The 87395-nt window shown below is 42.6% G+C and carries 72 protein-coding genes and 2 pseudogenes (1 of these 74 cut by a window edge); 39 read left to right on the top strand and 35 right to left on the bottom strand.

All coding sequences use genetic code 11. The annotated features are described in order from the left end of the window. The coding region (locus V7R55_RS10030; RefSeq protein WP_334059333.1) for an SGNH hydrolase domain-containing protein at nucleotides 1-678 on the top strand (678 nt) is incomplete at its 5' end. Nucleotides 679-752: 74 nt separating this feature from the next. Here V7R55_RS10030 and V7R55_RS10025 read toward each other — a convergent pair. The 4 genes and pseudogenes from V7R55_RS10025 to V7R55_RS10010 all read right to left on the bottom strand — a co-directional run. Further along, nucleotides 753-1449: pseudogene (locus V7R55_RS10025) on the bottom strand (transposase); the annotation flags it as partial. A gap of 128 nt (nucleotides 1450-1577) precedes the next feature. Continuing rightward, on the bottom strand, nucleotides 1578-3044 hold the full coding sequence (locus tag V7R55_RS10020; protein ID WP_334059332.1) for a glycosyltransferase family 39 protein: 1467 nt from the start codon (nucleotides 3042-3044) through the stop codon (nucleotides 1578-1580). Further along, nucleotides 3044-3976, bottom strand: coding sequence for a glycosyltransferase family 2 protein (locus tag V7R55_RS10015; protein WP_334059331.1), 933 nt, complete (start codon nucleotides 3974-3976; stop codon nucleotides 3044-3046). Before V7R55_RS10015 ends, V7R55_RS10020 begins: the two co-directional genes overlap by 1 nt. Before the next feature lie 8 nt (nucleotides 3977-3984). Further along, complete coding sequence (locus V7R55_RS10010) at nucleotides 3985-4365, bottom strand: GtrA family protein (RefSeq protein WP_334059330.1); 381 nt, start codon at nucleotides 4363-4365, stop codon at nucleotides 3985-3987. Nucleotides 4366-4807: 442 nt separating this feature from the next. Here V7R55_RS10010 and V7R55_RS10005 point away from each other — a divergent pair, with 442 nt between their 5' ends. The 3 genes and pseudogenes from V7R55_RS10005 to tnpC all read left to right on the top strand — a co-directional run. Then, nucleotides 4808-7282 (top strand): right-handed parallel beta-helix repeat-containing protein, encoded by a 2475-nt coding sequence (locus V7R55_RS10005; protein WP_334059329.1) that lies wholly within the window; start codon nucleotides 4808-4810, stop codon nucleotides 7280-7282. A 201-nt stretch (nucleotides 7283-7483) separates the two neighbouring features. Further along, nucleotides 7484-8272 (top strand): sulfotransferase family 2 domain-containing protein, encoded by a 789-nt coding sequence (locus tag V7R55_RS10000; protein WP_334059328.1) that lies wholly within the window; start codon nucleotides 7484-7486, stop codon nucleotides 8270-8272. A gap of 386 nt (nucleotides 8273-8658) precedes the next feature. After that, nucleotides 8659-9494, top strand: a pseudogene (tnpC, locus tag V7R55_RS09995) (IS66 family transposase); the annotation flags it as partial. Nucleotides 9495-9643: 149 nt separating this feature from the next. On the opposite strand, the gene V7R55_RS09990 reads toward tnpC, so the two are convergent. From V7R55_RS09990 to V7R55_RS09955, 8 genes are all read right to left on the bottom strand, one after another. After that, nucleotides 9644-10261, bottom strand: coding sequence for a hypothetical protein (locus V7R55_RS09990; RefSeq protein WP_287008953.1), 618 nt, complete (start codon nucleotides 10259-10261; stop codon nucleotides 9644-9646). Nucleotides 10262-10502: 241 nt separating this feature from the next. Next, nucleotides 10503-11729: a glycosyltransferase gene (locus V7R55_RS09985; protein ID WP_334059327.1), complete on the bottom strand. Its 1227-nt coding sequence runs from the start codon at nucleotides 11727-11729 to the stop codon at nucleotides 10503-10505. Between the two features lies 1 nt (nucleotide 11730). Further along, a complete protein-coding gene (locus tag V7R55_RS09980; protein ID WP_287008951.1) occupies nucleotides 11731-13155 on the bottom strand; it encodes an oligosaccharide flippase family protein in 1425 nt (474 codons plus the stop codon). A gap of 15 nt (nucleotides 13156-13170) precedes the next feature. Beyond that, nucleotides 13171-14052 (bottom strand): glycosyltransferase, encoded by an 882-nt coding sequence (locus V7R55_RS09975; protein WP_334059326.1) that lies wholly within the window; start codon nucleotides 14050-14052, stop codon nucleotides 13171-13173. 54 nt (nucleotides 14053-14106) lie between these two features. Then, nucleotides 14107-14973 (bottom strand): glycosyltransferase family 2 protein, encoded by an 867-nt coding sequence (locus V7R55_RS09970; protein ID WP_287008949.1) that lies wholly within the window; start codon nucleotides 14971-14973, stop codon nucleotides 14107-14109. Then, nucleotides 14970-16082 (bottom strand): glycosyltransferase family 4 protein, encoded by a 1113-nt coding sequence (locus V7R55_RS09965; protein WP_334059325.1) that lies wholly within the window; start codon nucleotides 16080-16082, stop codon nucleotides 14970-14972. The genes V7R55_RS09970 and V7R55_RS09965 overlap by 4 nt, the downstream gene beginning before the upstream one ends. Nucleotide 16083: 1 nt before the next feature. After that, nucleotides 16084-17406, bottom strand: a complete 1323-nt coding sequence (locus V7R55_RS09960) for an O-antigen ligase family protein (protein WP_334059324.1) — start codon at nucleotides 17404-17406, stop codon at nucleotides 16084-16086. A 2-nt stretch (nucleotides 17407-17408) separates the two neighbouring features. Continuing rightward, nucleotides 17409-18548 (bottom strand): glycosyltransferase, encoded by a 1140-nt coding sequence (locus V7R55_RS09955; protein ID WP_334059323.1) that lies wholly within the window; start codon nucleotides 18546-18548, stop codon nucleotides 17409-17411. A 296-nt stretch (nucleotides 18549-18844) separates the two neighbouring features. Between V7R55_RS09955 and V7R55_RS09950 the strand changes: the two genes are divergently transcribed. The 5 genes from V7R55_RS09950 (at nucleotide 18845) to V7R55_RS09930 (ending at nucleotide 24109) form a co-directional block, all read left to right on the top strand. Next, nucleotides 18845-19573 carry a transglutaminase-like cysteine peptidase gene (locus V7R55_RS09950; protein ID WP_438823588.1) on the top strand — a complete coding sequence of 243 codons (729 nt, stop codon included), beginning with the start codon at nucleotides 18845-18847 and terminating at the stop codon, nucleotides 19571-19573. After that, nucleotides 19573-21510: a bifunctional diguanylate cyclase/phosphodiesterase gene (locus V7R55_RS09945; RefSeq protein ID WP_334059321.1), complete on the top strand. Its 1938-nt coding sequence runs from the start codon at nucleotides 19573-19575 to the stop codon at nucleotides 21508-21510. Before V7R55_RS09950 ends, V7R55_RS09945 begins: the two co-directional genes overlap by 1 nt. Nucleotides 21511-21642: 132 nt before the next feature. Next, nucleotides 21643-22212 (top strand): hypothetical protein, encoded by a 570-nt coding sequence (locus V7R55_RS09940; RefSeq protein ID WP_334059320.1) that lies wholly within the window; start codon nucleotides 21643-21645, stop codon nucleotides 22210-22212. A 40-nt stretch (nucleotides 22213-22252) separates the two neighbouring features. After that, nucleotides 22253-23665: an O-antigen ligase family protein gene (locus tag V7R55_RS09935; RefSeq protein WP_334059319.1), complete on the top strand. Its 1413-nt coding sequence runs from the start codon at nucleotides 22253-22255 to the stop codon at nucleotides 23663-23665. Nucleotides 23666-23698: 33 nt separating this feature from the next. After that, nucleotides 23699-24109, top strand: a complete 411-nt coding sequence (locus V7R55_RS09930; protein ID WP_020743350.1) for a hypothetical protein — start codon at nucleotides 23699-23701, stop codon at nucleotides 24107-24109. Here V7R55_RS09930 and V7R55_RS09925 read toward each other — a convergent pair whose 3' ends face one another. The 5 genes from V7R55_RS09925 to V7R55_RS09905 form a co-directional block, all read right to left on the bottom strand. Then, nucleotides 24110-24865 carry a VpsP family polysaccharide biosynthesis protein gene (locus V7R55_RS09925; RefSeq protein WP_334059318.1) on the bottom strand — a complete coding sequence of 252 codons (756 nt, stop codon included), beginning with the start codon at nucleotides 24863-24865 and terminating at the stop codon, nucleotides 24110-24112. Next, nucleotides 24858-25598: a tyrosine-protein phosphatase gene (locus V7R55_RS09920; RefSeq protein WP_334059317.1), complete on the bottom strand. Its 741-nt coding sequence runs from the start codon at nucleotides 25596-25598 to the stop codon at nucleotides 24858-24860. The genes V7R55_RS09925 and V7R55_RS09920 overlap by 8 nt, the downstream gene beginning before the upstream one ends. Before the next feature lie 9 nt (nucleotides 25599-25607). Beyond that, entirely contained in the window at nucleotides 25608-27824 is a 2217-nt protein-coding gene (locus V7R55_RS09915; protein ID WP_334059316.1) for a GumC family protein, read from the bottom strand. A 26-nt stretch (nucleotides 27825-27850) separates the two neighbouring features. Then, a complete protein-coding gene (locus V7R55_RS09910) occupies nucleotides 27851-28312 on the bottom strand; it encodes a polysaccharide biosynthesis/export family protein (RefSeq protein ID WP_020744721.1) in 462 nt (153 codons plus the stop codon). 83 nt (nucleotides 28313-28395) lie between these two features. Further along, complete coding sequence (locus V7R55_RS09905) at nucleotides 28396-29601, bottom strand: outer membrane beta-barrel protein (RefSeq protein ID WP_334059315.1); 1206 nt, start codon at nucleotides 29599-29601, stop codon at nucleotides 28396-28398. A 678-nt stretch (nucleotides 29602-30279) separates the two neighbouring features. Here V7R55_RS09905 and V7R55_RS09900 point away from each other — a divergent pair. Further along, nucleotides 30280-31734 (top strand): undecaprenyl-phosphate glucose phosphotransferase, encoded by a 1455-nt coding sequence (locus tag V7R55_RS09900; protein ID WP_150141227.1) that lies wholly within the window; start codon nucleotides 30280-30282, stop codon nucleotides 31732-31734. 211 nt (nucleotides 31735-31945) lie between these two features. On the opposite strand, the gene V7R55_RS09895 is transcribed toward V7R55_RS09900, so the two are convergent. From V7R55_RS09895 to thrS, 5 genes are all read right to left on the bottom strand, one after another. Next, nucleotides 31946-35116: a hypothetical protein gene (locus V7R55_RS09895; RefSeq protein WP_334059314.1), complete on the bottom strand. Its 3171-nt coding sequence runs from the start codon at nucleotides 35114-35116 to the stop codon at nucleotides 31946-31948. A gap of 424 nt (nucleotides 35117-35540) precedes the next feature. Then, complete coding sequence (rplT, locus tag V7R55_RS09890; RefSeq protein ID WP_012518092.1) at nucleotides 35541-35897, bottom strand: 50S ribosomal protein L20; 357 nt, start codon at nucleotides 35895-35897, stop codon at nucleotides 35541-35543. A gap of 18 nt (nucleotides 35898-35915) precedes the next feature. Continuing rightward, nucleotides 35916-36113: a 50S ribosomal protein L35 gene (rpmI, locus tag V7R55_RS09885; protein WP_012518091.1), complete on the bottom strand. Its 198-nt coding sequence runs from the start codon at nucleotides 36111-36113 to the stop codon at nucleotides 35916-35918. Nucleotides 36114-36231: 118 nt separating this feature from the next. Beyond that, nucleotides 36232-36771, bottom strand: coding sequence for a translation initiation factor IF-3 (gene infC, locus V7R55_RS09880; protein WP_333970078.1), 540 nt, complete (start codon nucleotides 36769-36771; stop codon nucleotides 36232-36234). A gap of 115 nt (nucleotides 36772-36886) precedes the next feature. Then, nucleotides 36887-38803 carry a threonine--tRNA ligase gene (gene thrS / locus V7R55_RS09875; RefSeq protein ID WP_015066886.1) on the bottom strand — a complete coding sequence of 639 codons (1917 nt, stop codon included), beginning with the start codon at nucleotides 38801-38803 and terminating at the stop codon, nucleotides 36887-36889. Nucleotides 38804-39247: 444 nt separating this feature from the next. Between thrS and V7R55_RS09870 the strand changes: the two genes are divergently transcribed. The 3 genes from V7R55_RS09870 (at nucleotide 39248) to V7R55_RS09860 (ending at nucleotide 42298) form a co-directional block, all read left to right on the top strand. Continuing rightward, entirely contained in the window at nucleotides 39248-40132 is an 885-nt protein-coding gene (locus tag V7R55_RS09870) for a fructosamine kinase family protein (protein ID WP_334059313.1), read from the top strand. Nucleotides 40133-40193: 61 nt separating this feature from the next. Further along, nucleotides 40194-40943 (top strand): pteridine reductase, encoded by a 750-nt coding sequence (locus V7R55_RS09865; RefSeq protein WP_334059312.1) that lies wholly within the window; start codon nucleotides 40194-40196, stop codon nucleotides 40941-40943. Further along, nucleotides 40940-42298 (top strand): DUF3080 family protein, encoded by a 1359-nt coding sequence (locus V7R55_RS09860; protein ID WP_334059311.1) that lies wholly within the window; start codon nucleotides 40940-40942, stop codon nucleotides 42296-42298. Before V7R55_RS09865 ends, V7R55_RS09860 begins: the two co-directional genes overlap by 4 nt. A 12-nt stretch (nucleotides 42299-42310) precedes the next feature. Here V7R55_RS09860 and V7R55_RS09855 read toward each other — a convergent pair whose 3' ends face one another. Together V7R55_RS09855 and V7R55_RS09850 are read right to left on the bottom strand one after the other, a co-directional pair. Then, on the bottom strand, nucleotides 42311-43663 hold the full coding sequence (locus tag V7R55_RS09855) for a mechanosensitive ion channel family protein (protein ID WP_438823589.1): 1353 nt from the start codon (nucleotides 43661-43663) through the stop codon (nucleotides 42311-42313). A gap of 185 nt (nucleotides 43664-43848) precedes the next feature. After that, nucleotides 43849-44475, bottom strand: coding sequence for a CPBP family intramembrane glutamic endopeptidase (locus V7R55_RS09850; protein WP_334059310.1), 627 nt, complete (start codon nucleotides 44473-44475; stop codon nucleotides 43849-43851). Nucleotides 44476-44900: 425 nt separating this feature from the next. Here V7R55_RS09850 and V7R55_RS09845 point away from each other — a divergent pair, with 425 nt between their 5' ends. From V7R55_RS09845 to V7R55_RS09795, 11 genes are all read left to right on the top strand, one after another. Further along, a complete protein-coding gene (locus V7R55_RS09845) occupies nucleotides 44901-45734 on the top strand; it encodes a MurR/RpiR family transcriptional regulator (protein ID WP_334059309.1) in 834 nt (277 codons plus the stop codon). A gap of 154 nt (nucleotides 45735-45888) precedes the next feature. After that, nucleotides 45889-46452 carry a DUF924 family protein gene (locus tag V7R55_RS09840; RefSeq protein ID WP_334059308.1) on the top strand — a complete coding sequence of 188 codons (564 nt, stop codon included), beginning with the start codon at nucleotides 45889-45891 and terminating at the stop codon, nucleotides 46450-46452. Nucleotides 46453-46756: 304 nt separating this feature from the next. After that, nucleotides 46757-48046, top strand: a complete 1290-nt coding sequence (locus V7R55_RS09835) for an amidase (RefSeq protein WP_334059307.1) — start codon at nucleotides 46757-46759, stop codon at nucleotides 48044-48046. Between the two features lie 205 nt (nucleotides 48047-48251). Then, nucleotides 48252-49829 (top strand): gamma-glutamyltransferase family protein, encoded by a 1578-nt coding sequence (locus tag V7R55_RS09830; RefSeq protein ID WP_334059306.1) that lies wholly within the window; start codon nucleotides 48252-48254, stop codon nucleotides 49827-49829. A gap of 123 nt (nucleotides 49830-49952) precedes the next feature. Then, nucleotides 49953-50771, top strand: a complete 819-nt coding sequence (locus tag V7R55_RS09825; RefSeq protein WP_334059305.1) for a sulfite exporter TauE/SafE family protein — start codon at nucleotides 49953-49955, stop codon at nucleotides 50769-50771. Between the two features lie 10 nt (nucleotides 50772-50781). Beyond that, nucleotides 50782-52050: a pyridoxal-phosphate-dependent aminotransferase family protein gene (locus tag V7R55_RS09820; protein WP_334059304.1), complete on the top strand. Its 1269-nt coding sequence runs from the start codon at nucleotides 50782-50784 to the stop codon at nucleotides 52048-52050. Further along, nucleotides 52043-53287, top strand: coding sequence for an allantoate amidohydrolase (locus V7R55_RS09815; protein ID WP_334059303.1), 1245 nt, complete (start codon nucleotides 52043-52045; stop codon nucleotides 53285-53287). The genes V7R55_RS09820 and V7R55_RS09815 overlap by 8 nt, the downstream gene beginning before the upstream one ends. 36 nt (nucleotides 53288-53323) lie before the next feature. Further along, nucleotides 53324-53689 (top strand): AraC family ligand binding domain-containing protein, encoded by a 366-nt coding sequence (locus tag V7R55_RS09810; protein ID WP_071814460.1) that lies wholly within the window; start codon nucleotides 53324-53326, stop codon nucleotides 53687-53689. 217 nt (nucleotides 53690-53906) lie between these two features. Beyond that, complete coding sequence (locus V7R55_RS09805) at nucleotides 53907-55460, top strand: uracil-xanthine permease family protein (RefSeq protein WP_334059302.1); 1554 nt, start codon at nucleotides 53907-53909, stop codon at nucleotides 55458-55460. A gap of 243 nt (nucleotides 55461-55703) precedes the next feature. After that, on the top strand, nucleotides 55704-58121 hold the full coding sequence (locus tag V7R55_RS09800) for a TonB-dependent siderophore receptor (RefSeq protein ID WP_334059301.1): 2418 nt from the start codon (nucleotides 55704-55706) through the stop codon (nucleotides 58119-58121). Nucleotides 58122-58354: 233 nt separating this feature from the next. After that, a complete protein-coding gene (locus tag V7R55_RS09795; protein ID WP_334059340.1) occupies nucleotides 58355-59419 on the top strand; it encodes a purine nucleoside permease in 1065 nt (354 codons plus the stop codon). A gap of 130 nt (nucleotides 59420-59549) precedes the next feature. On the opposite strand, the gene V7R55_RS09790 is transcribed toward V7R55_RS09795, so the two are convergent. The 4 genes from V7R55_RS09790 to V7R55_RS09775 all read right to left on the bottom strand — a co-directional run bounded on the left by V7R55_RS09790 (nucleotide 59550) and on the right by V7R55_RS09775 (nucleotide 64934). After that, a complete protein-coding gene (locus V7R55_RS09790) occupies nucleotides 59550-61553 on the bottom strand; it encodes an ATP-binding protein (RefSeq protein ID WP_334059300.1) in 2004 nt (667 codons plus the stop codon). 143 nt (nucleotides 61554-61696) lie between these two features. After that, nucleotides 61697-62626 carry a diguanylate cyclase gene (locus V7R55_RS09785; RefSeq protein ID WP_334059299.1) on the bottom strand — a complete coding sequence of 310 codons (930 nt, stop codon included), beginning with the start codon at nucleotides 62624-62626 and terminating at the stop codon, nucleotides 61697-61699. A 203-nt stretch (nucleotides 62627-62829) separates the two neighbouring features. Continuing rightward, nucleotides 62830-64434, bottom strand: coding sequence for a sensor domain-containing protein (locus V7R55_RS09780; protein ID WP_334059339.1), 1605 nt, complete (start codon nucleotides 64432-64434; stop codon nucleotides 62830-62832). A 53-nt stretch (nucleotides 64435-64487) separates the two neighbouring features. After that, on the bottom strand, nucleotides 64488-64934 hold the full coding sequence (locus tag V7R55_RS09775) for a response regulator (protein WP_334059298.1): 447 nt from the start codon (nucleotides 64932-64934) through the stop codon (nucleotides 64488-64490). A 190-nt stretch (nucleotides 64935-65124) separates the two neighbouring features. Here V7R55_RS09775 and V7R55_RS09770 point away from each other — a divergent pair, with 190 nt between their 5' ends. Beyond that, complete coding sequence (locus V7R55_RS09770) at nucleotides 65125-65487, top strand: Hpt domain-containing protein (RefSeq protein ID WP_334059297.1); 363 nt, start codon at nucleotides 65125-65127, stop codon at nucleotides 65485-65487. Nucleotides 65488-65547: 60 nt separating this feature from the next. Here the strand turns inward: V7R55_RS09770 and V7R55_RS09765 are convergent, their stop codons facing one another. Further along, nucleotides 65548-66549, bottom strand: a complete 1002-nt coding sequence (locus tag V7R55_RS09765) for an adenosine deaminase (RefSeq protein WP_334059296.1) — start codon at nucleotides 66547-66549, stop codon at nucleotides 65548-65550. A gap of 324 nt (nucleotides 66550-66873) precedes the next feature. Between V7R55_RS09765 and V7R55_RS09760 the strand changes: the two genes are divergently transcribed. After that, nucleotides 66874-68205, top strand: a complete 1332-nt coding sequence (locus V7R55_RS09760; protein ID WP_334059295.1) for an NCS2 family permease — start codon at nucleotides 66874-66876, stop codon at nucleotides 68203-68205. 111 nt (nucleotides 68206-68316) lie between these two features. Here the strand turns inward: V7R55_RS09760 and V7R55_RS09755 are convergent, their stop codons facing one another. From V7R55_RS09755 to V7R55_RS09745, 3 genes are all read right to left on the bottom strand, one after another. Further along, nucleotides 68317-68574, bottom strand: a complete 258-nt coding sequence (locus V7R55_RS09755; protein WP_334059294.1) for a DUF3862 domain-containing protein — start codon at nucleotides 68572-68574, stop codon at nucleotides 68317-68319. 97 nt (nucleotides 68575-68671) lie between these two features. Continuing rightward, the gene (puuE, locus tag V7R55_RS09750) at nucleotides 68672-69601 is read right to left on the bottom strand and encodes an allantoinase PuuE (RefSeq protein WP_334059293.1); all 930 of its coding nucleotides are present in this window, start codon (nucleotides 69599-69601) and stop codon (nucleotides 68672-68674) included. A gap of 1 nt (nucleotide 69602) precedes the next feature. Continuing rightward, complete coding sequence (locus V7R55_RS09745; protein ID WP_334059292.1) at nucleotides 69603-70247, bottom strand: TetR/AcrR family transcriptional regulator; 645 nt, start codon at nucleotides 70245-70247, stop codon at nucleotides 69603-69605. Nucleotides 70248-70664: 417 nt separating this feature from the next. Here V7R55_RS09745 and xdhA point away from each other — a divergent pair, with 417 nt between their 5' ends. From xdhA to V7R55_RS09710, 7 genes are all read left to right on the top strand, one after another. Further along, nucleotides 70665-72110 (top strand): xanthine dehydrogenase small subunit, encoded by a 1446-nt coding sequence (gene xdhA, locus V7R55_RS09740; protein WP_334059291.1) that lies wholly within the window; start codon nucleotides 70665-70667, stop codon nucleotides 72108-72110. Then, a complete protein-coding gene (gene xdhB / locus V7R55_RS09735) occupies nucleotides 72103-74493 on the top strand; it encodes a xanthine dehydrogenase molybdopterin binding subunit (protein WP_334059290.1) in 2391 nt (796 codons plus the stop codon). The genes xdhA and xdhB overlap by 8 nt, the downstream gene beginning before the upstream one ends. Next, the gene (gene xdhC, locus V7R55_RS09730) at nucleotides 74490-75392 is read left to right on the top strand and encodes a xanthine dehydrogenase accessory protein XdhC (RefSeq protein WP_334059289.1); all 903 of its coding nucleotides are present in this window, start codon (nucleotides 74490-74492) and stop codon (nucleotides 75390-75392) included. Before xdhB ends, xdhC begins: the two co-directional genes overlap by 4 nt. 30 nt (nucleotides 75393-75422) lie before the next feature. After that, nucleotides 75423-75926, top strand: coding sequence for a 2-oxo-4-hydroxy-4-carboxy-5-ureidoimidazoline decarboxylase (gene uraD, locus V7R55_RS09725; RefSeq protein ID WP_334059288.1), 504 nt, complete (start codon nucleotides 75423-75425; stop codon nucleotides 75924-75926). Nucleotides 75927-76007: 81 nt separating this feature from the next. Continuing rightward, entirely contained in the window at nucleotides 76008-76334 is a 327-nt protein-coding gene (gene uraH / locus V7R55_RS09720) for a hydroxyisourate hydrolase (RefSeq protein ID WP_334059287.1), read from the top strand. 5 nt (nucleotides 76335-76339) lie between these two features. Further along, a complete protein-coding gene (gene guaD, locus V7R55_RS09715; protein WP_334059286.1) occupies nucleotides 76340-77635 on the top strand; it encodes a guanine deaminase in 1296 nt (431 codons plus the stop codon). Between the two features lie 44 nt (nucleotides 77636-77679). After that, nucleotides 77680-78960 carry a urate hydroxylase PuuD gene (locus tag V7R55_RS09710; RefSeq protein ID WP_334059285.1) on the top strand — a complete coding sequence of 427 codons (1281 nt, stop codon included), beginning with the start codon at nucleotides 77680-77682 and terminating at the stop codon, nucleotides 78958-78960. A gap of 45 nt (nucleotides 78961-79005) precedes the next feature. On the opposite strand, the gene V7R55_RS09705 is transcribed toward V7R55_RS09710, so the two are convergent. Next, complete coding sequence (locus tag V7R55_RS09705; RefSeq protein ID WP_334059284.1) at nucleotides 79006-80295, bottom strand: diguanylate cyclase; 1290 nt, start codon at nucleotides 80293-80295, stop codon at nucleotides 79006-79008. Between the two features lie 299 nt (nucleotides 80296-80594). Here V7R55_RS09705 and V7R55_RS09700 point away from each other — a divergent pair, with 299 nt between their 5' ends. Beyond that, the gene (locus V7R55_RS09700) at nucleotides 80595-80870 is read left to right on the top strand and encodes a putative quinol monooxygenase (protein WP_334059283.1); all 276 of its coding nucleotides are present in this window, start codon (nucleotides 80595-80597) and stop codon (nucleotides 80868-80870) included. A gap of 193 nt (nucleotides 80871-81063) precedes the next feature. On the opposite strand, the gene V7R55_RS09695 is transcribed toward V7R55_RS09700, so the two are convergent. Further along, on the bottom strand, nucleotides 81064-81423 hold the full coding sequence (locus tag V7R55_RS09695; RefSeq protein WP_334059282.1) for a winged helix-turn-helix transcriptional regulator: 360 nt from the start codon (nucleotides 81421-81423) through the stop codon (nucleotides 81064-81066). A 168-nt stretch (nucleotides 81424-81591) separates the two neighbouring features. Between V7R55_RS09695 and V7R55_RS09690 the strand changes: the two genes are divergently transcribed. The 4 genes from V7R55_RS09690 (at nucleotide 81592) to V7R55_RS09675 (ending at nucleotide 85931) form a co-directional block, all read left to right on the top strand. After that, nucleotides 81592-82293 (top strand): glutathione S-transferase family protein, encoded by a 702-nt coding sequence (locus tag V7R55_RS09690; protein WP_334059281.1) that lies wholly within the window; start codon nucleotides 81592-81594, stop codon nucleotides 82291-82293. A 95-nt stretch (nucleotides 82294-82388) separates the two neighbouring features. After that, nucleotides 82389-82880, top strand: coding sequence for a (2Fe-2S)-binding protein (locus V7R55_RS09685; protein ID WP_334059280.1), 492 nt, complete (start codon nucleotides 82389-82391; stop codon nucleotides 82878-82880). Further along, nucleotides 82877-85174, top strand: a complete 2298-nt coding sequence (locus V7R55_RS09680) for a xanthine dehydrogenase family protein molybdopterin-binding subunit (protein ID WP_334059279.1) — start codon at nucleotides 82877-82879, stop codon at nucleotides 85172-85174. The genes V7R55_RS09685 and V7R55_RS09680 overlap by 4 nt, the downstream gene beginning before the upstream one ends. A gap of 7 nt (nucleotides 85175-85181) precedes the next feature. Then, on the top strand, nucleotides 85182-85931 hold the full coding sequence (locus tag V7R55_RS09675; protein WP_334059278.1) for a hypothetical protein: 750 nt from the start codon (nucleotides 85182-85184) through the stop codon (nucleotides 85929-85931). Between the two features lie 88 nt (nucleotides 85932-86019). Here V7R55_RS09675 and V7R55_RS09670 read toward each other — a convergent pair whose 3' ends face one another. Further along, a complete protein-coding gene (locus tag V7R55_RS09670) occupies nucleotides 86020-86514 on the bottom strand; it encodes an acyloxyacyl hydrolase (protein ID WP_334059277.1) in 495 nt (164 codons plus the stop codon). A gap of 290 nt (nucleotides 86515-86804) precedes the next feature. On the opposite strand from V7R55_RS09670, the gene V7R55_RS09665 reads away from it, so the two are divergent. Beyond that, a protein-coding gene (locus tag V7R55_RS09665; protein ID WP_334059276.1) for an NAD(P)H-dependent oxidoreductase crosses the window boundary here: on the top strand, nucleotides 86805-87395 show its 5' portion. 60 nt of this gene lie beyond the right edge of the window; only the first 591 of its 651 coding nucleotides appear in the window; its start codon is at nucleotides 86805-86807; its stop codon lies off the right edge, out of view.

The following is an 87395-nucleotide window of genomic DNA, read 5'->3' as shown; positions in this document are numbered from 1 at the left end:
AGGCCTGGTGTATGCTTTTTAACAAGTAAGTATTCTGATATTTCCTACTTCAAAAAAGACACTTGCTTGATAGCTGAAGAAGAAAAAGAAAATATTCTATTGGTAGGTGATAGCCATGCAGCGCACTGGTATGCTGGTTTAGAAGGGAATAAAAAGCCTAATCAAACGGTAAGTCAAATAACAGCTAGTGGATGTAAGCCTACGATAAGCTACCAAGGTCAAAAGCGGTGTGCTCAGTTAATGCGCATTGCGTTTGAGGAAATAATTCCGACTGGAAAATATGAAAAGATCATTATTTCTGCTAGATGGAAAATCGACGACTTACCGTGGCTACTTAAAACACTGGACAGAATAGATAGCACGAATACTGAAGTGACCGTGCTAGGACCAATTATTGAATACACGCAACCCCTTCCGCGTATATTGGCCCATAGTGATTTTGAAGACAAATTAATGCGAACGCGAAAGTATGAATTTATTAAAAAAATTGATTCAGCGTTTGAAGATGAGCTTAGGGATAGAAGCGTAAAATATATCTCTATTTTGAAAAATATCTGTGAGAGCACTAGCAATTGTAAAACGCTTGTAGGCGAAAAGCCAATGCAGTTTGACTATGGGCATTTAACTCTTGATGGCTCGCTTACGCTATTAGATAGGCAATCGAATATTACTCTGTAAATTAGACAAAAAGTTTTATATACAACTCTGTGGAGAAAAATTGCACCTAACAAATTACTTTTTTCACTGCATAAAGTGCCAACTTCGATGGCTAGGCACTCTCGCGTTCCTTCGTCTACCACATTCAGCGATCTGAACCGTTTACCGCAGTACAAGATGTCATGCATAAAATCCAACGCCCATTGATGGTTTGCCTGATCCAGCACTTCTAATGGCTAGGCTATTCGTTTGGGCAGAACCCGTTTAGTTCTCGACTCTGGTTCAATCCCATTTGGCGGTAAACGTGCTTCTGGTTGTAGGGGAAGCCTTTGAAACGCATTCGGCCAAAACACTACTAGAAGCCAGCTAGTGGCGACTTCTCCAAGCCCGCATTAATAGCATCAATGACAGCAGCATCTACTTTGCGCTAGTCTCTCTGGACGATAAAAAGTCGCACTGCCAATACCAACAAACAGACAGCCCTTTACTATATTTAGTCCCGCATCAACTTGGATGCTAACGCACTCTCGTTTCTCTGTTGTCCAACCTTTTTTGCGACAAGCTCATTAATGGCATTATTTTTAAGCTGACATCTGCAAACGTCTTTTTAAGCTAGGCATTTTCTTCTTCAAGCTCTTTAAATGGTTTGATGCCGCCTTATTTGGACTTCATATTATAATAGGTTGCGCTGCTGGTACCGTGTTGACGGCAGACTTCCTCAACCTGTATACCTGCATCAACTTCTTTTAACACCTCAATAAGCTGAGACTCTATATATCGAGATTTATTAATAGTCGTCTCCTACATTAAACATTGCAGAAAACTTCGTTTAAGTCTGTCTAAGTTTAGGTGGGGTGGGCAGTCACTAAAAGTGCTGCTAGCTTTATCCATTACCCTTAAAATATTGGATTTTCGGCCACTTAACTTTTATGAATTTCAGCAGAGTATATTTTAATTCGACGATAGTTTTCCATATCGATTTCCATCAAATCAAACATATCGTTAAACTTCATTCTTGTTTCTTTACTACAATGACTATCAATAAAATATAAGTTTTCACTGCGTTTAAAGTCATTGCTATATAAAGCTTCGCTTTCGCTACTTCTTCTTTTATCTAACTTATCTGCTAAATATCGTTCCGATTCATAAAAACCGTCAACTGAATTTTCGTAAAAGAAAATGTCGAATGCAAAATTATTGTAGTAGCTTAAAACCCATGATGGCGACTGTGAACAAAGCATTACTTTGTCAGCACCTATTGACTTCAGCTTCAACGCTGCCTGTTTCCACTGTTCATTCTCAGAGTATCTTTCTAAGTAAAAATTAGAGTACGCCAGTAAATGAAACACAGACAGTACACCAAAAAAAGCTATTTTTAACTTTTTGTTAATGCCTGAAAGAAAGCAAGCAATCAATAAATAAGCTATGAGGGTAGAACCAACAATTGTTCTACTCATAAATATAGGTTTATAAAAGCCCACTGCCCAAACACAGAATAGTAATGCGAAAGCCATCGAAAAGAGAACAAGGACTAGATTGCGTTGTTTAGTTCTAACACAGTGCCATAAACCATACATCATAGCTGCAATAAAAATAATGTCCCATGCTTTTACTGAATCTGGATCTGCCGATATCTTAATAGATTTTGCGGAAGATAAAATAAATTGACCGAAAGATATATGCTTCAACCAATTAAATGTATTCCCCTCTCCCGACAGAACCGTTACTAAAGGCCAAGGAAGCCAAAGCGCAAAAACAATACTGTTTGTTATCACCCATGGCTTAATCTTCTTGTATTCTTGATCTTTTACTAAATGAATAAAGAAGATCATATTGTAAGAAACGACATAAAATACTGAAATATTATGCGTATACAGCGCACACAATGTAAAAACGCCATACAAACAGTAAGCCTTCTTACTCATTGGACTTTTCAATACAATTGTTAACAAATAGTATAAAGCTGTTATCGCGAAAAAAAGTTGGGTTGCGTAAGCTCTTGCTTCTTGTGAATATTCTACTTGGTGAACTGATAAAGAGAATAAAATGGTGGCAAGAAATGAGTCAATTTTTGTGAAAAAAAGCCTACATATTTTATAAAATATAAAAACAGTGAGGGTACCAAAAATTATGCTCGGTAAACGAATAGTTAGCTCAGATGTACTTGGGCTAATGAAAACTTTGAGTATTGAATAGTACAGCGGTGGCGTAGGATCATAATTAGAGATCCACAATACATTCCAAGGGTTGCTTACAATACGAAAATTCAATGCTTCATCAAACCATAGGGAAAAAGAGTCTGCTCCCAGTAGCCTTAAGATGAATGTAACCGCCAATAAAAATAAAAGCAGGGGTTTTTCATCAACCTTTTCAATTATAGTCCGCATTATTTAACATCCTTGTCGCTACTAGTATTATTGAGGATATATCTAGGTCGCCTTTTGGTTTCAACATATATCCGGCCTATGTACTCACCTAATACACCTATACCTATGAGCTGAACCCCACCAAGGAATAATACTGATACCATTAAAGATGGATAACCAGGGACGGCATTTCCCCATATGAGTTTTTCAACAATCATCAATAATCCGTATCCGAAGGAGAGTGATGAAATCATAAACCCTATATAAGTCCACATTCTCAGGGGAACCGTAGAAAAACCAGTGATCCCCTCTAATGCCAGATTCCATAACTTCCAGCCATTAAACTTTGTCGTACCAGCTGCACGTTCATTGCGGGTGTATTCAACAATTGCAGTCTTACCGCCACACCAAGATAAAATCGCTTTCATAAAAAGATTGCGCTCTTCGAGTTGGATAATACTTTGAACGATTTTTTTATCTAAAAGCCTAAAATCACCAACGTTTTCTTCTATTTTGGTATTGCTTATTTTGTTATGAAAAGAATAAAACCACTGTGCTGTTTTACGTTTAAGATAAGTATCTGAATCTCGATTGGCGCGTTTAGCGAGCACCATTTCATAGCCCTCTCGCCATTTAGCAATCAACTCGTGAACAACTTCGATTGGATCTTGCAAGTCAACATCGATGGGAATAACCGCGTCTCCATCGCTGTGCTCTAAACCCGCAAATAGCGCCGGTTCTTTACCAAAGTTCTTTATAAAGGAAAGTGCTTTTACATTTTCATCACTAGAAGCTATTCGAGAAATGATTTCAAGTGTCTTGTCAGAACTGCCATCATCTATAAAGACTATCTGAACTTGGTATTGACTTAGCTCTGCCCTAACTTTTTCATAAAAAATATCTATAACTTCTTCTTCATTGAAAACGGGAACAACTAGCGAAATTTTGTCCATGGGTTTACTTAAACCTCTTTAAAAACGATATATCTAGAAAACAAAAAGCCAACAACCAGACTTGTTCCAGAGAACAGGACTAGAGTAACTACCTCATGTAGTTTCCAGGCATCAGCCAAAAAGCCAAATAAGAATGCTAAAGCGCCCATAAAAGCAGTAAATACAAGATAGCGATTTACAGAAACTTTTGAGTTAAAAGTGAATTTACTGTTTGCAAAGAAAGAAAATGTTACTGCGACAGAGAAAGCAATAAGATTCGAAGAAGCTTGATCATACCCAAGATAGGTTAATGCAAAAAATGACAACCAATGTATAGCTGTATTCATTACACCGACAGATGCAAATTTTGAAAAGAGTGTAATTGCTGAAAAGCGTTTTTTGTTGTGCAAAGCCATTCCCTAGCATCAAATATGACATAAATATACTATTAATTTCATTAAACGCTGTAGCCACAAAAAGCAGTAAAGTGACCTCAACAGAAAGAAACCCCAGTATACATTCTACATTTCTTAATTCTATATATTTCTATCGCTAGTAACTGTTGATATACAAAGGATATTAGTTACTAAAACCACATTTACATATTTATTACAGATACCATCTTTTGATTACACATTTCATGTAAAAACGTTCTCAAACGAAGTTTTGCAGGCTGGCGGGGGCCCTAACGAAAATGTAACTTCCGAAATGATTGTATAAACAGCAATAGTTAAAAAACAAATTTAATTAGCGAGATCCCAGCTTGCACCTTGATACGTAACAACGTTAGCACTACCCTTTTAAAACAGCCCTAGTTTTCTTCTCATGCGTTTCAATCTATAGGGATATACCATGCACTCTGCTAACTTAAAACCATCTATTTTTCGCTTCACTTTAATTGGTTTACTGTCATTTTTAATGCTTTCTTGCGCCACTATGAACAAAAATGACAAAAGTTATACGAAGGGGGGGCAACCCGGTGATATTTTGTATAACTATATTCATACTAATATTAGCAATAATAATACCGTAAACTCATTACTAGCTAATTACAAAGGCCCGAAAAACCTATCAACCGTTGTTGAAAAGTACGAAGACGAGATAGCCCAGTTGTATAAGCAAAAAGTGTTATCTCGTAAGCCATCACTTAGTGAAGAAGCAAAGAAAGCGCGGTTTGCCAATATAACCTCTAATCAAGCCTCCGCTCTATTTGCTTTTTATCCCATTGATACTGCAAAGTGGATGAAAATCATTTCAACATATTCGGGTTTAAGCAAAAACGATATTTACGAGTCGGCGATTACAGCAGGGTTAGACCCTACAATAGTTTTTGCCGCATCAGCTTCTGGATTTGAAGATACAGCTACCCCGCTTATTAATTCGATAGGGTTAGTAATTTACGGCCAGGATGAAGAAAGTACTGCCGCCGTTAAATTTAGAGCCGAAAATGATACTTATTGGCGTGAAGGGCTAGATTTATCTTGGGAGCCCATTTACGGGTCGTTGGCTGGAAGTATAGTGTACCTAGAAGCAGACACTACATATCATATTGAAGTGACGATTACGGATGCTTATGGCGATATCGTTGAACATTCCTTTCAGACCACCACAAAACCAAATACTCCCCCTATCGACCCAAATAAGATTTATTACCTTTCTGAAATTTACTCTGGCGGCCAACTGGATTTAGAAGCGCTAAATATAGAAGGTAGCGCAGATGGCTATGCAAAAATTATAGGCGACGGCCCCGTCATTGAAGCCGGCAGCGATGTACTTGCGGCTGTGAATATTGGTAACAATTCATACGTAATGCTAGAAAACCTTACCGTTAAAGGCGGACAGCGTTACGGCATATTTGCAAAAAAGGCACATCATATATGGATAAAAGGCTGCAACGTATCTGAGTATGGCCGAGAAGCAGTTGATATTAGAAATGGTAAAGCTTACTCAAGCCCGACAAGTAATTCCCCTATTAATTATGATTCAGGTATTTACCTAGAAAGAAGTGGTATAGCAGTAATTGAGGAATGTGAAGTACACACGCCGAACCTTGGCTCGAATAATTGGTCCGTTGGTCACCCAAAAGGTGCAAATGCGCTTCAAGTTTGGGCATATCACGATAGTGATGCATACAGAGGTGAATTTATAGTTAGAAATAATCGATTCTACGGTAGTCAAAATCACAGATTTAACGATGTAATCGAAGGCAGAATGAATACAGAACGGCGTGGCGGATTTGTCAAAAATTCAGCTATCTATGGTAATTACTTAGCTTATGCAAACGATGACCTCATTGAAATTGATGGGGGTCAGCAGAATGTTCTGGTGTACGATAATGAACTTATTCAAGGCTATACTGGAATTAGTATTGCACCAAATCTCTTGGGTCCAAGTTACTTATTTCACAACTTCATACATAACTTAGGGGACGATAGAGGAAAAGAATGGACTGCGATTAAAGCCGGAGGCCTCATGTCTAAGCCCGCAGGCCAGACATTCATCTTTGAAAATTTTATTAACGTTCAGAGAAATGGAATAGCGGCTTCTAAAGTCGTTGGAGACTCAACATTTTGGGTCAATACAAAAAATAACGTTACCATTACTCAAAATACAGGAAGCTCAGTTGGCTACTGTATTTTTGATAAAGAAAAATTTATAAAAAGCGTTAGTAACAATGACCTTTGTTTTAACGAAACGTTGCAAGATGCAAGATATGAATTTGACTTAACCAATCTTTCTGAACATCCCCTTTCAGACAACCTCGAGTTTATTGCATCTTTGAGAACACAGATGCCATCAACTAGATCCATAAGTGAGGGCAATATCATACCTAACTTTACTGAAATGGTTTCCCTTACTTCTAGTATCAAAGAACCAAAAACTATTTGCGAATTTAGGCTAGAACAAACTGCGTACGTTCCAATTACTAACCAATATAAATATGGCACCACTGTAGTTTCGCCGGAAGGTACCGTTACAATGACAGGAAATAACTGGGTACGTTTTCCGGTCAATTGTGTATTAACTGAAAGCTCTGTTGTTAGTCTTACATTAAATATAGAAGGTGAGGCAGAGATTATCGGAATAGGAATGGAAACAGACACTAAAGAATCAAGCAATAGAATAATTAGGTTCTCAGGAACCCAAGATTGGGGTTTGAATGGTAAAGCTAACTTCGATGAAAGTAGCAATACCGCCGAGTTTCCTGTGGGAAAATACATTACCGGGCAGGTCGATTACTTATATTTGTTATTGGATAACGATAGTGTCAAACCTTTTGAAAATGAAGTTAAGGTGGTATTTAGTAATGTAAAAGTAAGTGAATAGACCTGAACTTCATTGTAGATAAAATGGCAGGCGAAAATACAGAGCAATAATCCTGTAATAAGGCAAGCTTAAAATCCTACGCACCATAGTGCGACAAAATTTGTAAAAAATTTAAATTTTAATTTTTCAGGATCAATATTTGCTTTATGGTCACTATTCTGAATTATATAAAGTAAAAACAGCTAATATTAAGGATTTAATTTGAGGCAGCGAATAAAGAGAAAAATCGAAAATGTTTTGGATAGCTACCCTAAAGTGTTTTTTTGTCACGTGCCTAAATGTGGTGGAGTTTCACTATCCGATGCGATTTATGAGTCTCTCTACCCAAAAATATTAAAAGCATCTCGCTTCACCAGCAATATCGATTTAAAAGGTAGTAGAGTAGCCAGTGAGATATTAAACCTTGATATGATGACGGTTAGAGAAGCTCAACTTGTCAATTATCTTAACTCTAAAGGTCAAGTGTTCGTAACAGGGCATTGCCGGGCGCGTCCCGAGGTAACGTCAAATTTCGCGAATAAATGGAATTTTATAACCGTTTTAAGGAAACCTGAAAAGCGCTTTGTATCTGAGTATATCTATAATAGATACAAATCTTCTTCCTGGTTAAAAAATGATAGTGATATTCTAGAATATTTAGATACTGAAAAAGCTAAATCTTCATGTACAACCTACGCTCGTTTCTTTTCAAAATTTAGTGCACCCGAAGAAATTTTAGCTCATAAAGACGAAGCAATTGATTCTGCAATTGAAAATATTGAAAATTTTGCGAGTGTCGGAGTACTCGAACATTTAGATAGTTGGAAAAAACAGTTTAACAACAAGTTCGGTGTTAATATAAAAGTTAGTAGTAAAAATACCACGCCTAATAATGAGCAAGCGCAAGAGATCTATAATAATAATGCGGTAATGGATAGAATTCACGAGTTGACCGAAATAGACCGGACTATTTACGAAGCCGTGTTAGATAAAAACTTAAGTGTTAATTAGAGGCCTGTTCTTTTTAACACTATACAACTTCCGACAGCCTTTATTAAATCACCACGGCGTCGGTGATAACAAACAACAAAGGAGCTAGATATTAATGCCGTTCACTTAAGGTGAACGGCATTTTTCTTTCTGCTGTATCGCTTTGGCCTCTGCTTAACGTGTCCGTCCGGTAATCCCCACATTCAATTCATAAATTAGCTACGGCATGGTGTTCTCTTTACTAAGGAGAATGACCATGCCGCAATATCAATGAAGAGAAGTGCAAGACTGGCTCAATTTATTCGAGCAGTAAAAGCAAAGCGGACTCACTGCGGTAGAGTTTTGTCGTCAGCAGCAGATTAACGTTCAAACTTACTATACCCGACGTCGCGATATTCTGTCCACTTCCCCTCTATGACCAGCTTCATCAACATCTGCTAAAACAGCCTGTTATCGCGGCGGATGAAACTACGTTGAAGGTTGTTGAGTCTGAAAAAGCGAACAGCTATATGTGGCTGTACGCCAGTGCCGCTGACTCGCCTGCGGGGAATATACCTGGCATAAAGACACCTAATATCGTGCTGTACGATTATCACAATAGTCGCACTGGGCAATGCGCAGTAGACTTCCTCGATGGCTATAACGGCTACCTGCAAGTAGACGGCTATCAAGGCTATGAACAAACGCAAGCCACACTCATCGGTTGCTAGGCCCATGCGCGTCGTAAGTTTATGGAAGCCAAAAAAGTGCGGGTAAAAAAGGCAGTGGCAAAGCAGACTGGGCACTCAATCACATCCAAAAACTCTACCGAATAGAAACACAGTTAAAAGATAAAACGGTGGGAGTGCGCTACCTCACCAGACAAGAAAAGAGCCTACCGTTGCTCAATCAGCTTCACGCATGGCTAATGAAATCAGTTCAACAAGTGTTACCGAAAACCAAATTAGGCGAAGCGATACAATACTGCTTGAACCAACGGGAAAAGCTGGCGCGTTACACACTCGACGGCCAACTAAATATCGATAATAATCGCGCTGAGTGCGCGATTAAGCCATTCGTCATAGGTAGAAAGAACTGGCTGTTCAGCCAAACCGCTACAGGCGCAAACGCCAGCGCAGTGCTCTACAGCATTATCGAAACGGCAAAGGCCAACGACCTCAATGTGTTCGAGTATGTGATGACTTGCCTTGATGAGCTCAGCATGCCGGAACCGAACATCGAGCAACTACTACCATGGCAGTTTGCTAAGCGTTATGTGGGATTGCCGGACGGACACGATCAATATGAAAGTAATACGTTGCTAACAACCTTTATGGAAAGATATTCAACGAAGTACAAGAATATTGACCAAAAAAAAACCGCTTAGGCGGTTTTTTTATTTAATAATTCTTACTACTTTTTTAGACGTCTAGCACCGATGAAAAACACTCCCATCAATGAAAGAAGTAGAACTGATGGCTCATGAACCTGAGTGACATTGCTAGATGATGCAGCATTCAACGCTTGAATGTTTTGGTCATTTAGAATCAACAAATCTCCACCAATAAGATCTGACGAAAACGCTATGCTGCTTTGACCACCACAGCAGTCTTCAGCCCATACTATGTCGATTTGTGTCAGGCCGATAGTTGTTGCATCAACGCTTTGGACAGCTGAATTATTCCATGAACGTCTCCACCAAAGATTCTGTTCCGTATCTAAAACGTTGACTCCGTTAATGTAGATTTCTGCACCATAATCGGCGTCAAGTCCAGCAAAGAGTGTGAACTCAACAAGAGACGAGAAATCAAACTCAAAAGATACAAGTGAAACGGACTGAGTTTCAGAGTTCACCATATCAAACGAAGTTACATTAGAGGACGTTACTGACGTACTGTTATTAATATAGTCCAATAGACTCTCGCTTGGGTCAAACGTGCTGTCTACTGCGGTAAATTTATATTCAATTAACGCTGCATGGGCTACTGTCGTTGTTAGCATAACCAATAGCGCTGCTATGTACTTCTTCATTATTAACCTCGATAAGTGTTTGAACTACAACTAACTGATAAACATTTAAGCAAAACACAGGCCAACCCAATATTTAACTTATACATCAACAGCTTACCTAAAAATTTAAAATAAAGATTAATTAGAGTGTAAATTTAGCTGACACTAAAAGTTTAAATATATAATTCTCTTCGAACTTGGGGCTTTATTGAATGGTGAATAATTTTGTCATCAAGATAGGTGCTAGCTAACCTCGATACTACTAAGGATTCATTTCGGTAATTTTTACTAGGTCATCGATCAAGGTTTTTGCGTTAAACTCTGTTTCTACCTTTACTCGCGCCCGTCTTCTTATATCAGTTAAATTTTTGTGTTCAATTATTTCTACTAACTTTTCTTGAATACCATCAGCACACTTTTCAGGTACCAAGAAGCCAGTTTTTCTATCTTCTATTAGTTCAGGAATTCCGCTGTGATAAGTTGATAGAGCAATTACGCCACACGACATAGCCTCCATTAAAGAAACAGGAATACCTTCTTTGTCACCATTACTATCACGTATTGAAGGAAGTAAAAATACATCCGATGATGAAAGTGACTGAGCAACATAATCAGAAGACTGAGCGCCTTTGAACTTAATACGTGAACCATTTGCATGAGCCGACGCTAATGATTTTAGCTCCGGAAGTTGGTTACCGTCTCCAATAATATTGTATTCAACATCCAAGTCAGAATCGAGTATCGCTTCTATAGCATATTTAAGACCTTTCTTCTCTGTAGCTCTTGCAACAGAAAGAACTCGTAAAGGTTTACTTATTGATTTATCGTTAAACGTAAACCTCTCGACATTTACTCCCATATGTAAAACGTTAATTGAATTTTCTTTGACGCCTAAAGAGATTAACTTTTCTCTCCAATGGTTACTTATTGGTAGTAAAACCCCTCCAAGTTTGCCGTATTCATTTTCCCATACTTCCAATTCATCGTATCGGCTTATTTCATATCCGTGGAATATAGTAAACTGCCTGTTGCATTTTAAAAGCTTGGCCTGGCGAAAATAATCAAATATGACGCCGCTACTACCGAAGTGAGCAATGCATACACTCGCAGTTATCTCTTTATTTCTTAATAACCAGGCAATCGAGAGGATTTCTTTGGCTAGAAAAAAGTTTTTCTTTTTGACAAAAGAGAATGCAATTTTAACGAGCTTAAGTCGGTGTACTGATGTTAATGAGTAAAATAATCCTAGTAGCGACCAAACGTAAAACATTTTAGACTCTTTACATGGCTTAAGGTAACTGACTTTTTCTCGCCAGTTACTGCCAAAGATAGAGCGAAGAGTATCTTCTGCTTCTATAGTTGGATTAACACTAAGAACGTGGACATCCATACCTCTCGCAACGAGGTCTTTTACCTGGTTTATAACAAACGTCTGAGATAAAACAGGGAATGACCTCACGAAAAATAACACTCTTTTATTACTAGACATATTAAAAGCCTTTTACTCTTTGAATAGAAGATTTTATTTCTTTGTATTGAATAAATAAAAGTAATGAAGCACTAACCGTAGATAAGGCAACTAAAGACTCTTTTAGCAGAAAGACATCTGGAACTGCCCTAGCAATAAAAAACTTTGTGATTAGTAACGGGACTGCAATAGATGATATAACGGTAAGCATTGCACCAACCGAATATTTGAATGTTACATTGGCAATTGGTCCAGCAAAATAATAATTGACTAAAGGGAAAAGGATAGTTTGAAAAGTAAGCATGCTCACGACTAAAGGCAGAACTCCAAAACTTGAAGAAAGATAGATAACACATGCATTTGGTATAAGAATAGCTATATTCCAAGTAAAATGCTTGCGGGTTTGACCTGTAGCCTGAACAAGCGGCCCTACTAAATTTGAACTAAATACCCGAACAAACCAAAAACAGGAAAGAACAGCAAACACTAAATATTGGGAAGAGTATTCCTCTCCAAAAAATAGACTGACTACTAATTCTGGGAAAATAATTAAAGGGACATAAACAAATGCAAGAACAAACAGCTGTAAAATATAAAAGTCTTTGTATGTTCTACTGAACCTCTGTAAGACTTCTTTAATCTCTCCAAACGCTGGCAACGCTACTTTGTTGATTATTGGCTGTAATGCTTGCGCGGGCCTGCTTGCTAGCTGTTTAAGTACATGATAGACCCCTAACTGACTATTGGATAAAGTAATAGAAAGAATGATTACGTCTAGCTGCCTTCCAAGAATATTAAGGGCTTGAGAACCAAAATCAAAGATACCGTAATTAAATGCCTCTCGGTAAATAGACTTGTTTACATGAAGTGAAAGATTCATATCTTTGCTCAATGCAGCCATAAAACCAATCAATCTAACCAACTGGTATATAACAACACTTCCGACCAAGCATAGTAATCCTAAATGTGTGTTGCTGATTGCAAAAATGAATGAAGCTGTTTTAGCAATAATATCAATCTGTGCAACGCGCTTATGCTTAAAACGCTTCATTCCAACAGCCTGATATTGTGAGGCTAGAGAAGATATTACCAACATTAAGGTCGCGACCTTAAGTTCTTCTATTATTTCTTCATAGCCAAGCGCTGTCGCTAATATTGGTGTAACTAGGTAAAAAACTACGCTGAAAACACTGCCAATTCCTAGTGCTAGGTAGTAAATCGCATTATTAGTACTCTGATCTGCGTCTTGTCTAAAAATAAGGAAATTTGAAATACCTCCAAGTGCAAATGCAACAAATATCTCCATTACCATGTTAATAACGGCAAACTGCCCAAACACAGATGGTGCAAGAATTCGCGCCAGTACAGCAAGCTGAATCATTGTTAATGCTAGGTTAACAATAGTAGATAATGTCGTCCATGAAGTAGCACTTACTATCCTGCTCAATTTATATTATTCCTTTTAGCTTCTTGTACTTTGTTGACCAACTGTGAGCTTCGCTATTTCTGATAACGATACAAAGAATATCGCTGATATGATTCCAAAGACCGACAACCTTTGTTTAAGGGAGGCTTCATTCGAAAAAAACACAAGAAGCGTACGCTTGATATATAGTTTAACGGCCTCCCAAAGCAGCTTTATGGACTTGAGTTTGCCGTCTGTTTTATCCCAAGAGCCACCGATAACCCGCCTTCTTTTCTTAAGAATTTCTTGCTTATTTCTGGCTGGGTGAGCAACTACTGCCTGTTTACAAAAAACAACACTTAAACCATTGTTAGTAAGTCGCTTTGCCATATCATGATCTCCTCCCGATTTAAGTTTGGCGTTGAACCCACCTAACTCGAGAAGTGTCTTTTTTTTCGACAGCCAATTTGCTGTAATGCAAACGCCTTTCCTCGCATACTCTTCTTGATTCATTGAGAAAAAGCTCTCGTATGCTAGAGATGCATCGTCAATCTCATCCGCTTCATCTTTAAAGAAACTAACATCACCCGCGACTACACCTATATCCCTCTGAGTTTCGGCACACTCAATAAGAGAAGCCAACCAGTTTTTATCTGGCACGCAATCAGAGTCTGTAAATGCTACGTAGTGTCCTTTAGCAACCGAAAGCCCTTTGTTTCGTGCAGCATAGGAACCTGGCTTAAGCTCTTGTAAAACAGTGATACCTTCAATTCCTTGAATTTCTTCAAAAGTCCTATCAGTAGAACCATTATCAATAATTATTATTTCGTAAGCTTCAGGTACAAACTGTTGATTCTTTAACGCGTTAATGCATTTAACAACTCTTCGTTCATCATTCCATACGGGAACGATTACAGAAACCTTTACTTTTGAAGTCATGTGAACCACATATTTGATTATTTTTTAAGTAAGAGAAAATTGAATGAAGCAATCTTATATGGACATTGGTTTATTAAGTACTTTACGTTTCAGCGCGTTATAAAAGAAAACGAACGTAGCCTTAAACCCTGCCATTTTTAGCGCTTGAATAATCCAGCGCGACTTTTCATTCTTATGTTTAAGAGAAAATAAAATCTGCTCACAGACACGTTTTTTAAACCAATAGTCACCGAGAAAAGTCTTATGCTTATACGCAGAACCCAGCCTTTTATCAATGTCTGTAGGTTTCATTTTACGCACTTTCGCACCTATCCCATCTTCATTTTGAAATCTATACAAAAAGATTGGCTCAGGTATATTTTTAAACTTAACGCCTTGCTGAAAAAGCCTTACATACATGTCCCAATCTTGACCATTGTTTAGTAGCTCATCAAAAGGGTTTACCAACAACAGTTCACGCCTGGCGCTAAATCCGCTCATCCCGCAGTAGGTGTTTCCACGAAGAAGTGATTTTTTAGTAACCTCTTCGTCATTGTTCACAACCACCACATCTTCATTACCTAATTGTTTGAATCCAGAAACAATAGCATCGGCGCCAGCTTTGTAATGACCAACCAAAGTTGTTAGATATTCTGGTAGCCAAATATCGTCATCATCTAAAAAAGCAATTACTTCACCCCTAGCTTCTTTAACACCTAAATTTCTAGCCTTGTTTGCACCACAAGAGACATTCTGTCTTAAGTACTTGGCTCCAAGTGCACTAATAGCAGGCATAGCACTTTCGTATGTTTGACTCGAATTATCGTCAATAATGATAATTTCAAATGGCGAATATAGCTGGCTTGTAACACCACCTAGCGCTTCTAAGAGACAGTCCGGTCGATTGTAGGTCGTAATGACTACTGAAATTTTCAAGCTCACCTGCTATCACCTTTTGTAAAAACGCTTTTGATTAAACTAAGAGTATTTTCAGCAATCCGGTCCCAGTTAAAAATGTACAAATACGTATTTTGGTCTAACTCTAAGTCTAAAGAATCTAAATTAGTTAATTTGTCAGCCAGAGCTGAAGTAACTCCTACTTCAAAATAGCTATCTTTCGGTGCTTCAATATCCCTATTAGGTAGAATATCACTGAGAACAACGGGCGTACCTGCACTAATTGCTTCAAGTGCAACTATAGGTAAACCTTCATGGTAAGACGGCAATACAAATACTTTTGCATGCTTGTATAGTGCTTTAAGCTCATCGCCTGATCTTCGACCAGCGAAAATAATATTGTCGTTGGCTTGTTGCACTAATGTATATGCGTATTCATCTTGGTGATCCGCTTGTCCGACAATTACTAACTTCAAATTGCTATTGGATGCCTTATACGCAGTAACTAAATCGTGAAATCCTTTTTCGGGTACTAGTCTACCTACAGTTAAAATATATCCCTGTGAAGATATCGGTAATTCTTTAGGCAGTGCACTTGCACTTATGTCCCCCGTAAACGAAGGAAGCATGCCGTTAGGCACATAGTTAATTTTTTCAGCTTGATTCGGAAATTGCTTTTTTAACCTGTTAGTTAAGGTTTTTCCTACAACAAACATTTTGTTAGAAAATAACACACCCATTTTTTCGCCAGACTTAAGGATAAACTTCGCTAATCCATTCCACTTCTGTCGGTCATAATCTGCACCGTGGTGTGTTACTACAACTTTCATGCCTAACAGCCTTGCGAGCGGAGCAAATAAAGCAGGCCCAATAGCGTGAAGATGAACTACATCTGGATGTACAAATATTCTTGCGTACAGAATCGCAAAAAAAGTATGCATAAAGGTTTCTAAGAATTTATGTTTTAAGGTCCATACGCTAACTACGTCTACACCTCTGTAGGTATATTTATTTCCGCTTACATAAGGTGAACGCGCAATAACTACTACTGAATCACCCTTTTCTACCATACGTGGGTACAACTGTTGGCAGTGTGACTCTATGCCCCCCATAACATCGGGGATTCCACGTAAACCTATCGCACATATTTTCATATTATTTGGCGGACCTCATGACTTGTTTGTTGTATAAGTTTGTATGAATAGGCTTATTCGAAGTCGCTAAAGCAAGAACAACACTAATTAGAATCGCAAAGAATATTAAGCCCTCAATGTTCCACAGCGGCATTGTTGCCATATTCATTATTAAAAAACCAATAATAGAAAAGGCTACTATTTTAGATAAACCGGCTTTGCTAATTTTTAACGCTTGGTTTAATGAATATATACACATAAAAATAAACGCAGCGAGGCCAATAATTCCATACTCGAAAAGATTGGATACATACGTATTATGTGCGTATTTTGCAAATACGCCTTTCCAGGAGTCAGGTCCAAACCCAATTAACTGGTTAAGAGCATTAGCATTCACAAACCCATCTATATATTGACTCCAGATAAATACGCGAGCCGACATAATGTCTTTTTCGGCTTCGCTAAAATATATTGGCGCTTTAAAAATAATATCTAAGTTACTAATTAAAAGACCTACATCAGAGAAGCGTTCACGCATGGTAAATGACAAAACCATAAACGATGCAACGATAACCATAGAGACGATTGTCAGCACAGGCACCTTTTGCGATGGCTTTAACCTCTGCTCAACTAGCGTGAAATAAAAAACGGCCGCTATAGGCAAAATCGTAAGCACTGAAGTTCTGTAATTCACTAGAACAAGTAACAAAATAGCTAAAGAAAATAAGCTAGTTCTGAAGCGAATGGAGTTTGGCTTAGTTAGCCCTATTACAAAAATGAAACTAACTATGATCATTGAAAAAGCGGCTTCGTGGTTGTAGCCACCGATAAAGCTGGTTGAACCGTCTGCTTCTGCTGCTTTTGCATGTCCTAGTAGAATAGACAATACTTGCATTGTTACCGGCATCACAAATGCTACTAATAGCTTTTTAAAAGTTTCCTGTTGTCCTTGAACTCGTATAGAAAGAAATAATGCCCCTGCCAGAACTAAAAAGTAACACCATTTAACCAATACATTTATTGCACCTGGTATCTTCATATTCACAAAACCGCTGACAGCGATTACAGCAAAAAATAGATAGAATGGAAAAAGCTTCTTGAGGGTAAATACTGCAAACGGTAAAAAGAAAAGCCCAAGCCCAGCAACCGATATGCTTGAAAGCGCATTAATCGAAAAACCCGCTACCAAAGAAGGGTAAGTAATAGTATGAAACGCTGACAAAAAGAATCGCAGCCAAATAGCGCAAATAGCAAACGCTAAATATTTATTGCAGTTACCCGTTATGGTGCGATACACCATAATGAAGCTAATTAGGCCAACAACTACCTTTAACCCTTCGAACATGTTTATTTACAAACCTTTTCAATAATGGCTATTACTTTTTCTTGAAAGGCATTGTAAGAAAATTGCTTTGCACAGCTTTTGCTCTTTGCAGCGTAAGATACCCGAACGGTTTCATCACTGAATGAGCTTAACGCACTTGCAACACCTTCAGCGTTATTTAACTCACACAGAATACCGTTTTTTTCCTCACTAGCGCCAGTTACTCTGTAAGGGTATTGTTCGGCAATTATTTCCGCAGGGCCCGATTCACAGTTTGTTGCTATCACTGCTTTTTCTAAACACATAGCTTCAACAATGGCGTTAGGAAACCCTTCAGCATTCGACGTACTTACAAAGTATTCGGCATTACTTAAATAAGGGTATGGGTTTGCTTTAAAACCAAGAAACTGAACCTTGCTATCAATTCCTAGTTCTTTAGCTTGCGCTTTAAGGTTGGCTTCTTCATCGCCCACGCCCAGAATTACTAAGTTTTCTGCTATGTTAGCTTTAGCATAGGCGTTAAGTAGTAAAGAGAAATTTTTATTCTTAACTAAGCGCCCTACCCCAATAATGTAAGGCTTAGTCGGTAGGTCCGACACACTTTCTGAAGCCTGAATCTGAAGTTGGTCGATATCGTAAGGGTTGTACAACACCGATATCTTATCTCTTGATACTGAATAGTTATCGATAAGGTCAGCTCTTACGCCTTCAGATACAGCTACAACGCTGTCGGCTTTGTTGTAAAGCAAACGAACCAACAAACGGCTTACGCTATCCTTTAGGCCGCCAGAAAGGTGACTTGTTGTATTAACCCGCTCGCTTATTATAGCTTTAAACTTTAAGCGCTTGGCTAATGTAACGTTCAAGAAGTTACTTCGCGTTAAAAAGCTAAAGCAATATTCAGGGTTTAGTTCTGCTAGAACGGGCTTAAGCTGTTTATAACCTGAAACTAAACTGCCTTGGGAATTAAGCACTACTTTATTAACGCACTCGGGGCAAACTTGAGATTCAGGCAAGTCGTCTAGCAGAATTAGATGTACAGGAATGTTTTTAGCAACGAAATAAGATTGCATTATGGTTAACAGTTTAACCATTACTCGTTCAGCGCCACCGCCTTCAAGTGAATTAATGATAAACACCGCTGGACGCGCTGAGTACTCCATGAAAGTTCCTTTTCGTTGTAAATTTACTACAAAGCTTGGTAATGATACCAGAAGGTGTGCGAGTTCATAACCCACACCCTGTACTTATATGTTCAAAACTCTATTCGAAGATAGGTTAAACATAAAATGTGCCAAAAGATCAATAACAAACAAAAAAACTTCTTGGCTTCCAAAATGCCTTTCAAGTTCTTAATAAGTTTGCCATCATTGTCTTATTGGTAGGCAAGCTATGCTATAGCATGGTAGTGAAAGATTTTTTACACTTGCCTTAATCTATTGCATAAAGTACCCACGGTTTGCACCAAAAGAAACGTTTTTGCTTGCCTTTTCTTACCCAATTAACTGTGCGCAGCATGTTAACCGCTGTTCGCTCGGCTGTTGTTGTAGGTCTTACCTTATTGGCTGTTACCTCACCCATTGCCCAACAAAAAACCGTATTCACCGAACAAGTTTATGCACGTATTAATTCAGTCTATGGCAGCGAAGCAAAAGAAGATGTTGCCAATTGGCGACAATTGGTTGCTGAGTTACAAAGCGAAGACCTAGACGAAAAGCTTTATCAGATAAACCGCTTTTTTAACCGTTTTGATTTTGTAGACGACCTTGTTCACTGGCAACAAAAAGATTATTGGGCAACACCAATTGAGTTTATTTCCACGGGTGCTGGCGACTGTGAAGACTACACTATTGCCAAATATTTCTCTTTACTTGAACTTGGTATTCCAGAACAACAGTTGCGATTAATGTATGTAACCGCCTTAGAATTACGCCAACCCCACATGGTTTTGGCGTATTATGAAACCCCAACCTCTATTCCACTTGTTTTGGATAATATAAATAGGCGTATATTGCCTGCTAATAAAAGAAGAGATTTGTCACCCATTTATAGCTTTAATGGTAACGGCTTGTGGGCCGCAAAAGCTATGGGAACGGGCCGTAAGCTGAGGGGAAGCGGCCCGATGAAGATGTGGGACGATATGGTAGAGCGGCTAGACCGCGTTATGTACGGAGATAAAGAAGAATAATGAGACTATCTACCCAACTAAGTACAAGCTTACTCGTTTTTTTAATACTAGTTTTTGCTGGTTCTTTCATAATAAACGTTAAGTTAACCAGAGAGTATGTAAACGAGCAGCTTGCCACCCACGCGCAAGATACTGCGACTTCGTTGGGGCTATCTATCACCCCATATTTAGGCGACGCTAACGGCCTTATTGTGGCTGAGACCATGGTAAACGCTATTTTCGATAGGGGTTTCTATCAGTACATCACCATTACCGACATGGAAGGCAATTTACTGATTGAACGGCGTAATCCAAACACGGTTGATACTGTTCCTACTTGGTTTACCGACATTGTAGAAGTTAACCCACCCGTCGAAAAAACAGAATTGAATGACGGTTGGACGATGGCGGGTGAGCTTGCCGTTCAAAGTCACCCAGGGCTTGCAAATGAAACCTTGTGGGAAAGCGTTAAACAAAGTGCGTTTATGTTTTTTGCAGCCTTCGTTTTTGCCTATATTGCCCTGCTCTTTATCATTACTGCCATTACAAAACCCCTTCGTATTGTGGTAAACAAAATTGAAGATATTCAAAATCAAAAGTTTTCTCACATTAACTACAAGCCTTTTACGAAAGAGCTGTCTTTTATAACTCAGGCGGTAAACCGGCTTTCTTCGTCTGTTGAGGTAATGTTTAAAGAGTTAACCCAGAAGGCCGAGCAGTTCAGAATTCAAGCTTTTGAAGACAGTCTGACCGGTGTGCAAAATAGAAACGCTTTCACCCGCCATATGAACGCGCTATTGAGTAAAACTGCCACCTCGGATGAAGGCTATGTAATTTTAATACGTCTTGCACAACTAAACGCTATCAACATGACGTTAGGCGCACAAGATGGTGATAAGTATGTTACTGGAGTAGCTGAAGAGCTTAAAAACTTCTCGTCTAGCATTCAAGAAACATCATTTTTGTTTAGGATATCGGGCGCTGATTTTGTTTTGGTGACAGAGGCAATGACAAAACAAGAGTGCGAAGCGCACCTGCAGGTACTTAATACCACTTTGTCACACTATAACCCGCTTAAAGATGGCAGTAAGGCAGTATGGATAGGTGCAGCGCAATTCAATGACCAGCAATCTTTTTCTGAAATTATGGAAAATGCTGATAGCGCGCTTATGGCAGCTACAAAGCAACCCAATGGCTGGCAATTTGCCTCTGAGCTTTCTCATATTCACAGCAATACGGCGTGGAAAGAGCGTTTAAACCAAATTTTAGACCAACAGTACGCCGATATACTTATTCAGCCTGTAATGAACGTTGACCAAAACACGCCCGCTTATTTCGAGGCGTTTGCACGATTTAAAGACAAAGATACTGGCAACCCAATACCAATGTCTCAATTAATTCCGGCATCAGAGCGCTTGAACTTAATTCCTGAGGTAGATAAGTTGGTGGTAAGCCTAGTGCTTAATAAGCTAGCAAAAGATAAACGCAACGTAGCCATTAACATCGCAAACGCGTCGCTAGCCAATGCTTCGTTTAGACAGTGGTTATTAGGTGTACTGAACCAAAATGAAGCGTTATGCACCTGTTTGATCTTTGAATTAGAAGATTCTGCATTAATACACCATAAAAGCGACGCGGTATCATTTTGTAAGTCGCTGGTTAATTTAGGCTGTAAGATTACCATTGAACATTTTGGAGACAATCTTGCATCACTAGCTGGGTTGAGGGCAATTCAGCCCCATTTTGTAAAAATTTCCGGCAAACTTACGAAAGATATTCACTCAGACAAAGACAGTCAGCTATTTGTAAGTAGTTTATTGAGTATCGCTCGTGGGTTAAGTATTAACATTATTGCTGAACTTGTTGAGAATGAAGCGGAATGTGTCGCTTTATCAAAGTTAGATGTTTCATATCAACAAGGGTTTTATTTTGCGAAACCTTCGCTGTGGCAGTATTAATACACGCGTAAAATGAGCATAAGTGAATAGATGTACAACAAAAGCGAGATCTTGTACGTTCACTTGTTGTACAATATGGCCATATGGCGTTAGCAAGAAGCTAACCCGACGTTTTTAATCTAAGGATAAGTTATGCGTAGCAACGTTTTTTTATCTGTGCTTTTAAGCGCTTTAATCGCTTTTTCGACAGTTTCTTTTGCACAAGAAGGTAGCGTACCAGGCCTACAAGTTAGAAACCTTTTAGTTACCGAAATTGAAGAAGGTGCCGCGGTTGAGCAAGCCGCTAGTGAAGTAAGCCAGACCGTACTTAGTGAAGGTATGTTTTTTGATGCCGCAGGTTTATCGTACCTAACCGAGAACCAAACTGCTTATCAGTCGATGGTTGCTCTTCTGAATGATAACGCTACTGGGTTTGAAATTGCTATAGCAGGTTTTGGTGAATTGCCGGAACAACCAGAACAAGTAGTAACTATCGCTATTCTAATGTTCCCAGAAGACGCTAACGAAATTTACAACATCGCGCTTCAAATGCAGGTTATCAGCGAAGAAGATGCGCTATTAGCAGTAATTAATGCGGGTGTAGACCCTAGTACCTTAACGGCAACTGCTGCAGGCGCGGCTGGAAATACGTTCTCTCCGCTAGGTGTAGGTACTGGTGCTGCTGGTGCTGGCGGTGGCGATACCACTATTTCAGCGAACTAAAGGAGCCCTCTCATTAGACTGTTAAGCTAGTACGTTGTAAGTGCCTACTTTCAATACTCACAAAACCGAAAAGTTTCTTTTCGGTTTTCTTTTGTTTACCTTGTTCTGGCTGCCTTTATCACTAGGTGCCAATCGCCCATGGGCGTGGGCACTCATGCAAATGTCGGTTTTCTTTCTTGGCGGCATTTTATTACTTACGCACAAATCTCTACTTTCAAAGCTATACAAACAATACAAACTGCTGGTAATTGTATGGTTAGTATTCTTAACGTGGCAGCTTATCAATATAGTCCCTCTGCCCTTTGCTTTGGTTGAAGCTTTACGCCCCGAACGCGTTAGTTTTTTACTTAATGAAAATGTTCAGGGCATGGAAAGTATAAGTTCGCAATCGCTACCTCTTAGCTTCGATGTGGGCCAAAGCGACGTAATATTCTTTAAGTCCCTCGCCTATTGTTTCTTATTTTTTATAACGCTGACTTTGGTTAATACTGGCAAGCGACTTCGATATATATTGATAGTGATAAGTGCTGCAGGCGTGTTTCAGGCTGTATATGGTTCGTTAGAAGTATTGTCTGGTCTGCAGTATAGCTTGGTGTTTAAGTTACCTGTTTCGCATATCGCAACGGGAAGTTTTGTGTATAAGAACCACTACGCTAATTTTCTTTTGCTATGTTTAAGCGCTGCCATTGGTTACATGATAGCTAGCTTGCGAGTTCGAAATGGCTCCAGCGCTAGAGAGCGATTACGTAGAATAGTGCGTTTTTGGCTAAGCAATAAAGTGCTGTTTCGTATTGGCATTATTATTATGGTTATCGCGTTAGTTATGTCTCGCTCTAGAATGGGTAACAGCGCTTTTTTCATAGCCATGACTATTACCGCCACACTAGGCTTAATTTACTTTAAACCGCGTCAAAAAAGTTATGTAGTGCTATTTATCAGTATGCTGGTAATCGACATTCTTATTGTTAGTAGCCTTTTTGGACTTAAGCAGGTACAGCAACGCTTAGAACAAACAAACCTAACCCAAGAAAGCAGGGATGAAGTTGTTACTGATGCCCTGCCCCTTCTTTCAAAATATGGAATTATCGGTACAGGCGGAGGTACCTTTTATACGGTATACCCTCAGGTACAAAGTGAATCTATTCAGCACTTTTACGATCATGCTCACAACGAATACCTTCAGTTTGCTATTGAGTTTGGCATAGTAGGCGCAGCCGCTATAGCTTTGCTCGTTTTGCTGTGTGCTAAAAGCGCCCTAAGCGCAATTCGACACCGCAGACATCCACTGCCAAGGGGAACAGCCTTTGCTACGGTTATGGCATTTATCGGCATGGCCTTACATAGTACAGTGGATTTCCCCCTGCAAGCGCCAGCGAATACCGCTATATTTATTATACTGTTAGCGCTAGGTGCGTTAAGCCGCGATATACCTATGGGAAGACAAGATAAATAACCAGCATTGGTTTTATAACACAAGGGGATTTGTGTGGTATTAAAGATAAAGCGACCGATAAAAGAAGAGCCAAACGTTCAACATATGCTGGAACGTATGCCTAAAAATGTTGCCGATTCTTTTACAGAAGACCAACTGTTTCACTTAAACACAGCCCTTGCCGGTCGGCGATGGGGTAGCCACAAAGTTGATGTAAGAGGCACTATAGGTTTACTGCGAAGCCGATATTACTTCGTTTTATTGGCAGGCCGAGACAAGCGCGACCTATCGCGTACCGAAAGCCGCATAGGCAAACTAGTGATGGCAGCGGTTATTGCTTTATTCTTATGCGTATCTTTAGTGTTAGGCTTAGTGCTGCTGTATATATTGAAAAGCTGGCTGGGTATTAATCTTTTTGAAGGGTTTTCACTAGGCCTTTGGGATTGGCTAAATGGAAAAGGCTAGCTAATCATAAGTTATGCATTCAGGAATGCGTTTTCGAACTGGGTAACTGGCGTCACGCAACCATCTACAAACGGTTTCACTCGCATTGTGCTTTTGTATTGAATTTAACACAAACTCTCTGCTAAGCGGGTTTTGAAGGCCTAAATTCAAATGCAGCTTCAATTGCTCTTTAATTTTTACGTAGTGAATAGACCTTGCACTAAACATTTCTAAACCAAACTCCACAATAAACTTGTGCACTATGGCATCTTGTGGGCCGGCTTGCTTGGCGTTTTTTAGATAATGATAAAACTCATCATCTAATTCATCACGCAGCAGCTTTACAGATGCCAAGCCAATCCAGCTGCCGCTCCAAGTAGGCCGCAATAACAGGCTTTTTTCATAGCTTTGTGCCGCATTGTTTAGGTTAGCACTAGTGCTCTTCAAACCTAGTTCAGCATCGCCTGATTCTTTACTTCTTTTTTCAATAACCGCTTTCCACTCAAATAACTGCCCCTGTATTTGATAATACAGAGCGTTGTCTGGGAAATAATCAATAGCGTTGCCAATTTTGCCAAGGCCACTGTCAATTCTCTTTATTGAAGCTTTGTCAGGGCTTAGTTGCCAACCCTCAATGTCATTTTTAACGCTGTAATATGCATTGCCCGCAATGAAAAGCTGCATACTCCACAAAAAACAGAAACCGGCAAGCGCCACCATTACCCACTTCAGTATTAAGCTGTTATTTGTGAAGGTATTGAGTAAACGGCTAGTCATTGATTGGTTCATTTTTTGGTTCGAACGATACTATCGCACCAGGCCGCGTTACAAAAACTTCTTGTGCAAATTCATCACTGAATGCCGACACAACTTCGTAAGCGGCGCTCATATCGTTGGGGCGACGTATAAGGTCATGGGTGTCTGACGCCACCACATGAAATGCTTTGTTTCGCATCATAGCTAATGCAAAGTCTTCTACCTTGTCGCCAAAGCGGCCTGTTAACGCACCTGCGGTAACTTGGAACATACAGCCTTGTCGCTGCAGCCAACTAAATTTGTGCTGCTCGGCTAACAGCTCGCGATTGCGCTCTGGGTGTGCAATAAGTGGCTGTACGTTATTTTTTAAAAGCCATTTAATAAGAACTTCTAAGCCTTGTGGTACGTGGCTATGTGGCATTTCGAGCAACAAAATATGCTTGCCATTATACTGGCCTAAAAAAGGTAGTTCACTTTGCTTGTACCAAATAGGAATAAGTTCGTTTACGCGTACCTCCGCAGCATAGGAAAGTGAAAGAGGAATAGATGCGTCGTTTACTGCTTTCTGAAATTCCTCGAACGCGAACTTAATTGAACTTAGGGAGTTATCGAAATAACCTTTGTGGATATGAGGCGTACAGACCATATGACGAACACCGCCGTCTACAGCTTGCTGTGCCATTTCCAAAGCAATGTCTAAAGACCTGGCACCATCGTCGATGCCAGGCAATATGTGGCTATGTAAGTCTATCAATAAATGCTGTTAGCTGTTTTTATGACTGGTATATCCATATTGATCATAAAACCCAGCGTACCTTTGTGCTGCTCCTGATTTGCGTAAGTCTACTTGATTTAGCACTACACCATCAAGACGGTGACCTACCTGTAAGAAGCGAGACAGTCCATTATTGATTAGTTTTTCACTGGTACTATCAGCACGCACAACGTAAATAACCGAGTCACAAGAGTTAGCAATTAGCATAGAATCGCTTACCGCTTGAGTAGGTGCAGTATCAATGACAACGTACTTATACTGAGTTTTTAACAGTTCAATAAGCTCGTTGAAACCTTTATCCGACAATAGCTCCTGCGGGTTAGAAGGGATAGTACCCGCTGACAAGATGTCGATATTAGACTCTTCATCTCTAACCAAACACTCATCTAAAGTATGTGACTTCAAGATAAGGTTGGCTACGCCCGGCTGATAGTTCGGAACGTTAAATTGCTTTCCTACACTAGGGCGGCGTAAATCAGCATCGATAAGTATCGTTTTATCTAGCTGGCCTAACGCGAATGCCAAGTTTATAGAAACCGTAGTTTTACCTTCTTTAGGTACACTTGAGGTTACCATTATAGCTTGTTGCTCTTTGTCTAAATTTAATAAAGACAAGCTAGTACGCAACGTACGAACAGACTCGGCAAATTGATGCTTTTTACCGTCGAAGAACGAGCGAACTGGCAAATCAGTCTTTTTCTTATGTGGTAGCCATGGAATAAGACCCAACATGCGCTGGCCTAGCTTGCGCTCCACATCTTCCACCGAGCGTATACCACTGTTAAGCGTTTCCATAGCTATAGCTAAGAACACGCCAAAACCAATACTGAACACGAATGCTGCGCCAATTAGTAACTTTTTGTTAGGTTTTGAAGGCACATAGTTTGGAAGCGCTTCATCTAATACTCTGGCGTTTGCAGATTCAAAACCACCCAGCTCGTCTGTTTCTTTTAAACGTGTGAAAAATGAATTGTATAGCTGCTGGTTAATATCAACTTCGCGCTGAAGGGCTTTGCGCTGATTATCCAGACCAGATAAGTCGCGGAACTCTGCTTTAGCACGAGAGACTTCTCGTTCAAGCTGAGCTACTCGATCTTCCGATACTTCATATTGTGTAGTAATACTTCTAATAAGGTCGCGTATTTGGCCGTTTAGTGTTGTTCTTATTGAAGAAAGTTCAGCGTTAGCTGCAATCATTCGTGGGTGTTTCGGGCCGTATACATTACTAAGCTCACTCACTCGCGTCATTGCCTTAGCTTCATCTCGGCGAACGTCTCTGATAGTCGGGTGATTAAGTACTTCAGGCAAGCGTGCAATGTCATCTAATGAAACATCATTACGTGTTTGTTTGTAAATAACCGCGTTTAGTTTAAGCGCCGTCTGTGCATCTAATAACTGCTTACTTAGTTGCTCTAGTTCTTCAGAAGCTAAACCGACTACACCATCAATGTTTACCACTTGGTTTTCTTCATAGAACTTCGCTAAGTTACGTTCAGCAACATCTAGTTTTTGTTTCAATCCTTCTAAGCTTTCTGTAAGAAAAGACGTCGCTTTTGCTGTCATATCCAGCTTAGCTTGAAGGTAGTTTTCAATGTACACATCGGTAACTGCGTTAGCTAGTTCAGCCGACAGCTGCGGAGATTCGGTAGTAACAGTGATACGCATTACTTGCGTGTTATCTACCATTTCTACTGATAACGCGCTCATTAATAAGGATGTGGCTTTACGCTTTTTAGCCGCTAGGACTTGCTCTTCAGTCAGCTCTTTTGGGTCTTCTTGGGGCAAAAATGGCAGTGCCTCCAGAAGGCTTGCCTTAATTTGGTCTACAATGCCTGGCTCTTCCTTAGCGGGCATAAAGTCTTCATTGTTCCATAATGACAAGCTTTCTACCGTACGCTCTGCAATTTGACGCGACTGCAATATTTCAAACTGAGTTTGCATGTAGTCTTTACGCTTAGTATCTAAGCCATAGACCTCTTCAATTGAAACAACGTTGGCTTTGTCAGCTTCTACCAAGATAGTAGTGGTAGAGGTATACATAGGCGTCATGCGCATTACCAAAAGCGCCACGAGTATTGTGAACGCAATTGCTAGCGAAATAATACGAAATGCGTAACGCTTTATAATTCCTAAATAGTGAGCAATGTCGATGGTTTCATTTTCAAACACACCGGCGTTTAACTCTTCCCTGCTATTTACTGCCATTTTTATTCCTGAACGCTACGTATAATTTAGAAGAAACGCTGATTAATGGTGATGATGTCACCAGGCTGGATCATATCGCTAACCGTTACTGTGAACTCGTTAGTTCTGCCGTCTTTTTCGCGAATGATGGTAATTTTGTCGCGCGCTGCACGTTCGGTATACCCACCTGCTAACGCGGCCGCTTTATTTACTGACAGACCGGGTTGATAAGCGTAGCCGCCAGGGCGCTTAACTTCACCATCAATAAAGAACGGGCGATATTCTACAATAGCGACAGAAACAGATGGGTTAATAAGGTAATCCCCTAGTAACCCTTCGTAGATAAGTTGCTCTACTTCAGCGGCTGTCATACCTACCAGTTTAATCTCACCTAAAAATGGGTAATTAATAGTACCTACGTCTGGAAGGCGAACTTCCATTGAAAGGTCTTCTTGTCCAAAAACGCTTATTTGAATTCTATCGCCAGAGCCTAATTGATATTGGCTCATGCTTAAGTTGCCCTCTTGGGCTACTACAACGTTAGAAATGAACAAATAACAAATAAAGAAGAAGCTTAGAACTACACTATTCTTCACAACGTAACCTCAGCGGATAAACCAACAACGTTTCTATCATAACCTATAGCTTCTCTGTTACTGTCACGATCAGCTAATTGATAAAATAACGAGAGTGATAAATAACGACGTGCTTGATAATTAAGAGAAGCTGAATAACGCATCAATTCGTCATCACGGTTTGCTATACCGTCATCATCAAGTACATATTCATTTGTTTCACGAGCAATGGTTACAGAAGAGCTTAAACGTTCTAACCACTCATGGTTCCAAGATGCAGAATAATCTCTGCCTCGGATAAAGTTCCCTTCACCATTAGTTTCTCGGGTGTCGGCGTTGGTAGAGAAACGAAACGTTGAATACGAAACAGGTTGCCATTCTACTCCAACCTCCCAATCAGTCCCATAGAAAGTGCTTCTAGTCGCAGATTCAAAATCTTTCTCTTTATAACCGACTTTCGCAAAACCCGTTGTTGCAGCAGTTGATTCCCAAGTAACACCCAATAGAACGCGTGTTTCGTCACTATCACGTGTTTCAATGCCGGTTTGGTTATCGTATCTGACGTAGGTTTGGGTAACGTCAAGTACAGCAGTAGTCGCTGAACCAATTCTATAACCCAATTCAGCGCCCACCTTATTTTTCACACGATCTCGAATTAGGTAAGCTTGTTCAGATCTATCATAGTCAAGAGTCTCACGGTTAGCTTTAAGCGTTAGCAAGCCATCAGATGTAGCGGCACCGTACATGTATTCACCGCCAAAATAAGTACTTTTGTACCTGTCAGGAGTAGTAATAGCTGTACCAAGGCCTAGTGAGAAGCCGGTGCCTCTGTCTTCATGACCGTCTTCATATTGAGCGATAGCATTGATTCGATGGCGACTGTTCAACTCAAAGTCACCCGAAGCTTCTACAAAGTGGTCAGTGTAATCGTCGTTATCACTGGAAAAATAAACGCCGCGTTCTAATCTATAACCAACTTGAACTGGGTTACCATCTACTTCTGTAGCTGCGATTAGTTCCGGTGATAACGTAGCGCGCCAGCTATATATTTTAGGGTCATCATCACGCGCATACGCGACGTTATCGACATAAGCCATCGACGATGAAAATGATGGAATTAAATCGAACTGCCCTGCTTGAATTCGACCGGCCTCTTGGGCATATAGTGTCGGGGTGGCGCAAATTACCGACATTGCTATGATGCTTTTGGTCCTTTTAAACATGTTTTTTCCTTCCTTCGATGACCTATCTGTAATGACAATCTAATAACGGTAACTTCGTTTAGCTTTCACCCACTACACAAGCGTATAGCTCTAGTAAAAGAAAAATCTGCATCTTTTACAATTTTTGGTGTTTTTTTACCGGAATATCTAAACTATATTTGAGCACGAGCAATAGACGTGCCGTTTTTTGGCCTCTTAACTAAACGTAGAAAAAGTTTCGTTAACTCGCCTGCGCTCAACAAACGGCCGCTCGCAGACACATTAGCTAAATCAAAAGTATTTTATAAAGTACTTAGGTATTGTTTCAGCTATATGTCGGCACCCTATTTTGCCCAGTATGCTATCGTATTTACATAACTAATGGAAAGCACTTGAGCGCCATTCTACTCTTTCTGCACCAAATTAGTACGAAATAAAATCGTTTGCTGTAATAAAATTACAATACTGGTCCAATATTGTTACAATGGTTAATAGTGGTTCTGATATGACGAATATTAATGCGTCAAAAACACATAGTTGTAAAAGCACCAAACACCGCGCCTTTAATAGGCATGACTCTTGCTTACTTTTAGACAAACGTATTAGCTGTTTTTACTGTTCACGTAATAATTGGATCAGGCTAGTAAAACAACCAAGCTATCCACGGCGGCCTTCACTTTTCACCTAGAGATTACCTAAATGGACAATAGAGTAGAATCTAACAAAGCGATAAAAGCTCATCCGGTAGAACCTAATACCAACGGTGGTTTAGTTGTTAGAAACCAGAGCGGTTTTTCTACGATTTACAGACTTATTGATCTTTCCCTTGTTACCATTCTTTATTATTCATCTGCTGCGTATTACGGAAACCAGATAGACACGACAAGTCTTATCCTTTTATTTATCAATGTAATTTGCTTTCAAATTTCAGCAGAAGGCGTGGAGCTTTATCGGTCTTGGCGCGGTCATGGAACCCAGGAAATGCTTCGCGCAGCCGCAATTACTTGGATGTTGAGTATTCTGGGCACTATGACCATGGGATACTTCTTCGTTCAAGAAATTAAAACTCCGCCGCCTGCAATTTTACTGTGGTTCGCATCGTCGTTTGTTGTACTAATTATGTGGCGATTTGTTATGCGAAAATTTTTATTTCGCATTCGAAAAAGTGGTTTGAACTCACGTCGCTCTATAATAATAGGCGCTACTCAACTTGGCGCGAATGTCGCACTTCAGATACAACAAAATGAGCACTTGGGTATCAAGTTCAATGGCCTCTTCGATGACCGTGAGCCAGAGCGCCTTCCACACGAGATGCAAGGGGCTGTGTTAGGCAACATTGAAGCTGCGATAGAAATGGCAAAGCGCAATGAGGTTGATTACATCTACATTGCCCTTCCGATGAGTGCAGAAAACCGAATTCGCAGCATATTAGAGCAGTGTAGTGACACCACGGCAAACGTTTATGTTATTCCGAACTTCTTCATGTACAACCTACTAAATGCTCGCTGGCAAACAGTAGGTAACGTGCAAGCACTAAGTGTTTACGACACCCCGTTCCAAGGTGCGAGCGACGTTCTTAAGCGTTTTGAAGATATTGTTTTAAGTACTCTAATTTTAATGCTTATATCTGTTCCTATGTTAGCGATTGCAGCAGCAGTTAAGCTTACATCCAAAGGGCCCGTTATTTTTAAACAAAAGCGTTACGGGTTAGATGGTAAACAAATTACGGTGTACAAGTTCCGGTCTATGACCACGCAAGATAATGGTGCGGTTGTGAAACAAGCCACTAAAAACGATGCGCGTTTAACGAAGATTGGCGGTTTTTTAAGAAGAACGTCTTTGGATGAACTTCCACAGTTTATCAACGTTTTGCAAGGCCGTATGTCGATTGTAGGCCCTCGCCCACACGCAGTAGCCCATAACGAAGAATACCGCAAGATAATAACCGGCTATATGCTACGTCATAAGGTTAAGCCAGGAATTACAGGCTGGGCACAAGTGAATGGCCTACGCGGTGAAACGGAAACTACGAACAAGATGGTTCAGCGCGTAGAGTACGATTTAGATTACATACACCGCTGGTCTATTTGGTTTGATATCAAAATCGTATTTATGACTGTTTTCAATGGTTTTATTAATAAGAACGCCTATTAATAACGTTCACTAAAGTTCGACAAAAGCGGCACTTTGCCGCTTTTTTATTTCGAAACATTTTATAAATAGGTAAACGATAGCGAACAATATTCAAAAGAGCACGGCAGGAGTGTAAGCATGCTTCAGAATAGTTATTCATCCTTAGCGGCTTTTATGGTATTTAAAACCCTGATTTCAACTTTTTGTCTGGCTGTAGAGGCATGGTTAGCAACTATATAGCATTATCATACTCCCACTGATCTCTACATAGCTTATATTTAAAAAACTCTGCTTCTGTTTCCTTTAAAGCCGCTGACAAAGCGCTAATTTGGACTTCAATTTTCTCTTTAAATCCCAAAAGATTCCCAGCAAATAAATTGCTGTAGGCATTCAGCGTCTGCTTAAAGTCATCCGAAGAACGCTGCTCGGTTGTCTGTGAATAAGCATATGACCAACTATTGAATTGACTTAAACATCTTGTCCGTATTCCCCCGTCCACATTGCTAACGCCACTAAAGCCGCTCGTCAGTTCAGAAAGAATATTTAACCTGCGCTCAGCTTCATCCATAAGTGAAACACTTACTCCGCCAGACTTTAAAAAATGTAGGTCTTTAATCATTAGGAGCGAAGATAAGCGATAACGAACCTGATAAGCGTTTTTACATTTATTTTTACATGCCACGAAGTCAGAACGCGCTCTCTTTATTTGCATACTAAGCCGTTGCAAGTCTGCCGAATGACTGGAACCTGCGCGAACAGATGAGTTTAAGGCATTGCCTATAGATGAACCAACAGAGGCAGCAGCTAATTCCCCGACAGTAAAAAGTTGCATACCGAATTCATCTGAACTTTCAGATTTTCGCTCTAGGCTTTGATTAGTAATTTCATCCGGCTTTTTTGGGGCAAGTTTGAATTGCGCTATGGGGGTATATCCAGCACGTTTGAGCCAAATTACCTGTGAATTAAGGAGGGAGCCTCCCAAACCATATAAGGGAGAGATTTCCCTATCATCGGAATAACCAATAAGCCCAAGATTAGCCGCGACATTTTGTTTTGGATCTACTGAAAATACGGTATCCCAGAGCTCGTTCAACTTATCAAGGTTTATTCGTAATGGTTGTGCAAAAGACGATTCCCATTCAGTATAAGCATTTAAGTCTGTAGTAGGGATACTTTCTAGCCTTGAGACAACTTTATCTATTAAGCTTGTTAAATAGTATGCTGCATTTATCTGAATAAACTGTTTGACATCGTATTGAAAGCTGCGGTTTACACCTTCTGCATTAATACGTTTATATAGCTCTGATGTTTTATCATTTAGGGTGGTTATTTGATTTTTAATTTCTTCATCAGTTAATTCTCTGTGCTGGATTTGTTTTGCAATTTCTTTTCGCGTTTGCGAGTCACAATTTTCAGTAAAACAATTCCTCACACTGGGTTTTTCGAAAGCCTGCTCTATACTGGTGTTTTTTAAGTAAAACTGGTCAAAAAATGCGAACTCTATGAATTCGCGGCTCATCTCAGCTCCGTTTTTTCGGATAATTTCTTTGATCGTAGTATCTGCGCGCTGTAGAAATGAAACTCTCCAAGCTTGCCAAAATGCGTCATGATCAAAAGCCATTCGACAGAGTCTTTGCTGAGTTAAAGTGAAAGTCAGGTCTTTTTCCGAGCCTTCGCATAAAGCATATTTACTCACATACGTATTTTCGTGGAGCAATGAGTACCAACTCTTGTAATAGTCCGCTTGATGAAGGCTAAATTGCTCTTTTAACGCCCATAGGTTTAGAGCAAATGAAATACCTTCCAATGAAATAGGTATGGAACTAAGGACATCAACCCACCCCAACATTATTCTTTCATGTGTGGGGTACAGCAGATTATCAAGTACATCTTGTTTATTCAAATTCGCGATATCTTGACGGCGCATCCGTTCAGATTCTTTATATGCGTTTTTCATCATCCCCAGGAGTTGGAGGCTCATGGAATTGAGTTCCTGAACGTCATTCACCTCACTAAATGGGAAAGTTATAGTTTTAGCAGGAGGTATAGCATCTCGTTTTGTAATATGTCGATGGCTGCGTGGAGTTTGGTTTTTTTTGAGCATTTTTACCTCCCATCCGTATTTTACTTCTAGGAGTCTAGGATCGCTTTTTTTCAATAAGACTCGCTTTCCATAAATAGAATCGTTAAAAGAAATATAAGGATAGTCTGCGATATCTTCAGCTTGCGATTGAGCTAATTGCATAAACCTATCCATTCCCTCCAACTTTGCGAGATACAGATTTAAAGAAAAACCAAAGTTACTTACATAATCAGGCTTTTTTCCAAATTCAGAAATTTTAATAAGATGGAGAAATTCGTCTGTCTGTAAGGATGTAGTCCACTCTTTTCGTAGCACCCGAGAAAATGAGATTGTGGTAAATTTTTTGTTTCTAGAATCTACTAAGCGGTACTCTACATCTGCTTCTCTATAAAAAATTGCATTATCATCAGTGTGAAGTTTATAGACAAGGTGATTGACGAGGCGCTCCCCTAGCCTTTTTTCTTTAACGAATGCCATGATATTTTCCGCTTTGACATCTACGCGAAGTACCAATTTTTGTATCTCTTTAGAAGAACTACCTTGCCGTTTTTCGAATTTCTTTATTTCATTGAAAACTTCAATGTATTCGAAATTAGCTTTTCGATTAATTAAAGATTTTGTTGTTGAATTCCAATTCAAACCTGAAATAAAAATATTGGGGTTCTTAGAAAACTGCACGTAAGGGTTGTCAACGCTAATTAATTTTGCAGAAACGACCTGTTGAGTAGGAGTATCTCGTCGTACGCGTAAGCTTTCTTTTTTAACACGTTCCTGAATATCTTCGTTTAAATTTTGATGAGGTTTTTTACTTCCTGCTGTCAATGTCGTTTTGTTATTGGATAACATATTCACAGATGGTAAGGTGTACAACAACGAAGCACCATCGAATCTTGAGCTTTTGTTAGTTTGAAGTTTTTTGATAAGAACTAGCATAGTATTTCGGTGCTTATTGTTCCTGTCATTTATTATATTTTTCACATCATTTTTTATTCCCCAATATATTGGTACGCCTTCTTCCCGATTTAAAGTAAGAAAGCGCAGCACTGCATAGGGTAAATATTCTGAACTTTTATGTTCCTTGATAAGCTCGTGAAGAATCACTCTTTCTTTTTTCGCTACCTTTTGTTTTTGTCTAAAACTACTGGTTGTTAGGCTTTCTTTTGACACTAACTCACTGAGAATATCTTGGCTGGCGAGCGCTTTCTCATAAAGTTTTTGAGCCTCTGTACTTTCATCAGATAAAGCAACGTTGCAGAATAAACTCAGAACGATGAAGTGAAGAAGCATTTTAGAAAGGGGAAGTGCTTTAGTTTTGTGCATATAGAATTTCCAATGTCCGTATTGTATAGCCTCAAATAGGCATAGCTACGCATCCAATATCTTTACTGAGCTGCGCTTTGAATAGTATTTAAAGTCAACGAGTGATGCTATCTGCGAAACTTAATCCACTAACAAGTGCTTATACGTTTTTTATATAGTCAACAAAAGTTAGATTGAGCCTAAGCCTAACCCATATTGATCATTTTTTAACCTTAAATATGGATGAGTTAGCTTATTAATTTAAAAACCTTTATCTAATCAGTTAAATACGGACAACGAAGCGTAACTGTGAAAGTTAGATTTCGGCTTAAAACCACTGGGTATGAAGAATGAGTTTTAGAAGATGTGTTAGAAATTAAAACGAAAAAAGGCGAGCATCCTGCTCGCCTTTTCCCGAAAGAACTTAAGCTTAATTAGTTAATAATTAAGCTAATGCGCCTTTAGCCGCTTCGACTAGTGCGCTGAAAGCTGCTTTGTCATGTACTGCGATGTCGGCAAGGATCTTACGATCGATTTCAACAGACGCTTTCTTCAAACCGTTAATGAAACGGCTGTATGACATACCATTTTGACGAGCAGCAGCATTGATACGTGCAATCCATAGTTGACGGAATTGACGCTTGCGCTGACGACGGTCACGGTAAGCATATTGACCAGCTTTAGTTACAGCCTGTACCGCTACGCGATATACACGTGAACGTGCGCCGTAATAACCTTTTGCCTGCTTGAGGACTTTTTTGTGACGAGCACGTGCGATAGTGCCGCGTTTTACTCTAGCCATTAATCAGTCTCCTAAGTCTTATACGTAAGGCAACATGCGCTGAACCAATTTGGTATCAGAGTCATGAACCAGTTTTTTGCCACGAAGGTGACGTTTACGCTTAGAGCTCTTCTTAGTCAGAATGTGACGTAAGTGAGACTGTTTGCTTTTAAAGCGGCCAGAACCCGTTTTCTTAAAACGTTTGGCGGCACCGCTTACAGTTTTCATTTTAGGCATTGCTAAAACTCCGCATTGTTTAATATCGGTATTTTTCGTGTTGCAGTCACTTCATACCGGCTAATGTTTAGCAGCAAGGTGTTTAAGGGTGCAGATTCCTTAAAACTTTAGACCGTTACTACTTCTTATTTGGGGCTAGCACCATGATCATCTGACGGCCTTCCACACGACGTGGGAAAGACTCGCATGTAGCGATTTCTTCTAAATCCGTTTTAACGCGGTTTAGCAAATCGATACCGATGTCTTGGTGCGCCATTTCACGACCGCGGAAGCGGATCGTGACTTTGGCTTTGTCACCACCTTCAAGAAAGCGACGCAGGTTGCGCAGTTTTACCTGGTAATCGCCTTCATCAGTGCCAGGGCGAAATTTAATCTCCTTGACCTGAATTAGCTTCTGTTTTTTCTTCTGCTCTTTTTGAGCTTTACTTTTTTCGAAGAGGAATTTGCCATAGTCCATAACTTTACAGACTGGCGGCTCGGCATTCGGACTGATTTCTACTAGATCTAGGCTCGCTTCTTCAGCGGTACGCGTAGCTTCTGCTAGCGAAACCACACCAACCTGTTCACCGTCTTTGCCAATTAATCTTACTTCTCTGGCTTTAATCTCATCGTTAATGCGGGCTTTGTCGCCCTGAGCCTTGTTGTTAGCGCCTTTAATGTGCTATTCCTCCAAACATTTAATTCTTTTGTCTGCTTTTAGGTGATTCGTATGAATCTAAAAAATAAAAACTAAAAGCAGACACCTTGATGTGCATTATACACAAAATGCTCAACTATTTAATTGTCTTTTCTACAACTTCTTGTTGAGCCATGGCAATAAAGTCTTCCAGGCCCATTTTGCCTAGATCGTCGCCGCGGCGAGAGCGTACTGCTACTTCGCCCGCTTCCATTTCTTTATCGCCCACAACCAGCATATACGGAATACGCTTCAATGTGTGCTCGCGGATTTTAAAGCCGATTTTCTCATTACGCAAGTCAGACTTTGCTCTAAACCCTAAATCTTGCAGTTTTTTTACACAATCTGATGCATAGTCAGCCTGTTTATCGGTAATATTCATTACCACAACTTGCTGAGGTGCCAACCAAAGTGGGAAGAAACCTGCAAATTCTTCGGTCAAAATACCAATGAAGCGCTCTAGTGAACCCAAAATAGCACGGTGAATCATTACCGGTACTTTACGTTCGCCATCTTCAGCCACATAGGTTGAACCCAAACGACCAGGCATTGAGAAATCAAGCTGTACCGTTCCACACTGCCACGCACGGTCTAAGCAGTCGTGCAGCGTAAATTCAATTTTAGGGCCGTAGAACGCGCCTTCACCAGGCTGATAATCGAATTCGATATCGTTGGCTTTAAGTGCCTCTGCAAGCGCCGCTTCTGATTTATCCCAAATCTCATCCGCACCTACACGCTTTTCAGGGCGAGTAGACAGCTTAACTTTGATATTTTCAAAACCAAATGCCGCGTATGTCTCATACACCATCTTAATACAGCCACTTACCTCTTCTAGGATCTGTTCTTCTGTACAAAAAATATGAGCGTCGTCTTGCGTAAAGCCTCGCACACGCATTAAGCCGTGTAGCGCACCCGATGGTTCATTACGGTGACAGCAGCCAAACTCGGCCATACGAAGCGGTAAATCGCGGTACGATTTCAAGCCTTGGTTGAAAATTTGTACGTGGCCCGGGCAGTTCATAGGCTTAACCGCATATTCACGCTTTTCAGATTCGGTGGTGAACATGTTTTCTGCGTATTTGTCCCAGTGACCTGATTTTTCCCACAAAGAGCGGTCCATCATTAATGGGCCTTTTACTTCGTCGTAGCCGTATTCACGCAGTTTTTTACGCACAAAGCTTTCTAGCTCGGTGTAAATAGACCAGCCGTCGTTGTGCCAAAACACCATACCTGGCGCTTCTTCTTGCCAATGGAACAGGTTAAGGGCTTTACCAATTTTGCGGTGGTCGCGCTTTTCCGCTTCTTCTAAGCGCTGTAGGTAAGACTTAAGCTGTTTCTTGTCAGCCCACGCTGTGCCGTAAATACGCTGAAGCATTTTGTTGTCGCTGTCACCACGCCAGTAAGCACCCGCTACCTTCATGAGTTTGAAGTGGTGGCAGAACTTCATGTTCGGTACGTGCGGGCCACGACACATATCGGTGTATTCTTCGTGTTGATAAAGTGCTGGGCGGTCGTCCTTGCTGATGTTTTCATCAAGAATTTCCATTTTGTAGCTTTCACCGCGCGCTTCAAATGCATCGCGGGCTTCCTGCCAGCTAACTTTATTTTTAACCACGTTGTAATTGGTTTTAGCCAGCTCAAGCATGCGCTTTTCTAACTTAGCTAAATCTTCCTGGGTTAGGCTCTCTTCCATATCAACGTCATAGTAAAAACCGTTGTCGATAACTGGGCCGATAGCCATTTTGGTGTTAGGCCAAAGTTGTTTGATAGCGTGGCCTAACAAGTGCGCGCAACTGTGACGAAGAATTTCTAAACCTTCATCGTCTTTTGCAGTAATAATTTGAAGTTGTGCGTCTGCGTCAATCATATCAACAGCGTCTACAAGTTCGCCGTTTACTTTCCCCGCAATGGTTGCTTTGGCTAAACCAGGGCCAATATCGTTTGCAACATCTAGTACAGAAACAGGGTTATCGAAAGCGCGTTGGCTTCCATCAGGAAGGGTAATTACAGGCATTTTAATTCCTTTACAGTGGTGACGCCTACTCTGCGCCACATGCATTTATTTGATAAATTTAATCGTGCTCTTTAGCACTCGAAACTTGCTTAACTTATCCACGTTGGCGTAACAATAAAATACACGCGCTGCGCTTGTTTAATAAGCTTTTATGAATCAAGCCGTGTTAAAGCAAGTGGTGGATTATAACCAGTGTATGGTCAACTTCAATATTGAAAAGCCTTTATTCACTAATTAGTACGCCTTTGTCTATGTTGAATAGGTTTTTAATTAGATTTGGTATCGTAACTTATGCATTTCACCATTTTTAACCCATACTTTAGTTAAAGGCGATAACGGTGAATAAACTAAGTAGTTAAGCACGTTCCTGATCGTAATGGCGTTACAACCATCTCAGCTCTACTCGCCTTGAGTTTAAGTATTAAACCCAGCAGAGTGCGTAATATGTGGCATTTTATTAGCGAGCATATTTCAGACGAGACGCAGCAATTCTTTAGCTGCCAGAAAGCCGAGCGCGTGAGCGGCGGCGATACTCACGAAAGCTATATAATAAGAGATCAAACCCATAGGTACTTTGTTAAAACAAGGCGCTACGACGACACTCAGCAACTTTCCCATGAAGCTGAAGGGCTAACCGCTATTGCTAATACGCAAACCATTTCTACGCCACAGGTCATTTGTCACGGCATCACCGCCAAAGAATCGCCCAATATGGAATATTTGGTGCTTTCACACATTCGATTTGTTGAACCTGCCGCAAGAGATTATTTCGCTTTAGGACAAAAGCTTGCTGCACTGCATAGTGTTAATGCCTACACCAGCTATGGGTGGCCCCACGACAATTATATTGGCGCCAGTGTGCAAACCAATGGGCGCATGGCATCGTGGGCCGACTTTTTTGCAGAGAAACGCATTGGCAGTATGTTAGAGCGCTTGGCATTGAATGGCCTGTGGACAAAACAAAACGGTGATATTGATAATATCGTTACGAAAGTAAAACACCTTTTAAGCTTACATCAACCCTACCCTTCGCTACTTCATGGCGATTTATGGGCGGGTAACGCAGGCTTCAACAAAAAAGGGCCAGTTTTGTTCGACCCTGCCGTGTATGTTGGCGATGGGGAAACTGACCTTGCTATGGCTGAACTGTTTGGTGGTTTCCCTGATACCTTTTTCGATGGCTACCACCAGCACACGCCAATTGAAAAAAATTATGCTTTAAGAAAACCAATTTACCAGCTTTACCATATTTTAAATCACGGGTTATTATTCGGCGCGCACTATATTGCGCAAGCCGAACAAATATTAGAAGACATCTACAGGCACTAAAAAGCGCAGCACCCAAGCCTTAAAACCGCCAAACGATTTAAAATAGAGAGTAGCGTTTATTATGACAAATTCAGGCCCTGTTGCACTTATAACCGGGGCAGCTAAACGAATTGGCGCCGCCATGGCATGTAAGCTTCACAATGAAGGCTATCGCATTATCATTCATTACGGCCATTCTAAAGACGATGCCTTTGCGCTGGCTGAAAAGTTAAATAGTGTGCGAGCAGACTCTGCCACCTGCCTACAAGCCAACCTTTGCAATTCAGAAGAAGTAAACGCGCTAGCCCAAAAGACGCTAGATGTATGGGGTCAACTAGACGTGTTAGTAAACAATGCATCAAGTTTTTACCCTACGCCCGTGGGTGATATTTCAGAAGATGATTGGGATTCTCTAGTAGGAAGCAACGTAAAAGGGCCGCTGTTTTTATCACAAGCGCTAGCCCCCGCTTTAGAAGCGAATAAGGGTTGCATTATCAATATGGTCGACATGCATATCGACCGGCCACTCCCCAACCATAGCGTTTACTTAATTGCTAAGACGGGGCTTGCATCGCTTACCCAATCGTTAGCTATAGATTTGGCCCCTAGAGTACGTGTAAATGGTATCGCCCCTGGTGCCATTCTATGGCCAGAGCGAGAAATGGATGATGCAGAAAAAGACAAGCTGCTATCAAGTATTCCGTTGGGCGAACTAGGCACACCTGAAGACATTGCTAATACGCTGTTGTTTTTAGTGTCGGCGCCCTATATCACCGGGCAAATCATCTATGTTGACGGTGGCCGCGGCCTTCATACTGGCGCATCAGCATGAAAATTTCCCAAAATAAGCCTATTCAATTAATAAGCGCCCGTGGCAATGGGAATAAAAGCGCCCGCGGTTATCAGAATAAAAACGTGTGCGGCGTTGAAGATACAAATGGAAGAGGTGGTAGGTTCATAAAACTCTGCCGCATCAGCATTATCAGTGCTGGTTTGGTTACCTTGTTCGGGTGCTTTGGAGGCAGCACGGTAAAGCAGAGTATTGAAGATTATGCAGAACGACTTTCTAGAGTACTGGACACTCCCCTACCCGATACATTCAACGAAAAGATTACTACCCCACTTCCTAAACTGGCCGACTCAGCAACGCTAAAACACAACATAGAGGGTGTTAGCATTAACTTGCGCGAGTTTTATGCGCTGCAAGATTGTGAGTTAGGCACTGTGGTTGCCGAGCGCAATACATCGCTGGGAAAAAGCCAGTTGCCGTCACAAAGACTAGCTTATGAAAGTAAGCTGCTTAGCGTATTAAAAAGCTGTGAAGCAGCATTAGCGGAAGATGAAAGTGCTGCTGAAAGTGCAAATAAGAACGCGCTCAAAAACTCGGTTAAAAAAAATAATGCACTGGCCGAAACTATTGCTTCTTGGCGTGAACAAAAGTCAAAAGACTTCAGCAAAACCTGGGCGAACCTTATCCAAGGAAGCCAAGAATTGAGGTTGGCGCTGAATACTCCTGAACGACTGTTTTCCGTTGAAAATAATAAAGATGCCCTTTCAAGCGTTAATGCGCTGTTTTACCTAAGCAGCTTGAATAACATGCCATTTTCTTATGGCGAAACGGTACCAAAGCAAAGTGCTAAAGCGGTGACCTCCAATCAGAACCACGTAGGCGACCCTTCTGAAGGTTATAATGGTAGCGCCAGCGGCAAGGTCATTAGTGAGAGCTCAATTAATAGCAGCAAAAGCCTTATCGACAGCAGCGAGTTGGAACAACAGCTGCAAATTATACGTTCAGCGCGGTTACCCGCTACGCTGTGGCACACACAGCAAACGTTAACGCAAAACCTTTCATTACTCACTAACATGCTAACCACTGAACTTGATGCGATAAGCTGCCCAGAAGGCCGCGCTAGCGATAAAGCAAAAATCCTGCGCAATGTGTTTTATTTATTTTTTATTGAAGAAATACAGCCAGTAGGAAGCTTGGTAAACCAATATCATTACAAGCTAGTTCCCTTGTGGGAAGACTGGCTTAAACAACCGTCGTTACATGACGAGTTCAAGCGTTATATTAGACTTCAATCTCAAGATGGTTTTGATGAATACAGTCGCGCTATGAAAGCCCACGTTAACCTGTGGCAGGGTTTCCTCGGCAGATGTAACTTATCGCCCGTACCACCGGTCTAACATGACTTTGCATTAAAGGATATTTTCACCTGCCTCTGGGTCTCTCGACTTGCGGGCCTGCTCTCTTATTTCATGCGCTTCTGATGATACGTCATCTTCATTAAACGTTGGCTGCTGGCGATTTTCTGTTTGCTTATTACTTTTATGGCTATCGCCTTTGTTGCTATTATTTTGTTTTTGCTCGTTATCGTGCTCTGAAGTACCTGAAGGCTCAACTGTATAATCACCGGCGGCACTGTGACCTAAAGGGTTATTGCTTTTGCTCTTATTCATATTCCGGCCCTTTTCTTGGCTATTCATATTAGCAGCGTCTTCACTAACGTTAGTTCTTCCACTTTCAACGGTTGAATCATTAACATCGCCTTCATGAGAAGATTCTTTTCCACCAGAGAACCCTGTAGACACGCTTTCCTCGCCTTGTGCGCCATTTTCAAGGTTTTCTTCTTGGCGTTGCGAGCCTATCGGTTCGCTTTTTTCAACGCTAAGGTGCATACCCTCTGGGAATATTCGCTCTCGAGCATCATCCGGCATGCTGATATTCGCGTCTAAGAACGCTTGCGTGATATTACGCATTAGCACAGAAGCCATTTTAAGTACGCTGGTTTTCTCTACATCCACCCAAAAGTACACCTTTACGTTGTAGGTAGAAGCACCTAATTCATCAATAAGAATTTGCGGTTCAGGGTCGCTTAAAACATTGTCTTGTTCTGCTGTAACTTGTCGGGCAATTCGCTGTGCATCTTGTATGTCGGCGTCGTAACCTACCCCAATTACAAAGTGGCCTCGCATGAGCGGGTTAGCCGTTAAGTTCTTAATCACGCCTTTGTAAATGGTCGCGTTGGGTATTTGTATGTGGTTACCGTCGAAATCCACAAGCGTTGTCGCACGTGCCGTCACTTTCTGGATAATGCCGGTAAAGTCATTTATTTGTACAATATCGCCTATTCGAAACGGGCGTTGAATAGTAAGCAAAAGGCTTGAAATAAAGTTCTCTGCAATATCGCGAAATGCGAAGCCAAGAATAAGACCAACGACACCGGTACCGCTCACTATCGCAATGGCAAACCCAGTAAGCCCAGCTAAAAATAGAAAAAGATAAATACCGAGTAATATTAGAATTAAGCTTACGCTTCGTTGAATTACCGAGCGCAGAAGCGGAGATGTGGTTGTACGCGTTAACGGCTTAACTAAAACCTTTGCAATGTGTGGCGCCAAAAGAATGAACACCACCATAATAACTATGCCTAGCGCCATGCTTGGCAAACGATAAATAAAGCTATCCCACAGTTGCGAAAGCAACGACTGAGCGCTCGACAAGCTATTTATCGCACCGGCTTCGTCATCTTGCTGAAGCAGAGTTTGCATGAAGGGATTGCCTAGGGCATAACCGTGTAAATTCAGGGCTATGCCGTTTAAGTCTGATGCTACGATGCTTGAAAAGAAACTATTCTCTGAGTATTTATCTGCGATTATTGATAGCAAAGCTTGCAAAGCACTGAACATAACCCGACTCCTTGGTGTTCATGTGTGGATGTTATTAACAAAAGTTGTTACGAAGCAATAACTAAATAAGATCCCAACCCAATGGTGAACAAGAAACTTCCCCATATGGCATGCTCAATAACAACAACTGGGGTTGAGTTTGTTTGCATATACCTGTAGCCAAAGATAGCCCCACCAATCCACGAGACAATCACAGCGATCCAGTTCCCGTATACCAAATGAGCTAGCCCAAATAGAAAGGTACTTAGCACCCATCTAGCATATTTGGAAGGTAGAATACGTTTGTAACGATGGAAGAAATAGGTGCGAAAAATAATCTCTTGGGGGATCACCGAAACAATGGGATAAATCAGTAATGTTGCCACCCACATCCACGGCTGATTCATAGGCCAGTGCAAAAACAGTTCGGGTTTTAAGAAGTAAACCACAAGCGCAAGTAAGCTCGCCCAAGGTAAAAATAACCTGAGCGTACTTTTAAAATGTACTCGATAATCTTCCCAATGCCACAATTTAATACGCTTAAATTGCTTATCTGCTAACAAGACAGCTAAACAGCAAAGCCCCATTACCCCTAAAATCGGCATGAGATAATCTGCAAAATGCTTAATCCAGTAGAGAACAGCAAAAGGAATTGCTACAAATAGCAAGATCAATTCAGACCACAGCTTTGCCACAACTCACCTCTTTCTCTTGTTCATGCTGAACTCGCTGTAGGTTTCCCCATTTAAAAAGCCCATGTGGAGACGAAGCTAAGCCAACAAAATAATTACCAAACGATGACACTTTCGTGAATTTTCACAGTTAGTATGTATGAAATTGTAGTGCCAATTTGGGCGGCGTGAAGAAGAAATTAGATTCAACTTTAGCCCAATACAGTCAGTTATTTTTGTAACCCTTTATTGGCTTTACATTTTTTAAAGCAGGTTTATATAAATGAAGTTTGCAGAGCGAGAATTAGTAACGTATTTATTCAATTTTCACGTTCTTATTCTCAAATAATCTGGGACTTTCAGTGGAACAAATTGTTGGATTTCACGTTGTGTTTGTATATCGAACAAAAGTCGTGAAATAATTGCACAAGATGTATAAGGCGATACCAATGACAAAAAATAGCCCTAGCGACGTTTTACAACAGATTGAAAAGCATTATGCCGCGTTGTCCCCGTCGGGCAAATCTATCGCGCATTACATTCAGCAAAACCCTATCGCCGTACTTAGCCAGTCCACTTCATTTATTGCAGAAAAAACGGGAACCTCGAAAGCTACTGTAAGCCGGTTCTTTCGACAGCTGGGCTTTGAGTCGCATCAACAAGCGAAAGACGCGTTAGCACAACTGCGTGAGCAAGGCGTGCCTGTAGTAAACCCATCAAGCAGTGTTTTACAGCATGAAAGTGATAGTAAAAATTTAGCCAATACATTCGAAGGCACATCGTCCGAGGCATTAAGAGATATAGCTAAGCTACTTGCTTCAGCAGGTCAAATTACTTTAATTGGGTTTCGCAACGCTTACCCTATTGCCCTTCATTTTAGACAGCAGCTTAAGCAAATTAGGACGTCAGTTCGCGTACTGCCACAGCCCGGGCAGACCCTTAGCGAAGACCTTATCGACCTTACTGAGAACGACCTAGTGGTGCTTTTCGGCTTTCGCCGCAGGACCCGCCAATTCAAGTTTGTTCTAAACAGTATTAAACACTGCAAGACTGTGCTTATAACCGACCCTACCGGCCAAGGTTATCGCAGTGATGTAGACCACCTCCTTGTAACCCACATTGGCAGCGACTCTCCTTTTGATAGCTATGCCGCGCCAATGAGCTTAGTTGCATCCCTGTGCAACCTTACTTATGACGCGTTAGGCAGCAAGGCTGCAGACCGTGTTGATGCTATAACTGATATCTACATTCAAATGGATGAACTAGAAAGCCCTAAACGTTAACTCTTCACATAGCACACTTTTTAAGCAATACTATACAGACGGTCGTAGCATACAATTACGATTCCGCAAGCGAAAATGGAACTTTTTCGATAAAAAAAAGTATAAGTCTTAATGACTTTAATTTTACTGCAGTAAGCGTGTAGTTGAGGTGAAAATGGATAAAACGCAAGTAGTCATGGAAGAGGCTAACGGTGTACTAGACTTTTGGTTTGGTGAACTGTCACCTGAACAATGGTTTGAGAAAGATGCAGCTTTAGATAAAACCATCGCTTCACGGTTTTCTAAGCTGCGCGCAGCAGCAGCGCGCGGTGAACTCTGGCCTTGGCGCGCTACGGCAACAGGTCGCCTTGCCGAAATTATTCTTCTTGATCAATTTTCCCGAAATATTTATCGCAATCAGCCAGATGCGTTTAGTACTGACAGCATCGCTTTGATACTAGCTCAAGAAGCGGTAAGCGTAGAGGCTGACAAAATGCTCACCCCTCAGCAGCGTGCGTTTCTTTATATGCCTTTTATGCACAGTGAATCGTTAGCCATTCACGATGTGGCAATGGAACTCTTCTCTCAAGAAGGGCTTGAGCGGGAATACACTTTTGAAAAACGCCATCAGGCGGTCATTGAAAGGTTTGGACGCTACCCTCACCGAAACTCAGTGTTAGGCCGTGAATCTACAGCCGAAGAAGCAGCCTTTCTTAAAGAAAACCCTCAAGGTTTTTAGTTACCATCAAGGCTTTGAGCTACTCATTAACACAACTACGTATATCCCTAATTTATTTACACCATTTCAAAATGCCTCAGAGAAAACGCAGAGAAAAGCACATAGTTCGGTAAAGCTGCTTAACCGAAACCCGCCATAATCGTGCCTTGCTTTGCGTTTTTGATTACATCTTCTTTTATTCCCTATCAGTAATTTATTTCTATTGAAGCAAAAAGCAACGATCGTTTCTCTTGACTTTGTAGTGAAACAGTTGTTTCATGACAGAAAGACTAATAAAGAAACAATAACTAATAAGTAACGCGCTGTGAGCTCTCCTTTCTTACTTAAGCCCTGTGATGCAAAGGTCACGCAGGCGATTAAAAATTTAAACGCAACCTTTAATGGCATTAATACCGGTGAGGACGAAACGTCTTCTCTCAATACCGGGGCAAGCCAAGGGGTAACTGAAGGTTCAACAGAAGCGCGCAATCGTAATGTAGCCAAACCGCTTAGCGGTCTAGGGCTTGCGGTAAAAGACTTATTTGATATTGAAGGTTTACCAACAGCGGCGGGCAACCCAGATTGGTTGGCTACACACCCCGTACCAAAAAGTACGAATAGTTGCGTAGCGAGTATGCTTAAAGCAGGCGCCGCGTTTAAAGGTAAAACTATTACCGACGAACTGGCTTACAGCTTACACGGGCAAAATAAGCATTATGAAACGCTTGTGAACCCGGCAGCGCCAGCTCATATTCCTGGCGGCTCTTCGTCGGGCTCTGCGGTTGCCGTAAGTGCACACCTTGCAGATATTGGTCTTGGCACAGATACAGGTGGCTCTATTCGCGTACCGTCTAGCTACCAAGGGTTATGGGGTCTTCGCACCACCCATGGCGCCATCCCTTGCGACAACATGGTAGCACTTGCGCCATCGTTTGATACCGTGGGATGGATGACAAGGGATTTAGATACACTGTCAAAGGTAGCCAATGTTTGTCTTGATAGTGCTGCGCAAAGTGACATACCTAACAAACCTCGCTTAGGTATAGCGACACACTTGTTTGAGCAAATCGCTCACAAATCGCTTTGCCAAACTTGGCTTAACGCCTTTGAAGACAGTAATAATTGTATTGCGCTGTCAGAAACACGGCTTGATTTAAATACCTTACAAACCGCCGCTACATTTCGCACTTTACAAGGCAATGAAATTTGGCAGCAGCATGGCGAATGGATTGAAAATACTCAGCCCAATATCGCTAACGATATTATGTTGCGCTTGGATTGGTGTAAAACCATAACAACACAAGATGTAGAAGAAGCTAAAGCGCAACGAACCGTGGTAATAAATCATTTAAATGTCTTATTTGAAGAAATAGACGTTTTGGTTATTCCCACAACACCGGGTGTAGCACCTCGATGCGACGCCGATGAAACGACTCTGGCTAATGATAGAAACGCTCTGCTCGCACTAACTGCAATTGCGGGGCTTGCGGGTTTACCCCAGCTTCATTTGCCGTTGTTCACCCTACACAATGCTCCTTGCGGACTATCGCTTGTGGGCAAAAAAGGCAACGATCTTGCACTTCTCGCGTTAGCTAAAACGCTAACCACTCGCTAAAGGTGTAAAGTGCGCAACCTACCTGTGTAAACCTCGTTTAAGTCACGATTAAACCGCACTTAAACAAAGCACAAAACGCTCTATTGCATACCAGTAGATAGTAGGAAGCAGAAGTAAAACGAGAGCACGCGTCTATTTGCCAAGCCTTTGACTAATTAGGGCTACAGAGGACGACGTGGTTGCTGAGTTTTTAAAGGAAATAATTATGAGTGAAAAATCTAATATTGCGTTTACCGCCCCTCACTTTGCAGCATCACAAGTGGGCTTAAACATACTAGAAAAAGGTGGCACCGCTATTGAAGCTATGGTAGCCGCTGCCGCCTCTATTGCCGTTGAATATCCGCATATGAACGGCATGGGCGGTGACGGATTTTGGCTCATCAGTGAGCCGGGCAAAAAGCCTATTGGTATCGATGCATCAGGCGTGGCAGCAAAAGGTGCAACGCCTGCATTTTACGAAAGTAACGATGCTATACCTAGTCGAGGCGGGAAGTCTGCATTGACCATGGCCGGCGCAGTTGCCGGTTGGAAAGCGGCTCTCGAGATAAGCCATGAATGGCAAAGCGGTTTACCGTTAAGCACATTGTTCGATACGGCGATAAGTCAAGCTAACTGGGGTATTGAAGTTACTCAAAGCTTAGTGGATGCCAGTAACAAAACCTTCGACGAGCTAAGCGCCGATGAGAACTTCGCGCAGTTTTTAATTAAAGGCAAAGCGCTTAAAAAAGGCAAAATTTTAAAGCTGACTAAGCTGTCAGAAACCTTAAAGCATTTGGCAGATAAAGGGCTTGATGATTTTTACCATGGTGAATTAGCTGCAAAACTGGCAGAAGACTTAGAAGCGGCTGGCTCCCCTATTCGCCTTGAAGATTTCAACAATTATAAAGCAACGATTGTTGAGCCATTGTCAGTATCTACCAGCAAAGGCAGGCTTTATAACCTACCTGCGCCAACACAAGGTGTAGCCTCGCTTATCATCTTGGCACTTTATGACAAAGTACAGCATTTAGGTAATACCGATGCCGACATGGTCCATTTACTTATTGAGTGTACCAAGCAAGCGTTCATTGCCCGTAACGCGAACGTAACAGACCCTTCGCGTACTCCGGTAAATTTACAGAGCCTGTTAAGTGACGACACGCTTGATGAAATGGTGAAAAACATTTCACTGGATAAAGCATTGCCGTGGCCCCACGAAGCGAAACACGGCGATACCATATGGATGGGCTGCTGCGACTCAGAAGGTCGTATGGTGAGCTACATTCAATCTCTTTATTGGGAGTTCGGTTCAGGCATAGTGAGCCCACAAACGGGCATTGTATGGAATAACCGTGGTACTTCGTTCTCGCTAGATCCAAACAGTAATCAATATTTAGCGCCTGGCTTAAAGCCGTTCCATACGTTAAACCCAGCATTTGCCGAGCTTATCGATGGACGCCGTATGAGTTACGGCACCATGGGTGGTGAGGGTCAACCTCAAACCCAAGCTGCATTATTTGCCCGCCACATTTACCACGGGCAGCCTATCGATAAAGCGATTTCCCTTGGTCGATGGTTACTTGGCAGAACGTGGGGCGACCAAAGTCACAACTTAAAAGCAGAGCGTGATTTAGTTGAATATGTGGGCGAGAGCTTACTGGCAAGGGGGCACGACATGGTCACGGTAGACCCTTGCAACGAACTGATGGGCCACGCGGGTGCCATTATTCGCGACACAGAGGGCACAGTTAGCGGCGCGAGCGACCCACGAAGTGATGGTAAAGCTTATTTAGGTCATCGCTAGGGTTGTTTTAAAACCTTCGCTTCCGCAACCCCGTTTACTGGGAAGCGTTTGCAAAGACGCTTCTTAAACAGCTTAACGCATACAAAATATTTAAATAGCAATCGTTAAAGAGATAGAAATCACATGCAGTTTTTAATGGATAACCTCACGGTTATATTATCGCTCGCGGGAACGGGCGTATTTGCCGGCATACTAGCAGGTATGCTTGGCGTAGGTGGCGGTATCGTTATAGTTCCGGTACTGTTTTTCTTATTCCAGGCACTTGGCGTGTCGCCTGAAAGTGCCATGGTTATTGCCACGGCCACGTCGCTAGCGACTATCGTTCCTACTTCAGTTAGCTCTATTCGCGCTCACCACAGTAAAGGCAACGTTGATTTTGCGCTGCTAAAAGCGTGGGCCGTATTTATTTTAATTGGCGTGCTTGCGGGAAGCTATGCGGTAACCGTGGTTAACCCAACGTTCCTTACCCTGTTATTCGGCGTTATCGCAACCTTATCGGCCATCAATATGCTTATTGGCAAAAAAGATGCGCTATTTAAAGGGCTGCCGGGGCGTACAGGTCAGTCAGTAATGGCTACGTGTATTGGTTTGTTTAGCTCTATGGTAGGTATTGGCGGCGGTACGCTAACCGTGCCTACACTTACATTTTGTAATTACCCAGCGCACAAAGCTGTGGGAACTGCTGCGGCGGTCGGCCTCATCATATCGCTACCCGCAGCACTTACCTTGTTATTCGTAGGAACCACACCTGCTGACGCCCCCTTCGCAACATACGGCTATGTGAACTTGTTAGGTTTTGCCTGCATTGTTCCGCTAACGGTCTTGTTTGCGCCTGTCGGCGCGAGCATTGCCAACAAGCTAGACGCAGGTTTACTAAAGAAAATCTTTGCCGTTGTTCTTATCATCACTGGCTTGCGCATGCTAGCGCAAGTACTTATCTAGGAGTGCCCTAATGTCTAAAGAAGCATCTACAAGTACTTTCGCGCCACTTAATCCACCACCCCGTTTGTTAATGGGCCCAGGCCCTATTAACTGCTACCCACGTGTGTTAAGCGCGATGTCTACCCAGTTAGTAGGTCAATACGACCCGGTAATGACCGGCTACATGAATGAGACAATGCAGCTTTACCGCGATGTATTTAATACCAAAAACCAGCAAACCTTTTTGGTTGATGGTACGTCGCGCGCGGGTATCGAAGCGGTTTTGGTATCGGCAATAGAGCCAGGTGACAAAGTCCTTGTGCCTATCTTTGGTCGCTTTGGCCATTTGCTAGCCGAAATTGCTGAGCGTGCCGATGCTGAAGTTCATACCATTGAAGTACCTTGGGGCGAAGTATTTACGCCTGAGCAGATAGAAGCAGCGGTAAAAGAAGTAAAGCCCAAGCTACTTGCCATAGTACAAGGTGATACATCGACCACAATGCTTCAACCGCTTGAGCATATTGGCGCTATTTGTGAGGCGAACGACGTATTGTTTTACTGCGATGCAACCGCTTCAGTAGGTGGAAACCCACTGGATGTTGATGCATGGAAATTAGACGCGGTATCGGTTGGCCTTCAAAAGTGCTTGGGCGGTCCATCAGGCAGTGCGCCTATTACCCTTAGCGACAAGTTCGTTAATACCGTACGTACCCGTCATCACGTTGAAGCTGGTATTCGCGATGCCCACCACGAGGCGGCACGCGGCCCTAAAATTCGCTCTAACTACTTCGATTTACCTATGATCATGGATTACTGGGGCGAAGAGCGTTTAAACCACCATACCGAAGCGGCAAGTATGCTTTATTGCGCCCGTGAATGTGCACGTGTGCATTTAGAGGAAGGTCAGCAAAACGTTATTGCGCGTCATAAAGTGGCTGGTGACGCCATGCTTGCTGGTATACAGGCAATGGGACTTGAACCATTCGGTGACCTTAAGCACAAAATGTACAACGTGGTAGGTGTTCACATTCCCGATGGTGTTCACGGCGAAGAAGTACGCGAAACCCTACTGCTGCGATTCAATATTGAAATCGGCACCAGCTTTGGGCCATTGAAAGGTAAGATTTGGCGCATTGGTACTATGGGGTACAACGCCAGAGAAGATGCCGTACTGCATACACTACAATCGCTTGAAACCGTACTTCGCATGCAAGAGTTTACGCTACCTGCAGGCAAAGGGGTAGACGCTGCGCTTAGCGTTTTTGCTGACGCTAAGTCGGCAGGAGTGGCGAATGGGTGAATTCGTAGAATTTACTGAATTAGCGACCCAGGTTATGGCAAGGTGCGAAACGTTAGGCACCTTAAGCCAAGACCCCACTTGCCTAGACAGGCGCTATTTGACCGAGCAGCACAAGCTTGCCAATCAACTGGCCTCTGGCTGGATGATTGAGGCGGGCATGACCACTTGGCAAGATGCCGTTGGCAACATTTGGGGGCGCTATACCTCAAGTGTGCCCAATGCACCGCGATTAATTCTAGGAAGTCATCTCGACACCGTACCTAACGGCGGAAAGTACGACGGAATGCTGGGCGTAGTTGCTGCTATATCAATGGTTGCTATGTTTGACGGCACACAAACTAAGTTCCCTTTCCACATCGACATCGTGGGTTTTTGTGATGAAGAAGGCACGCGTTTTGGTACTACGCTATTAGGTAGCCGTGCGCTAACCGGTAAATGGCAGGAGCAATGGCGTCACTTAAAAGATGAAAACGGTGTAAGCCTTGAGCAAGCCATGGCTAACTTTGGGCTCAATTTCGATGCGGTTAACAGCGCGGCTATTTCCCCTACTGACATTCTGGGCTATTTAGAGCTTCACATTGAACAAGGCCCTGTTTTAGAGCAAGAAAACCTGCCTGTAGGTGTAGTAAGTGCTATTGCAGGTGCCAAGCGCTTTAACTTTACCGTTGAAGGAATGGCTGGGCACGCCGGCACTGTACCCATGTCTATGCGTCGTGACGCCCTATGCGCAAGTGCAGAAATGCTACTAGCGGTAGAGAGCATAAGCTTACAACGCCCAGGTGTTGTAGCCACCGTAGGTAAAATTGAAAATGCACCGAATGGCGTAAACGTGATATCCGGACGCACGCGATTTTCCCTTGATATTAGAAGCGAAGATGATGATTTACGCGATTCAGTATTGGCAGAAATATTGCAAAAATTTGAAAACATTGCGCAAGCTAGACAGTTAACACTTACCCGCGAGCAAACCCATAGTGCGCCTGCGGTACATTGCGATAGTCAGTTAAAGCAAGCGCTTGTTCGCGGAGTTGAAGAAAGCGGTATAGCACCACGAATTCTTGCTTCAGGAGCGGGTCATGATGCCATGGCTATAGCAGATATTTGCCCTGTAGCCATGCTATTCACGCGCTGTAAGGGTGGCATAAGCCATCACCCAGCTGAGTCTATTACCCATGGGGATGTGGCTGCCAGTTTGTCGGTGCTTTATAAAACCATAAGCAAACTCAAGCACGCGTAATGTCCAAATCAGTACAGTCTTAAACAAGGGTCGATAATGAAAATAACAAGGATTTACAACGATGAAGCGGGCAAAAGCCACTTTGGCGAGGTTGAAATAGCGCTAAAAGACGGCGGTCCTATCGGTATGCTTTCAGAGAAATTTGGTGCAGATAAAATTATCTTTCGCGAGACACCTGCCGACTATGACTTCAAATGGCACCCTGCCCCAGCACGACAACTACTTTTCATTTTAAAAGGACGTGCGGAATTTACAGTATCAAACGGAGAGCGCCATGTATTTGGAGCAGGCGATGTACTGCTACTAGAAGATACTGAAGGTGAAGGCCACTGTTCACGTGCAATGTACAATGAAGTGCGCCACTCGATTTTTGTCACGCTAGATGAAGGTGTTACTTTTTAGGCTAACCTTTAAACCTCTATTGAAAAAATGCGCTAAATTAGCGCATTTTTTTGTTTAAGCACCATTTTGGGGCTTGCCCATTAATCCTTCTTATCCAGCAAGATATAAGAATTAAAGATTCACCATTAAAATCAGTGTGATACAGCAGCCATTACCGGCAGACCAATTGGTCAATATCTTGCAACCATTGAGCAACTGTTATTAAGAAATATTGCTCATGTCTTCAAATCACAGCGAATTACTTTACGACCTTCATGATAGCCCGGCGTTTCTTCCTTCTCTTACCGCGGCGTTTCAGCATTTATTAGCCAGCTTTGTTGGCGTTATTACACCAACACTCATCGTCACATCAACACTAGGTCTTACCGAATACACACCTTACCTTATCAGCATGGCACTGTTTGTTAGTGGCCTAGGTACTGCAATACAAACAAAGCGCATAGGGCCGGTAGGTAGCGGGTTGGTCGCCATCCAAGGTACAAGCTTTGCGTTTATTAGCGCGCTAATTCTGGCGGGAAACCAAGTTAAAGCAAGTGGCGGTACGCCCGAAGATATCTTAGCACTGCTGTTTGGCCTCACTATGGCAGGTGCGCTCGTTGAGGTAGTGTTCAGCCTATTTGTAGATAAACTTAAACGCATCATTACCCCTTTAACTACAGGTATTGTGATCACGGCCATAGGGCTTAGCTTAATTAACGTGGGTATGACAGACCTTGCTGGAGGTTTTCATGCAGCAGACTTTGCGAGCACTGACAACCTAGCGGTTGGCCTTGGCGTGTTGCTTGTTATTGTATTTTTAAACGCATCTCACAATCATTGGTTACGCTTAAGTGCTATTTTTATTGGCATGGCTATTGGTGCAACCTATGTTGGGTTTACAAAGGGTCTTGATTTTAGCGGCCTTGCCTCTTTATCTATTGTCGCTATTCCTACGCCGTTTGCGTTTGGCATTTCATTTGATATCAACCTGTTTTTACCTATTGCGCTAATTTACTTATTTAGCGCAATAGAAACAGCGGGCGATCTTACTGCCAACAGCCTTTTCTGTAAGCAGCCTGTAAGCGGGCCTGTTTATTTAGCGAGGGTGAAAGGCGGTATTTTAGGCGATGGCGTAAATTCACTAATTGCCGGTATATTTAACACCTTTCCAAATACCACATTTGGACAAAATAATGGGGTTATTCAGTTAACCGGCATTGCAAGTCGCAAAGTAGGCTTCTTTGTTGCTGCGTTGTTTGTGCTTATCGGTTGCTTTCCGATAGTTGGTGGTGTGCTGCAGGCTATCCCTAAGCCTGTTTTAGGCGGCGCAACATTAGTGATGTTTGCCATGGTTGCAGTAGGCGGCCTAAAACTTCTTGCCAGCTATGCCCTAGATAGACGTAGTAGTTTAGTTACGGCATGCGCCCTTGGTATGGCAATTGGGGTAATGATGGTCCCCGAAGCGTTAGCCGAACTACCTAATTGGCTTGAAAATATTCTCCTTTCCCCTGTTACATCAGCAGGACTTACGGCGGTTATTTTAGATTTAACGCTACCCGGGAAAAAAGGCGCTAACGATGAGTCAGATGTTTCATTAACCACCGGCAATCAACTGACAAAAGGCAATGCGAGTGAAGCGTTGGATAGCGCGGTCAAAGCCGTCTCGCCTGTTATAAAAAAGCGTACTAAAGAAAGTCGTAGTAACCCAGTACCTTCTTCCCACAAAGCGATACTAAGTATAAATCAGCGGCAAGTACTAGGCCCTGCTCTTTATAGTGCAAAACCACGATAGAAATCACCGCAACGGTGCAAAAATAAGAAAAACCTTACTGTTTAACATAACAATAACAATATAAGAACAACATTATATTTTTAAATCCATATAATTCAGCAACTTAAAGACAGGTCAAAAGTTGACCAACTGGTTAGGAAGTTGGCACTCATCCTGCTAAACCTCTTGCATACAGCAAGGCGCAATAGAAATAGTGCGTTAATAAAGCTCTAAAAAAGGGCAAATAAAAATAATGAGGAAACCATGAAAAACACTACATTCGCATTATCTCCTCTAGCAAAAGCCTTAGCGATGACAACGGCGGTAGCATTGTCATCTCAAGCATTTGCACAAGAAGAGACAGAGGTACAAGAAAAAGATGTCGAAAAGATTCAGGTAACTGGGTCGCTAGGCAGCTTGCCCGGTCAAGACGTCGAGTCGGTATTTGGCTTTGGTAAATCTATTCTTGAAACACCGCGTTCAGCATCCACTATTTCTCAAGAGCAAATGGAACGTTTTAACGTTTCCGATATTGATGAATTAGTAGCATTTGCGCCAGGTACGTTTACCCAGTCTTTCTTTGGTGTTGCAGGCTCACTTGACGTACGTGGTACACCAGGTGAAACCTATTTCCGTGGCGTTAAGCGCCTTGATAACCCAGGTAACTACCCGACCCCTATTGGTGCATCTAGCCGTATCGATATCGTACGCGGCCCTGCATCACCTATTTATGGTCCTTCTAAAATTGGTGGTTACCTGAACTTTAATCCTAAATCTGCCCGTGCTTCTGGCGGTCAGTATCTAGATGCACCTACTGGCGCGTTGTCATATACCACAGGCTCATGGGATAAAAGCATTTTGACCGCCGAGGTTGGCGGCCCAACTAGCGTCGCTGGCAAAGAAATGGGTTACTACATATACGGCGAGCTAGAAAATTCAGATAGCTATTACGACAATACGCAAACTGATCAAACCGTACTTCAGGCGTCATTTAACATTGATATCACTGACAATCTTCGTTTTGAATTTGGTGGTATGTACCACGATTATGACGGTAACCAAGTAGCAGGCTGGAACCGTCTTACACAAGAATTGGTTGATGACGGCACCTATATTACTGGTACAGCGCTTCCGTTAGATACTGATGGCGATGGCCAAATTAGCCACGAAGAATACGGTGCAGTTAATATCGCTGGGGAAAGCTTTTTTTATGTTCCAGCATCTAGCTTCACAGACGATGAAGCAACAGAGTTGATGCAGTTGCAAAACGTAGGTACGACAACGCTTAGTGGTAACCAAGTATTAGTAGCGCCTGATGACCAGCTTGGCAATGAAGCCATTACGCTTTATTTCGACACTATCTACTACACGGATAACTGGGAAATTCGAAATCAGTTTTTCTACGATGCTTACGACAATATCAATGAAAACGCCTACGGCTTCTCACAATTCCACGACAGCTGGGTTGTTGAAGATAAGCTAATTTTTGCTACCGAATATGAAAACGACGGTCTGTTTGCACAGTTTCAATTCTCACCTTCAGTTCGTTATACCGATTTCGAACACGGCGATGATTTCACTTACGAATACTTTAACCGTCGAGACCTAACCATGCCATCGTCTGCGCTAGACAAGCGTTTGTTGTCTACACGTTCAGGTAAAAATTTCGATAACTACGACGTTGGTAACTACTTAGACCTAGGTGTTGCCGCAATGACAGACTTAACTTGGGACTGGGGCTTAAACCTAGTTTTAGGTTTGCGTTACGATACGATCGATATTGAAAGTACATCGCGCACTGACCTTTTGTTAGGTGCAACTGGCGATGAAACGCCTGAATATGCAGAAGAGACAGTAGACGGGTGGTCTTGGAACGCCAGCCTTTCATACGAGTTTGAGTTCGGCCTTATTCCATACGTAACAGCCGCTGAGCAAGCTACGCTTGTTGCAGGTCAAGGTGCAGAGATTGGTGTTGGCCAGCTAGGTGACGGCAGCGCGTTCGATACTTCTGAACTTATCGAATTCGGTGTCAAAGGCTCGCTGCTAGAAGACACACTATACTTCGCGCTTTCATCGTTTGAGCAAGAACGTACCGATTTTAACGCGCAAAACACTGTTACAAACAACACCACTAACAACAAAGGTACAGAGTTTGAGCTTCGCTGGGTGGTAAATGACAACCTTGTTGTATCTGCTGGTTACACCAACATAAAAGTGATAAACCTAACTGCACTAGAAAATGGCAACCAATTTGGTTTCCTGGGTGCTGAAGACCTAGTTAACCTTGAAGATCCTTCACTGATCTTTGGTGGTAACGTTATTGGTCTCAATCTTATCGGTGAAGGCTTTAATAATACCGATGGACGCAAAGCGGGTATTCCGGAAAATATTTATACGCTAACAGCAACTTACGATTTCCAAAATGGTTATGCCGCTAATGTTAGCGTTGTAGATGTTGAGGAAGTTGCATCAGGTTTCTCTGCGGCTGTAACACTACCGTCTTACACGCTTGTAAATGCTGGCTTATCTTATCAGGCTGAAGACTGGTCATTTAACTTAACCGTTAAGAACCTAACTGATGAACGTTATTTCCGTTCTAACTTCCCTGACCTATTCGGTAGCCAAATTGTACTACCTGAATTGCCGCGTCACTTTAATGCTAAAGTTTCTTATTCATTCTAAGTAAATTTAGCGTATGAGTGTTGTCACGCTTACTATAAATTCCGTAAGCGTGGCATCTTCGCTCACTCGAATTTCGTTTAATAAAGAGCTCAGTTTTTTCAAAACTTGAGCTCTTTTTTTAGGAGTATTTTATGTCTTTGCGCCACTTCATCCGACGTTGTAAAGAACGAGTACATCTACGCTGTGCTAAGCACAGCCGCCACTTTGCACATAAAGCGCCATTTTTATTGGCTATGCTAATCGGCATTGTGATAAGTACTTTTGCGACCATTGCTCATGCTAGTAAAGCACCGCAACCTATAGAAGTTAAAGTTGTTGTGGTGAGTATGTTTGAAATTGGTGATGATGAAGGTGACGCACCGGGCGAATTTCAATTGTGGAAAGCCCGTCAAAAACTTACAACGAAATACCCACTGCCCCACGGCTTTCACGACATTTATGCAAACCCAGAAACAGGCGTTATTGGCATAGTTACAGGTATGGGTATTGCGCGTGCTTCGGCGGCAATAATGGCCTTAGGGCTCGACCCTCGTTTTGATTTATCAAAGGCCTATTGGCTTGTAGCGGGTATTGCAGGCGTCGACCCTGCCGATAATACTATTGGCAGCGCTATCTGGACCGATTACGTTGTAGATGGTGATCTAGCACATCAAATTGATGCAAGAGAAATCCCTGCAACGTGGGCCACAGGTTACTTCCCGCTTTTCACCCACGCACCTTATGACAATGCCGAATCAGTGGATATGAATAATAGTCCGAACGGCGAGGTTTACGCGCTCAACCTTCCTTTGGCCAAATGGGCCTATTCATTGACCAAAGACACCAAGCTTTTAAATAATGATGCAATGGATGCGCTACGGGCAAAATACACTCACTTGTCTAATGCAAAGGCACTGCCCAATGTGTCTATGGGTGCCCATTTATCTGCTTCTACCTTTTGGCACGGAGAAAAGCTTAATACATGGGCGAATGATTGGGTTGCATATTGGACAAAAAACAAGGGTAACTTCGTGACGTCGGGCATGGAAGACTCGGCTACGCTTCAAAGTTTGACCTATTTGGATAATGCTGGCTTGGTAGATAAAAACCGCATAATGATTTTAAGAACCGCGAGCAACTTTACTATGCAGCCACCCTCGCTAAGTGCATCAGAAAATTTGAAGCTTGAAAGTTCAGGGGAAGGTTACGCGGCAATGAATGCCGCAATTGAAGCAGCGTATAACGTGGGCGCTCGCGTTGTTGACTACATAACTGAAAACTGGGATTCAGTAAAAGAGACGCCCCCTGTCGTAAAATGAAAGCAAAACAACGATAATTATTTTGCGCTCAAAGCAAAATTTACCTGTTACTGTCGTTACATGTATTTTTGGCAGTATTTGAAGCTCTAGTCAACGCTGGGCTTTACACTTAAATTAAAGTGCAAAGCCTTTAAACTGTTACAGATTTCGCATCTAGCGCTAATTTAAGCTGTATAGTCACATCATTTTGCACAACGGGCTTAGCAAGAAAGTCCTGCATGCCCGCTTCGCTACAGCTAGCTTTATCTTCTGCCGTAGTATTGGCGGTAACAGCGATAATGCGCCCGTTTTTAGGCATTAGGTTTTCTTGCATTATTATCTTCGTTGCACTTACGCCATCTAATACAGGCATAGCACAGTCCATAAAGATAATATCGTACTTTTTGGCCCTTGCCATTTGTACTGCGACTTCTCCGTTTTCAGCTTCATCAGGTACGTAGTTGAACTTTTCAAGCATAGACCCCAAGACTAGGCGGTTTATATCGTTATCGTCCACAACTAAGATGTTCAAGGGCACACTCAATAGCTCAGAGGAAAGCTCTACATCGCCATTGGCTGTCTCATCTACCGACGCCATTTCAATGGGTATAGCCACGTCAAAACAGGTTCCTTTACCCACACTCGAGCGAACTTCAAGCTCGCCTCCCATCTTCTCAATAAGTTGGTTGACGATAGAAAGACCTAATCCATTGCCGTTTAGCTCTTCTGATGAACTGTTAGTATCATTCTGAAACGGTCTGAAAATCCGTGACAAGATATCGTCGCTCATGCCAACACCGGTATCTTCGACTGAGGCAAGTAGAATAGGAACGTCGCCTTGATGCTTCAGCGTCACCTGTACAGAGATATAGCCTTTCGCGGTGAATTTTACGGCGTTCGACAGTAAGTTGGTTATTACCTGACTTATTCTCGCTGCATCGCCATGTACATAGGTCTTTTCGTCGAAAGACAGCACAGCGTAAAGTCTTACCCCTTTCTCGGCACATTTAGTTTTAAACACATCGACAATGTCTTCGCACAAAGAGCGAACGCAAAAATCGCTGTGCTTTAGACTAAATTCCCCGTTAATAATTGAGGTATAATCAAGCACATCATTGATAAGTGATAACAAACGATCTGCGCTGTGTAGCGCAAAGTCAGCCTTCCTTATTCTTACATTGTCTTTCGTTTCAAACTTTATCGCTTGAAGCATGCCAGTGATGCCATTTAAGGGGGTTTTCAGCTCGTGGCTAATTCTTGAAAGCAACATTCCCCGCTCTTTCGATGCGGCTTCTGCCTCTTTGCGTCGCTCATCCAATTCCAACCTGAGTTGAACTGATTTATTCACGTTTTGACACGTCCCGAACAAGCGAATGCACTGACCATGCTTCATCTCGGCCATACCGTGGGTTTCTATCCACACTGAATTACCTTTTGCAGTAGTAAGTTCAAGTGTTGCGCTCCATGGCTCACCGGTCTCAGTAGTGTGAGAAACGATGCGACTTATCTCATTTCTATCGAACCCTTCTTTGTAGAAGGCAATTGCCGTATCTAATGTAGGCGTGTAACTATCGTCCACCTCGTGTATTAGGCGAGTTTGAGATGACCAAGTTAACTCATTGGTAGTAAGGTCGACTTCCCACGTACCAACACTCGCAACATTTTGCAGCTTTTCATACAGCGTATTTTGCGTTGATTCTGCTTTTTCAATGTGAAACTTGTCTAAGGTAACGGACAACCACTCATCGAGCAATGCCACTTTATCCAAGTTGCTTGACTGGTCAGGGCATGCATTGATGAACACTAAACAGACATATCCGCCGTCAAGCTTATGGACTTTACCTCTGATATATTTTTCTGCGCTGAAATAAGTTGTAAACCACTGCTTAAACGCCAAAGAACACTTAGCATTACTTACCGGAAAACAATTATCTACCGTAGAGCAGTTTGCAAACGAAGGGATAGATTTAAAACTGGGGGGATACGCAGATGAGGCTTTAACGAGTATGTTGACGGTGTCCTCTTCAAGGTGCAAAAGCAGTGCTTGAAATATCCCAAGAGTGTCACAACCACGCTGCAACAACTGGGTAAGCGACGACTTTAACCGCTCCTCCAGCTTCACATTTAAACCCGATAGCTCGTCGAAATAAACCATTGCTCTTTACCTAAGCCTCAAACGTGTACCAAAGGGGTACTATCCGCAGCCACCACAAATTTCGAGAATAGTACGTCATAAGGTATGATAATAGCGCGCTATCGTTAACTGCGACATTAAACAATAGGATAGAATATGGCGCGTTATAAGCTATAACCTTTAGCTTGATTTCGCCCTGATTCCTTAGCTTCAAACAGCGACACATCTGCATCTTCAATAAGGGACGTAAAGTTGTCTTGAGCGACTTCTGTTGCCTTCAACACCGCAAAGCCTGCGCTGATAGAAACCCGGTTTTCAATACCTTTAGCGTGGGGGATTCTCGCTTTATCCACCGCCTCTACTAATTGATTTGCCACAAGCTTAGTACCATGTCGGTCGTTGTAAGGCAGAATGACTAAGAACTCTTCACCGCCAAAGCGTATCACTGCATCTTTAGGCCTTTTAACTGTATCAGAGACTATCTGCGCCACTTTTTGAAGACACAAGTCACCTTCAAGATGCCCATAGGTATCGTTGAAGAGTTTAAAGTAATCAATGTCTAGCATTATAGCCCCTACCGTTCCTTTATCTCTAGCCACCTGCTTTATCAATAATGGAATTTCCTTGGTCAGGTACATTCTATTGTAGAGGCCGGTAAGCTGGTCATGAAACGTCATCATTTCAAGAAACTCGGTACGCAGCTTATTTTGAAGGTGTGTTTTTACTCGGTGAGTTAGCGTTGACGCGTTTACTGGCTTCATTACAAAATCAGACGCACCTACTTCCCAGCAAGCGTTTTCACTTTCAATATCCATAGTAGACGTTACGAATATAACCGGAATATCTTTGGTTTCAGGAGAAGCTTTTAATGTTGCACACACCTCAAGACCGCCGATATCCGGCATATTCATATCGAGTAAAACGAGATCAGGTAGCGCTTCAGCACAGTAGGATATGGCGTTGCTTCCAGAATCGACCGTCGTACAGTGAAATTCGACTTCGAGTATCGATTCCAAAAGCAATCGACTAATTGGCTCGTCGTCAACAATAAGTACATTGCACTGTGAGTAGGGTTTAATTTTATTTCCGTCCATTGTTTTTTTTAGCGCGAACTGCTAGCAAAACAAGCGTTGTCGCATTGTAATATAAGGCTTTTTTAATATGTGTAGCGTTGGTATATAGTCTAACATCTACAAGGTATATGTATATTGAAAACGCTAATTTTGAACACGCTGTGGGTATTAAAAAAAACACCTATAGCGAGAGGAGATTAAGTGGATGAGATAGCCGCCTTAAATCAGGCGACTTCTTCATCACCTATAAATTGTGCAAAAAAATCGTTAATTGCTATGGGACGACACATAAAATAGCCTTGACCTTGATGGCAGCCTAGTGCTTTTAGCTCGTTGAAATGTGATTGTGTCTCTATTCCCTCAGCAACAATGGTTAATTCCAAACTTAGGGCTAAGTGTACAATTGCAGTGACAATATCGTGAGCTTGCTGCTCCTTATCCATATCAATAACGAAAGACCGGTCTATTTTTAGCACGTTGAGCGGAAATTGACGCAGATACGATAAACTTGAATAACCGGTGCCGAAATCATCAAGGGCTAGAGTAACACCTAGCGACGTTAATTTGTTTAGGATATCACGTGTTTGTTCAAAGTCGTGCATTAGCGCAGACTCCGTCACCTCAAGCTCTATTGAACTGGCTTCAATACCCGTAGTTCGAATGATTTCTGCGACTTCATCCGCAAACCCTGGATTTGCTAGCTGTTTGGCAGCCACATTTACTGCCACCTTAAAGTACTTGCCTTGTTCATTACAGCGAGCGATGAAATCACAGCTTTTCTGAAGCACCTGCTTACCTAGCTGATGTATTAGACCGGTTTCTTCAGCGAGGGGAATAAATTTATCTGGCCCAATTACATTACCGTTTTCATCGAACATTCTAACTAAACTTTCAGCGCTGATTACTTCATCGCTATTGAAGTCGTATTTTGGCTGAAGATAGATAGCCAAACTGTTATTTTCAATTGCCTGTCTAAGCTTAATCTCCATTTCGACTCTGTGATGCATGGCATGCTGCAAGTCTTTTGAGAAAAAGCTGAAAGTATCTTTTCCTTTAGATTTGGACCGATACATTGCGGAATCAGCATGACGCATCATCTCTTCTGCATTCACTGCATCCTGCGGGTACAAGCTGATTCCGATACTTAGACTAAAGCGATGGGACTTCCCGTCTATTTCTATGCTTTCTCTCCCTGCCTGGAGGCAAGCCATGGCAATACTATCTGCACTGAATCCAGAGCCTATATCCGATAAAAGGCAAGCAAACTCGTCACCGCCCACTCGCGCGAGTGTAGCGTTTTGTCCAAGTGTATTTGCGAGACGCTTCGCTACCGTCGATATGACGAAATCTCCGACCTGATGTCCTAGGCTATCGTTAAGATATTTAAAGTTATCAATATCAATTAGCAGTAGCGCAATACTTTGCTTACTCGTAAAGCTTCTTGCGATTGCTTGAACAACCCTGTCGTGAAGTAACACCCGGTTTGGCAAGCCTGTAAGCTGATCATGGTTAGTTAGATGGGTCATTTTCACTGCCATCTCTGCGGCTTCAGACACGTCCTGAAAGACCATAACAGCGCCCGTTATGTTGCCTTCATCGTCAACAATCGGTGATGCAGTATCTTCAACTCTAAATAGTTGCTTGTGCCTACTAACAAGGGTCGCGTTATAAGACATCGCCACCGGCCGCTTTACCTCTAGCGCGTAAAGAGCAGGGTTTAACAACGGCTCATGACTTGATACATCTCGCAGAGTCATGATCTCATCAACGGGCTTACCCAGTGCATCTTGCGCATTGTAGCCTGTCAATCTTTGTGCAACAGGGTTGATAAATGTGACATCTCCAGCCGCATCAATTGAAATGACCCCGTCAGCTATCGACCTTAATGTAATGGCAAGTTGTTTTTTTCAGCTTCAAGTTCTTGATTAACCTTCTTCAGCAAGGCTTTTTGAGATTGAAGCGTGAGATGGTTCTTCACCCTCATCCGACACATTTCTATATTGATAGGCTTTGAGACAAAGTCTATCGCGCCGAGCGACAGCGCGCTGTGTTCGTTTTCAGTGTCGCTATGAGAGGTGATAAAAATAACGGGAATTGAAGCTGTGCTTGGACATGCTTTAAGTTGCTTACAAACATCAAAGCCTGAAAGCTCAGGCATGCTAATATCCAAAACGATTAAGTCTGGCAGCTGTGCCTGAATTATAGAGAACGCTGCTACACTTTGTGAAACCGTAACAACTTCTGCTAAAGACTCTACCGCACTTTCCAGTAGCAAAAGTGTTGTTGGTTCATCGTCAATGATGACTACTTTTTGAGTCTCATTTTCCATGAGAATTACCGCACTACATTATTATAAACTCCTTATGTAGTATCGTCCGACATACGCAAAATTACATTAATCTTTCGTCTAATATTGTGAATAGAAACAGAATTTTAGCGATAATGCATTGACTATCAGGCTTTTTGTAACGCACAATTAATGCTCTATCAAACCCTGTTTTAACTGCTTGGTGATAAGTATGCATACGTTAGATACCCATAGTGGGCTTTTAAAAGAAAAGCTTTGGAATAAAGAAGCAGCTTTGAGCAGACTCGGCGGCAATGAAGGGTTGTTGAATCGCATTGTTGAAATGTTTTTAGTGCAGATAACACAGAAGCAAGAAGCCTTACAAAAAGCCGCAACTGAGTTAAACGTCGATGCAGTTAAGTTCACAAGTCATGCAATGAAAGGCGTATCAGGGGATGTAGGGGCTGATGCTGTTCGTGAAAAAGCCTCATCTATTGAAAATAAAGCCAAGCAAGGCAACTTAACAGAGATAGCGCAAGACATAGAAGAACTAAACAGCTTAGTCGAGCAAACGCTTGTTGTTATGCAATCTTAAGGCGAAGCGAGCTTACTGAGATTTACCTTGATAAGCTCGCGCTATTGCTTTGCTGGTCGCTTACATCGCCTCTGTTACTTGCTTAATGATTTCGCTTTTCTTTTCTTGTGGTAAGAAACTTGCCCTAAAACTGTTAGCAGCCAGCATGCGAATAGTCTTCTCATCTATATTTAGCGATTTATGAAGCGCTTCAAAGTTTTCGTTTAAGAAACCACCAAAATAAGTGGGGTCGTCAGAATTAACCGTCACTAACAAGCCTGCATCTAGCAGCTGTACGATATTATGCTCTTTCATATCGTCAATCACGCACAGCTTTAAATTGCTTAGGGGACATACGGTAAGGGGGATTTGTTTTTCTTTTAAAAACGCCATGAGAGCCTTATCTTCCTGACAGCGTACACCGTGATCAATTCGGTCCACGTCAAGCAGTTCAATTGCCTCCCAAATGTAAGACGCCGGCCCTTCCTCCCCTGCATGGGCGACAATCTTAAAACCAAGGGACTTCGCTTTTTTGAAAACTCGCTCGAACTTAGACGGTGGGTGTCCCAACTCTGAACTATCAAGACCCACTGCTTTAATATGCTCGTAATAAGGTTTTGCCGCTTCTAGTGTTTCGAAAGCTTCACTTTCGGGCAAATGTCTTAAGAAAGACATTATCAGATAGCTACTTATACCAAATTCTTCTTCAGCCTTTTGCATTGCGCGCAAAAATCCGGGCATGAACACATCAAAACCGATTTCCCGCTCAGTGTGAGTTTGAGGGTCAAACATAATTTCACTATGAACGATATTTTCTTCAGCGCACCGAGATAAGTATTCCCACATCAACGTAAAGAAATCTTCTTCATCTCTTAATACCCCTGCCCCTGCGTAATAGAGGTCAAGAAAGCTTTGCAAATCTTTGAAATTATAAGCGGCTTCAATCTCTTCCACGCTTGCGTAAGGAAGTGATACACTGTGCTTTTCAGCTAGGCGCCACATTAGTTCAGGCGTTAAGCTACCTTCTATATGCAGATGCAGTTCGGCCTTTGGTATGTTTTTAATTATTGATGACAGCGACATGGCCCCTCACTTATTTGCACCATAACAATGCAATAGCATTTAATTGGTGCGTAATAGTTTATCTTTAATGCTATCTGTAAACGAGTTCTATTGCTCATTTAGGTTTTTGTTTGCGGTTTTTATAACATCATCTATGTTGTTTACTAACCGTTTGGCTGGCTTTGTGCTGCCTAGCTAGTGACCTCGAGTCACGCAATGATTGTACGTTGATCATTGTACTGAAATTAACGTTAGCACAAAACACACCAACAAGTTGACTAATTGGTCAGTTTATTGCTTTCAAACGCACAAAATACTTAATAAAACACAAACAGAGAACTCTTGATGTCCAACAACGTTATTGAACGGCTATTTAAGCTGCAGGAGCACGGTACAACGGTAAAAACTGAGATCATTGCCGGTCTGACTACCTTCGCGGCTATGTCTTATATCCTTGTGGTGAACCCAGGTATTTTGGGTCTTAGCGGCATGCCGGTAGAAGGTCTAATTACAGTGACAGCAGTCGCGGCCTGCATTGGCACATTAATGATGGCGTTGATGACCAACTACCCTATTGCCTTGGCGCCAGGTATGGGCTTGAATGCGTTTTTCGCTTTCACTATTTGTCTTGGTCGCGAAGTTCCGTGGGAAGCTGCTCTAGGCATTGTATTTTGGAACGGTATCCTTTTCTTAATACTCTCTCTTACCGGCGTACGAACCAAAATAGCAGAGTCTATTCCTCCTTCACTCAAGATAGGGGTTCAGTGTGGTATAGGTTTGTTCATTGCCTTTATCGGTCTTAAAAATGCGGGCCTTATTGTTGATAACCCTGCAACCTTTGTTCAGCTTGGTGACCTTTCTGAGCCGGCAGTCATGCTTGCGCTTGTTGGCATTATCTTTACTATCGTTCTTATGGTTAAGCGCGTTACCGGCGCTATATTAATCTCTATCGTTACCCTTACTTTAATCGGTGCTTTTATCCCTACCGAAAACGGAACATTAACCGCTACTCCTTCTGCAGTTGTTGGCATGCCAGAGTCTATTTCAAATACATTTATGGCAATGGACTTTTGGTACCCTATCGACCACCTCGCAGAAACGTGGGACCTTATTTTCGCGCTTATGTTCGTGAACATGTTCGACACTATAGGCACATTAATAGGCGTATCGCGTAAAGCCAATTTGCTGAACTCAGAAGGCAAACTACCGAAAATTGGTCCAGCCATGACGGCGGATGCATCAGCGAGTGTAGCAGGTGCTTTTGTGGGTACCTCACCGGTTACCAGCTATGTTGAATCTGCCACTGGCGTGTCGGCCGGAGGAAGAACGGGACTTACCGCAGTGGTAGTGTCCGTTTGCTTCCTGTTATCCCTTTTCCTTACGCCGTTAATGAAAGTGATCCCGCTTATGGCTACTACGCCAGCGTTATTAATGGTGGGTATTTTAATGATGGAATCGATTCGACAAGTTGATTTTGACGACTTAGGGGCTTTAGCAACCGCGTCGGTTGCACTTATTGCTATGCCACTGACATTTAGTATCAGCGAAGGCATCGCCCTTGGCTTTATTACCTATGTGGGTATTAAGGTGGGTACCGGTAAATTTAAGGAAGTGACCCCACTTACTTATGCCTTAGCTACCGTTTTCTTACTTAGATACTTACTAGATTTAAAATAACCTATCGGTGCGTGTAAGTAATATTGCGCGCAAAGCCTTGTGTTAGATACAAAAAAGGTGGCTTAGATGCCACCTTTTTGTTTTATTCAGCAATATGAACAAGCTATTTGTTTACTTTAATCCATCGTATGTAAAGGTAACTGCTTTATCACCCATAAATACGATTTTCACATGCTTACTGTCTTCAGCGCCCCATGTACACGCCATAGCGCCCATTGTTTTACCGCAGTTGTCGGCTGAACCAATGATTGCTTCAACTTCGCTCTGAGTCATACCCATCTCTAGCTTATCGTAGTTTTCTTTAGTTAGTTTTGAGCATGCTGTCAGCGCTAACGCACCTAAAGCAATGATGGCTAGTTTTGATTTCATGGTGTTATCCTTTATCTAAGTGAAAGTAAAAGCAACCTACATGGCGCTCCTATCTTCCACCTTGCTTTATGTAAATTACGATGGCGTACTGTAAACGCTATGTGCGCGCCTTGTCACTACCGTCTTTAGGATGAGTGGCTAACCAGTGACGCGCAATTTGCTCTCTCGTGGCTAACCACACTTTGTCATGAGATTTTACGTACTCGATAAAACGCTTAAGCGCTGCAAGCCTTGCAGGTCGGCCTATAATGCGATTATGAAGACCGATAGAAAGCATTTTTGGCGCTTCTTCTCCTTCTTCATACAACACATCAAACGCATCTTTTAAGTAGGTGAAAAACTGTTCTCCACTGTTAAAACCTTGAGGCGTGGCAAAGCGCATATCATTGGTATCCAACGTGTACGGCACCATCAATAACGGTTTGCTGTAGTGACAGTCGTAATAGGGTAAATCGTCAGCGTAAGAGTCTGCGCAATATAGAATGTCGTCGCGCTCTGCTATTAGTTTAAGTGTGTTAGGACTGGTTCTGCCTGTGTACCAACCAACGGGTTTCTTACCCGTTAACTGCTCATGCAGAATAATCGCCTCATCGATTTGTTTGCGCTCATCATCTTCACTCATATCTTGATAGTGCACCCAGCGCATGGCGTGGCTGGCTATTTCCCAACCAGACTCCATCATGGCTTTAACAGCGTCAGGATGCCGCTGCATGGCCATAGTAACGCCAAATACAGTCACGGGGATGTCGTATTTATTGAGTAAGCGATGTAAACGCCAAAAGCCCGCGCGACTGCCATATTCGTAAATTGACTCCATACTTAGGTGGCGATCTTTGTAAGCCTGCGCGCCGATAATTTCAGATAAGAATATTTCAGATGCTTCATCACCATGAAGTACACAGTTCTCGCCACCTTCTTCGTAATTCAATACAAATTGAACGGCTATTTTTGCATCACCAGGCCAGTTCGCGTGAAGTACGTGTTGGCCATAGCCAATGAGATCGCGAGGATACACAGACTCACTCATACTACACCTCGAAACTTTCTGGAACAGCTAAACCACAGCCGCCAAGTACAAGCTTAACTACTTGCTTGGTTGCATCTTCGAAATCCGCTTTTGTCATTTTTTTACCCCGCAGTCGGGTAATTTGCGCTGAAAAATCAGCATAGTGTTGGGTGCTGGCCCAAATGGTATAAAGCAAGTATTCGCCTTCAACGTGAGGGAGTTTGCCTGCTTTTATCCACTCATCAATAACTTCAAGACGCCCTTTCATCCATAGTGCATGCTCTTCATCGAAGTATCCGCTTAAGTTCTGCGCCCCGTTAATAATTTCCATGGCAAAAATCTTTGAAGCCATCGGATGAGTGCGTGACACTTCCATTTTTTCTGCTATGTAATTGGCAAGCACTTCGGCGGGATCATCTTCTACTGTTGCTTTATCAAAACGCGAATTCCATAATGAAAGCGTCTCTTCTAATACTGCTACGTAAAGTTCTTGTTTCGTTTTGAAATAATACAAAACGTTGGTTTTTGGAAGCCCTGCTTCATCAGCAATCTTCTGTACCGCCGTACCTTTAAAACCAAACTGCGCAAAACACTTTTCTGCGGCTTGGAGTATTTTTCTTCTATTCATAGCGCCAACACCAGCGTCAGCACTTTTTACCTTCATCATTATTATCTAAATTCCTTTGCAATCTACTTTGCAAGCGTACAGGCAGGATAAATGCTGCATGCCTTTTCGATAGGTTAGCATTTATTGCCAAGGTGTTGCTATGCTCTTAAAGTTCAGAGTTACCCACCATCTGCGCCCCTCACTAATGAAATGAGCCATTCAGAAAGTATTTATTGTGCATTTAACTTAAAACCTAGCACGAATCTTGCCTCATTCTTTTTACAAAATGATGCATTGCTTGTTAAAGAAAACTTGGAAAGGCGTTACATAACTTTCCAATAAATCTGCACAAAATCATGGCCTTCTATAACGCGGCCATTTTTTATAAGCAATAAATTGACCAAATGGTCTACTTTTATTAGAAAAATACAGCTATATTAATGAATACAAGAATGAATATAACAAGAAGGTGTGAGTATGATTCGCTTTCTAATAAATAACGATGTTGTTGAGTTAAATGAAGCGCGAGCCGACCTCACCCTTCTACAGTTTATCCGGGAACATCGCAAGAAAACAGGCACTAAAGAAGGCTGTGCGGCAGGCGACTGTGGCGCTTGCACGGTTGTACTCGTGGAACCCGCATCATCTGATAGCGCCACAAAACTTAACTACCGAACCGTAAATAGCTGTATCACGCTAATGAGCGCAGTTCACGGTAAGCAGCTATTGTTCGTAGAACATTTAAGCGATGGTAAACACTTACATCCCGTGCAACAGGCGCTAGTCGACCACCATGGTTCACAATGCGGTTTTTGTACACCAGGGTTCATCATGTCGATGTTCGCTTTATACCATAGCAATTCAAAGCCTAATCGCGACCATGTGTTGAATGCTTTATCTGGCAACCTGTGCCGCTGTACTGGATACCGCCCTATAATCGATGCCACGCTTGCAGTATGCGAGCAAGCACCTGATGATAAGTTTTCCAAGCGCCAAGATCAGACCCTGGCGACATTGCTTTCTTTGTCAGGTGAAAAGCCTTCTGGTACCGGCAATATACATACGCCAACCTCGCGCGAAGAATTAAAAGCGCTTATTAAGGCGAACCCTAACGCACAGATAGTGGCAGGCAGCACTGATCTAAGTTTGCAGTTCACCCAACAGTTAAAGAACGTAGAAACGCTAATCAGCGTTACGCATATCGATGCACTGAAACAATGCACCAAAAACGAGCATTCTCTTATTATTGGTGCAGCTGTACCGCTCAATGATGCAGCACCGCTTTTACTAAACGCATTTCCACAAGTAGCTGAACTGGTAACGCGCTTTGCATCTTTGCCTATTCGCAACCAGGCCACAATTGGTGGGAATGTCGCCAACGCATCCCCTATTGGTGATATGCCTCCCTTACTACTTGCGCTGAATGCTATGTTGCATTTGGATAATGGAGAGTGTGTTCGCACTATCCCAATTAGCACTTTCTTCACGGGTTATCGCGAAACGACACTCGCTAATGATGAATGGATAAGCGCCATAGAAATACCGCTTAAACAGCCTAATCAAGCACTGGCCGCATATAAAATATCAAAACGTTTTGAAGATGATATATCGGCGGTATGTGCAGTGTTTAACGTTACCTTAGAAAATGGCAAGGTCGAGGCAATTACTAGTGGCTTTGGTGGTGTGGCTGCCGTGCCATCAACCTGTGAAGCTTTGGAAAATGCTCTGAAAGGTAAACAGTTCGCTAGCAAAGAATGCTTAACCTTAGGCAAGCAAATCTTATTTGATGCATTTGCGCCTATTGATGACGTTCGCGCAACAGCACAATATCGCAAAACCGTGTTAGCTAACTTGTGGCACCGCTTCTGGTTAGAAAACCAAACAGTTAACCATATTGAAACTCGGGTGGTGCAGCATGCGTAAATTAATTGATGCCCCAAATCCTTTAGAAACAAACGGCGAACAAGGTGTTGTTCACGTTTCCAAAAAGCACGAAAGTGCGACACGTCAGGTACAAGGTAGCGCCAACTACGTTGATGACGTCGTTGAACCTCAGGGTACGCTTTATGCGGCAGTCGGTGTAAGCCAGTGCGCCAAAGGTACTATCAGCTCTGTTGATCTTGACGCCGTGCGCCAAAGCGAAGGCGTTGTTGATGTCATCACCATTGATGATGTACCTGGCCACAAAGATATTGGCCCTGTGTTTGAAGGCGACCCACTACTTGCGAACGGCGAAATCAAGTTCTTCGGTCAACCGGTGTTTGCGGTACTTGCCACTTCAGTAAATCTTGCCCGACAAGCTGCGCTAAAGGGCAAAATAGAAGTAGACGCAGATACACCTGTACTTGATGCTGAAGCCGCCCACCAGCAGCAAACATTCGTTCGCCCTTTACATAAATTTGGCCAACATGCTGCCCGCGTCGACAGCACTATTGAAAAAGCTAAGTACCAGGCACATGGTTCGCTAAGCATTGGCGGTCAGGAGCACATGTACCTAGAAGGCCAAGTGAGCCTTGCGATCCCCGATGAAGAAGATCGCATGAAAATCTACACCTCTAGTCAGCATCCAAGTGAAGTGCAAAAGCTAGTTGCAGAAGTACTAGATGTTAAATTACACCGCGTAATGGTAGACATGAGGCGTATGGGCGGCGGTTTTGGCGGTAAAGAAACCCAAGCCGCACAATGGGCTTGTATCGCTGCCCTGCTCGCTTCACGCAATCAGTGCGCCGTTAAGCTTCGTTTGCCGCGCTTCACCGATATGCACGTTACGGGTAAACGCCACCCGTTTGAGAATGAATTTAATGTGGCCTTTGACGAAACAGGTAAAATTGAAGCGACTCGCATGACCATTAATGGCATTTGTGGGCACTCCCCTGACTTGTCAGACGCTATTGTAGATAGGGCCATGTTCCACGCTGATAACGGCTACTTCCTAGGCGATAGCGATATTGTTGGTCACAGACTGCAAACCAATATGGTATCGCACACTGCTTATCGAGGATTTGGCGGCCCGCAAGGCATGATCATGGCCGAAGCCATGATTGACAAAATTGCACGGACTATCGGCAGCGACCCGCTATCGGTGAGGAAGCGCAACTTATACGGCCCGACAACCGGTAGTTTTACTCCATATGGCATGAAGGTAGAGCACAACCTTTTACCTGATATGATTGCCGAGTTAGAAGAAAGCGCACAGTATTGGCAGCGCCGGGACGCCATTGCAGCGTTTAACCGCGAAAGCCCAGTTATTAAGAAAGGTCTAGCGCTAACGCCGGTTAAATTTGGTATTTCATTTACCGCAAAGCACTTAAATCAAGCTGGCGCTCTAGTCCACATTTATACCGATGGTAGTATTCAGGTAAACCACGGTGGCACTGAGATGGGCCAAGGCCTGCACACTAAAATAGGCCAGATCGCAGCCAATGAGTTTGGTCTAGATTTGGATATGATTGAAGTCACCGCTACGCGTACGGATAAAGTGCCGAACACCTCGCCGACAGCGGCATCAAGTGGTACTGACATGAACGGAAAAGCCGTACAAAACGCCTGTATTACTTTAAAAACCCGCTTGGCTGAATGCTATGCTAAAAGCTTAGGTCTAGAGGGCCGCGCTGGTGATGTGAAGTTTATCAATCAACATGTTGTACTAGACGAAGACAGCATTGCTTTTACAGAGCTGGTTCAACAAGCCTATTTTGACCGTGTGTCGCTGTCTTCAAGCGGTTTTTATAAAACGCCTAAATTACAGTACAACCGTGATACAGGTGAAGGCCGCCCGTTTTTCTACTTTGCTTACGGCGTTTCAATGAGCGAAGTCTCGGTAGATACGCTGACCGGCGAATACACGGTAGATAAAGTTAACGTTATTCACGATGTGGGCAATAGCCTTAACCCTGCAATTGATATTGGCCAAATTGAAGGTGCCTTTATCCAAGGTATGGGCTGGCTTACTACGGAAGACCTAAAATGGAATGAAGCTGGCAAGCTGATAAGTGAAAACATGGCAACCTATAAAATTCCTGCCATTGGCGATACGCCCAAGGAGTTTAACGTTAAGCTTTTCGGTAGAGAAAACGCTGAAGACAGCATTTACCATTCAAAAGCCGTGGGTGAGCCACCATTTATGCTAGCAATTTCAGTATGGTGTGCTTTAAAAGACGCGATATCTAGCCTATCTGGCTACACTGTAGACCCGCAGTTAGATACGCCAGCCACACCAGAGCGCGTGTTAAATGCTGTCGCCGCCATCCAACAAGCAGCTCAGCAAGCAGATCAACAAACCGATAACAAAGGTGCTGCTGTATGACTCGCGCAGCAACGCCATCATTTCGCGCAGCCCCATCATTTCGCGCTACGCATTGGCACGAGGCGATAGCCGAATGCCAGGAGCGTAATGAGGGCTATGTTTTAGTTACCGTTGTAGGTACTGCGGGTTCCACTCCCCGTGAGCCGGGCAGTAAAATGGTGGTCACCGCTTCACACAGTATTGATACCATTGGTGGCGGACACCTTGAATTTGATGCTATCGCACGCGCCCGAGCATACCTTGCTAAAGGCGAAGTGTGCACTGAGCTACACAGCTACCCATTGAGCAGTTCTTTAGGACAGTGCTGCGGCGGAGCGGTAAAGGTATTGTTTGATGTGTGTAATATTCATCAGCAGCATATTGCGATTTTTGGCGCAGGCCATATTGCAAAAGCGCTGGTGCCAATTTTGGCTCAAATGCCGGTAAGAATTTCGTGGATAGACAATCGAGAAGACGTATTCCCATCGTCGCTACCTGCCAATGTACAAAAGGTGGTGGAAGAGGCGCCTGAAAGCGAGGTAAGACACCTCGATGAGGGCAGCTGGTTAATTATACTCACCCACGACCATCAATTGGACTACCGTATTACCGAGCAAGCATTAAAGCAGCCTTCCCTGCCTTTTGTTGGGTTAATAGGTTCAGACACTAAAGCAAAGCGTTTTATTACCAAGCTTACCCAGCGCGGGTTTGACGACCATGCGATAGAGAGACTGTTCACGCCTATTGGCAATCGAGATATTCCTGGAAAGCGCCCTATTGAAGTTGCGGTTTCTATATCAGCGCAAATCATTGAACGCCTTCATGCTAACCACGCAGCAGCGGCTTCAGAAAACGACGCTGATACAAATACTGATGCATGTACGGGTGAACATACAAAGCCCCCTGCTAAAGTGCTGTAAAAGTGCAGCAAATAGAAAAGGATACCAGCAGTGACACTTACTGAATTAAATACACTCAGCGCTGAAGACGCATTTTCTTGGTTTGAGCAATGCTGCGCGGCGAAAGCATGGGTCTACCAAATGGTAAAAGCTCGCCCTTATAGCGATTTAGATACGCTTGTTAGCCAAGCAAAAGACGCTTGGGCAAAATGTGGCAATGATGACTACCTAGAAGCCTTTACCGCGCACCCTATGATTGGCGACGTAGACTCACTACGTAAAAAGTTTGCCAACACTAAAGCGATTGCTGCCGGTGAACAATCAGGCACGGCTAGTGCTTCTGAGGCCGTTTTGCATCAACTAAAAGAAGCTAATCACGCCTATTTAGATAAGCATGGGTTTATTTTTATTATCTGCGCTACAGGGCTTTCTGCGCAAACCATGCTGGAAGCTTTACAGAAGAGGCTGCCGAATACCAAGAAGCAAGAAATATCTAATGCCGCCGCACAGCAAATAAAGATAACCCTGCTACGTATTAATAAAGCGCTTAATTAGTGCGAAGTCCTAATCGTCAGTCTAGGCGCTAGTGCCATATAGAACAGTAATACGAATTTAAAAAATTTTAAGGACTAAAGTATGAATACGCTTTCAAGCCACGTACTCGACACCACATTGGGTAAGCCAGCTCAAGGCATTGAACTTACCCTTACATTACCAGACGGCAGCACTCTCTCGGGTGAAACAGACAGTGACGGCCGCTTTAAAAATTGGGGCGTTGATGATGGATTTGCCGCAGGGGTGTATACCTTGCGTTTTCACTGCAAGGAGTATTTAACACAAACTCATGGCAGCAGTTTCTATCCACATATTGATATTACATTTGAACTTGTTGAGGATGGTGGTCACTATCACGTACCACTTCTTATTTCTCCATTCGGGTTCAGCAGCTACAGGGGCAGCTAATAAACATGCAGCTTTTTCGTGCAAGCATTGCGCACTTTCCTAAACAAACCACACAATTTGATAATGACATTGCCATTTTTAGAGACGGTGGTTTGCTAGTAGATAACAAAGAAATAAAAGACATTGGCCCGTTCAGCGACATTACTGAACGTTACCCTGCGGCCACTGTCACTGATTTATCGGGCAAGTGGATTTTACCTGGCTTAATAGACAGCCACCTGCATTTCCCGCAAACCCAAAGTATTGCCCACTACGGCGAGCAGCTGTTGAGCTGGCTTGAAAACTACACGTTCCCCACTGAAATGCAGTTTGCCGATAGCGAACACGCCGAAACCATCGCTAAAGTATTTTTAAACCAGCTACTAAAAAACGGCACCACCACTGGGTTTGTTTTTACTACCGTTCATAAAAGTAGTAGCCAAGCACTATTTTGCGCAGCCAGTGAAATTGATATGGCGATAGTGGCAGGTAAAGTGTGTATGGACAGAAACTGCCCAAGCGCGCTGAACGATTGCTCTGCCACAGCACAAACTGATAGTGCAGCATTAATTGAAGCTTGGCACAACAAGGGGCGTAACCGCTATGCGCTAACGCCTCGTTTTGCCCCTACCAGCACAGAGGCTCAGCTTGCCGCACTAGGCGAACTTGCTCAGCAGTATCCCGACGTATTCATTCAAACCCACCTGTCTGAAAATTTAGACGAGATTGCATGGGTGAAAAGCTTATTCCCTAACGCTGGCGGCTATCTAGATGTTTACGACAGCTACAACTTGGTGCGCGAGCGTGCAGTGTTTGGCCATGGTATTCACCTAACGCCTAACGAATGGGCGCGCCTTGGCGACAGCGGTGCTACGGTAGCATTTTGCCCTACGTCTAACTTGTTTTTAGGCAGCGGGCTTTTTGATATGACCGCAGCGCGTGCTAATAAAGTACATGTTGCTTTGGCTACCGATGTGGGCGCAGGTACCACGTTCAACATGTTCAAGACCTATGGCGATGCATACAAGGTCAGTCAGTTGCGCAACGAGCCCATTAGCCCGCTGGAAGGGTTTTATCTTATGACCCAAGGCGCAGCAGTGGCCCATGCGCTTGACCATGAAATTGGTAACTTAAACCCAGGCTCTACCGCTGATTTTATTGTTATAGAGCCAAGGTTCGATGAATTAACACGTTTGCGAATTAAAGACGATGCACAGTTCGATGATGTGTTTTTCGCGCTAAGTATTTTAGGTGATGACCGCGCTATCGAGCAAACGTGGATAAGCGGTACCTGCCGCTACACCAAAGATGATAATGAGTAACAAGCTACTATAGGGTCACCCGGCCCTAAATAAGGAGAATAATAATGCCGTGGCTAGATTGGATAAGTTTATTTGTACGTTGGTTTCACGTTGTGGCCGGTGTAGCTTGGATTGGTGCGTCTTTTTACTTTATATGGTTAGACAACAACTTACGAACGCCACCTAAGTGGAAACAAGACAAAGGCATTAAAGGGGATTTATGGGCCATTCATGGCGGTGGCTTCTACGAGGTCGCCAAATACGCCTACGGACCAGAGAAAATGCCCGAAACATTACACTGGTTCAAATGGGAAGCCTATACGACTTGGTTATCAGGTTTCGCCCTTTTGATCATTGTTTATTACTTCGGTGCCAGCGCTTACCTTATTGATCCATCTGTCAACGCCATGCCGCCAGCCACGGCAATATCGTTAGGACTTGGCTTAATCTTTGGTGGGCTTGCCATATACGAATTTGGATGTCGTAGTCCTTTGGCCAAATACCCTCTTGCATTTGGTATTGGGTTGGTTGCTCTAGTGTGTGTGGTTAGCTATCTGTCTACCCAGTGGTTTAGCGGTCGTGGTGCCTATATTCACGTGGGAGCCCTTATTGGGACTATCATGGCAGGTAACGTGTTTTTCAATATTATGCCTAATCAGCGCAAAATGGTTGCTGCGGTAGCTGACAAGAAAGATATAGACCCTGCGTGGGGCGCAAGTGCCAAGCTTCGCTCGGTGCACAATAACTACTTCACGCTCCCCCTGCTGTTTATTATGATTTCAAATCACTACCCAATGACATATCAGCATCCTCAAAATTGGCTGGTACTCATTGCCATAATGGCCGCTGCAGCGTGGATACGTCATTTCTTTAACCTGCGTCATGTGGGTACCACTAAACCAAGTATTTTAGTCTCTGGCGCTGTTGCCATGCTTGCTATAGCACTGTGGGTATCTTGGCCACAAGCATATCCAATTCAACCGTTGAGTCACAATGACGCGCAACCTCCTTCAACCATGAGCGCAAAGTCAGCGAATCAATCTGATTTAAGCGTGCCTACAGGCGGGTTAGCCAACGCAACATCGTCAGTGGTTAGTAACGAAACCGTCGCGAGTTTGATTACCGCTCACTGTGTAAGCTGCCACTCGCGCACACCCACCGACGAGGTTTTCAAAGTGGCGCCTTTAGGCGTAGTCTTAGATTCATGGGAAGATATTGAGAGGTTTGCGCCACAAGTGGTTCGAAGAACCACAGTGACCAAAGACATGCCGTTTTTGAACAAAACAAAAATGACTGAGGAAGAAAGGCAAGCTATAGCTATCTGGTTTGCCCAGCGACAGCAGTAAAATACGTTTAGCGATGTAGCAGAAGCTTCAACATGAGCAATTTCGCTACATCGCTTTATTTAGTTCGCTATTCATCGCTTCTACAACTTGCCCACTTTGCTTTTTTTCGTACATTACCTCATCTGCTCGGTCTAACCATTCCTGAACAGTATTGATACCCTCGTTCCACTGCACCCACCCAACGCTAAAGGTGATAGGTACGACCTCATTACCATCAACATCAATCTCAAATTTACTGTTTTTTATCCTGTCAAAAAATACGGCTGTTTCTTTCTCATCTGTACCGTAGAGCAAAATGACAAACTCATCGCCACCGATACGGCCAAACCGGTCGCTATCTCGCAAAAGTGAGCCCATTTTATTAGAGAACTCAACTAACGCTTTATCGCCTATCTTGTGCCCATATTTATCATTAATTTCTTTAAACTTATCTAGGTCGACATAAACAAGGGTAGACACTGTTTCGACTCGCCCCATGCGAGAAATCTCGTCATTTAACTGACTAAAGATCTCTCTTCTATTGGCAAGCCCAGTGAGCGCATCAGTTTTTGAAAGATGCTCTAGCTTTGTGACTGCACTCATTAACGCTTGCTGTTGGTTTTTCTCTCGCGTTACATCGTCGGCGGTTCCTAAAATAAGCGACTGCTTCTCGGAGTTGTCATAAATCAAACTTCCACGATCATGAAGATACTTCACCTCTCCTTTTGCATCATAGATTCGATATTGAATATCCCAATTCTGCAGAGGACGTTGAGAAAAAAGCTTTAGAACACGGGCTTTATCATCGTCGTGAACGTGATCAACAAAGCCAACTGGATTACAATAAAGCTCATATTCGTTACGACCGAAAATCTTCTCATACCCGTCATTAACGTACTTTAGCTTAGTTAAATCGGGCGTTGCCACCCAAATAAAAGTTCTATCCGAAAATGCTCGTACGATTTTACTGAATAATGCGTCGACTTGAAAAAGCTCAGACTGAATACGCTTTTTCTCGTCAATATCTTCGACCACCGAAATAAAGTAGTCCGGATTGCCATGCCCATCTTTGACTAAAGAAACGGTTAATTGCGCCCATACCTGCTCACCGTCACGCCTTAGGTAGCGTTTTTCTAATGAGTAGTTTTCAATATCCCCTTTTAGAAGGCTTTCGAGATAACCAAGGTCCTCGTTAAGATAGCCTGGTACAGTTAATTCTTGAAAAGTAAGCTTAGTGAGCTGTTCATCTGAATACCCTAAGAAGTCACACAGTCGTTTATTCACACGGATGAAGCTGCCATCCACACTGACATGCGCAAGCCCTACTGGGCAAGCGTAAAAGGTTCTTTCAAACATAGGGCGTAGCCCCGCTAAATAATTGCATTCCTTCGCCTCAATCAAAGTGGCACTTATAATTAAGCACCAGATTTATTTATACTTTAGTATATAAGTATAGATTAGTATTTTTTCTTAGCTAAAAAAATTGACTAAGAAAATGGCTTAGATAATCTTCAGTAGACTTATGATGAACACGGCTAGATACGTTGAATGGACGGCAAGCCCCCTTACCTGAAAAAATGGACAAATTAGCGTTAAACGCTAACACAAGCTTTCTAATTTATTTATGTTAAGCGCTTTATCTTAAGGAGTCAGTTGTGATCGAATTTTCAGTTATTATCTTTTCTCAGCCTAACCAACAAGAAGCGCTACTAAAACTACTAACCCCTTTGGTCGAGGCAAGCCGCAAAGAAAAAGGGGCTATAATGTATGACCTACATTCAAGCGAAGAAGGCGTATTTGTTATTACGGAAAAATGGCAATCTCAAGCAACGCTTGATGCACATGAAGCCACCACACACTTTATAGTTTTCCAAGAGAAAGCGAGTGCTCTAATTGAGAAAGTACTTAAATTGCCGCTAGTATCAATCTAGATGTGAATTTTTACTATCAGTTCGCTCATATGGTTACCCTCTCAGCAAAAGTAAAAATGTTCGCAATCGCGGCATGTTGCCACAGGCAATAGTGTTTCTACATCAAGGTAATACAACAAAGAGTGAGAATATTTCCAAGGCAGTGAACAATTGCATACACTGCCTTCATCGTTCTACCGGTATATTTCGGGTATTAATCGTTTGTATGATTTTCAGACCAGACTCTTAGCTGTTCGAGTATATCTAAGGCAGAACGGCCAAAATCCGTTAGGCTATAAGCAACGGCTATAGGGCGAGAGTCAATAACGTTGCGTAAAACCATACCGTTGTTTTCAAGCTCTTTTAAACGCTGATCTACCATCTTGCGGCTGGCGCCACCTAGCATTCTACATAAGTCGTTAAACCTAACTGGCTCATCTTTTAAATGATAAATAATAGAGCCTGTCCATTTACCACCTATCAAACGCATGCCGCGCTCAATCGCGCAGGGCTCTGTACAAGTATTTAAAACGGTTTTTCTACCCTTAGCGTCTGTTTTTATTACACTTTCCATTAAACTCCCTAAAAAAGCCACCTAGTTACTAAAAGTATACTGATTGTTTGTTTGAACAAGGTAACTAAAATAGACCACATAAGCAAGTTTACCTTTAAGTTCACCCTTAGCTAATTAGTCTAATATTAATGTAAAAGGTTCACTGTAGGCCTCTTTGGAGTGTAAGCCATGAAAGATATTCATTTATACACCGCAAGCACAATGAATGGATGGAAGCCCGTTATCTTTTTAGAAGAGGCAGGTGTAGATTACGACTTAACTCACATTGACTTCGCCACTCGGCAGCAAAAGTCGCCTGAATATATAGCCATCAATCCCAATGGCCGCATCCCAACTATCATCGATAAATCTAACAACAACTTCGTGGTTTTCGAGTCCGGCGCCATACTTTGGTATCTAGCGAAAAAGTATAAAAAGTTCATTCCGCAAAACAACGATAAGGAATCAGAAGTTCTGCAGTGGCTAATGTTTCAAATGGGAGGGATTGGCCCAATGATGGGACAAGCCATGTTCTTTCAGCGGATTGCGCCCAAACAGGGTGAGCACAACTCCTATGCCATTGACAGGTACGTATCAGAAAGTCGGCGCCTTTTAGAAGTGCTAAATACAAGGCTTGAAGGTCGAAGTTATTTGGTGAACGACGAGTTCACTATTGCTGACATGGCAACCTACCCTTGGGCCAGGGCCTATCATTGGGCAAAAGTAGATGTTTCGGGTCTAGAAAACCTTAAAGCATGGTTTAAGCGCATTGATCAGCGCAAAGCAACTCAGCGCGCACTAACCATTCCGGAACCTTTTGAGGCTTTCTTTGGCAGAGGGGATTCAGAACAACAAGCTAAGCAAGAGAAAGCTAACGCTGACAGATTTTAATATTACTAATTAAAAAAGGCAAAACAGACCGTTCAAACCAAGTGAAGCGCCTTGGCGAGAGCATATTAAACATTAACTTCACGGTGACACAAACCATGATTGAATTTACATTAAATGGAAAAAAAGTGCAGACAGATGCTGCATCAGATACGCCTCTCGTTTGGGTGATACGCGATGAGTTTGGATTAAAAGGTACCAAGTTTGGGTGCGGCGTTGCCATGTGTGGCGCATGCACGGTACATATTGACGGTAACGCTATTCGCTCTTGCTCTTATCCTGTTTCGTTAGCTAAAGGCAAGAACGTAAACACTATCGAAAGCCTCAACAACGAGCATCCGCTGCAGTCTGCTTGGGTAGAAGAGCAGGTTCCTCAGTGTGGCTACTGCCAGTCTGGTCAAATCATGCAAGCAGCAACGCTTTTGGATAGAAATCCAAACCCAAGCGATCAAGATATTGTTAACCACATGAGCACTAACTACTGTCGCTGTATGGCTTATGCGCGAATTAAAAAAGCAATTAAACGTGCGGCGACATCTTCAGTTCAATACTTCGATCCAAACGCATCAGCAGAAGGTGAAAACGCATGAGCATGAAAGATATTTCGAAAGAAAAGAAAGACATGATTAATTTATCGCGCCGCTCTTTCATGGTGGGGTCAATGAAGACATCTTTATTCATGGCATTTGGCGCTGCCGCGGTTCCATCTCTGTTGTCAGCGAAAGAGAATATTGAAACAAAACAGTTTTCACCAAACATTTGGTTTGAAATGGATACAGATGGCAACGTCACCGTTAATATAGCCAAAGCGGAAATGGGTCAGCATATTGGTACGCCAATCGCTAGAATCTTAGCTGATGAACTTGAGTGCGACTGGGATAAAGTGTCTATAGTGCACGTTGATACAGACCCGAAATGGGGCTACATGGTAACAGGCGGCTCTTGGTCAATTTTCCATACTTACAAGCCAATGTCTCAGGCGGGCGCCGCTGGCCGCATGGTGTTAATTGATGCTGGAGCAAAATTGCTTGGCGTGCCTGCCGATAGTTGTAAGGCAGAAAAAGGCTTTGTTATCTCAGGTAACAAGAAAATTAGCTATGGTGATATCGTAGCGAATGGCAAAGTAGACAAAACATTCAGTGCAGATGAGCTTGCTGAACTGCCAATTAAACCGGGTAAAAAACGCCACCTTATCGGTGTTAACGCAGACTACAAAGCACTCGACATCCCGCCTAAAACTAACGGTACTGCGGTATACGGCATTGATGTGGAAGTGGAAAATATGCTTTATGCACGCCCCATTCTCCCTCCGACTCGTTATGGCAGCGCAGTAACGAATGTGGACGACAGTAAAGCTAAGAGCTTACCGGGATACAAAGGTTATAAAGTGCTCACCGATCCGAGCGGTACTATCGAAGGTTGGGTTACTGTATTGGCTACAGACTACCCTACTGCGATTAAAGCTGTTGATTTGGTGAAAGTTAGCTACAACGCCGGTAAAACTGCCAATGTTTCTGAAGCTGATATACAAAAAGAAGGCGAAAGAATTGTACGTGATCGCAAGGAAGGCACCGTTTTTGTAGATGAAGGAAATATAGAGCTGGCGCAAACGAAAGCGGCACAAACTATTGAGGGTTTATACACCACCGCCACTGCCAATCATTTCCAGCTAGAACCACTTAACGCTATTGCTGAATTTAAAGGCGGTAAATGGCATATTCATACGGGTAACCAGTGGCAGAGCCTAACACTCCCTACTGTAGCTAAGGCCGCAGAAGTGCCAGAAAGTGATGTGATCCTTCACCAGTATTATCTTGGCGGAGGTTTTGGTCGACGCCTTTACGGAGATTGGATTGTTCCAGCTTTGCTTACAGCTAAAGCTGCTGGCCAGCCAGTCAAATTGGTGTTTATGCGCCCGGATGATACATTATTTGATCAACCCCGCTCTGCATCTACCTCGCTGTTTAATGCGTCGTTTGATGAAAATAATCAGTTTTTAGGCATGGAGCATGCGCTTGCGGCAGGTTGGCCAACACTAAAAATGGCACCAGGATTTCTAGCACCAGGAGTAAGCGGCGAAGGAAAAGTCGATATGTTCTCGGCATCTGGCGCAGACCATTGGTACACCATGTCTCACCATCGCGCCCGTGCGGTTAACAATAAGATAGCACAAGATACATTTACGCCAGGTTGGCTGCGTTCGGTAGGTCAAGGTTGGATTGTATGGGGCTTAGAATCATTTATTGACGAAGTGGCAATGAAAGCGAACAAAGACCCCGTCGACTTCAGACTTGCTATGTTAGACGGAAAAGGAAAACAAGGGGGCAAAGCGCCAGAAAGTGTCGGCGGTGCCACTCGACTTGCCAATACGCTTGAGATTCTTCAGAAAAAGACGGCGAATGTTAAACTTGGTGTTGATGAAGGCATTGGCTATAGCGTAAGTGCAGGTCAAGAACGCACTATGCCAGCTTGGCTCGCGACTGCAGCTCATGTTCACGTTAACAAGCGCACTGGAAAGATAACCGTTAAGAAACTTTGGGTAGTATCGGATGCCGGTATTGTTATTCATCCAGATGGCGCGATGGCACAGCTTGAAGGTTCACTGCTGTGGGGATTGAGCTTGGCGCTGTTTGAACATAACGAGGTGAAGAACGGTCAGGTTTCAAAAACAAACTTACATACCTACCTTCCTCTGCGTATGAACGATGTCCCAGAGATGGATATTGAACTGGTAGAGAGCGATGAATTCCCGGTTGGTCTTGGTGAACCAGGCGTTATTGGTGTAGCCCCTGCTATCGGCAATGCAGTGTACCAAGCCATTGGTGTACGGCTACGTCATTTGCCTATGCTCGCGCAGCACGTGACTACAGCATTAAAAGCATAAGGACAGTATGATGAGATTGATACCTCCCCTATTAATTAGTGCTCTTTCTGTGCTCGCGCTTAGCGGGTGTATTGCAAACAAAAATGACGATAGCGATCATAGAAATATGACCGCTAGCACATCAAAAGCAGCTAACTCAACACCTGCTTTTGAAGCTTATCAGCAAGATCCTAACCCAACGACTGCGTTCAACTACTTGTTCGATGTAGCAACACATCCACGGTGTGTGAATTGTCACGGTGTTATTGAGGACGGTGCTCACCGTCCAACGGTGGGCGACAACAAAACTCCTCATCCGATGAACATTACCTCTTTGAACAACTTAAAAATGGCTGTTCAAGACGGAAAGTTTGCTCAGGTTGGCGAGACGCACCCCGTAAACTGCCGTGGGTGTCACCAAGATGAAAATGCGCGTGAACCCGGCAGGCCGCCTGGCGCAGCAAACGACCTTATGCCAGGTTTCGTGTGGCACATGCCGCCTCCTACCATGATTATTGGTAACGACATGACCCCCTCAAAGTTATGCAACAATTGGTTGAACCCGCGTTTGAACTCTTTTCTTGCTCAACGTGGGGGTAGAGATGACATGAAAACGTTCAAAAAAGAATTTGAGCATCATGTTAGTGACGACCCATTAGTGAGATGGGCATGGAACCCCGGCCCAGGCAGAACACCTGCACCAGGGACACATGCAAAGTTCGCTAAGGCAATGTCGGTTTGGATTAACGGCGGCGCACCTTGCCCGACAGAAAGTTAAGTTAAAAAAGTCTTTGCCAAAAATGAACAGCCCGCGTTTTAAGCGGGCTGTTTAACGAAAGAAGTAGGCACAACTTGTGTAGGCGAGATTAGAAATGGTAGTGAGCACTCAATACAAACGATTCTGAACCAGGGTTCGTGTCCCCTAGCCCGCCGTTAGAAATGTGGCCAATTTCAGCTTCTAGCGAAAATGATTCAGAAAAATTGTAGAGTCCGGAAAGTGATGAATAGAATTCAATGGTGTCGCCTAAATTTTCAGATTCATCAACAATGCCCGCGTGAAAGGCAACGCGTACTGAAAAGTCATTGTGTTTGTAGACGTCTTTTGCCAACCCCGCAGCGAAATAGTGTTGGCCTTGATCTGCGTTTACCAAGAGAACTGTTGGTCGAATTCCGTAAAATGATTCGAGCGGTTTGTGAACATAAGCCACATGCAATGCGTAACGGTCTGCATCATCGAACAGATTCCAAACAGCTGCTCCAGCTTTGAGTTCTGTGCCTTGAGGTAGAGCATGGGTGGAAAGTGATGTAAAAGGTGAAAGTAAAGATAATGCAAGTGCGAGTGTTTTTAATGGTGTTTTCATGTTTATACTGTTCTAAGCAAAGGTTAAAAGGTTCGCTTTTTCAACGCTCTTTTTACGTCATTTTCAAAGCTATTTTGTTTGTAGGTACACAATGGTAATCAGGTTACTTTTTTCAACCTTGTAATAATTAGTAACCTTATAACTTTGCAGAAAAACACATTACGATTTGCTCTAAGCGTAAATATTGTATAAAGAATTAGACTAGTGCCTGCTGGCCTTGGGGATACGCTTAACGGCAACAAAAGCTAAATAATTTCAGAAACATTGGCTGTAAAACTGAGTAGAGATGTATGACAGACAAAACCTCCATAGAACATGTTATTGAAAGCACCAAAAACAGTAAGAAAGTGCTGGTTTTGTTTGCTCACCCAGCACAAACGAACTCTGAAGTGAACGTGCCCCTTTTTCATGAAGCTCAATTAAATAAGCACGTTACCGCCGTTGACCTGTACGCGGAATATCCAGATTTCAATATTGATATTGAGCGGGAACAGCAGCGTCTAGTCGACCACGATGTTATTATTTTCCTGTTTCCTCTTTACTGGTATTCAACGCCTTCCATTTTAAAAGAGTGGCAAGATTTGGTGCTGGAATATGGGTTCGCCTACGGTCATGAAGGTACTGCGCTGAAAAATAAATTGTTCCTTTGTGCGTTAAGTGCAGGCGGCAAAGAAGAGGCCTATCAAACTGACGGTTTCAATCATTACACTATTAGGCAACTACTTCAGCCATTAGAGCAAATGGCCCAAATCACGCATATGACTTACATCGCCCCTTTTGCTCTATTTGGCTCTCGTACTGCGCAGGAAGAACACCGGGTGGCTCAGCACAAAGACAAGTGGGTAACTTTGCTGAAAAAGCTAACAACTAATACCCTCGAT

Origin of the sequence: Alteromonas sp. S005 (assembly GCF_036864475.1) — a bacterium.
Taxonomy (GTDB): Bacteria; Pseudomonadota; Gammaproteobacteria; order Enterobacterales; family Alteromonadaceae; genus Alteromonas.
This window is presented reverse-complemented; position numbering and strand designations above follow the sequence as displayed.

What these genes read in the sequence shown, in the direction of transcription:
- V7R55_RS10020 (WP_334059332.1), bottom strand. Translation starts at nt 3,044, where the DNA reads ATGCGGACTATAATTGAAAAGGTTGATGAAAAACCCCTGCTTTTATTT.
- V7R55_RS10015 (WP_334059331.1), bottom strand. Translation starts at nt 3,976, where the DNA reads ATGGACAAAATTTCGCTAGTTGTTCCCGTTTTCAATGAAGAAGAAGTT.
- V7R55_RS10005 (WP_334059329.1), top strand. Translation starts at nt 4,808, where the DNA reads ATGCACTCTGCTAACTTAAAACCATCTATTTTTCGCTTCACTTTAATT.
- V7R55_RS09990 (WP_287008953.1), bottom strand. Translation starts at nt 10,261, where the DNA reads ATGAAGAAGTACATAGCAGCGCTATTGGTTATGCTAACAACGACAGTA.
- V7R55_RS09985 (WP_334059327.1), bottom strand. Translation starts at nt 11,729, where the DNA reads ATGTCTAGTAATAAAAGAGTGTTATTTTTCGTGAGGTCATTCCCTGTT.
- V7R55_RS09975 (WP_334059326.1), bottom strand. Translation starts at nt 14,052, where the DNA reads ATGACTTCAAAAGTAAAGGTTTCTGTAATCGTTCCCGTATGGAATGAT.
- V7R55_RS09965 (WP_334059325.1), bottom strand. Translation starts at nt 16,082, where the DNA reads ATGAAAATATGTGCGATAGGTTTACGTGGAATCCCCGATGTTATGGGG.
- V7R55_RS09960 (WP_334059324.1), bottom strand. Translation starts at nt 17,406, where the DNA reads ATGTTCGAAGGGTTAAAGGTAGTTGTTGGCCTAATTAGCTTCATTATG.
- V7R55_RS09955 (WP_334059323.1), bottom strand. Translation starts at nt 18,548, where the DNA reads ATGGAGTACTCAGCGCGTCCAGCGGTGTTTATCATTAATTCACTTGAA.
- V7R55_RS09945 (WP_334059321.1), top strand. Translation starts at nt 19,573, where the DNA reads ATGAGACTATCTACCCAACTAAGTACAAGCTTACTCGTTTTTTTAATA.
- V7R55_RS09940 (WP_334059320.1), top strand. Translation starts at nt 21,643, where the DNA reads ATGCGTAGCAACGTTTTTTTATCTGTGCTTTTAAGCGCTTTAATCGCT.
- V7R55_RS09925 (WP_334059318.1), bottom strand. Translation starts at nt 24,865, where the DNA reads ATGACTAGCCGTTTACTCAATACCTTCACAAATAACAGCTTAATACTG.
- V7R55_RS09915 (WP_334059316.1), bottom strand. Translation starts at nt 27,824, where the DNA reads ATGGCAGTAAATAGCAGGGAAGAGTTAAACGCCGGTGTGTTTGAAAAT.
- V7R55_RS09910 (WP_020744721.1), bottom strand. Translation starts at nt 28,312, where the DNA reads ATGAGCCAATATCAATTAGGCTCTGGCGATAGAATTCAAATAAGCGTT.
- V7R55_RS09905 (WP_334059315.1), bottom strand. Translation starts at nt 29,601, where the DNA reads ATGTTTAAAAGGACCAAAAGCATCATAGCAATGTCGGTAATTTGCGCC.
- V7R55_RS09900 (WP_150141227.1), top strand. Translation starts at nt 30,280, where the DNA reads ATGGACAATAGAGTAGAATCTAACAAAGCGATAAAAGCTCATCCGGTA.
- V7R55_RS09895 (WP_334059314.1), bottom strand. Translation starts at nt 35,116, where the DNA reads ATGCACAAAACTAAAGCACTTCCCCTTTCTAAAATGCTTCTTCACTTC.
- rplT (WP_012518092.1), bottom strand. Translation starts at nt 35,897, where the DNA reads ATGGCTAGAGTAAAACGCGGCACTATCGCACGTGCTCGTCACAAAAAA.
- rpmI (WP_012518091.1), bottom strand. Translation starts at nt 36,113, where the DNA reads ATGCCTAAAATGAAAACTGTAAGCGGTGCCGCCAAACGTTTTAAGAAA.
- thrS (WP_015066886.1), bottom strand. Translation starts at nt 38,803, where the DNA reads ATGCCTGTAATTACCCTTCCTGATGGAAGCCAACGCGCTTTCGATAAC.
- V7R55_RS09870 (WP_334059313.1), top strand. Translation starts at nt 39,248, where the DNA reads ATGTGGCATTTTATTAGCGAGCATATTTCAGACGAGACGCAGCAATTC.
- V7R55_RS09865 (WP_334059312.1), top strand. Translation starts at nt 40,194, where the DNA reads ATGACAAATTCAGGCCCTGTTGCACTTATAACCGGGGCAGCTAAACGA.
- V7R55_RS09860 (WP_334059311.1), top strand. Translation starts at nt 40,940, where the DNA reads ATGAAAATTTCCCAAAATAAGCCTATTCAATTAATAAGCGCCCGTGGC.
- V7R55_RS09855 (WP_438823589.1), bottom strand. Translation starts at nt 43,663, where the DNA reads ATGCAAACTCTGCTTCAGCAAGATGACGAAGCCGGTGCGATAAATAGC.
- V7R55_RS09845 (WP_334059309.1), top strand. Translation starts at nt 44,901, where the DNA reads ATGACAAAAAATAGCCCTAGCGACGTTTTACAACAGATTGAAAAGCAT.
- V7R55_RS09840 (WP_334059308.1), top strand. Translation starts at nt 45,889, where the DNA reads ATGGATAAAACGCAAGTAGTCATGGAAGAGGCTAACGGTGTACTAGAC.
- V7R55_RS09830 (WP_334059306.1), top strand. Translation starts at nt 48,252, where the DNA reads ATGAGTGAAAAATCTAATATTGCGTTTACCGCCCCTCACTTTGCAGCA.
- V7R55_RS09825 (WP_334059305.1), top strand. Translation starts at nt 49,953, where the DNA reads ATGCAGTTTTTAATGGATAACCTCACGGTTATATTATCGCTCGCGGGA.
- V7R55_RS09820 (WP_334059304.1), top strand. Translation starts at nt 50,782, where the DNA reads ATGTCTAAAGAAGCATCTACAAGTACTTTCGCGCCACTTAATCCACCA.
- V7R55_RS09815 (WP_334059303.1), top strand. Translation starts at nt 52,043, where the DNA reads ATGGGTGAATTCGTAGAATTTACTGAATTAGCGACCCAGGTTATGGCA.
- V7R55_RS09810 (WP_071814460.1), top strand. Translation starts at nt 53,324, where the DNA reads ATGAAAATAACAAGGATTTACAACGATGAAGCGGGCAAAAGCCACTTT.
- V7R55_RS09805 (WP_334059302.1), top strand. Translation starts at nt 53,907, where the DNA reads ATGTCTTCAAATCACAGCGAATTACTTTACGACCTTCATGATAGCCCG.
- V7R55_RS09800 (WP_334059301.1), top strand. Translation starts at nt 55,704, where the DNA reads ATGAAAAACACTACATTCGCATTATCTCCTCTAGCAAAAGCCTTAGCG.
- V7R55_RS09795 (WP_334059340.1), top strand. Translation starts at nt 58,355, where the DNA reads ATGCTAATCGGCATTGTGATAAGTACTTTTGCGACCATTGCTCATGCT.
- V7R55_RS09790 (WP_334059300.1), bottom strand. Translation starts at nt 61,553, where the DNA reads ATGGTTTATTTCGACGAGCTATCGGGTTTAAATGTGAAGCTGGAGGAG.
- V7R55_RS09785 (WP_334059299.1), bottom strand. Translation starts at nt 62,626, where the DNA reads ATGGACGGAAATAAAATTAAACCCTACTCACAGTGCAATGTACTTATT.
- V7R55_RS09775 (WP_334059298.1), bottom strand. Translation starts at nt 64,934, where the DNA reads ATGGAAAATGAGACTCAAAAAGTAGTCATCATTGACGATGAACCAACA.
- V7R55_RS09770 (WP_334059297.1), top strand. Translation starts at nt 65,125, where the DNA reads ATGCATACGTTAGATACCCATAGTGGGCTTTTAAAAGAAAAGCTTTGG.
- V7R55_RS09765 (WP_334059296.1), bottom strand. Translation starts at nt 66,549, where the DNA reads ATGTCGCTGTCATCAATAATTAAAAACATACCAAAGGCCGAACTGCAT.
- V7R55_RS09760 (WP_334059295.1), top strand. Translation starts at nt 66,874, where the DNA reads ATGTCCAACAACGTTATTGAACGGCTATTTAAGCTGCAGGAGCACGGT.
- V7R55_RS09755 (WP_334059294.1), bottom strand. Translation starts at nt 68,574, where the DNA reads ATGAAATCAAAACTAGCCATCATTGCTTTAGGTGCGTTAGCGCTGACA.
- puuE (WP_334059293.1), bottom strand. Translation starts at nt 69,601, where the DNA reads ATGAGTGAGTCTGTGTATCCTCGCGATCTCATTGGCTATGGCCAACAC.
- V7R55_RS09745 (WP_334059292.1), bottom strand. Translation starts at nt 70,247, where the DNA reads ATGATGAAGGTAAAAAGTGCTGACGCTGGTGTTGGCGCTATGAATAGA.
- xdhA (WP_334059291.1), top strand. Translation starts at nt 70,665, where the DNA reads ATGATTCGCTTTCTAATAAATAACGATGTTGTTGAGTTAAATGAAGCG.
- xdhB (WP_334059290.1), top strand. Translation starts at nt 72,103, where the DNA reads ATGCGTAAATTAATTGATGCCCCAAATCCTTTAGAAACAAACGGCGAA.
- xdhC (WP_334059289.1), top strand. Translation starts at nt 74,490, where the DNA reads ATGACTCGCGCAGCAACGCCATCATTTCGCGCAGCCCCATCATTTCGC.
- uraH (WP_334059287.1), top strand. Translation starts at nt 76,008, where the DNA reads ATGAATACGCTTTCAAGCCACGTACTCGACACCACATTGGGTAAGCCA.
- guaD (WP_334059286.1), top strand. Translation starts at nt 76,340, where the DNA reads ATGCAGCTTTTTCGTGCAAGCATTGCGCACTTTCCTAAACAAACCACA.
- V7R55_RS09710 (WP_334059285.1), top strand. Translation starts at nt 77,680, where the DNA reads ATGCCGTGGCTAGATTGGATAAGTTTATTTGTACGTTGGTTTCACGTT.
- V7R55_RS09705 (WP_334059284.1), bottom strand. Translation starts at nt 80,295, where the DNA reads ATGTTTGAAAGAACCTTTTACGCTTGCCCAGTAGGGCTTGCGCATGTC.
- V7R55_RS09695 (WP_334059282.1), bottom strand. Translation starts at nt 81,423, where the DNA reads ATGGAAAGTGTAATAAAAACAGACGCTAAGGGTAGAAAAACCGTTTTA.
- V7R55_RS09690 (WP_334059281.1), top strand. Translation starts at nt 81,592, where the DNA reads ATGAAAGATATTCATTTATACACCGCAAGCACAATGAATGGATGGAAG.
- V7R55_RS09685 (WP_334059280.1), top strand. Translation starts at nt 82,389, where the DNA reads ATGATTGAATTTACATTAAATGGAAAAAAAGTGCAGACAGATGCTGCA.
- V7R55_RS09680 (WP_334059279.1), top strand. Translation starts at nt 82,877, where the DNA reads ATGAGCATGAAAGATATTTCGAAAGAAAAGAAAGACATGATTAATTTA.
- V7R55_RS09675 (WP_334059278.1), top strand. Translation starts at nt 85,182, where the DNA reads ATGATGAGATTGATACCTCCCCTATTAATTAGTGCTCTTTCTGTGCTC.
- V7R55_RS09670 (WP_334059277.1), bottom strand. Translation starts at nt 86,514, where the DNA reads ATGAAAACACCATTAAAAACACTCGCACTTGCATTATCTTTACTTTCA.